Source organism: Pseudomonas flavocrustae, from assembly GCF_029872515.1.
Taxonomy (GTDB): Bacteria; Pseudomonadota; Gammaproteobacteria; order Pseudomonadales; family Pseudomonadaceae; genus Chryseomonas; species Chryseomonas aestiva.
Genome location: NZ_JAPDIQ010000005.1, coordinates 288163 through 390692, shown reverse-complemented (window position 1 = coordinate 390692; position 102530 = coordinate 288163). Strand labels below are relative to the sequence as shown.

The following is a 102530-nucleotide window of genomic DNA, read 5'->3' as shown; positions in this document are numbered from 1 at the left end:
GAGGCGCCAGGCTCGACGATCGTCAGACCAGGACCAGGTTGTCCCTGTGGATCAGTTCGGGCTCGTAGACGTAGCCCAGCTCGACGACGATGGCATCCGAGGGCCGCCCCAGGATGCGCCGCGCCTCGGTCGCACTGTAGTTGACCAGACCACGCGCCACCTCGCGCCCATCCGGGCCAACGCAGGCGACCATCTCGCCACGCCGGAAGCTGCCTTCCAGCTCCCGTACACCCACCGGCAACAGACTGCGATGACCGCCTACCAGGGCCTGCACCGCACCGGCATCCAGGCGCAGGGTGCCACGCACCTGCAGATGCCCGGCCAGCCACTGCTTGCGCGCCGCCACCAGGCCGCGCTCGGGTGACAGCAGGGTCCCCAGCTGCTCGCCCTGCTGCAGGCGACTGAGCACCTGCTGGATACGCCCACCGACGATGACGGTATAGGCACCGGAACGTGCCGCCAGACGAGCAGCACGCAGCTTGGTCTGCATGCCGCCACGCCCCAGGGCACCGCCGGTACCGCCAGCGACCAGATCCAGCGCCGGATCGTCGGCACGCGCCTCGCTGATAAGACTGGCGTCGGGGTTGTTGCGCGGATCGGCGTCGAACATGCCATCGCGATCGGTGAGGATGACCAGCAGATCGGCCTCGACCAGGTTGGCCACCAGAGCCGCCAAGGTGTCGTTGTCGCCAAAACGAATCTCGTCGGTCACGACGGTATCGTTTTCGTTGATCACCGGCACCACGCCCAGGCTCACCAGCGTCCGCAAGGTACTGCGGGCGTTGAGATAGCGCTTGCGATCGGACAGGTCGTCATGGGTCAGCAGGATCTGCGCGGTCTGCACCTGGTGCTCGGCAAAGCTGGATTCCCAGGCTTGCACCAACCCCATCTGCCCCACCGCCGCGGCCGCCTGCAACTCGTTGATGGCGGTCGGGCGCTGCGCCCAGCCGAGCCGGCTCATGCCAGCCGCCACCGCACCCGAGGACACCAGCACCAGCTCGATGCCCGCCTGGTGCAGGGCCACCATCTGCTCGACCCAACCAGCCATGGCCCCACCGTCCAGACAACGACCGTCGTCGGTCAGCAGGGCACTGCCGATCTTCACCACCCAGCGCTGGGCGCCAGACACCTGATCACGCATGGGCAAGCTCCTTTCTTACCGTACGTAGAAGATTTCCGGACCGTCGCCGTCGTCTTCGTCATCGAAGTCGTCATCGGCATCGTCCACCGCCTTGACCCCGGAACGACGCAGGGCACGCTGGTCATCCAGCGCCTGCAGCCGTGCCCGCGCCTCGTCCTCGATGCGCTGATCGAGTTCTTCCAGCGCTTCGGCATAGGCCGGATCCTCGGCGAGGCGCAGGGTGCGTTCGTCGAGATACTGCATGATCGCCTGACAGAGCTGCTCGGTCCCTTCGCGCTCCAGGGCGGAGATGACAAAGACCGGACCCTGCCAGTCCAGGTGCTCGACCACCGCCTTGAGGCGCTCTTCGCGCTCGTCGTCGAGCAATTGGTCGGCCTTGTTCAGCACCAGCCAGCGGTCACGTTCGCCGAGCGCCGGGCTGAACTTGGTGAGCTCGTTGATGATGGTCTCGGCAGCCTCGGCCGGATCGCTCTCATCCAGCGGTGCCATGTCGACAAGGTGCAGCAGCAGGCGGGTTCGCGCCAGGTGCTTGAGGAAACGGATCCCCAGACCGGCGCCTTCGGAGGCACCCTCGATCAGCCCCGGAATGTCGGCGACCACGAAGCTCTTGAAGCGCCCCACGCTGACCACACCCAGATTCGGCACCAGGGTGGTGAAGGGATAGTCCGCCACCTTGGGCTTGGCAGCCGACACCGCACGGATGAAGGTGCTCTTGCCGGCATTGGGCAGGCCGAGCAGGCCGATGTCCGCCAGCACCTTGAGCTCCAGCTTGAGATCACGCTCTTCGCCGGGCTTGCCGGGCGTGGTCTGCCGCGGCGCACGGTTGGTGCTGGACTTGAAACGGGTATTGCCGAGGCCGTGCCAGCCGCCCTGGACCACACGGATGCGCTGACCGGGCTGGGTCAGGTCGCCGATGATCTCCTGGGTCGCCGCATCGATCACCGTAGTGCCCACGGGTACCGGCAGCACCAGGTCTTCACCCTTGGCGCCGGTGCACTCGGTGCTCCCGCCCTTTTCACCGTTCTGCGCGGTGAAACGTCGGGTGTAACGGTAATCGACCAGGGTGTTCAGGTTGATGTCGGCTTCAAGCCAGATCGACCCGCCATCGCCGCCGTCACCGCCATTGGGGCCACCCTTCTCGATGAATTTCTCCCGGCGGAAACTCATCATGCCGTTGCCGCCGTCACCCGCTTTTACGTGTATGGATACTTCATCGACGAATTTCATCTGGACCTCCCGCGCTCGCGGGCCGCTGCAAACAAGGAAATAGCTTAACTACAAGGGAAATAGCTTAACTACAAACGAAAAAGCCCCGTCGGGTAGACAGGGCTTTTCTTTCGTCACGGGCCTTAGGCGGCGGCGACGATGCTCACGTAACGACGGCCAAAGGCGCCCTTCACGTCGAACTTGATCACGCCGTCCACTTTCGCGAACAGGGTGTGATCCTTACCGAGGCCCACGCCGTAACCGGCATGGTACTGGGTGCCGCGCTGACGCACGATGATGTTGCCGGCCTTGACGACCTGGCCGCCATACAGCTTCACGCCAAGGCGTTTGCTTTCGGAATCGCGACCGTTACGAGTAGAACCACCCGCTTTTTTGTGTGCCATGAGTCAATTCTCCGTTAGAGGCGAGATCAGGCCTGGATGCCAGTGATCTTGATTTCGGTGAACCACTGACGGTGGCCCTGACGCTTCATGTGATGCTTACGACGACGGAATTTGATGATGGTGACCTTGTCGTGACGGCCCTGGGCGGTCACTTCGGCGGTCACTTTGGCACCATCAACGACCGGCAGACCGATCTTGACGTCGTCACCGTTGCCAACCAGCAGAACCTGGTCGAAGGTGACGGTTTCACCGGTGGCGATGTCGAGCTTCTCGACCTTCAGGTATTCGCCTTCGGCGACCTTGTATTGCTTGCCACCGGTAACGATAACTGCGTAGGACATGGTAAATCTCCGTTAAACCTGCTCACCCGGTGCTTTATAGGAGGTATCGTCGACCGGCATGGCTGCACGGGACCGGAAGGACCGCCGCGCAATTGCGTAAGACAGGGGGTTAACCCTAGGAATGTTCAGGGCCCGCGATTCTACGCAAGCCCGGGCCAGGAGGCAAGAGCCGTCCGCCCGCGCCTTGACAGCCCCCCACCCCACCCCTAGCATGCCGCGCAACCTCGTTCAGCGGCCATGCCGGGCCGGTGCCCAGCCGAATCGGCAGGAGCGGCGAGCCGCGGGAGCGCGATGGCAATCCCTGGGCATGGCACTCGTGCCGGTCCCTAGGGCATAGTCTGGCGGTCATGCGCCATCCGGCCGCCTGAATATTGCCCGGACCTCCAGTGGACACCTCTCAATGACGCAGCAATCCCAGTCCTTCTATCGCGTGGTGACGGACGATTTCGCCGCCGTAGACGGCATCATCCGCCAGCAGCTGACCTCGCGCGTGCCGCTGGTCGAGAAGATTGGCGACTACATCGTCTCCGCGGGCGGCAAACGCCTGCGTCCGCTGCTGGTCCTGCTGGCCGGCAAGGCGCTCGGGCGCGCCGACCACGATCTGCAGCTGCTGGCGGCGACCATCGAATTCCTGCACACCTCCACCCTGCTGCACGACGATGTCGTCGATGCCTCGGGGATGCGCCGCGGCCGCTCCACCGCCAACGCCCTCTGGGGCAATGCCCCCAGCGTGCTGGTCGGCGACTTCCTCTATGCCCGCTCCTTCGAGATGATGGTGGCGCTGGGCTCCATGGAGGTGATGCGCATCATCTCCCAGGCCACTCGCGTCATCGCCGAGGGCGAGGTGCTGCAGCTGTCGAAGATCCGCGACGCCAGCACCACCGAAGAGATCTACATGGAGGTCATTCGCGGCAAGACCGCCATGCTCTTCGAGGCCTCCACCCACAGTGCGGCGATCCTGGCCGACGCCAGCGCCGAACAGGCGGACGCCCTGCGCCGCTATGGCGATCATCTGGGCGTGGCCTTCCAGCTGGTCGATGACCTGCTCGACTACCAGGGCGACGCCGTGGCCCTGGGCAAGAACGTCGGTGACGACCTGGCCGAAGGCAAACCGACCCTGCCGCTGATCGTGACCATGCGCGAAGGCACTGCCGAACAGGCCGCGCTGGTACGCCAGGCGATCCGCCAGGGCGGCAGCCAGGATCTGGAAGGCGTGCGCGCCGCCGTCGAAGCTGCCGGCGCCCTCGACTATACCGCGCGCAAGGCGCAGGAATTCGCCGAGCGGGCCATCGCCTGCCTGGATGCCCTGCCCGCCAGCGAATATCGCGACGCGCTCGCCGACCTGGGTCGCTTCTCGGTGGCCCGTACCCACTGAGGCCTGCCGTCGACTGACCAGGCCCGCCGTCGCCAGACTGCGGGCTTTTTCATGTCCTACTAAAAAAGTCAGGTAATCGGCTTGCTATTTAGCGAATAAGAATTATTCTCATAAATAGCACAGCAGGAGCTCTTGCCATGACTTATCTGATCGACGCCTGGCTGGACCGGCCGCACCCCTATCTGCGCATCCTCAACCGGGAAACCGGCAAGGTCTGCGCGGAACTGGACGAGACGGCCCTGGAAGAACTCAAGGACCTGGGCGAGCTGGACCTGCACAGCCTCACCTCCAGCGAACCGCGGGTGGTGAAGGAGCAGATCCGCCAGGTCTTCCTGTTCAGCTACGCCTTGGCGCTGCGCCCGGACAACGAGGCGCTGCGGCTGGACTGCTAGCGTTACAGGACGTCGAGCAGCTCGACGTCAAACACCAGCACGCTGTGCGGCGGGATGCCGCCGACGCCCTGGGCGCCATAGGCCAGTTCACTGGGCACATGCAGGCGCCACTTGCTGCCGGCAGGCATCAGTTGCAGGGCTTCGGTCCAGCCGGCGATCACGCCGCCCACCGGAAACTCGGCCGGCTGGCCACGCTGGTAGGAGCTGTCGAACACGCTGCCGTCGATGAGGGTGCCGTGGTAGTGGGTACGCACCTGGTCTTCGCGAGTCGGCGTAGCGCCTTCACCCTGGGTGAGCACCTCGTATTGCAGACCGGACGGCAGCACCACGACGCCAGGGCGCTCGGCATTGGCCTTCAGGTAGTCGACGCCTTCCTGGGCGGCCGCGGCGGCCTTGATCTGGGCTTCTGCCTGCATGCGCTCGCGGATGACCCGGAAGCTGGCGTTCAGCGACTCGACGTCCACCCGGGACTCCTGGCCGTCGAAGGCCTCGTTGAGACCGGCGAGCACGGCTGCCAGCTGCATGCCGGGGACCGGATTCTGGCGCAGCTGATCGCCCAATTGGCGGCCGATGCCATAGCTGACGCGGGCTTCGTCGGTGTCGAGCAGAATGTCGTTCATAGCAGCCTTTCCATCGTCAAAAAGGAGCCGAGCCTAGCACATCAGGGACTCGACTCGCCGCCGCCCAGGCTGCCACGCTGCCGGCGACAGCGCTCGGAGCAGTAGCGCACCTCGTCCCAGTCGCGCTCCCACTTCTTGCGCCAGGTGAAGGGCCGTTGGCAGACCGGACAGAGCTTGGTGGGCAGATCGGCCTTCTTCATAGGGATTCTCCTGCGTCGAGACGTGCCAGCAGTGCCTCGCCCCGCTGCCACAGCGCCTGTTGCCGTTCGGGCGTCTGACGATCGAGATTGCGATAGAGATTGAGCATGCGCGGATAGTCGGCGAAGCGCCCGCGATGGCGGATCAGGAAATGCCAGTAGAGGGCATTGAAGGGGCAGGCCCGCTCGCCCAGCGCCTCGCCGACCTGATAGTGGCAGCCCTTGCAATAGTCGGACTGGCGACGGATGTACTGGCCGCTGGCGCAATAGGGCTTGCTCGCCAGATAGCCACCGTCCGCGTGCATTACCATGGCCTGGGTGTTGGGCAGCTCGACCCACTCGAAGGCATCCAGATAGACCGCCAGGTACCACTCGCCGATGGCCTGGGGCGCGATGCCGGCCAGCAGGGCGAAGTTGCCGGTGACCATCAGCCGCTGGATATGGTGGGCGTAACCCAGCGTCAGGGTCTGGCCGATGGCTTCGCGCATGCAGGCCATGCGGGTCGTCCCGGTCCAGTAGAACTCCGGTAGCGCCCGGCTATTGCCCAGCACATTGAGCTCCCGGTAGTCGGGCATGCGCAGCCAGTAGACGCCATGGACGTACTCCCGCCAACCGATCAGTTGACGCAGAAAACCCTCGGCGCTGTTGAGCGGCACCCTGCCCTCGCGATAGGCGGCGTCCACGTCGGCGCAGAGCTGACGCAGGTCCAGCAGCCCGATATTGAGTGCCGCGCTGATCCGCGCGTGATGCAGATAGGGCTCGCCATGGGCCATGGCGTCCTGGTAGCGGCCGAAGTCGCGCAGACCCGACGCGAGGAAATGCTGCCAGAGGCGCTCGGCATCGGTACGGGTCACCGGATAGTCGAAGCCCTCCAGCCGGCCATAGTGATGGGCGAAGCGCTGCCCGACCAGGTCGAGCACTTCCCGGGTACAGGCATCGGGCGGACAGCTGAAGGGCTCGGGGACAGAATGGTGCCTGGGCAGGGCCTTGCGATTGTCCCTGTCCAGATTCCAGACCCCGCCACAGGGTTCATCCTCCCCTTCCATCAACCAGCCGTGTCGTCTGCGCATGCCGCGGTAGAAGGCCTCCATGCGCAACTCGGTGCGGGCCCCGGCCCAGCGGGCGAAGGCGCCGCGGCTGCAGAGGAATCGGTCGTCGCCGTGCCACTGCACAGGCACCGCCAGAGCGAGACCCCGCAAGGCCTGTTCCAGACGCCATTCGCCGGTTTCGGTCAGATGAACCTCGCGCGCGCCCGTCCTCTTCGCCCAGAAAGCGATCTCGGCCGGCAGCGAGCCCTGGTTGTCCGGGTCATTCAGGGTGCGGTAATGGACCTGGAAGCCACGCGTGCGCATCTCGCTGGCGAAGTGGCGCATGGCGCTGAAGATCAGGGCGATCTTGCGCGGATGGTGCGGGACGTAGCTGGTTTCTTCCGGGACCTCGGCGAGCAGCAGCACGTCCTGGGCGGGATCGGCATCGCGCAGGGAGGCCAGCCGGGGCGACAACTGATCGCCAAGGATCGGCAGCAGGCGCCGGACGGCGCCGTCGCTCAAGAGGCGTTCCGGTAGTTTAGCGGGATCTTCAGGGGTTCCGAGGAGCGTGGCGCCATGCCGACCATCTCGTCATAGGCGCTGTGCTGGATGAGAAAGCACGGCAGCGGCGGCAGGTCGGCCAGCAGACGGCGGGCCTGGGCAGCGGAGCCCAGGCGGTAGAAGTGGCCATCCCGGCCGGTCAGCCGCGTGCGACCGTCCTGGGTGAGCACCTCGAGCACATAGAAGCCGCCCTCGATGGACAGCAGATTGAGTTCACGGACCTCGCCGGCCTGGGCGCGCTGGGTCAATTCCGGCAATTGCATGGAAACCTCCGGGTCGAGATCGACGCCAGGGTTGGTATCGATCGGCAGCTGTGAGCATTCGACAACCTAGGACAAGCAAGCGCAGCGGCGCAATCCACAAAGCGTAAACGAAAGCTGCCGGCGGCGGACAAGTGGCCGCCCGGCCCGTCAGTGCTTGGTCAGCCGATCCAGATAGCCCATGGCGAAGGCCGAAACCACGAACACCAAATGGATGATCACGTACCACTTGAGGTATTCGGGATTGGTGTTCTGGGCATCCATGAAGATGCGCAGCAGGTGGATCGAGGAGATGGCGACGATAGAGGCAGCCACCTTGTTCTTCAGCGAGCCCGAATCCATCTTGCCCAGCCAGCTGAGCTTTTCCGAGCCTTCGTCGATGTCCAGCTGGGAGACGAAGTTCTCGTAGCCGGAGATCATCACCATGACCAGCAGGCCACCCACCAGCGCCATGTCGATGAGCGACAGGACGAGCAGGATGAGTTCGGCTTCGGTGGACTGGAAGATGTGCGGCAGGACGTGGAAGACTTCCTGAAAGAACTTGAGCGCCAGCAGAACCAGCGCCAGGGACAACCCCAGATAGATGGGGGCCAGCAGCCAGCGGGAGGCGTAAAGAGCTTTTTCGATCAGACGTTCCATGCAGACTCGCTCGGATTACCAGGGCCGGGCGAGTATACCGGGGCGATGCGGGCGGACCAATGCGGCAGGTTGTACCTGACTCAGGCGTCGGGGCCGACCTGGAAACGCACCTGCTGGTGGGCGCGCTCGCCGTTCATCTTGCGCAACTCGCTCTGCATGTGCAGGCGCCAGATCTGGGTCTCTTCGACCTGGATATAGCCCTGTTCAACCAGGTTTTCGGCGATGGCAGTCATGACGCCTTCGGCCGCCTTGGGGCCGTGGAAAGGCCCCTGGGCCTTTATTGCGGTGGGCTGCTGGCCATTCAGGCCGGCGGCGCACAACAGGGTCCAGAGGCCCTGCTCCTGACCGAGCGGCTTGATTTCGCATTCGATACGGGTGACGAGGCCCAGGCAGGGACGGATCAGGGTAATGGTGCGGGACATGGCGTCATCCTCTCGAAGCGCTCAATGCTCGCCGGTCCTAGGCCAGAGGTATCCACAAAGGCTGTGGACAACCCTGTTGGTCAACAGGGGGCAAGCGGGTCTGGGCGCCGTGCTACTTGGGCTGCGGCGCCTTGTACAAAATCCGACCTGCCCCCTGGAGCTCAGTTCTCCTGCGCTTCGTTGTTTTTCCCTTTTGCCTTGGAGTTATCACTGAGTTTGTCGGCCAGTTCATCTTCCAGCTCGAGCTCGGCGATTTCCTTGAGACGCTGTACCACGCGCGCATTGACGCTGCCATCCGGGAAGCGACCCTTGGCATCCGGTGCCCCGGCGGGCTCGCCCACCAGCAGCGACAGAGCCTCGTCCGCCTGGCGCACGGCATAGACATGGAACAGCCCCTCGCGCACCGCTGCCAGCACGGTCTCGTCGAGCATCAGGTTGGTGACGTTGGCGCGCGGGATGATCACGCCCTGCTCGCCGGTCAGACCGCGGGCCTGACAGAGGCGGAAGAAGCCCTCGATCTTCTCGTTCACCCCGCCGACCGGTTGCACCTCGCCGAACTGGTTGATGGAGCCGGTAATGGCGAAGCACTGCTTGAGCGGCGTGCGGGACAGCGCGGAGATCAGGGTGCAGGCCTCGCCGAGGGAGGCGCTGTCACCATCGACATAGCCATAGGACTGCTCCAGGGCGATGCTGGCCGAGATCGACAGCGGGAATTCCTGGGCATAGCGACTGCCCAGGTAGCCGGTCAGGATCATCACGCCCTTGGAGTGGATGGGTTGCCCGAGGCTGACCTCGCGCTCGATGTCGAGGATGCCACTGGCGCCCGGGTAGACCGTGGCGGAGATGCGCGCCGGCATGCCGAAGGCCGAATCGGCCACCTCCAGCACGGTGAGGCCGTTGCACTTGCCCACCGCGGCGCCCTGGGTGTCGATGAGGATGAGTCCGGTGAGCATGTCGTCCAGCACCCGGGCGCAGACGCGACCGGTGCGGGTTTCCTTGGCCTTGAGCGCACGCTCGACATGACCCTTGTCGGTACGCTCGTCGCCGGCCAGGTGGCGGATGAAGTCGGCTTCGCTGACCAGCTGGAACAGATCGCCGATACGCGCCGACAACCGGCCCTGGTGCTCGGCCAGCCGCGCGCTGTAGGTGGCCAGCCGCGCCACGGCCGCCGAGGTCAGGGGCGCCATGCCCTCTTCCGAGGTGCGCGTCTTGAGCAACTGGGCGAACTGCTCGAGGCTCTCATCGCGCAGCGGCAGCTCTTCGTCGAAGTCCACCAGCACCCGGAACATCTCCTGGAAGTCCGAATCGAGCTCCTGCAGGGTGTAGTAGATGTTGCGCGAGCCGATGATGATGACCTTGAGCTGCAACGGGATCTGCTGCGGCGCCAGGCTCATGGCGGTGAGCCGACCCAGCTCGGCCAGCGGCGATTCCATCTTCAGCTGACGCGAATGCAGGGCGCGCTTGAGGGCATCCCAGACGAAGGGCTCGGTCAGCAGCTTGTCCGCCTCGACGATGAGGAAGCCGCCATTGGCGCGGTGCAGCGCGCCGGGGCGCAGCTGGCGGTAGTTGGTGTAGAGCGCGCCCTGATCGGACTGGTACTCGATGCGACCGAAGAGGTTGTCGTAGGTCGGGTGGGACTCGAACACTACCGGGGCACCGCCGGTGACGTGGTGGCCGATGATCAGATTGGGCTCGTACTGCTCGCGCAGCTCCTTGCGCCGCTGCATGTCGGGCTTGGCGTCGTCGGCCAGTTGCTCGACCACCGTCTTGAGCAGGTCCACCTGCATCGCCTGCAGGTAGGCGCAGACCCCGGGGTTGTCGTTGTACTTTTCCGACAGCGGCGCCAGCAGCGGCTGCAGGGCCTGGATGATGGTGTCTTCGTTCAGGGCACGCAGCTGGTTGCTCGATTCCCGGCGCCACTGCGGCAGGCTGGCCAGCTCTTCGTTGAGACGCTCTTCCAGGCTGGAGATGTCGGCGTGGAACCGCTCCCGCTCGGCCTCGGGCAACTGGGCGAAGTCGGCTTCATCCAGCGCCTTGCCTTCCTTCATCGGGGTGAAGGCGACATTGTTGGCGTCGCGGTAGAGGGCGATTTCCTTTTCCAGGGCGAGCTTTTCCACCACGTCCAGCGCCTGGTCATAGCGCTGGTTGAAGGCGCGCTCGATGGCGCTCTTCTTCTGCTGGAAGGCCGGATGCTCGAATACCGCCGGGAAGGTGGCCAGCAGGTTGTCGATGAAATGGGCCATGTCGGCCACGAAGGCCTCGCCCTCGCCGGGGGGCAGCTCCAGCACGCTTGGCGCCCGGGGCTCTTCGAAGTGATTCAGGTACACCCAGTCGTTGGGCGTCGGCTGGCGCTTGGCTTCGGCCTTGAGATAGCGCTGGACGAAGGAGAAACGACCGGTGCCCGGCTCGCCCATGACGAAGACGTTGTAGCCGGGCCGCGGCATGGCCACGCCGAACTGCAGGGCTTCCACCGCGCGCTCCTGACCCAGGATGCCGCGAAAGGGCTCGAGCTGATCGGTATCGGCGAAGGAAAACTGTTCGGGGGCGAAGGGGCGGGTCAGCTCATCAGGGGCGAGCCGGAGACCGGCTGCGACGGGATCGTGCATCGTAAGTCCTTGTCAGGCATGCAAGCAGTGCCTGCATTCTGCGACCGGGATGACAGCCGAAGCAAGGCAAGCGGCGCTCCGCCGCGTATTTAAGCGCAGCGGTTCGAGGGGCTTGCCATGACGTCCGTCGGTATTTTTCAACCCAGGCGTTTTTTGACGAAATTCTCACCAGGCGCCAACTAAGCTTTCTCCATAGGGATCAGACGTAGTATCCCGTGAGGAGGCTCCCATGGCTGTCTCTCGTCGTCTCGCCTCGCTGTTCATCCTGCTGGCCAGTCTCGCGGCCTGCACCAGTTACCACGACCAGTTGATCGCCAAGGGCTATCCCCCGGCCTATGCCGATGGCTTCAGCGACGGTTGCCAGACCGGCAAACAGGCGGTCAATGGCATCGGTTACGAGCACAAGGACGCCCGTCGCTTCGCCGCGGAAAAGCCCTACCAGCAGGGGTGGGACGCGGGCTACGCGCAATGCGTGCAGGTGGCCCAGCGCGAAGAGCAGCAGCGCTTCATCGAGCAGGTCCGGGAAAATCGCGAAAGCGCCGAATCGCTGCTGCAGCGCTCGAGAACACGTTGAGGTCGCAGCCAACCTTGCGACCCTGACCGGATGACCTATGCTGGCGGGCCCGCTAGTCGAGCCCTGCCGATGTCTGCCCGCTCTCCGCTGTTTGCCGTCGCCCTGCTGCTGGTCGCCATGACCTCGATCCAGACCAGCGCCAGCCTGGCCAAGACCCTGTTCCTGCGTCTCGATCCGGTGGGCGTCACCACCCTGCGGCTGATCTTCGCGGCTCTCGTCCTGCTGATCGTGCTGCGCCCCTGGCGCAACTTCCGCCGCGCGGCGCTGGGCAGCCTGCTGGGCTATGGCGTCGCCATGGGCGTGATGAACCTGACCATCTACCTGGCCATGCAGCGGCTGCCGATCGGCATCGCCGTCGGCCTGGAATTCGTCGGTCCGCTGGTGGTGGCGCTGTGCGCCCTGCGCCGCTGGCTGGACCTGCTGTGGATCGTGCTGGTGGTGGCCGGCCTGGCCGTGCTCCTGCCCTTCGGCCACAACGCCTCCGCACTGGATCCGCTGGGCACCACCCTGGCCCTGGGGGCTGGCGCCTGCTGGGCGATCTACATCGTCCTGGGCAAGCGCGCCGGCGCGGTTCACGGTACCGGCACGGTGGCTTTCGGCGCGACCATCGCCGCCCTGGTCGTGCTGCCCATCGGCATCGTCCACAGCGGCAGCAATCTCTTGCAACCGGAAATCTGGCCGCTGGCGCTGGCCCTGGCGCTGATGTCCACGGCCATTCCCTATGCCCTGGAAATGGTCGTCCTGACCCGCCTGCCGGCCGCCACCTTCGGCACCCTGATGAGTCTGGAACCGGCGCTGGGCGCCCTTTCCGGCTGGGTATTCCTCGGCGAGATCCTGGGCGTCGCCCAGTGGTTCGCCCTCGCCTGCATCATCGCCGCGTCCATCGGCGCCACCTGGAGCAGCCGCCTGACCCCGGAGCAAACGCCACTCTAGACACTCTATAGCGAGGCGAATCCTCACGCGGAGCGACGACGATGATCTATCTGATAATGGGCGTCTCGGGCAGTGGCAAGACCACCCTGGGCGAACTCCTGGCCAGCCGGCTGGACTGCCGTTTCGACGATGCCGACACCTTTCACAGCCAGGCCAACAAGGACAAGATGGCCAAGGGCATCGCCCTCACCGACGAGGATCGCTGGCCCTGGCTGGATGCCATCCACGACGCCATGCAGCAAGCGCAGGCCGAAGGCACCACCCGGGTGTTCGCCTGCTCGGCGCTGAAGAAGGTCTATCGCGATCGCCTGCTGAACGGCCTGGAAGGCGTCCGGCTGCTGTTCCTCAAGGGCTCACCCGAGCTGCTGGCCGAGCGCATTGGCAGTCGCCGCGGGCATTTCTTCGATCCCAAGCTCTTGCAGAGCCAGCTCGACACCCTGGAGGCGCCGGATCACCTGGAAGCCCAGGTGCTGGACGTACGCAAGGCGCCCGAGCAGTTGGTGGACGAGGTGCTTGAGCACGGCCACGGCACCTGAGCGCGGCGGCCGCCGGCTCAGACCGCGACCGGCGCCTTGATGTGCGAATGGGCCTGGTAGCCTGCCAGTTCGAAATCCTCGAAGCGGAAGGCGAACAGGTCCGTGACCGCCGGATTGAGCTTCATGGTCGGCAGCGGCAGCGGTTCGCGGGTCAGCTGCAGATCGGTCTGCTCCAGGTGATTGGCATAGAGATGGCAATCACCGCCGGTCCAGATGAATTCGCCCGGTTGCAGTCCGGTGACCTGGGCCACCATCAGGGTAAGCAGCGCGTAGCTGGCGATGTTGAAGGGCACGCCGAGGAAGATGTCCGCGGAACGCTGATACAGCTGGCAGCTCAGCCGGCCATCCGCGACATAGAACTGGAACAGCGCATGGCAGGGTGGCAGCGCCATCTCGTCCACCAGCGCCGGATTCCAGGCCGAGACGATCAGCCGCCGCGAGTCGGGCTTGGCGCGGATCATGTCCACCACCCCGGCGATCTGGTCGATATGGCGACCGTCCGGTGCCGGCCAGCTGCGCCACTGGTAGCCATAGACCGGGCCCAGTTCGCCGTTCTCGTCGGCCCACTCGTCCCAGATGGACACGCCGTTGTCCTTGAGGTAACGGATGTTGGTCTCGCCCTGCAGGAACCACAGCAGCTCGTGGATGATGGATCGCAGATGGCACTTCTTGGTGGTGACCAGGGGAAAGCCCTCGGCCAGATCGAATCTCATCTGGTAGCCGAAGACGCTGTAGGTCCCGGTGCCGGTGCGGTCGCTCTTGAAGGTGCCGTGTTCGCGCACGTGGCGCATCAGGTCGAGGTACTGTTTCATGGCGGGAGCGCTACCTGGCAAAAGGCAAATGGTATCAAATCGCGCCTCGCGAGAGCGGTCGCGCTTGTCGCAGCCCTGACCATCGGACACAAAAAAAGCGGCCCTGAGGCCGCCTTTTCCATCAATCCTCAGCTGTTGGCCGGCGGCGCCATGAGGGTCGCCGTTTCGCGTTCGCGCCGGGTGATCTCCGAGGCCGTGGCGTCCATGGCTTCCTGCAGGCCCTGCAGGCGCTTCTTCTCGGCGCGGCGGGTAAAGTACCAGGCGAAGAAGGTGAACAGCGAGACTGCCAGGAGGATCAGACTGGCGATGGCATTGATCTCCGGCTTCACGCCCAGGCGCACTGCGGAGAATACCTCCATGGGCAGGGTGGTCGAGCCGGGGCCCGAGACGAAGCTCGCCAGCACCAGGTCGTCCAGCGACAGGGCGAAGGACATCATGCCGCCCGCCGCCAGCGAGGGCGCGATCATGGGAATGGTGATCAGCAGGAACACCTTCCACGGCCGGGCGCCCAGGTCCATGGCCGCCTCCTCGATGGACAGGTCCAGTTCGCGCAGGCGCGAGGAGACCACCACCGCCACATAGGAGGAGCAGAAGCTGGTGTGGGCGATCCAGATGGTGGTCACGCCGCGGTCCTGCGGCCAGCCGATCAGTTGCGCCATGGAGACGAACAGCAGCAGCAGCGACAGACCGGTGATCACCTCGGGCATCACCAGCGGCGCCGTGACCATGCCGCCGAAGACGGTGCGGCCGCGGAAGCGCGGGATGCGGGTCAGCACGAAGGCCGCCAGGGTGCCGAGGATCACCGAAGAGATGGCCGTGTAGAAGGCGATCTCCAGCGAGCGGAACACCGCGCTCATCAGCTGGGTATTGTCCAGCAGGCCGACGTACCACTTCACCGACCAGCCGCCCCAGACGGTCACCAGCCGCGACTCGTTGAAGGAGTAGATGACCAGGATGACCATCGGCAGGTAGATGAACAGCAGCCCGAGCACCAGCATCAGGTTGGTGAACTTGAGGCCTTTCATAGCTTGCCCTCCAGTTCCTTGGCTTGGTTTCTGTTGAACAGCACGATGGGCACGATGAGGATCACCAGCATCACCACCGCCAGGGCCGAGGCCACCGGCCAGTCACGGTTGTTGAAGAATTCCTGCCAGAGCACGCGGCCGATCATCAGGGTCTCCGGGCCACCCAGCAGCTCGGGAATGACGAACTCGCCCACCGCCGGAATGAACACCAGCATGCAGCCGGCGATGATGCCGTTCTTGGACAGCGGCACGGTGATCCTCCAGAAGCTGGTGAAGCGACTGGCACCCAGGTCGCCAGCGGCTTCCAGCAGGGTCAGGTCATGCTTCACCAGATTGGCGAACAGCGGCAGGATCATGAACGGCAGATAGGAATAGACGATCCCCAGGTACACCGCGAAGTTGGTGTTGAGCATCTGCAGCGGACTGCTGATGATCCCCAGACTCATCAGGAAGCTGTTGATCAGGCCGTTGGTGGACAGCAGCCCCATCCAGGCATAGACGCGGATGAGGATGGCGGTCCAGGTCGGCATCATGATCAGCAGCAGCAGCACCGTCTGTTTCTCACGACTGGCCCGGGCGATGGCGTAGGCCATGGGATAGCCGATCAGCAGACAGATCAGGGTGCTGATGCCGGCCATCTTCAGCGAGCCGAGGTAGGCGTCCAGATAGAGCGGATCGTCGGCGAACATCAGGTAGTTGCCGAAGTTGAGCGCGATATCCAGTTGCTGATCGGCGTAGGTGAACAGCTCGGTATAGGGCGGAATGGCCACGTCCGCGACCGAGAAGCTGATCTTGAGCACGATCAGGAACGGCAGCAGGAAGAACAGGAACAGCCACACGAAGGGCACGCCGATGGTCAGGCGGCGGCCATCGAGCAGGCGCTTGAGCAAGGGAGGTCTGGTCATGCTTGCAGTACCACGCCGCTGTCGTCTTCCCAGTACACCACCACGGCGTCATCCCAGGTGGGTCGCTTGCCGAGGCGCTCGGCGTTGGCGATGAAGCACTGGACGATGGGGCCGGTGCCCAGCTTGACGTGATAGACCGAGTGCCCGCCCAGGTAGGCGATGTCGTGCACGGTGCCGCTGCACCAGTTGTAGTCGGGATGCTCGTGATCCGCCGGCAGGCTGGTGCCCATCAGCAGTTTCTCGGGGCGAAGGGCGAAGGTGACCTGCTTTTCCTGGGCGCGGGTGCTGATGCCGTGACCGATGTAGATCGGTCGCTCCAGTTGCGGACTGTGAATGATGGCGTGGTCGGCACCGTCGTCGGTCAGCTCGCCGTCGAAGACGTTGACGCTGCCGATGAACTCGCAGACCAGCCGGCTCGCCGGGGTCTCGTAGATGTCCATGGGGCTGCCCACCTGGGCAATCCAGCCCAGGTGCATGATAGCGATGCGCTCGGCCATGGTCATGGCCTCTTCCTGGTCGTGGGTCACCATCACGCAGGTCACGCCCACGCGCTCGATGATCTCCACCAGTTCCAGCTGCATCTGCGAACGCAGTTTCTTGTCCAGGGCGCCCATGGGTTCGTCGAGCAGCAGCAGCTTGGGCCGCTTGGCCAGGGAGCGTGCCAGGGCCACCCGCTGGCGCTGGCCACCGGAGAGCTGGTGCGGCTTGCGCTTGGCGTACTGGGTCATGTGCACCAGCTTGAGCATCTCGGCCACGCGGGCGTCGATCTCGGCCTTGGGCAGCTTGTCCTGCTTGAGACCGAAGGCGATGTTCTGCTCCACGCTCATGTGCGGGAACAGCGCATAGGACTGGAACATCATGTTGATCGGCCGCTCGTAGGGCGGCATGTCGGTGATGTCCACGCCATCGAGGAAGATGCGCCCCTCGCTGGGTCGCTCGAAACCGGCCAGCATGCGCAGCAGGGTCGACTTGCCCGAACCCGAGCCGCCGAGCAGGGCGAAGATCTCGCCCTTGTTGATGGTCAGGGAGACGTCGTCGACAGCGACGGTTTCGTCGAACTTCTTGGTGACCCGGTCGATCTTGACCAGGACTTCCTTGGCTTTCTTGTCGCCGGTGGCGGCTTTCTTGAAGGCACTGGTGGCAGTCGCCATGTACATCTCCCCAGGAAAATCGGGGACCGGTCGGACCGGTCCGCTTTAGCGTTGGTTATTTGCCGGACTTGACCCGCGTCCAGCTGCGGGTTTCCAGGCGCAGGAGTTGCGGGGGCAGCTCCTTCATGACGTACAGCTTGTCCATCACCGCCTGTGGCGGATAGACCGTCTCGTCCTGCCGCAGCTCGGCATTCATCAGCTCGCCCGCCTTCGGATTGGGGTTGGCGTAGCCGACATAGTCACTGACCTTGGCGATGACCTCGGGCTGCAGCAGATAGTTGATGAAGGCATGGGCCTCCTTCACGTTCTTGGCATCCTTGGGGATGGCCAGGAGGTCGAACCAGAGGTTCGCGCCCTCCTTGGGAATCGCGTAGCCGATGTTGACGCCCTTCTTCGCTTCCTCGGCACGCGAACGCGCCTGAAAGACATCGCCGGAATAGCCGAAGGCCACGCAAATGTTGCCGTTGGCCAGATCCGAGATGTACTTGGAGGAATGGAAATAGGTGATGTATGGCCGCACCTTGAGCAGCTGGGCCTCGGCCTTCTTGTAGTCGTCGGGATTGGTACTGTTGGGATCGAGTCCCAGGTATTGCAGGACTGCCGGATAGACCTCATCGGGCGAATCCATGAAGGAGACGCCGCACTTGCTCAGTTTCTTGAGGTTCTCGGGTTCGAACAGGATGGCCCAGGAATCGAGCTTGTCGGTGCCCAGCGCGGCCTTGACCTTGTCGACATTGTACCCGATGCCGTTGGTGCCCCACAGGTAGGGAACGCCGTATTGGTTACCCGGATCGCTCTTTTCCAGCTGCTTGAGCAGCGCCGGATCGAGATTCTGCCAGTTCGGCAGCTGGCTCTTGTCCAGTTTCTGGAAGGCGCCCGCCTTGATCTGCTTGGCCAGGAAGTTGCTCGAGGGCACCACCACGTCATAGCCGGTGTGGCCGGCCAGGAGCTTGCCTTCGAGGGTTTCGTTGGAATCGAAGACGTCATAGACCGGCGTGATGCCGGTGGCCTTCTGGAAATCCTCGAGCGTGGTCTCGCCGACGTAATCGCTCCAGTTGTAGACGCGTACCGTCGGCTCGGCGACGGCAGTTCCCATGACGGTCAGGGTAGTCATGGCCAGCAGGGTTTTACGCAACGAAAGCACGGGCGGCTCCTTTCATGGTGGGCATCGGCGGCGACACCCTTTCAGCGGTCCATACAGACGTACGGCACGCCGGAGTGACTCCGGCGTGCCGTCCTTTCAGTCGCACGCGGCGACCGAACTCACTTGCCGGACTTGATGGTGGTCCAGGTACGGGTCATCAGACGCTGGGTCTTGGCCGGAAGATCCGGGAAGGCGTACAGCTTGGTCATGGTTTCCTGGGTCGGATAGATCCCCGGGTTGGTGCGGATCGCTTCAGCTACGAGCGGCGTCGCCTCCTTGTTGCCGTTGGGATACTGCACGTAGTCGCTGACCGACGCGATCACCTTGGGCTCCATGATGTAGTTGATGAACTTCAGCGCGCCCTCGGGATTCTCGGCATCCTTGGGAATGGCCATGGTGTCGAAGAAGGTGCCGGCGCCTTCCTTGGGAATGTTGTAGGCCACGGTCACGCCGTTCTTGGCGTCGGCCGCGCGGGCTTTGGCCTGGGCGATGTCGCCGGAATAGCCGACCGCCACACAGACGTTGCCGTTGGCCAGGTCCGAGATGTACTTGGAGCTGTGGAAGTAGGTGATGTACGGACGCACCTTGAGGAACAGCTCCTCGGCCGCCTTGATCTCCTTGGGATCCTGGCTATCCGGCTTGTAGCCGAGGTAGTGCAGACCGGCGGGAATGATCTCGGTGGGCGAATCCAGCACGGCCACGCCGCAGCCCTTGAGCTTGGAAAGGTTCTCGGGCTTGAAGATCAGGTCCCAGGAATCCACCGGGGCGTTGTCGCCCAGGGCGGCCTTGACCTTGGCCGGGTTGTAGCCGATGCCGATGGTGCCCCAGAGGTAGGGGATGGCGTACTGGTTGCCCGGATCGCTGACTTCCAGGGTCTTCATCAGCTGCGGATCCAGGTTGCTGTAATTGGGCAACTTGGACTTGTCCAGCGGCTGGTAGACGCCGGCCTTGATCTGCTTGGCCAGGAAGGAGTTGGACGGCACCACCACGTCGTAGCCGGAACGGCCGGCGAGCAGCTTGGCTTCGAGGGTCTCGTTGCTGTCGTAGACGTCATAGACCACCTTGATCCCCGACTCCTTCTCGAAGTTGGCGATGGTGTCTTCGGCAATGTAGTCGTTCCAGTTGTAGACGTGCAGGACCTTGGGGTCCGCCGAGGTGTTACCGGCAAAGAGGCCGGCCAGGCTCAGCGCTAGAAGAGTCTTGCCAAAAACATTCATGCGGTGGTGCTCCTCAAGTCATCGTTGGTCTTTTGATTCGGCGCGCGGCCAGCGCCCGCGCGCAGTCTGGCAAGGTCCGCCGCCAGGCTCAAGCCTTGGCGGCCATTAGCCACGCTGGCGCAGCAGCTCATGGGTCTGATCGAGGCTCAGCCGCGCCAGGGTGACCAGTTCGTCGATGGACTCCGGCGTGATCACCAGCGGCGGCGCGATGATCATGGTATCGCCCACCGCGCGCATCACCAGGCCATTGCGGAAGCAGTGCTCGCGACAGAGCATGCCCGCCCCACCCTCGTACCGCGCCCGCGTCTTCTTGTCGCGCACCAGCTCCAGCGCCGCCACCATGCCGACACCCCGGGTCTCGCCCACCAGCGGATGGTCGGCCAGCTCCGCCCAGCGTTTCTGCAAATAGGGTGCCGTGGTGCTGCGAACCCGGTCGACGATGCCTTCGTCGCGCAGGATGCGGATGTTTTCCAGGGCCACGGCCGCGGCCACCGGATGCCCGGAATAGGTGAAGCCGTGATAGAACTCGCCGCCCTCGTCGAGCACCCTGACCACTTCGTCACGCACCACCACGCCGCCCATGGGCACATAGCCGGAGGTGAGACCCTTGGCGATGGGCATGAGGTCCGGAGCATTGCCGTAGTACTGGCTGCCGAACCATTCGCCGGTGCGGCCGAAGCCGCAGATGACCTCGTCGGCGATGAAGAGGATGTCGTACTTGTCGAGGATCTGGCGGACCCGAGGCCAGTAGCTTTCCGGTGGAATGATCACCCCGCCGGCGCCCTGGATGGGCTCGGCGATAAAGGCGGCGACGCGCTCCTCGCCGACCTCCAGGATTTTCCGCTCCAGCTGATCGGCCGCCCAGACGCCGAATTCCTCCGGACTCATCTCGCCGCCCTCGCCGAACCAGTAGGGCTGCGGGATATGCACGATGTCGGGCAGCAGGCCGCCCTGCTCGTGCATCGCCGCCATGCCACCCAGGCTGGCACCGGCCAGGGTCGAGCCGTGGTAGCCATTCCAGCGGCCGATGACCACGCGCTTCTCCGGCTGGCCCTTGGTTGCCCAGTAATGGCGCACCAGGCGCAGCACGGTGTCGTTGGCCTCCGAGCCGGAGCCGGTGAAGAACACGTGGTTCATGCCCTCCGGTGCCAGCTCGGCGATGGCCTTGGCCAGCTCCAGTACGGGCGGATGGGCGGTCTGGAAGAACAGGTTGTAATAGGGCAGTTCGCGCATTTGGCGGCTGGCCGCCTCGACCAGTTCTTCACGACCGTAGCCGACGTTGACGCACCAGAGTCCGGCCATGCCGTCGAGGATGCGCTGGCCCTCGCTGTCCCAGAGGTGCACCCCCTCGGCGCGGGTGATGATGCGCGCGCCCTTCTCGTTGAGCTGGCGATAATCGGTGAAAGGCGCCAGCAGGTGCCGGCGACTCAGGTCTTGCCAATGGGCGGTGGTAAAGGTAGTCACGAAGCCTCTCCTTGAATCGCGGTCAGACGCTGAGCAGCAGGAATTCCCGCTCCCAGGAACTGATCACGCGCTTGTAATTCTCATGCTCGGCGCGCTTCACCGCGACGTAGCCACGGGTGAAGCGACTCCCCAGATAACGCTCCAGGGTGGCCGACTGCTCCATGCGCTCCAGGGCGGCTTCCAGGGTCAGCGGCAGGCGCAGGTTGCGACGCTCGTAGCCGCGGCCCTGCACCGGGGCACTGGGCGAGACATTCTCGATCATGCCCAGATAGCCACACAGCAGGCTGGCCGCCAGGGCCAGATAGGGATTGGCATCGGCGCCGGCCAGGCGGTTCTCCACCCGGCGATTCTGCGGATCGGAATCCGGCACGCGCAGACCCACGGTGCGGTTCTCCTCGCCCCACTCGACGTTGACCGGCGCCGAGGTGTCGGGCAGGAAGCGGCGGAAGGAATTCACGTTGGGCGCGAACAGCGGCAGCGCCTCGGGAATGTATTTCTGCAGGCCACCGATGTGGTGCAGGAAGAGTTCGCTCATGCTGCCATCGGGGTTGGAAAACACCGTCTTGCCGGTCTTCAGGTCCACCACGCTCTGGTGCAGGTGCATGGCGCTGCCGGGCTCACCGGTCATGGGCTTGGCCATGAAGGTGGCGGTGACGTTGTGCTTGAGCGCCGCCTCGCGCAGGGTGCGCTTGAAGACGAAGATCTGGTCGGCCAGGTGCAGCGGATCGCCGTGACGGAAGTTGATCTCCATCTGCGCGGTGCCTTCCTCGTGGATCAGGGTATCCAGATCCAGTGCCTGGGCCTCGCACCAGTCGTACATGTCTTCGAACAGCGGATCGAATTCGTTGGCCGCATCGATGGAAAAGGACTGGCGCCCGGTTTCCTGGCGCCCGGAGCGGCCTACCGGCGGCTGCAGCGGATAGTCGGGATCGTCGCTGCGCTTGGTCAGGTAGAACTCCATCTCCGGCGCGACGATGGGCTGCCAGCCGTGCTCGGCATAGAGCTTGAGCACCTTCTTGAGCAGGTTGCGCGGCGACAGCTCGATGGGGATGCCGCGCTTGTCGTAGGTGTCGTGGATCACCAGGGCAGTGGGTTCCAGTGCCCAGGGCACCAGGAACACCGCGCGATCGTCCGGGCGGCAGTGCATGTCGATGTCGGCCGGATCGAGCAACTCGTAGTAGATGTCGTCGTCGACATAGTCCCCCGTTACGCTCTGCAGCAGCACGCTCTCCGGCAGGCGCATGCCCTTTTCGTTGAGGAACTTGGCGGTGGGGGAAATCTTGCCGCGGGCGATACCGGTCAGATCGGCGACCAGGCATTCCACTTCAGTGATCTTGCGTTCTTTCAACCAGGCGGTGAGCCGGTCAAGCGGGGTGCTCATAAAGACCTCGAAGGTTCGAGCGGGGTGAACAGCATCAGCGCTCGGCAGCGCGCGCCTTGCAGGCCTTGCCGAACGCCTTGAACAAGGCGAGATAGACCGGGTGACTGCGCACCTTCCATTCCGGGTGCCACTGCACGCCACAGGCAAAGGTGCGGGCTTCGCGGACCGAGACGGCCTCGATCAGGCCGTCGGGCGCCAGGGCCTCGGCGCGCAATCCCGGTGCCAGGCGATCGATACCCTGGCCATGGATGGAATTCACGTCGAAGCGTGCCGGCAGCTCCAGGGACTCGAACAGGCCACCGGCCTGGACCTCGACCGGATGGTGCAGGCCATAGTGCTCTTCCAGGGTCTCGCCGCGTTCGCGGTGGTCCATGAGCGAGCCGACCTCGTGCACCTTCTGATGCAGGCTGCCGCCAAAGGCCACGTTCATTTCCTGGAAGCCGCGGCAGATGCCCAGCACCGGCACCCCGGCCGCCACGGCGGCGCGCAGCAGCGGCAGGGTCACGGCATCGCGGGCCGCGTCGTGCAGGGTGCCGGGCTCGCTGGGCGTGCCCTGGTAATGATGGGGCTCGACGTTGGATGGCGAACCGGTGAACAGCAGACCGTCCAGGCGCTCAAGCAGGGCCTCGGTGGCGATGAGATCGGCCAGCGCCGGAATCACCAGTGGCATGCCCTCGGCGCCCTCCACCACCGCGCGCAGATACTTGTCACCGGCGATGTGAAAGGGATGCAGGCCAAGTTGCCTGGTACAGGCTGTGACACCTATGAGGGGCAGCGCGGACATGGGACACCGGGTTGAACAGGAATCATCCGAGCCTAGTCTTGTTCGTTATTTTTCACAACCACCGGCAAAAAGTTTCGAGATTCTGCACAGAAGCGGCGAAACAGAGGCGTTCCAGCCCCGCCGAATGCGCCAAAAACAGGCACCTGCGCACCACCCCTGAGCAGGGTTGCCTCCAGTTGACTTTGGTCCGCCTTTCGGATTGACTCCAGGGTGGTAACTCCGCTGATTGATATTTTTAACAGGGGCGCTGACAAAGCGTCGGAGCGCAGGCGAGACCGTACTCTCAGGTCGCTGTCGGATCGACAGCGGGCACTCGTGCCCTCACTGCGGTTGGCCCACTGGGCAAACAGGCGCATCAGGCGCTAACCGTTTTGTCGAGCGCAGCCAAAAGCAAAGGTGTTTCATCATGTCGGTACCCCCGCGTGCCGTTCGTTTGGATGAAGCGACCGACTTCCTCAGGGAACATCCTGAGGTCCAGTTCGTCGATCTTCTGATTGCGGATATGAATGGCGTGGTGCGTGGCAAACGCATCGAGCGCACCAATCTGCCCAAAGTCTTCGAGAAAGGAATCAACCTCCCCGCTTCGCTGTTCGCCCTCGACATCACCGGCTCCACCGTCGAAAGCACCGGTCTCGGGCTCGACATTGGCGACGCCGACCGCGTCTGCTTCCCCATCACCGACACCCTCTCCATGGAACCCTGGCAGAAGCGCCCCACCGCGCAGCTGCTGATGACCATGCACGAGATGGAAGGCGAGCCCTTCTTCGCCGATCCCCGCGAGGTCCTGCGCCAGGTCGTCCAGCGTTTCGACGAGCTCGGACTCACCGTCTGCGCCGCCTTCGAGCTGGAGTTCTATCTGATCGATCAGGAGAACATCAACGGCCGCCCGCAACCGCCGCGTTCGCCCATTTCCGGCAAGCGTCCCCAGTCGGTCCAGGTCTATTCCATGGACGATCTGGACGAGTATGCGGACTGCCTGCAGGACATCATCGACGGCGCTCGCGCCCAGGGCATTCCGGCCGATGCCATCGTCGCCGAATCGGCTCCGGCGCAATTCGAGGTCAATCTCAATCACGTTGCCGACCCGATCAAGGCCTGCGACTACGCCGTGCTGCTCAAGCGCCTGATCAAGAACGTCGCCTATGACCATGAGATGGACACCACCTTCATGGCCAAGCCCTACCCGGGCCAGGCAGGCAACGGCCTGCACGTCCATATTTCCCTGCTGGACAAGGACGGCCGCAACATCTTCGCTGGCGAGGATCCCGAGCAGAACGCCGCATTGCGTCATGCCATCGGCGGTGTGCTCGAGACCCTACCCGCCTGCATGGCCTTCCTCTGCCCCAACGTGAACAGCTATCGCCGCTTCGGCTCGCAGTTCTTCGTGCCCAATGCGCCGAGCTGGGGCCTGGACAACCGCACCACCGCCCTGCGCGTTCCCACCGGCACACCGGAGGCGCACCGCATCGAGCATCGGGTAGCCGGCGCCGACGCCAACCCCTACCTGCTGCTGGCCGGCGTCCTGGCCGGCGTGCACCATGGCCTGACCCGGCAGATCGAACCCGGCCCGGTCACCGAGGGCAACTCCTACGAACAGCACGAGCAGAGCCTGCCGAACAACCTGCGCGATGCCTTGCGCTACCTGGACGACAGCTCGGTGATGGCGGAGTACATCGACCCGAAGTACATCGACATCTTCGTCGCCTGCAAGGAGCACGAGCTGGAGGAGTTCGAGCACTCCATCTCCGACCTCGAGTACAACTGGTACCTGCACACCGTGTAGGGACCTGCCTGCCGACCGGTCCCGCACCGGTCGGCAGCTGTTCTGCGGTACCGCCGGAGTCCTGCGCGTGTTCACGCCCGCGGCGCCCTGCCGGCCTTTCCCCCTTCTCAGCCAACGACGACTCTGGACGGAGAGCTTCGCCATGACCACCCTCACCACGCCGCGTGCCGACGGCTTCCACATGCCGGCCGAATGGGCCGACCAGCGCCAGATCTGGATGGTCTGGCCCGAGCGCCCGGACAATTGGCGCCTGGGCGGCAAGCCCGCCCAGGCCGCCTTCACCGCAGTCGCCCAGGCCATTGCCCGTTTCGAGCCGGTGACCATCGGCGCCTCGGCGAATCAGTACGAGAATGCCCGTGCCCGCCTGCAGCACCCGAACATCCGGGTGGTGGAAATCAGCAATGACGACGCCTGGTGCCGCGATACCGGCCCGACCTTCGTCAGCGACGGCCAGGGTGGCGTGCGCGGCGTGGACTGGAGCTTCAATGCCTGGGGCGGCTTGGATGGCGGCCTTTACTTCCCCTGGCAGCGGGATGACCAGGTCGCCGGCAAGATCCTCGCGATCGAGAATCTGCCGGGCTATCGCACCCCGGACTTCGTCCTTGAAGGCGGCTCCATCCACGTCGATGGCGAAGGCACCCTGATCACCACCGAGGAATGCCTGCTCAACGCCAATCGCAATCCGCACCTGGATCGCGAAGCGATCGAGCGCTACCTGAGCGACTACCTGGCGGTGGACAAGGTCATCTGGCTGCCCCACGGCCTGTACAACGATGAAACCAACGGCCACGTGGACAATTTCTGCTGCTACGTGCGTCCGGGCGAGGTGCTGCTGAGCTGGTGCGACGATCAGGCCGACCCCAACTACGGCCGCTGCCGCGAGGCCCTGGCCGTGCTGGAGCGCGAAACCGATGCCCGTGGTCGCACCTTCAAGGTGCATCGCATCGTCACCCCGGGTCCGCTGTTCGCCAGCGAAGACGAATGCCGCGACGTGGATGCCTGCCTCGGCACCCAGCCACGCCGGGCCGGTGAGCGGCTGGCCGCCTCCTACGTCAACTTCCTCATCGTCAACGGCGGCATCATCGCCCCGACCTTTGGCGTTCCCGAGGACGCCGAGGCCCTGCGTACGCTGCAGGCCTGCTTCCCGGAGCACGAGGTGGTACAGGTTCCCGGCCGCGAGATCCTGCTCGGCGGTGGCAACATCCACTGCATCACCCAGCAGCAGCCGACTGGTCGCTGATTTCCGGCGGAAACGAAAAAGCCCGTCTTGCGACGGGCTTTTTTTTGACCTGAGCGCGGCTTAGAGCAGCGGCAGGGTGTAGCTGACGATCAGACGGTTTTCGTCGACGTCACGCTGGCCCGGCACACCGGCTTGGGAAACGGCCGGCAGGTCGGAACGCAGCATGGCGTTACGCCAGGTGAAGCCCAGACCTTTCAGCTGGCCTTCCGGGATCACGTAGCTGACGGTCAGGTCGCGTTCCCATTCCATGGCGTCGCCAGTACGGGTACGGATGTTGTCACCGCGCTGATAGATGACGCCAGCGGTCAGACCCTTGACGCCCAGCTGAGCGAAGTCATAGGAGTAGCGAGCCTGCCAGGTGTCTTCGCCGGAACGGGTGAAGTTGTTGATCTGAATATCGGTGATGGCATAGGTCGAAGCGCCACCGTTCTCGTTCAGGTAGGGGAAGGCGCTGTTGCCGTTGCTGCCCTGATAGCCCAGACCAAAGGTGTGGCCGTAGATCGAGTAGGTGAACAGGCCGCTGTAGAGGCGGTTGTCGATCTCGCCAGTGGTACGGGTACCACCGTAGTAGCCGCTGGACACGTAGAGACCGGTACTGTCGGCCTTGCGGTTCTCGCCCTGGCTGTTGCTATCGAAATAGCGCAGGTCGGTCTTGAAGGTACCGTCGCCCAGCTTGACGCTGTGCACCAGACCCAGGAAGTGCTGGTTGTAGAAGTCTTCCAGCTGACCGAAGTAGTACTGCAGGGTCAGGTCTTTGGTGACCTTGTAATCGGCACCGACGAAGCGGAAATGGTCGCTGTTGCGACGCAGGGCGGCATTCGCAGCACCGTTGGAACCGGCGATGGACAGATCGTCTTCGTCGGTGGAGTTACGGTTCTTGGCACGCTCGAGCTGGCCGGCGGTCAGGGTCACATCCTTGATGTCCTTGGACGTGATCTGAGCACCCTGGTAGGTCTGCGGCAGCAGACGACCGTCGTTCGAGACCACAACCGGCAGCTTCGGCATCAGGGTGCCGTAGCGGAATTCGGTTTCAGAGATCTTCATCTTGGCAGTAGCGCCCAGGCTGCTGAACTCGTCTACAGCGCTGTTATCGGTATCGCGCGGGAACATGGTGCCGTTCTGCACGCTGCCACCGGTGCCGCCGTTGGCCTTGCCACCGCTGTCCAGACGCAGGCCCAGCATGCCGACCGCATCGACGCCGAAGCCAACGGTGCCCTGGGTGAAGCCCGACTGGTAGTTCAGCATGAAGCCCTGACCCCAATCCATCACGCGGGAAGGATTGGCCGTACCGTTGCGGTTGTCTGTGTTGATGTAGAAGTTACGCAGACTGAGGGTAGCTTTGCTGTCTTCGACGAAGCCGGCAGCGTGGGCGGCGGCAATGAGGGACAGGTTCAGACAGGCCGCGGAGACCGCGACCACCAGTGGCTTCTTGACCATGAGTGCTCCAGGGGTGAATCGTTGTTATGCGGCCACCAGAGGTGTCAGCGCCTGCTGGTGGTATGCCCGACGGGCCGTGCGGAAGGGAAAGCTAGAGGGCTTTTATTTCAATTTGGAGAATTATCCCGGGCCTGGTCGACTTTTAATTTGCGACTTCAAGCACAGGTCCCCTGCCACCGTCTTCCACGTTGCGAAAGCTAATTGCAAAAAAGCATTTCGTCTAGCGATACCTGGTTGAAAACCCGCCCTGTGGTCTTCCGCTCTGACTGTTCGGTCATGGCCCAAGGGAACCTGCGCCGCCTACGCCTATGGCAAGGCTCGCCTTTCCCCTAGAAGACGCCATCCAAAGCGATACGCCCTGAGGCTCTGGAACGGGCTTCCCAGGGCTCTGGTTAAGTATTTGAAAACGGCCAATTTCAGCATCACAAAGGCCGGACCTGAAGGAATCCCCTATCTGCCTCAAGGACTTGTAATTTTTTGCGACTGCTCCGTCAGTCGATTTGCCCTGAAGACGACGCCTATCGCCTGGTATGACGCAGCGCCGGCCCTGCTGCAAGAGCGACCTTGCCCAGCCGAGCGCGCGGGAACATTCCTTCTCATCAAGGGGAGCCGCCGCGTCAGCAAGGACGGCCGACAGGACGAGGAGCAGAGATCAGTTGCAGGCCAGATGGACAGGGAAGCAAGGGGGGACAGAGGACCAAGTGAGAGGGCGTGACAGCGGTGGGCAGAACCGCGAATCAGGCCGCCCGAGCTGCACTCGGAGCGGTCTGGCAAGGGATATTCATCCCTGGACGACTTGATCCTTGCCCTGGCGCTTCGCGCGGTACATGGCCTCGTCCGCTCGCACATAAAGGGTGTCGAGAGACTCGTCGCCCTCTCGCAACACGGTGACGCCCTGACTGATGGTGACTTTCAGCGGGCCCTCGGCGCTGGGTACCGCCAACTGCCGCACGGCACGCTGCAGGCGCCCACCGATCTGCAATGCCAGGTCACTGTCACAACCCGGCAGCAGCAGGGCGAATTCTTCGCCACCGATACGGCCGAACAGATCCCCGCGGCGAGTGGTCTGGGCGCCGCATTCGGCAACACGCTGCAACACTTGATCACCCATCTGGTGACCGAAGCGGTCGTTGATTTTCTTGAAGTCGTCGATGTCGAGCAGCAGGAAAGCCAGGGGCTCGCCTTCGCTTTGGGCGAATTCGAAGGCGCGCTGGGCACTCTCGAAGAAGTGTCGACGGTTGCTGCTGCGGGTCAGGACGTCGGTGGTGGCGAGCCGTTGCAGCTCCTCCTCCATGCGCTTCTTGTCGGTGATGTCTTCGGCGATGCCCACCACCAGCAGCGGCATGCCGGCCTCGCTGCGCTGACTGACAAAGCACTTGTCGCTGAGCCAGCGGATCTCGCCGTCGGCGCGGATGATGCGGTACTCGCGAGACTCCACGGCGCCCTGCTCGATCACCTGCTCCAGGGTGCGCTGGGCGTACTCCAGGTCGTCGGGATAGATGTTGTTGAGCCAGGTGCTGTAGTCGCTCAATACCAGGGACTGGGAGCGACCGAAGATCTGTTCGTAGGCGGGACTGACATAGATGATCTGGCGAGTGCGCCAGTCCAGAGCCCAGAGCACCGCGTTGACGCTTTCCAGCAGCGCGCTGAACAGCTGCTCCCGGTCACGCAGACGATCTGTCTCGGCCCGCGAATGCAGGAGAGCCAGCAGATTCTCTTCCGGTGTGGGAAGAGCAGACAGAGAGGGTTGTTCATCCATATACACATGCGCCTACGCGGGGTCCTGAGGGAGTTAGAGACAGCTGAAACCAGCCTGGTTCAATCCCCGCATAGAGCAGCCCACCGCTTCGGTGGGCTTTTGTGAAGCCTTTCTCAAGCAGTTCCGGCCGGCCGCAGGGAATAGGTTTTCAGCTGTTCGGCGAATTCGCGCAGGGACTGAATGCCGCTCGCTTCGGCTTCGCCGATCCACTGCCGGGTCGCGGCCAGCATGTCGTGGCCGTTGGCACTGGTCCGCGCCCAGATCTGCTGCAGCGCCAGGCGCTTTTCGTAGATCAGCTTCAGCGCCTGACTGTGCTCGAGCAGTTCATCGATGCGCACCTGATGGCGAGCCTTGAGCAGACTGGTCTCGCGGGCCAGCAGCCCCCGGGCGCGACGGAACAGCGGACGCTGGGAGGGCGCCGCACTTCCCCGCTCCTGCCGCAACAGCGGGCCGATCACCTGCTGGCGGTACTGGGCCATGATCTGGAAGCGGTTGTTGAGGATGGCCATGGCGGTGTCCATGTCCAGCTGCCCCTTGCCTTCGATGCGATGGGCGATGGGGGCGACACGGTTGACCTTGGCCAGACGCAGCCAGGTGAACAGCTTGATCCAGGCCCAGCCCATGTCGAATTCCCAGCGCTTGACCGACAGCTTGGCCGAGTTGGGATAGGTGTGGTGGTTGTTGTGCAGCTCTTCGCCACCGATGACGATGCCCCAGGGGATGAGGTTGGTGGCGGCATCGCGGCATTCGAAGTTGCGATAGCCCACGGCATGGCCCAGGCCATTGACCACACCCGCGGCCCAGAAGGGAATCCAGACCATCTGCACGGCCCAGACGGTGAGACCCAGGGCACCGAACAGGGCGATGTCGATCAGCAGCAACAGCACCACCCCCATATTGCGGGTGCGCGGATTGGAGTAGAGCTTGCGCTCGATCCAGTCGTCCGGGCAGTTCTTGCCATAGATGCGCAGGGTATCGGCGTTGTTCGCCTCGGCCTTGTACAGCTCGGCGCCGCGCCGCACCACGGTGGCAAGGCCCTTGTGCACCGGGCTGTGCGGGTCCTCTTCGGTTTCGCACTTGGCGTGGTGCTTGCGGTGAATGGCGGTCCACTCACGGGTGTTCATCGCCGTGGTCAGCCACAACCAGAAGCGGAAGGCGTGCCTGAGCGCAGGATGCAGCTCCAGCGAACGGTGGGCGGAGTAGCGATGCAGGTAGACGGTGACACTGACAATGGTCAGGTGGGTCAGCAGCAGGGTGACCACCACCAGTTGCCAGACCGACAGGTCAAGCAGGCCGTTATAGCTCATGGACGCAAAGGACCTCGCGCGGGTTGTGTGGTGCAACTGTCACTGAAAGTTCAGTGAACAGGCGTTCGCGCATTATTGCCGGGGTGGGCGATAAATCCAGCCCTCCCTTTTGCTACACAACGTGTCCTTCACAGACTGCTAATTCTAAAAGTGAATAAACAAAGCATTATTAGCAATTTTAAGAAATAAAGATCAGCCCCCTAAGATGGCGCCACCTCCCCGCCCACCGCTGTACACGAGGACGCCACCCATGAGCTCCGTTCCGTTCCGCAGCCTGGAAAACCAGGACGAAACCGCACTGCTCCGCGATATCCAGCAGGCTTTGCGCGGACTGAGATTCGGCGCCATCGAGATCACCGTGCACAACGGACAGGTGGTGCAGATCGAGCGCAAGGAAAAATTCCGGCCTCAGACCGGCCAAGCCAACAAGCCCTGAGTTCTCGCGGTCAGCGGACGAGCGGGCAAGGTGCCCGCCAGACGGTGTCCGGCTTTCTCACGTCAAGGAGCCTTTTCATGTCGATTCGCCGTTTCGCCCTGGCCGCGCTGGCCGGAGCCCTGTTCGCCACCCAGGTCCACGCCGTCGAATTGCTCAACGTGTCCTACGATCCGACCCGCGAGCTCTACCAGCAGTACAACGCCGCCTTCGCCAAGCACTGGAAGACCGAGACCGGCGAAGACGTGACCATCAAGAATTCCCATGGCGGCTCCGGCAAGCAGGCGCGCTCGGTGATCGATGGCCTGCAGGCCGACGTGGTGACCCTGGCGCTGTCCGGCGACATCGATGCCCTCAATCTGCACCAGCAGCTGGTCGACCCGAACTGGCAGAAGCGTCTGGCGGACAACAGCACCCCCTACACCTCGACCATCGTCTTCCTGGTCCGCAAGGGCAATCCCAAGGGCATCAAGGACTGGGACGACCTGGTGAAGAAGGATGTCCAGGTCATCACCCCCAATCCCAAGACCTCCGGCGGTGCCCGCTGGAACTTCCTTGCCGCCTGGGCCTATGCCAAGGCCAAGTACGGCAGCGATGCCGAGGCGCTCAAGTTCGTTACCGAACTCTATCGCCACGCTCCGGTGCTGGACACCGGCGCACGCGGCGCCACCATCAGCTTCGTGCAGCGCCAGCTGGGTGACGTGCTGATCGCCTGGGAAAACGAAGCCTATCTGTCGCTGAAGGAAGAAGGCGGCGACCAGCTGGAGATCGTCACCCCGTCGCTGTCGATCCTGGCAGAGCCGCCGGTGGCCGTGGTGGACAAGGTGGTCGACAGGAAGGGCACGCGCAAGCAGGCCGAGGCCTACCTGCAGTATCTGTACAGCCCCGAGGGCCAGCGCATCGCCGCGCAGAATTTCTATCGCCCCCGCGATGCCAAGGTGGCCGCGGAATTCAAGGATCAGTTCAAGCCGGTCAAGCTGGTGACCATCGACCGGGAATTCGGCGGCTGGAAAGAAGCGCAGCCGAAGTACTTCGCCGACGGCGGCGTGTTCGACAAGATCTTCGCCGACATCAACAAATAGCACCCCAGCCGGGACGGCTCACGCTGACCGGCCCGGAACAGGTATCGTTCCACCCCTCTGCGCCCTGGCGAATGCATCGCCGGGGCGCCTTGCAGAAGGACGTCTCATGTCTCGCCGTCTCTCCCCGGTCATACCCGGCTTCGGGTTGACCCTGGGATTCTCCCTGACCTACCTCGCGCTGATCGTGCTGATCCCGCTGGGCGCCATGTTCCTGCATGCCAGCCAGCTAACCCTCGGCCAATTCTGGTCGCTGATCACCGGGCGCCAGGTGCTGGCCGCACTGCAGCTGTCCTTTGGCACGGCCCTGCTCGCCGCCCTGGTCAACGGCATCCTCGGCACCCTGCTGGCCTGGGTGCTGGTGCGCTACGAGTTTCCCGGGCGCAAGCTGATCGATGCCATGGTCGACCTGCCCTTCGCCCTGCCCACCGCGGTGGCCGGCATCGCCCTGACCGCGCTCTATGCGCCCAACGGCATGATAGGTTCGCTGTTTCCCTTCAAGATCGCCTATACCCCGATCGGCATCACCCTGGCGCTGATCTTCGTCACCCTGCCCTTCGTGGTGCGCACCCTGCAGCCGGTGCTGGCGGACATCCCCAAGGAAATCGAGGAAGCCGCCACCTGCCTGGGCGCACGCCCCTGGCAGGTGTTCCGCTACGTGCTGGTGCCGACCCTGCTGCCGGCCTGGCTGACCGGTTTCGCCCTGGCCTTCGCGCGCGGCGTGGGCGAGTACGGCTCGGTGGTGTTCATCGCCGGCAACATCCCGTTCAAGACCGAGATCCTGCCGCTGCTCATCGTCTCCAAGCTGGACCAGTACGACTACACCGGTGCCACCGGCATCGGCGTGTTCATGCTGCTGGTGTCCTTTGTCATGCTGCTGCTGATCAACATCCTGCAGCGCCGCATCCAGCCCAACATCTAAGGACGACCGCATGAGCCTCATGACTTCGACCAAGGCCGATGCGCGCGCCAGCAAGCAGCGCACCCCGGTGGCCATCACGCTGATCGCCAGCGCCTGGCTGATCTTCCTGCTGGTTCTGGTGCTGCCGCTGTACATGGTGCTGAGCCAGGGCCTGGCCAACGGCATCGGCGCCTTCTGGGACGCCATCAGCGAACCGGATGCGATCTCGGCGCTCAAGCTGACGCTGTTCGCCACCGCCATCTCGGTGCCCCTGAATCTGGCCTTCGGCCTGGCCGCGGCCTGGTGCGTGACCAAGTTCGAGTTCACCGGCAAGAGTCTGCTGATCACCCTGATCGACCTGCCCTTCTCGGTCTCGCCGGTGATCGCCGGCCTCATCTATGTGCTGCTGTTCGGCGCCCAGGGGCTGATGGGCCCCTATCTGCAGAGCGTCGATGTGCAGATCGTCTTCGCCGTGCCCGGCATCGTGCTGGCGACGATCTTCGTCACCTTTCCCTATGTGGCCCGCGAACTGATCCCGCTGATGCAGGAACAGGGTACCCAGGAAGAAGAAGCGGCGCGCCTGCTGGGCGCCAGTGGCTGGCAACTGTTCTGGCACGTGACCCTGCCCAACGTGAAGTGGGCACTGATCTATGGCGTGGTGCTCTGCACCGCGCGGGCCATGGGCGAGTTCGGTGCGGTGTCGGTGGTCTCCGGCCATATCCGCGGCCTGACCAACACCCTGCCGCTGCACATCGAGATTCTCTACAACGAGTACAACATCGTCGCCGCCTTCAGCGTGGCGATCCTGCTGCTGATGATGGCCCTGGTGATCCTGCTGCTGCGGCAGTGGAGCGAGAGTCGCCTGAGCCACCAACTGCAGCACCGTGACGAGGAATAAGGCGCCATGAGTATCGAGATCCAGGGTATCAACAAGAGGTTTGGCGCCTTCCAGGCGCTCAAGGACATCAACCTGCACATCGAGAGTGGCGAGCTGGTCGCCCTGCTCGGCCCGTCGGGCTGCGGCAAGACCACCCTGCTGCGCATCATCGCCGGCCTGGAAGCGCCGGATACCGGCAACATCGGCTTCCACGGCGAGGACGTCTCCGGGCGTGACGTGCGCGACCGCAACGTCGGCTTCGTCTTCCAGCATTACGCACTGTTCCGCCACATGACGGTGTTCGACAACGTGGCCTTCGGCCTGCGCATGAAGCCGCGCCGCGAGCGGCCGAGCGAGGCGCAGATTGCCAGCAAGGTGCACGAGCTGCTGAACATGGTGCAGCTCGACTGGCTGGCCGATCGCTATCCCGAGCAACTCTCCGGTGGTCAGCGCCAGCGCATCGCCCTGGCCCGCGCCCTGGCGGTGGAGCCCAAGATCCTGCTGCTCGACGAACCCTTCGGCGCCCTGGATGCCAAGGTGCGCAAGGAGCTGCGCCGCTGGCTGGCACGGCTGCACGAGGAGATCCACCTGACCTCGGTGTTCGTCACCCACGACCAGGAAGAAGCCATGGAGGTGGCCGACCGCATCGTGGTGATGAACAAGGGCCAGATCGAGCAGGTCGGCTCGCCCGCCGAAGTCTACGAACAGCCGGCGAGCGACTTCGTCTATCACTTCCTCGGTGACTCCAACCGCCTGGCCCTGGGCGAGCAGGAGGTGCTGTTCCGTCCGCACGAGGTGGAGCTGGAGCGTGAGCCGCGAGCGGGTTATCACGCCGCCGAAGTACGCGACATCCGGCCGCTGGGCGCCACCACCCGGGTCACGCTGAAGGTGCCGGAGCAGAGCGAGGTGATCGAGGTGGAGCTGGTCAGGGACCACCCGGTGCTGGCCGGGCTGCAACGGGGTGCGCCGCTGCATTTCCTGCCGCGTACGCCCTGAGTCCGCCGCCGGCGGCTAAGACCAAAGTCGTAGCCGCCGGGACCAGACAGCGGTTGCAACCTCCGGAAAGCGGGCTCCATGATCGACGAAGCTGACACCCGTCACACTTCGTCCTCGATCGAGCAGAATAACAAGGAGGTCGCATGCCCAGGCGCTGGCCCGTCGTGTTGTCGCTTCACCTGGCCCTCCTCGTGGCCGCGCTGCTGCTCTGGCAGTGGCTTGCGCTACCCACGGCCGCCGGCGTGGGACTGGTGCTCGCCGCTGCCCTCTGGCCCTGGTTGCTGCTGCGCAAGGCCGCAGCGCCGCCCGCGCCCGCCTCGTCCTGCGACGAGCTGACCAGCGATCTCTCGCGCAGCACGGCGCGCAACGCCGTGGCCATCGCCGGTGTGGCCTTTGCCGCCCAGCAACTGGCGGCCCGGGTGCAATCCCAGGCCAGCACGGCCGCGCAGATTTCCAGCAGCGCCGCTGCCCTCACCCAGACCGAGCACGACAGCGCCGGCAGCGCCCGCCAGGCCCTGGCGGTGGCGCAGCAGGTGCACCAGCGCAGCGAGGCCGGCCAGGACGCCCTGAATACGGCGATCGCCGCTATCCGCGCCCTCAGCGAGCACGCCCGCCAAAGCCGCGAACTGATCGCCGGCCTGAGTGCCCGCACCGACAAGATCCAGCAGGTCACTGAGGTCATCCAGGGTATCGCCAGCCAGACCAACCTGCTGGCGCTCAATGCCGCCATCGAGGCCGCGCGCGCCGGGGAACACGGGCGCGGCTTCGCGGTGGTCGCCGACGAGGTGCGGGGCCTGGCGGCGCGGACTTCCAGCGCAACCGGCGAGGTGGGGCTGATCGTTGCCGACATCAGCCAGCAGACCGACGCCGTGGTGGCGCAGATCCAGCAGTTGGCCCAGGCGCTGGACGACGGCGTGCGCCAGGTCGAACGCACCGGCGAAGGCCTGCAGGAGATCGCCCAGCTGGCGCAGACCGCCGAGCGCCAGGCCGCGGATATCGCCCAGGGCACCTCGGCTAATCTGGCCCAGCTGGAAAGCCTGGCCCAGGCGGTGGAGCAGGTGCACCGCGATCTGGCCGACAGCGAGCGCCAGACCAGCCGACTCAGCAGCGCTGCCGACGAACTGGTGGACATGGCCGAAGCCAGTAGCGAACGCCTGGCCGAGGTCGGCCTGGACAGCTATCACCAGCGCATCTTCGAACTGGCGCGCCAGGGCGCGGATGCCATCGGCCGGCGCTTCGAGGAAGACCTGGCCGCCGGGCGCATCACCCAGGACGCCCTCTTCGACCGCCAGTACCAGCCGGTGCCCGGCAGTCAGCCGGCCAAGTACCGCACCCGTTTCGACAGCTATACCGATGGCGTGCTACCGGCGATCCAGGAGCCGCTGCTGGATCAGCATCCCGGTCTGGTCTTCGCCATCGCCTGTACCCCGGAAGGCTATGTGCCCACCCACAACCGCGCCTTCGCCCAGGCACCTACCGGCGACGTGGCGGTGGATACGGCGCGCAGTCGTAGCAAGCGCCTCTGCAGCGATCGCACCGGCAAGCGCTGCGGCAGCCATCAGCGCCGCCTGCTGTTGCAGACCTACATGAGAGACACCGGCGAGGTGATGCACGACCTCTCGGTACCGATCCTGGTGAACGGCCGGCACTGGGGCGGACTGCGCCTGGGCTATCGCCCCGACAGCGCGCGCTAGCCCAGCTTGAGCTGGGTGACCGCCAGTTGCCAGACCGCGGCCTCCAGACCGAGCATGCGTCCGGCCTTGTGCTCGAGCAGGGTGTCGAGAGACTCGCCCGGTGCGGGATTCGCCGCCTGCGCCGCCAGGTGCAGGATCAGCGACGGCTTGGGCAGCACGCCGTGCAGGCTGTGCACCGCGGCCACTAGCTCGCGCAACTCCAGTGGTAGCCGCCAGTGCCGCTGCAATTCCGCGGAAAACTCCAGGCTGTAGCTCAGCAGCGCGCGCTCCAGCGCGGCCTCATCGATAACGCCACCCCCGTCGCACCAGCGCTGCACGCCTTGCAGCACCGCCAGTTCACCCAGGCGATGCAGCAGGCCGGCGGTGTAGCAACGCTCGGCGTCTTCGCGCACATAGCGCAGCGCCAGCAGCCGGGCGCAGTCGGCAGCGCGCTGGGCAAGGCGCAGGTAGCCCTCGGCGCGTCCGGCCAGCAACGGCTCGGCCAGACGGGTCGCCCGCCGCAGGCTCAGGCCCAGGACCAGATTGAGGGTGAAGCCGACGCCCAGCCGCGGCAGGGCCTGGCTGAGGGTCTGGCAGGATTGGCCGACGCGCTGGGAAGCGCTGTTGGCCGCCGCGATCAGGGTCGCCGTGACCAGGGGATCCTGGCCGAATTCGGTTTCCAGCTCGCCCAGGCTGCAGCTCTCGCTCTCGCGACAGCGCTCGATGATGGCCGGCAGATCGGCGAACAGCGGCACGGCGTCGATTTCGGCGGCCATGCGCTGCAGATGATCGTCCAGGGAGCCCAGGACGGCAGCACTGGCCGCCTGAGACGCGTCTCCCGCGGGTGGCAACAGACTGCGCAGACGACGCAACACCTCTTCCGCCGCATAGGGTTTGACCAGATAGGCGGTAGGCGCCAGGCGCAGGGCCGCGCGTACATAGGCGGCGTCAGCCTGTTCGGACAGCAGGATCACCGGCTGCAGCGGCTGGGCGCCGCGCTGGCGGATGCGGCGCAGCAGGTCGAGTCCATCGCAATCGGCCGGTCGCTCGACGATGATCAGCGCACATCTCTTGCGTTGATCCAGTTCGGCAAGGGCCTGATAGCCATGGCCGTATTCATGCACCAGGGCATCGGCACGCACGGCCAGCACCAGTGACTTGAGCAGGTCACAGGTCCAGGGATTGGCGTCGACGATAAGTATCAGGGGCGGCATCCCAACCCACTCCTGCTTGAGGAAAGCGAAGCGGCGGATGATGCGTCAAAGCGGACTTTATGCCAAGCGTGTCACAGAAAAACCGCCCTCCAGGAGGGCGGTTCGGGTAGGACTCAGGCCAATTCGGCGAAGCACTCGCCGATAATGGCCAAGCCGCGATCCAGCTCTTCGTCGCTGGCGGTCAGGGGCACGAGGATGCGCAGCACGTTGCCGTAGCTGCCGCAGCTGAGCAGGATCAGCCCCTTCTGGCGCGCGCGAACCACGATCTGGCTGGTCAGCTCGGCATCGGGTTGCTCGATGTCTCCCCCCTTGCCCAGCTCCATGGCGATCATGGCGCCCAGGCCACGGACGTCGCAGATCTGCGCGTGCTTGGCGGCCAGTTCGCGCAGACCCGCGGTGAGGCGTTCACCCACGGCCTTGGAGCGGTCCAGCAGCTTTTCTTCCTCGAAGGTCTCGATCACCGCCAGGGCCGCGGCGCAGGCGATGGGGCTGCCGGCATAGGTGCCACCCAGGCCACCGGGGGTGACGGCATCAATCACCGTGGCGCGACCGGTCACGCCCGACAGCGGGAAACCGCCGGCGATGGATTTGGCGAAGGTCACCAGGTCGGCGTCGACGCCCATCTGCTCCATGGCGAAGAAGGTCCCGGTACGACCGGCGCCGGACTGGACTTCATCGGCGATCAGCAGGATGCCGTGGGTATCGCACAGCTTGCGCAGGCGCTGCATGAATGCCTTGGGCGCGGCATAGAAACCGCCCTCGCCCTGCACAGGCTCGAGGATGATGGCCGCGATGTCGCCAGGGGCCGCATCGTTCTTGAAGATGCGCTCGACGCTGGCGATGGCGTCATCGACGCTGATGCCATGCAGTTCGCAGGGATAGAGCGCGCGATAGACGCCGCCGGGCATGAGGCCCATGCCGGCCGAATAAGGCGCGACCTTGCCGGTCAGCGACAGGGTCATCATGGTGCGGCCGTGATAGGCGCTGGAGAAGGCGATGACGCCGGCGCGCTGGGTGGCGGCGCGGGCGATCTTGACGGCATTCTCCACGGCTTCGGAGCCGGAGTTGAACAGTGCGGTCTTTTTCGGGAAGTTGCCCGGCACCAGTTCGTTGAGCTTTTCGCAGACCTCGACATAGGGCTCGTAGGCCAGCACCTGGAAGCAGGTGTGGGAGACCTTGGTCAGCTGCTCCTGCACGGCCGCCACCACGCGCGGATGCAGGTGGCCGGTGTTGAGCACGGCGATGCCGCCGGCGAAGTCCAGGAATTCATTGCCCTCTACGTCCCAGACCTTGGCGTTCTCCGCACGGTCGACGAAGATCGGGTGGGTCTGGCCGACGCCACGGGCGACGGCTGCGCTGCGACGGTGCATCAGGGAATCATTGGTGTGGCTCATTGCAGTCCTCGATGGCCGCTCATCGTGGCGGCCGGCTACGGGAAAGGCGCGGACCGGATTCCGGGCAGCATACGATGATCGACTGCCAACGGCCCGGCGTCCGCGCCGGGAGAAATCTTTGGATCGGCGGGCCCCGTTGGGCTTCGACGATGGAGCCGTCTCAGCCCAACCTACGATATAGGTAGGTTGGGCTAAGCGTAGCGAAGCCCACCGAACGGGATCAGACGCCCAGACAGAGGTACTTGATCTCGAGGTAGTCCTCGATGCCGTACTTGGAGCCCTCGCGGCCCAGGCCCGAAGCCTTGACGCCACCAAAGGGTGCGACTTCGTTGGAGATCAGGCCGGTGTTGATGCCGACCATGCCGTACTCCAGCGCCTCGGCCACGCGGAACACGCGGGACAGGTCGCGGGCATAGAAGTAGGAGGCCAGGCCGAATTCGGTGTCGTTGGCCAGCTCGATGACCTCGGCCTCGTCCTTGAAGCGGAACAGCGGCGCCAGCGGGCCGAAGGTCTCTTCCTTGGACACCTTGGCGCTCCTGGGCACGTCGGCGAGGATGGTCGGCTCGAAGTAGCTGCCGCCGTTGGCGTGGGCCTTGCCCCCGGCGATGACCCTGGCGCCCTGGCTCACGGCGTCGTCGATGTGTTCCTTGACCTTGGCCGCCGCCTTGGCGTCGATCAGCGGGCCAATGGTCACGCCCTCTTCCAGGCCGTTGCCGACCTTGAGCTTGGCCACCGCGGCCTTGAATTTCTCGGCGAAGGCGTCGTAGACACCGTCCTGGATATAGAGGCGGTTGACGCAGACGCAGGTCTGGCCAGCGTTGCGGTACTTGGAGGCGATGGCGCCTTCCACGGCCTTGTCCAGATCGGCGTCGTCGAAGACGATGAAGGGCGCGTTGCCGCCCAGTTCCAGCGACAGCTTCTTGATGGTGGGCGCGCTCTGCTCCATCAGCTTGGCACCGATCTCGGTGGAGCCGGTAAAGGAGATCTTGCGCACGATGGGGCTTTCGGTCAGCTCGGCGCCGATTTCGGCGGCGGAGCCGGTGACCACGCTCAGCACGCCCTTGGGAATGCCGGCGCGCTCGGCCAGCTCGACCAGGGCCAGTGCCGAGTACGGGGTCTGGCTGGCGGGCTTGATGACCATGGTGCAGCCGGCGGCCAGGGCCGGACCGGCCTTGCGGGTGATCATCGCGGTGGGGAAATTCCACGGCGTGATGGCGGCGGTGACGCCGATGGGCTGCTTGATCACCAGGATGCGCTTGTCGGCCTGGTGGCCGGGGATGGTATCGCCATAGATGCGCTTGGCTTCTTCGGCGAACCACTCGATGAAGGAGGCGGCATAGGCGATCTCGCCCTTGGCCTCGGCCAGCGGCTTGCCCTGCTCCAGGGTCATCAGCCGGCCCAGGTCGTCCTGGTTCTCGATCATCAGCTCGTACCAGCGCCGCAGCTTGGCCGAACGCTCCTTGGCGGTCAGCGCGCGCCAGCCCGGCAGGGCGCGGTTGGCGGCGTCGATGGCACGTTTGGTCTCGGCGCGACCGAGCTTGGGAATGGTGCCCAGGGTCTCGCCGGTGGCCGGGTTGTCCACCTTGACGGTGGCACCGCTGTCGGCGTCGATCCAGGCGCCGTCGACATAGGCTTGCTGGCGAAACAGGGAAGCGTCTTTGAGCTGCATTACGGTCTCCTTGGCTGAAAGGGCCGGAAGCAAGGGCATGACACCCCTGCGCCTGCGATAGGGTCAGGCCTGGAAACGCTGGCATCGCCACCGTTCAGCGCCCGCTCGAGCAACGTCCGAACCGCCCTAGGCGTTCGAAATATTGAACGCATCCTAGGAGAATCCTGAACCCCTGCGCAAGAGCGCTAGCCAGGTTTTCGCGTCGCCCTCCTCCTTGTTTATGCAGCCCTTGCTACGCCCCGCGAAACAGTCGTTCAAAATCAACAACATCGTGCATCCGGGCATGGACGGTCGGGGGCAAGGTGAGTATGATGGCGACCGATTCAGCGTCACCGAATCGCTGCACTCGTAGCTCAGCTGGATAGAGTACTGCCCTCCGAAGGCAATACTCATCGAGTTGAGAAGGGTGTCAGCTAATGGTCAAATAGACCGCCGCAACATATACGCACCAGTAGCTCAGCTGGATAGAGTACCGCCCTCCGAAGGCGGGGGTCGTGGGTTCGAATCCCGCCTGGTGCGCCATATCTGTATGATTTAAAAGCCTTTTCCTAAGGCTCTGCCGATCCAGATCCCGAATTGGCTAATCTCTCAAAATTGATCTCCATGCGGATACTCAGATTGTGGTGAGTACTGCCCGCAGCGCTCCTTTTCGACTCATTTTCGGGCTGTGCCAATTCTGTGCCTAAACCGTGCCTCAAAGTCTGGCGCCCTATTTTGCGAGCGGGGATTTTGAGTACTAGCCATAAATCGAGCTGCAGCTACTAGTCGATGGTAGTGAAGAAATCTTGCGTCGCTGCCTGCCCAGGCGGGTGGCCGGAGGGCCGTGGAATCCAACATCCATGTCATCGGCGGAAAAAGCGTCCCGCAGGATAGGGGCTCCGACAGAACACTGGTCATTGACGACCCTGCGGTGCTCCAGGCTGTGGCGGGCGCAGCGAAATGTATGCGTATCTGCCAACGTACCAATACAGCTATTCGGGATCGTCTACGCAAAGAGTGCAGAGCGCTGTGGCCAAGGCGCAAGCAGCACCCAACCCTGAAAAGCTTCCGCCACCAATTGGGCTCAAACCTAAAAGCCTCCAGCGAGAGCGATAAGGCCATCGCCTACATGACGGGGCACCAATCCATCGAATCAATCAGCGTCTACGGGAACCGTCGATCTGGGCTGGTCACAAATTGCATATCAGACCTGCACAGGACGCTGACTTGTCAAAAGTTCGTCAACCCAAGCAGCCTGCTGTTTTTGGTCGAGAACGCGTGGTGGGCCGTATCGAGGTGCCACAGCGCCTGGCAAACCGACGAACAACTGCACAACCTGTCGCAAATGAACGTTAGCGGCCGGGCATCATCTCAGGCGCCAGCCATCTGCCTAATCGTAAATGCCCTTCGTCCAACCACCGTAAACCCAGTGGACTCCGATATTGACTGCTCAAAAACACGCCCGGCCTGCTCCAAGCGCAGATAGCGCGTTGCGCATTTTTTATCCAAACAGTTGGCTTTGAACCCTACAGGGCTCTGGAAAACCAGCGGAGCCCTGCCAGTGCAAACCGGGCACTTTTCCAAAGCAAGAATCGCCTGGTTGTGACGTTCCAGGGCTGACGCTTGCGCAGTGGAGTTAGAGGAAACCAAAGCCTCCTTGAGCGCCGTCACTGCCTCCTCGGCCAAGGCCTCAGTAACAATCAGTTCATTTTGCTCTGAATTAACCTGAACCCCCGCAACCTGCTTTGCCTGTTCCAGCACCTTTTGCGGGATTTTTTGCAACGGCTGCGCATACGTAATCATAGCCATTCGGCAAAGCACCTGATCAACCAGCAAGCCAAAGCGCTCCGTGCAATACATGTCTGTGGGAGACAGCGGTATCCACTGCTCTGGACAATAGGCTGCATCAATCTCCTGCCCCATTGCCGGCCAGGCGATAAACCGCTCCTTGCTCTGTGGAGTCACCTCAGGAGCAGGCGCATCACTCAGCCAGGGCACAATGGTAAGCAATACGTCCTCTGGCGTTGAAAGGGCAGGAGAACTGCTAAGCAATTGCCACTCCAGCCCACGTTGCCGAAGAAGTATGTGCCTTCCGGCCCAGACACCTTCGTCCTGGCCATTCAGATAAGGCAGCAGCGCCCTCCTCATGACCAGACCGGCGTAGCGAGAATAGACAGAAGCTAGAGATTGGTTCTGCCTGAAGCGCTCTGCCGGCGTGGCACGTTTGGCCTGTGTCACCTTGGCCAACTGATCCCACAAGATAGCCAGATGCCGGTAATGCTGATCGTGACCAAGGATGTTGGTCATATGCAGCACACCTGTCACTTGTGCCTGCCGGCTGACCAACAAATACAGACCACTTTGCTGCAGGCCCGCAATCGTCTGGTACAAGCGTTCAAGCTTTTCAAGCGTTTCACCAAGCAACTTTGATGCGTTACTGGTTTCCTCTGCGCTGAATGTCATCCCCCACAAGCGGCAAATTTCTTCACGCAGACGGTAATCGACATTCTCCGCCTCATAGAAGCGCAGCGCCTGATTCAGCGTCGCCTGCAAGCCACGCAACTCCGCCAAGCGCGCGTGCAAATAGCGTTCAATCTTATCCAGCAAGCGCGCATAGACACGATTCTCATAGATGCCATAGTCATCTTCGCTGAAGCGGGCCAGTACCTTCTTGGGGATCACGCCACTCAACGTCTGCCGCTGCCAGCACTCCGAGTGCGAGGCCAGATGCACCAGCGCCCCTTTGGCCAAACGACGTGCACGCCCGATATCAGCAACCTCATCCTCATAGTGAAGATCGAGGCGCGGACGCTGCGAGATGTGATGCAGATGCCCTTGCTTCACCACATCCAGAAGCCGCTCCTCAAAGGGCTGCAGATGGCTCTTGGCATCGATGATGGAAGCTGGCATCAAAGGAGACATCAAAGGCGCCTGCAGTGCCTCGGCATCAATCGTCGCAATGACCTTGCTCAGCAATTCCGTTGCCGCCGCCAGACTTTTTTGCGGCGGCGTAAAAGTGCAAGCCTCATCACCCAACTGGCAGCGCTGATCACCATCACTCACCAGCACACCCGTAAATACCGGTGCATGGCCATTAAATGCAGGCCCGTCATTCACAGACTGATAGCGACCGGGCTGAATGAGTGCCGGCAACTGCCGGCACTGCTCACCCGTAAAACGATCAAACCACATCAGCTACGGCCATCCAGGCGACGAATATCAGCCTCCAACAGCTCCATAGACTTGCGCGGATCACCCGCCAGATCAGCGCTGATCCAGAAGTCCTCCAGAGCGCCTTTCAGATTGCGCAGCGTCTCGGCAGAAACGTTGTAGCGGCCGGTCACTTTGCCAGGGCGCATGATTCTCGTGGCCAACAAGTGGTCCAGCGCCTCCCCCGAAGAAGCCCCGCAAGCCAGCATGACAGGGATGAAATCCAGCGCCTGCTTTTCAAAGCGGTTCCCCCAGCCCAGCTCAAACTGACTGCCCAACTGTTCGGTGAAGGCATCGCCGGTCAGGTCCTTCAGTAGCTTGACGACCTCCTCCTTGCGCTCAGCACTTGCCTTGCCAAATGCCTTGCGCAAGGAGCGACAAGAGTAGTTGGCCGGCTCAAACGACTTGATCGTGAAGCGCTTATCCTGCTTGGGCAGAGTCATTACATGAGCACGATCATAGGTCTTGTCCGCCAGCTCATTGGTGGTTTCATCATGGTTCGCGGTACCAATAAACCAGACATTGGCTGGCACCCTGATCTTGCGGCCCTCGGCCAGCATCGCAGGTGCATTGGGCAACGACGTTTCCGAGAGGCTGATCAAGCGCTCATCGGGGTTGTTCTTCTCCAGGGCAGAGAGGAACTCGGCAAAGTATTGCTCAGGGCGCGACAGGTTCATCTCATCCAGCAGGATGATGTTGCAGGTGTCTTCCCAACGCGGGGTCTGCGCTTTGTATAGCGCCTGCAAGCAGTCCTTCTCGTAGAACCGTCGCTCAAAGGCGTTGTAATGACCAAGAAGATCATCCCGATCACGCCAACCGGCCTGCACTGAGATATCTGTGCAGAAGCCCCCCATAGCCTTGGCAAATGCCTTGGCCAAACTGGTCTTACCGGTACCACTGATACCCTGGAAGACATGCAGCTGGCTCATGGCCAAGCCCCCCAGCAACACGCGGATATCCTCGATCGGATAGAACAGCTCTACAGGCTTTTCAGCCAGGGCAATCCGGTGTTGCAACTGCTCTGCAAACGTTTTGAGATCAGGCACCGCATCCAGATCCATGCGCGCCCTGAAATCACGACCTGTATCCATCAGCGTCATTGCCGGGAATGGCGTCTGGGTCTTCTGGGCACTGGTCAGTTGCTCGATGCGGCTTTCCAGATCATTGATGTGCACCGCGAGCGTATTTTTGTGTTGCTCCAGAACGCGCTTCTCACGCGCGACAGCCTCAAGCTCTGTAGCCGCGACACGCTTGCCGCTCAACTCACGACGCAGCTCATCCCGCTCAGGGCGTAGCTCAGCTACTTCTCTTTCAAGATCAGCCTTGCTGTCACGCAGGTAGTCATTATCGCGCTGCAATTGCGCCGTATCCGATTGCTCCAGGCTGCGCTTGAGTTCACGGTTTTCCTGACGCAGCGCTTCCAGTTGCTGCAGGATCTCAGCTCCGGATACTTCGCCCAGGGATTGCTTGAGCTCCTGAATATCGAGCAGCTGCTCCTTGAGTTCATTCGCCTTGCTCCAGGCCCGCTCACGCTGCTCTTCCAGCTTGGCAACAACCTGGTGATGATTCGCCCGCTCGGATGCCATTTCCTCATCCAGACGCTGCTGCAAGGCCTTTTCCTCTGCCTGGATATCCGCCCACTCACGATCCAGGCGGCTACGCGCACGATCTAACTCGACCACTTTCTGCTTGATGTCGTGCTCACGCTGATCAAGCAACCTGACACGTTCAGCCTCTGCCTCCGTGCAACTGAACTTGACCTCCGCCAGCCGCCTTGCTGCCTGGGAAGTTTCACCGTCGAGCTGGTGCTTGTCTTCGCGCAACGACTGAAGATCCGCTTCATGCTGACGCACCTGCTGACGCTGTTGCGCCTCCAGCTTACGTAAAGCCGCTTCGTTTTCCGCAACAAAGCCGGCTTGCGCATTGGCCTCTCGCATATTCAGGGAACGCTCGGCCTCCAAATTTTCGGCCATCTTCAGCGCCAATTCCTGCTGAGCCTCAAGCAGCTTGTCCCACTCAGCCTTGAGCTCAGCTTTCTCTGCATCCAGTCCGGAGCGGACGGCCACAAGCGCTTCCTGTTCGGCTACCTGCGCCAGTGCCGCCACCTCGGCAGTTTCAGCTAATTTGCTGGCAGCAGCCCACCGCTCGGCATATTCGTCATGCAAACGCTCCTTGAAGCGCACCAACTCCTTGCAGAGCGTGGCGAATTGCTCAATCCAGCGAACCAGATCACTGTCGCCCTCAAAACGCTCGCAGACGCCGCGCAACCACTCACGCTCGACAGAAATATCCAGTGTCATGTCAAAGGACTGATAGGCCTTGGAAGCGTTCTCGAAAGAAGCGCTCAATACATTCACTTGTTGCTCCACTGAAGCACGGGCCATACCGGCCGCAGACGGTGCCGCTGCTGGGATTTGCTGTGGACCAAACTTGTTCGAGCTTTTCTTGCCCATTACATCCATTCCTTAAAAAATTCGGTGAAGCCCAGCGCGTACTGGATGTTATCCAGCGTTTCCTCATAGGTGAGGGGGGCGACTTCTCGTCCGGTAAAGCGGCTCTGCGCATGGCTGCTGCGGTTACGCAAATCCGCAAGCAGCAACAGCCTGTCAAGTTGCAGCTCGCGAGCTAACAGCGTCTTGAACGGGTGCCCAGAGTGGTTAAGCGTTCCCATTGCTGCAGCAAACAGCAAAGCTTTGAGAGAATCGCTTGGCCGGGAACAAGCCCGAATAACCTGGCCAATCTTTTGCCCAGCCAGCGTACTGATAACCCCCGAGGTAAAGGCCGGTAACTGCAAGGCTGATAGCAAGCGCTCATTAAGCTCTCGATTAACGATTTTCTGTTTGGGCAGATGCCCTGCTTCAACTGGATATTGGTGAATCAACCACTGCATGAGGACCTCAAGCAGTTTCTGGCACTCCATCACTGCAGCATCCAGTTCCTGCTCACTCTGGTCGCCTTGTTCCAGCTTGTTCATACGCAGTAGCAGGGCTGCCAAATGCCGCTTGATATCCGGTTGCCGCGCCGCCCAGGGGTATTCCGTGAGCACCTGCATATCCGCCTGCTGGCGCATGGCCTGCAGCCACTGCTCAACCGTCTGATCATCCGCACGCGGAACAGAAACCAAAGGCTGTAAATGGTTGAGCAGGTACTTGTTACCCCCCTCAGTCTGCTCCCGCAAAGCATCCTGTAACCACCAGGCGTTGGCTCGCAGCGCAAACGGATCGTCGACTGCCCACAGCTCCAGCCCCTCGTCATCAGGCTTGGCCCAGAGCAGTACCCTTGCAGGCTTGGCGGTATCATCCAGCCGCTGCACACCAGACAACTTAAGGAATTGCGGGAACTGGCCGCTATCGAGCTGCCGAGCTGCCCGGCAATCATCCCGATAGTCGCGATAAGCTATCGCCAGCGCCTCATGATCCAACGTCGGCAGTGATGACTTGCCCGCCGCCATCACAAACGGCCGGATTGACTTGCCGCTTTTCCGCTCCCCTTTGAATACGGGATAGCGTTGCAGCGGATCTTCGGGCTCGATCGAATCAAGCTGCTCAGCGAAGCGTGGCCAGAACTGACCACTGATAGCATCCTGGAACAGATAACCAGCCTTCAGGTTGTCATCCTCAACAGACTCACCATCCAGCAGTTGCTCGCCTTTTTCAGTCAGCCCACGGGCACTATCAGTCAGCCAGCCGTTACTCACCCCTTGAGCCAGTATCAGCTTGATCAGATTGACATGCAGCCCGGTCAACTCAGCGATTGCCTCCGCTTGCGTCAACTGTGCCCGGATCAACCCCAGCACAGCGCGCTGGAACAGATTCAACTGAGCCTCTTTTGCCTCGGGATAAAGCACGCGATGAACCAGCACCGGCCACAACAAGGGCCTGGCCTCGCCGCGAGGCTTTTCAGCAAACTGCAGATAAATACCGGTTTCAGCGAATGCAGCCATGCTCACCCCCACACAGCTGATAAAAAGCAGCCAGAGCTGGTACAGCCTCTTGTGCATCCGGGTTACTGGCCAAAGCAGCATCCCCGACACAAATCAGCATCTGCCTTTGCCGGCTCATGGCCACGTTCATGCGGTTTGGCAAACGCAGGAAACCAAACTGACGGTTCAGTTGCAGCTCACGCTCATCCCCCTCGCTGGCAGCAGCTCGCACCGAGCGATTGGGCTGGAAACTGCGCACGCAAGACAGCAGCACCACATCGAACTCCTTGCCCTGGAAGGCGTCCACCGAGCCAACCCGCAAGCGTTCCTCTGCAACCACGCTTCCATCTGCCTGCACCTTGCGGGTCAACTTGAACTGCTCATGCGGCTCGTAGCCCCCCTCGCGCTTTACCATCAAGGGAGTACCGTCGATTTTCTGCTGAGCGAGCTTCTCCATGATCAGATCGCGCTGTGCCGCGTAGAAAGTAATGATGCCAACAGACAACGCCTCACCGCCGGCCTGCATCAGCTTTACCACTTCGTCAGCAATGCGCTGCGCCTCAATCTCTCGAACCCGGCTAGTTCCCCGGCGCTGATCACGCCCCTGTACCGCCGGCACATCAATCCACTGACAAACATGGCCACGGTAGGACTCCGCCAGCGGCCCCAGCCTGGAAAGCAGCTCCTGGCTGAATACAAACGCCTCTGCCGGCCTGCCGGAATGCAGAACCCCCAGGTTTTCACATTCGTAGAAGTGCTTACTGACAAAGTTGCCCAAGACCGGATGCATGCGGAACTGGGTATCAAGCATCACCACACGGCGAATCGAATCCTGCTTTTCCAAATCCTGTAGCTTGACCCGCATACGCTCGAAAAGACTGGATCGGAAAGCCGCCAGTTGCAGTTCGGTCAGTTCATGCTCCTCCTGTAACTGCCCCTCGATATCCGGCTCAAGCATGTGCGGGAGCTGGCGGTCATCGCCCACCAGAACAATCCGCCGCTTGGCCATGGACATCGGAATAAACAGATCCAATGGATTGGCCCGTGCTGCCTCGTCGATGACAACCGTATCGAACTCGATATCCGAGTTGGAGCTAGTGGATACCTCTTTCAACATTTCCATCTGCTTGCCCGCAGCCTGCTGGCAGGTTGCACCGACCACCATCGAATACTCATTGACCACAGCCCGCGCAGCGGAACGATCGGACTCCAGACCATCGACCAGTTGCTCCAAGACCCATGCAACCCCCTGCTTGCGCTTGGCCATGCGGTCTTCCAGATAGCGATCCACCTCATCAAGCAGCGCTAGGCCATCAGGGTCTACCTGGCGTTTCAGCGCAGCCGGCCGGTAATCCGGCAAGTGCTGATCAAGCAACAGATCCTTCCAGATCTTCAGAGCCTGAAGGGTCGCCGGCTCAACGTGCGAGCTGTCGGCAAGTTCTTCCAGCAGGCGCAGCAGCTCCGGGGCCACACCTTTTTCATGGCGCTTGAGCCAGCTCAGCAGATCCCAGGCACGCTCGCCGCCATCATCGGTAAAGGCAGCAACCTCGACACGCAGAGCACGGATACGCCTGAGCAGCTGAGAGGGAGGCAGACCTCCCGCAGCTGTAGCCGGCGCTTGACCGGCAAGCGTATCGATATACTCCTCGAACTGACTTTCAAGCCGGGGCGGCAATGCCAGGCCGCTTTGCTCCAGTTCACGCAAGTCATGCAAAAGGCGCTGGAACTCATCCGCCTGCTGTGCAGGGCCGGTACTCGCTACCCGGGCAAGGGCCAACCTCGCGGAAATGGCCCGCAACTGCTCAAGCTCAGGGAAGCGGCTGTATTCCTGCGCAATCTTGCGGTGCAAATGAGCCGCCTGGCGTTCCAGCCAAGGCTCAATCAAAGCCGCCTGATCACTCTCGCCGTGCTTGCCGCCCACCCGCGCGCCAGGTAAGCCGAATACATCGCTACGCTCCAGTGCATTGTCGACGGCATCATGCTGAAAACTGCTGACCAGTACCTGCGCCGCAATATTCTGCTTCTCCGCTCGCTCACCCAGACAACGCTGCAATGCTGCAATAACCTGGGTTTTACCGGTACCAGGAGGGCCGATGATGATTGCCAGATCAGGGGTATTGAGCGCGCAATCCAGCGCCAGCGCCTGCTTCTCGGTCGGCTTGCCACCCTTGAAAGACTCCAGCACGTATGGGGTCAGCCCGCTGATCGGGCGTCGTCGCGCAGCAGGAACCGCAACCCCTTCCAGCAGCCATTTCAATTGCGGCAGCCGCTTGCCCGAGTCAATCGACTGCTTGGCTGCCAAGCGACGCTTACCCATCGAACGTTGGCCGGCAAGAGACAGATACAACCAGCCCTTCCCCGCTTTCGGTCGGATGTTGGTCTTACCCGCCGCCTGTTTGAAAATCACGCAATCTGGCTCGAAGCGAATAGTCCCCCGCGGAGCATTGGCAGTCCTTTGAGCCTTCTCGGATGAAAGCTCTTCCAGCCAGTCCGGGCGCTGATCGCCCAGATCAAACTGATCATTGCTGCTCAGCTCCAGATCGCGCCAGCGCTCGCGGAACGCCTGATACTGCTCCTGCGACTTGGGAATAAGACGCCAGGCATTGCCACGCCCCTCCTGAAAGCCGTGGCACTCGGCGTAAGCCAGAGAACCCAAACTTTCTGCCTGCTCTAAAGCTCTTTGCCACTCTTTATCGTTGTAAAGATTCCAGAGTTCGAGATAGCTGGCGTTGTCACGCAGCGCCGCACTCAGCAGAGCCTGCTGACTGGCACTGCCGAGTGCAGCCGCAACAGACGCATCCTTGAATTCAAATTGGCCAAGAAGGATGGAGAATGCACCATCACGATGGGTATGACGGTTAACACGCTTGAGCAGAAAACTGCCATCCTGGCGCTGCTCGACATCGGCACGCCAGCCATTACCCAGCAACTGAAAACCGCCCTTGCTAGCGGTATTGCTGAAGCGAGCAACCGTCAGCCAGTCACCCTCGGCCAGGCCCTGCACCACAAAGTGCTCGACAAACCAGCGACAGGCCAGTTCAACAGTGCTGTCGGCAATTTCGTGCTTGGCGTGTAGATCCTCAGCAAGCAGCTCATCAACGCCAAGTTCAAGCTGCATTGCCGTTACTTCAACCGGTGCGCAGTATTGCACCAGCAGCTTGTTCTTCTTCGTACCGGTCAACAACCAGCGGGTCTGATCACGCAGGGCCAGACGGCCAAACATTTCGGCATCGGCCTGGGTGCAACTGACGCGGATGCGCACATCCCCCTGAACCGCCAACCAGTCATCCTGGTAGCGCTGAAGGAAAATCGCCTGTCCGTCCTGCAAGGCATCCACGGACTCATCTGTAGAAAGCGCCAGCACATCGACTGACAGCATGGGGAAATCTTTAAATTCCATTTGCTATCACCACCGGAACTTCCAAACGACTTTACTGGAGGGCAACCTGGAGTCCTTATGACCTGACTTCGCCGGCTCACCCACATGGATCAGAAAGGGCTCCTCATCCTTACCACGCAAGCTCTCCTTGATCCCCTGATAACGCTGCAACGTTTTAACGGTTTCCCCGCGCTGCAACTGCAACTGGCTATCCGGCAGCGGGTAAATCCCCAGGCCTTTGTCGCTGTACTCGATGCGGACATGGTCCGCCGGCCAGCGGTCATAGCTGAACGTCGGCAACAAGCGCTTGAGCTCAACTTCCCCTCCCGGCTGCAACCAGACCTTTCGCCCCGTCGCCACCAGCTCTTGAGGAATCTCCCCGTCCTCGTCCTGCTCGGCAGGCAAGGCAATGAATTCCTCAAACAGAACTAGACGGCTGTCAGCTGGCGCCTCACAGAAAAAACACTCCGCCTCGTCCGCTGCCCGCAAGTCCACTGGCAACAGGCTGGTACTGCCACAGTCCGGGCAGCAGTACATACGCTCATCCACTTCAACCAACGCCTCAAGCCACTCGGCCATAGTCGGGCGCTCATAGGGGCTGGTTCGCCCACCCTCAAAGCAACGGCTAAACAGTTGGGGCAGCTTGCTGTGCTCCAGCAACTGCAGCGGCAGATTAACGAAGCAAGCGTTACTGTCGTCCGCGCTATCGTTGATCCAGGGATGCTCACCGCGCAGCGCGGCGTCTTCGACTTCGGGCTCACCGTCACTGACCATCTCACCCTTGAACGGGTGGTTGTGTGTCAGCAACTGATAGGCAATAACGGCGAAGCTCCAGCAATCGGTGAGGCTGGACAACAACGCCTCACCACGCACCACTTCCGGTGCGCCATAGTCCACGGTGTGCAGGGTCAAGCCACTGTGGCTATCGAGGCTGATGTTGTCGCAGTCAATCAACCACGTCTCGGCAAACGCCGGATCGTCCGAGACAAAGATATTGTTCGGCGACAGATCACCGTAGAGCATGCCACGCCCGTGCAACTGATTCAGTGTTCTGGCCATCTGGCCCAGAATACGAATACGCCGACGCAGCCCGCCCTGGCGCAGATAATCTTCATGCGCCTCTTCTTCAGCATTAGCAAAACTGTCCAGCAGCCCCTGCAAAGGCACCAGCCCGTCCATCAGCTCCATCACATAACCGCAGCGTGGCTCAGCCAGCAGTTCAAGCGGTCTAGCCAGCTTCAAATCGGCCAGATCCTGCCGGGTCAGCCATTCGATGTGCTCACGCCAACGACGGCGCGCCTGCTCATCCTTATTGGTAAACCCCTTGATCAGAGCTTGTGGGTACTGGGTGCGGTAAACAACGCCCTGCCCACCACTGCTCAACTCACTCGTGAGCTCATAAACCGAACCTTTGCTGTCCTGCACCATGCGCTGCTTCTGCGGCGCGGCCTTGTTCGTGCTCATCTGTATCAATCCGTTAAGAAAATTCCAGCAATGCTCTTGTCGTCACCATGGCGTGGCGTCGACCAGTCCAGCAGCTCACCCGTCAACCAGCGGCGCATGCGGCGCTTGCTACTACAACGCAGTTGGCGCCGGTAAATGGCATCAAAAAACGACTCAAGCTGCGATGGAATCAGGTCATCCGAGATACCATCCGTCATCAGCAGTACGCCATCACCCGGCTGGCTCAACTCAAACTCGAAACTGCGAGTATTCCGGGCATCCGCCTGGGCCAAGGTCAGGGTCTGATTACCGAAGCCCTGGCGTTGATCGGTCAGCACCTTGAAAGCGCCAGCGCTTCTTGCCAGCAGCAATCCATCGCCAATCTGCCCGGCAACAGCCCGGCCACGGGCATCCACGCGCGCCCACAGGCAGGTCGTTTCATGCAGGCGATAACGCTCGCCAAAACAGGCCAGCCAGGCCTTGCGAACCTCGTCAGTAACCGCTGCATGAGTAATGTCCGCCTGACACCGAAGCACGTGCCGTGACAACTGCACCGCCTTGCGCGAACCGAAGTGGCTCAAGGGGCGACTGCCCAATCCATCGGCAACTGCAACGCACCAACCGCCGCGTATACCACTGACGGCCAGGGCATCCTGGTTAGGTGAGTCATCCTGCTGGTGGGCGGGGCCCCTCACCGAAGCCCCACTCGCCAACAAGCGCATCAGAAATCCCAGTCCTGATCATCCGTCGGGATTTGCAGCGGAGCAGACTGATTCGGCGTCGCCGAGCGGCTACGTGCACTGACGCTCATCGTCACAGCGCGGAAAAAACGGTGGATATCCGCAGCATTCTCGGCACGGAACAGCGGTGCCTCCGGGTCATTGGCAAAATCACCGAGCATGCTCTCATCGGCATCAGCACCGATGGCCATGGCAAAGCGAGTGGCCTTGGACGAGCGCTCGCCATTGGCCAGACGAGCAAAGGAACCCTGCCAGTCATCAGTAGGGTGGCCATCGGAAACCAGCACGATTACCGGTTTGTAGGCGCGGGAGGGGATGCTGTCCTTGTCTTCGATCATCTGGCTGGCCAGTGCCAGAGCACCACCCAGCGGAGTCGCCCCCGCAGCAGTAAGCGGGGTGAAGCCCTGCAACTGATGAGCCGGAGTCAAAGGCAAATTCACCTCTGCTTGACTGCCAAAGGTGATCAAACTGACCTGCAGTTCAGCCCGCAGGCGGCTCTCGCCGGCAAAGCTGCTGATCATGTCTTTCAGGCCCTTGTTCAGCGCCTCGATCTTGCCATCCACAGACATGCTGCCACTGGTGTCAGCCAGAACGATGATCGGCAGCGGACGGGCGGTTTGGACCTGGAATTTTTTGAGTTCTGACACTGTGTACTTCCTTGATAGTCAATTGGATATCTCCCTATAAGCGCATCCCGTGCCAACTCATGTTTTCTTTTAAAAACAGCATGTTATGCAATCTTGAAGGCCGAGAAAGATCGTTATATACGTAAAAACGGTTATCTATTGGTAATTTTGTTTACCGACACGAAGAGGGGCTCATTCACAACGCTGTGGGAAATACCCCTCACAATCCCCAGTAATACTGCTTAATCTTCTGCGCCATCAGCCGGCGGCGTTCGGTGAGGAAGGTTTCGAACTGCTCAGGCTGATAGGCAGCGAGGTCATCCGGGAGGCAGTTGGCCGCCAGGTTGGCCTTAAGGTCATCCAGGCTGATGATCGCACCATAGTGCGCTGCGCCTTGCTGACACTGGTCAAAGACCTTCGCCATATAAGCGGCCGGGGCGGTATCGCCGATCTTGATGTTCACTTCCTGCTGCACGTACACATAGTTGGCCACCTGGTTGTACTTGCTTCTGAGCAGCCCCCGCTGCTTGAGGAAGTTCTTCGGGAAGATGTGATGGATATCGCCGTGATGCGTAAGCATGTCACGCACGGTGATGTCCTTGGACAGGAAGCCCTTATCACCCCGATTGGCCTGTGCGGCCCAGAACACCTTGATAGCCGGGGCGTTGACGGACGAGGTGTTCAAGGCCTGCGGCAGACCGAAATCCCAGAAGGCATCAGACAGTTCAGCCGCTTCGATATCAGCCAGTACGTCAGCAAAGGGTCGCTCGTGTACGGCCTTGATGTCCTTGTCGAAGCGCGACTCCGGCGAGCCTGAGTAGCGTCCGGTGAGCAGCGACATGACGAACCAGCGGCGCACCCAGCTTTCGATCTTGGGGTTGTTGCCCAGGTCGCGTTTGAGCTTGAGGTACAGCACGTAGGCGAAGTTCAGCGCGTTGACTGAACCAATCATGGAGCTGTCCACGTAGCCGGCCGAACGGATGATCATCAGGAAGCGTTTGAAGTGCGTTTCATTGATGAACTCCCTGACCCCTTCGCTCAGGGTCTTGAAGGACGCTTCTTCGATTTCCTTCTCGTAGCTACGCGTCTCGAAGTTACGGCCAGAGAGCAGTCCTACCAGATCCGACAGCCGTCCACGATTGAACTTGGTGGTGAAGGCCACGCGCAGCATGTCCGAGTAGCTGGGGTCGTAGAGGTCGTCGTTTTCACTCTTCAGCCAGCGCATAGCTTTGAAGTATTCGGTCTGCACGAAGGTCTTATCGTTGTTCTCGATATGCGCGTAGAACTCCGGCGCAATGGACAGGTGGCAGAAGTAGTCGATGGTCTTGCGCAGGGTGTTGCCATCGAACTCCTCGTTAGCGGCGATCTTCGACATCACGAAGTCCGCCTGACTGAGCACCACACCCTTGGAGTTGATGCGGATAAAGATCTCGGTGACCGTCTCGATATCCAGATCCGCCGCCAGCTCGATCAGGCCGATCTGCTTCTTGGTGATATCGCACAACCTGTCCAAACGCTCGAAAACCAGATCTTCTTTCACATCTGGATTTAGCTCGAGATAGTCTCTAGCCACCTTGTAAGACCGCAGCTCGCCATTAACGATGGGGGCGATATCAGGCAGCCAGGTTTTGTCCTTCTCAATGGCGGGGTTGCTGACCTCGAAGCGTTCTTCGATGGGGTGGAAGGCAATGCGGATACGCACCTGCTGGTAATCCTGGTTGACCACCTGCTGCCCGGCGATGGCGGCGGTCAGCGCCGTGACACGCTGCTGACCATCAATAAGCACCTTCTTGCCCTCAGCCAGCGAGCCATCTTTCAGCTTCACCGTCGGGTTGCGCCAGGCAATGATGTAACCCACCGGAAAGCCCTGATACAGGCTGTCCATCAGGTCACGCACCTTGGTGGCATCCCACACAAAAGGCCGCTGGATTTCCGGGATTGCGATCTCCCCGGATTTAACCCAGCTCAGCAGGGTTTCGATCAGGTGTTGGTTAACCGAGTATTTCTGTGCCGACATAGCGTATATCCCTATATTCGCGCTTGATTCTAAAAACGACCTTCATGACTACCCGCAACCAGCAAACCCGTATCGAACACGATCCGGTTTTCTGTATGCCTGCAGCCATCACCATCAGACCGATAGTTGCGGCAACCCCAGAACTCGCCATTGCGCCCCTTTCGCTGGGTCATTTCCGCACCACACTTCGGGCACGTAGGCACCCAACGCTGACAGTCTGGGTTGATACAAACCTTGAAGCGCCCAGCGCGGCGCATTTGCGAGTCGCAATGCGCGCAGCCGCGCTCCTTGTGAGCGCAGAGCGGGAATTTATTGCAGCCAAAAAACCGGCCAAACTGGCTTTGCCGTGACACCATGGTGCCGGTTTTACACTTGATGCACTTGAGCATGTGCAGCAATTGCTGGCTGAGTGATGTTGAGAACTCGTCCAGATCGAGCTCGTATTCGTTCTTCAACAACTCGACAACAAAAGCCGACGCCACGGCCATATCGGCGATCAGATAAGCACGCTGTCTTGCCCGGGTAAGGGCCACATAAAACAGCCGACGCTCCTCAGCGTAAGGGAAATCCTCTTGTGCCGGCAGCAATGCCTCCAGCAACGGATGCGTGGTTTTCTGCGAGGGGAAACCATGCTTGCCAGTCTCCAGACCGAGCAGCACCACGTAATCCGCTTCCTTGCCTTTGGCAGCGTGAATGGTGTGGCACTCTAGCGCTAACGTAGGGAAACTCGATGCGAGTCGCCGCAGTTCGCCTCTGTCTGGCAAGTTAAAGCCGTAGCGCCCAAGCAGATAGACACTGCTCCCAGGCTCGGCAATTTCTGCGATGCGGGCAACGACCTTCTCCAGCCGGCTTGGCTCCTCGCTGCCGGGTTTAGGCCGGTTGTCTTCCCTGAGCAGGGATACCGCAGGGCGTTTAACCTTTTGCAGCGTATTAAGCTGCTTCCTGACCTGGATCGGGTTTGCCAGCACGAAGCGCGTCGCCACATCACTGATGCTGTTATTGAAGCGGAACGTCAGATCGAGGGCCGTTACTTTGGTCGTGCCAAACCGTTCACTAAATGCCGTTGTAAAGCTCAGATCACTGCCGGTGAAGCGGTAAATAGCCTGCCAATCGTCACCCACGCAGAATAACGAGCACTCCGGCACAGAGTCCCGCAGATACCTGATCAAGCGGGCACGCGCCTCAGAGATATCCTGGAACTCATCCACCAGAATATATCGCCACGGGCTACGGAAACGCCCTTCGCGGACGTACTCAATAGCCTTGCCAATCATGTCATCGAAATCGATATGCCCGGCGCTATCCAACAAGGTCTGATAGTCGTCCAGAATGGGCCGCAGCAGTGCCAGCGCAGCGTCCACCTGCTTCGGGTTCTTCGCGCGCTTGATCGCAGCCTCCACCTGCCCTTGCTCGTAACAATTAGCGCGGTAGCGCTTCAGCAGATCGGCCAGCAGTACCGCAAAGCTGTTGATTGCGCCAAATTCTCGTAGTGTTTCGAGCACCGCTTCCGGGGGCAATGCTTGGTACTGAACACCCAGTGCGGCCAGCTGCGCGTCGATGGCATCAAACAGCCCACCTTCCATTAACTGATAGTGGTACAGCTCCACCAGGCGCGTACCTTTATCGGCATGCAACTGGCGCTTCCACGCCATACCCTGGTGGTACTGCTCGCGGTCTACATAGGGGGCTGTACCGCCCTGCCGGTCGATACCGTAATACTCGATGTAGATACCCTGCTCGGGCAGATAGAAATCCGGCTGGTATTGGCGATAAAGGGGGCTGGCTGTCTTGTGCTCGTAAGCAGGCTCATACTGATAGGCGATGCCCTGCTTGAACAGGTAGTTCGCCACCAGGCACTCACCCAGGCTTTTAACGGCCTCGCCTTTAAGGGTGCGGATATCATTGGCAAGGATGTAGTCGTAGTACTCCCCCTCTGACGCGAACTCAAAGGGGTTCGCCTCCGGGTAAAGGTGGTGCTGGAAATAATCAATCGCCAGCCGCTGGTACTCGGGAGTCCTGAGATGCTGCTCGAACCACTGGCTCACCTGCCAGGCCAGCGCCTTGTCATCTTCCGCCAAGGGTGAAAGGGAGGGCTGTTCGCCCTCTACCTTGGCAATAATCGTCTTACCCAGTTTGTGAAACGTACTGGTGGTGATGCCGCACTTACCCAGCCGGTGATCGATACGCTCCTGCATCTCCTTTGCCGCTTTGTTGGCGAAAGCCAGCATCAGAATATCTTCGGCCCGGGCCTGCCCACTTGCGATCAGGAACCCTGCACGGCCTACCATGGTGCTGGTCTTGCCCGTACCGGCACCGGCCAACACCAGGTTGTTATCCTCATCCACGACACAGGCAACGCGCTGGCGCTCGGTCAGCGGCTGGCTCTCTACCTTGTCGAAGAAGGCGCTGTTGCGCGCCAGTTGCCCATCGACGTATTGCTTGCGCAGCTTTTCCCAGTCCGCTTCCTGCCACCGGGTAACCGCTGCCAGCCACTTGAATGGGGTGACATCTACATCGTTACACCACTGGGGCTCAGGCACACGCTGAAAACGCTGCAGGGCTTGCTCGGCCATAACCCTGGCCGCGTCCAGCCGGGATTGGTGGGGATAGCCTTTCTTCAGCAGGGCCCGGATTTTACGAACGACCTGCTCTATCTCGGGCGCCAGTTTGCGTAACCAGTGCGCTCGCAACCAGTGAAATAGCCGTTCACCGTCAGCCTTGCGCAGGCCAGGGAACACCTTTTCGCCGCAGTCCGTTTGCAGCACCAGCCGGGCGAAAACCAGCCCCTCGCGGAAGGTTGCCTCGTTAGCCAGCGATGTCGCCTCGATCAGGTAGTTCTCACCGCTCTTGGTCGTGACCTCTAACCCCTTTTCACCCAACGCGAAGGTGGCCGATTGCGCGCCAAACAGGCGCATCAACCAGTGCGGGGCGACATCTATCGATGAGGATTCAGCAGTCATAGTCACAGCCTGTGAGCATGTGTCAGCGAGAGACACACTGAGCGCCTTGTCTATTCAAGCGAGCCCGACCTCTCAAGGCTGGCCGATTGGCCATCGTCATTGCGACCGACGATGCCGGTCATGGCTTCGTCGATGGGAATAACCGTGGTGGCGCGATAACCGCTGAAATGGGTGAGCTTGACGGACTTGAGGCGCATGGGGATTTCCTTATCTACAGCTGGCCAGAGAAGGCTTTAAGGCTTAAAGACTCAAAAACCGGAAAGTCTTTGTATTCATCTTGCTTCTTCTTCATGCCAAAGACAGCGGAAACAAACCTCACAAACTCATCTTGCAAATCTCTCGGTGGCAGCGGCAGTAAAAAATCTCGAATCATGCCTAGATTTAGATTTTTCTGACGGACCCCACGCCTACGCGAAAGATAACTATCTTTCGCGTAGTCAATGTATGAGTACAGCCATTCAACACTTGCAAGCTCATTACACTCAACATTTGCACAAGCCTGATTGCAAGAAGAGTCTTCCTTCAGAATCGATATCTTCATTGCCGCCGTGTCATACATACCAACCAACAAAGAGCCTTTCTTGAAAATCTTTGCGGCACTATTCTTTATCGCCAACTCTGAAATTTTCTCCACCGAACCATCGAGATAGCGAGAGTTCAACTCTCCCGCAGAGTACCAATTAATCTCTCCCTCGAAAAAATCAGAAACAGTTCTTGATGGCGTTCCACCGCTAGACCATGTGCCGACTTCTCCAAATCGCTTTAACGGCCACCCCTTCGGATTGGTCACCGGGTCGCCGAATATGTCCAAAAACACGGCACGGAGGAAGTCGTCGGCGAGCTGGATGGCTTGCTGGCGTTTGCGGCGGATGGCGTCGGCCTTGTCGAGGATGGCGGCGATGCGCTTTTGTTCGGGTAGGGGTGGGAGGGGAATTTCCAAATCCTGAAACCTACCAACATCCAAGTTTGAAATATTTGTCGTTTGGCGGCCACAGTGCCTGATCTTATGCTGAGTGGCTGGACAGGCCACCCAGTGATACAAGTATCTAGAGTCAACGCGGGATTCTTTCGCTCTTACGATTGAAATGAAGCCACCAGCAGTCGCCTCATAGGTTAGCTTTGGCACATAGCTGGCTTTCCCGACAAGCTCCCAGCTATTTGCTGAAGAAACTAAGATATCCCCTTCCCGAAGCTCCTGCTCTTTCCTTCTTACAAATCCAGAAGGCACAGCAATTAGATTACTCTGATCCAGCCCCGCCACCTGAATATTTTTTGTACGCATAACAACTGTAGAGCCCTCCGAGAATGGCTCTACTTGATCCTCGGGCGTAAAGGTGACGCCTCGAATAAAGGAAATAACCTCGCTCAACCTAGATATAGGCCAACTCACAGCATCGCCTCCAGCTCGTCCAGATCTGCCAGAATTCCCTGCTCCAGTCCTTTGAGCCGTTGCAGAATCACCTTCGGGTCTTCGTACTGCTCCTGCTGGTACTCCACCTCCTTGTAGCGGTTAATGGAGAGGTCGTACTTGTTGGTGGCGATGTCTTCGGCGGGCACGACAAAGGCCTTTTTGCGCTTGTCGCCATACAGGGTGTTGATGGTGCTGGCGCTGATATTGCCCTCGACCATCTGCCGGTATTTGTGCCACTGGGCGATCGCGTCGGGCAGGTCGTTGCTGCCCTCGCCTTTCAGTTCGGTACGCTTGTCGTCCAGCGAGTAACCGTCTGCCTGCAGGTCATAAAACCACACGCGCTCGGTGGTGCCGCCCTTGGTGAAAATCAGGATGGCGGTGCTGACGCCGGCGTAGGGTTTGAACACGCCGCTGGGCAGGCTGACGATGCCTTCCAGTTGGTTGTTATCGAGCAGCTCCTGGCGCAGTTGCTGGTGGGCCTTGGAGGAGCCAAACAGCACGCCGTCCGGCACGATCACCGCCGCGCGACCACCGAGCTTGAGCGAGCGGAGGATATGGGCAACAAACAGCAGCTCGGTCTTCTTGGTTTTCACCAGGCCGAGCACGTCGGGGTTGGTGTTGGTTTCGTCCAGGCTGCCTTTGAACGGAGGGTTGGCCAGCACCACGTCGAAGAAGTCCTGCTCCTGGCGCGGGTAGTGCTCCTTGATGGATTTGCCCAGGGAGTCCTGATAACGAATGTTCGCGCCGTTCACGCCGTGGAGCATCATGTTCATGCTGGAGACGCGCAGCATGGTGGTGTCGAAGTCAAAGCCCCAGAACATGCGCTTGTTGATGTGATCGCGATAAGGCTCCAGCAGGTCACCGGTGTAATGCTGGTTACCGTCCTCATCGGTAATGATGCCCGCCTCGCTGGAATGCACTCGATTTAGGTATTCCATAGTGCGGGCGAGAAAGCCTGCCGTGCCGCACGAAGGGTCACAGATGACTTCGCTCGGCTGCGGAGCGATCAGCTCGATCATTGCGTCGATGATATGGCGCGGCGTGCGGAACTGGCCGTTGATGCCGGCGGTGGTGAGCTTGCTCAGCAGGTATTCGTAGATATCGCCCTTCACGTCGCTCTGGGTCAGGGGCAGGTCATTGACCATTTCCACGGCAGAGGTGAGCACGGACTCGTTCTTGATCTCCAGATCGGCGTCCTGCATGTATTCGCCGATGTGTCCCAGCCCCTCAAGAGCGCTGCCCTCCTCGCCCAGGCCATCTACCGCATCGGACTTTCTGCCTAGTTTGGCAAAGTACGGATAGACGCTCTGCTTGAGGTGCTTGTGCAACTCCGGCCCACTCTTGTGCCGGAAGTTCTTCCAGCGCAGGAGCTGGCCTTCCGGGGTATTGGGGAACAGGCGGTCGAAGGGCTTGCCGGTGCGGTTGGCTTTGCGTTCGGCCACGTCTTCCTGCATGTCGAGCATGCGGGCGAACATCAGGTAGCTGATCTGCTCGATCACGGTCAGCGGGTTGGTGATGCCGCCGGTCCAGAATTTTTCCCAGAGCTTGTCGATATCGTTGCGGATTTTGCCGGTGAGCATCAGGCGGTCTCGTAGTCGGTTTCAGTGTCGGTTTCGGCGAGCAGCTCTTCATCGTCGGCGCTGTCAGTCAGCACCTCGATATTCTGCTCGGTAGGGATGAAGTCGATTTCCAGCGCAGCCTTGTCGGCGAAATAGGCTGGTAGCTGCGCCTTGATGGCGGGTGCCAGGTTCTTGAATTCGCCCACCTGTTTGACCAAGTTGCCCTTGCCGCTGACCAGTTGGCCTTCGGCCTTGACGTAGGCTTCGGTGGCCGTTTCCAGGCCCTTCTTGATCTTCTCGAAGCTGGCGAGGAAGGTGTTGAGCTTTTTGAAGACCGCCTCTGCCCGGCTGGCCAGGGCGGCGGTGTGCTTGTTCTGATCCTCATAGCGCCAGAGCTGGCGGACAATGTTCAGGCTGGTCAGCAAGGTAGTGGGTGTGGCCACCAGCACATTGTTCTCGATGGCCCTCTGGAACAATGTTTCATCAGCCTTCAGGGCCTCAACAAACGCCGATTCGATGGGAATGAACATGAACACCATGTCCGGCGAATTCAGCCCTGGCAGCTTGTAGTAATCACGATCCGCCAGCTCCTTGATCCGATTACCGACAGCCTGCACATGCTCTTTGAGGGCAATAGCGCGCTCGCTCTCGTCCTCGGCATTCACAAAGCGGGTATAGGCATTGAGCGATACCTTGGCGTCGATGATCAGGTGCTTGCCCTGCGGCAGGTACACCACGGCATCAGGACGCTGGCGGCCCTCTTCAGTAGTAAAACTGACTTCGCGATCGTAATCCTTGCTCTTCTGCAGGCCGGAGCGATCCAGCACGTTCTCAAGCACCAGCTCACCCCAGTTACCCTGAAGCTTCTTCTGGCCGCGCAGTGCGGTAGAAAGCTCGTGAGCTTCAGTGGTGATCTGCTGGTTCAGCGCCTTGAGAGACTCCAGCTCCTTGCGCAGCTCCCCTTGCTGGGTGGTTTCGCGGTGGTGGATCTCCTGCACTTCACGCTTGAAGATGTCGATCGACTGCTGGAACGGCGTCATCACGGCACTCAGGCTGAGCTTGCTGCTTTCCTGCAGGGCCTGGGTTTTCGCTTCCAGAATCTCGTTGGAGAGCAGCTTGAACTGCTCGCTCAGGCTGGCTTTCTGTTGCTCGAAGTTGGCCAGCTCCCGGGCATGGCTGGCTTCGCGCTCATCCAGCTCGGTTCTGAGCTTGGTGTACTCGCTGCTCTGTGCGGTAAAGCGGGCATGGAGCGCTTCGTAGCGCTCAGTGGCAGCCACTTGCTGGGCTTTGATGTCTTGCAATTGCTCGCGTACTTCGCGCTCGGATGTCGCCAAGGATTGGCTGCGTTTGCCTTCGTTTGCTAGCGAATCCTTCAGCTGATCCCGATCAGTTTGCAGTTGTGCATTAACGGTCTCGGCAGCATTTAGTCGATCACGCAATTCGGCCACAAGCTCTTCACGTTTTTGCAGCGACGTATTGAGCTCCGCATGTTGATTGCTGAGTGGCTGATAACGCCCAAGCAGCTCATTGTATTGCTGGGTTCGGCTGGCCAATTGCTGACGAATCTCAGCGAGTTGTTCGCGTGCCTCGCGCTCGCCTGTTGCCGCCACCTTGGCGCTGGCATCCAGGCTTGCCAGCTCGTTTTTGAGGTTGTCGCGCTCGCCTTGCAGCGAGGTGATAGCGGCTTGCGCCATGCTCAGACGATCGCGCAGGTCGGTGACTTGCTCGTGCAGCGATCGGCTATCGGCTTGCGCGGTTTCGAGGCGCTTGGCGGTTTCGTGATGCTGCCGATTGGCGTCCTCAAGTTTTAGATTTTGGGCTGCCTTTGCGTCTTTGCTCTCCTGCAGCTCGTGATTCAGTCGCGTCACGTTATCGAAAGCCGCCTGCAGTTTGGCCTTCAGTGTGCTTTCTGCGACTTGAAGCTCCTGACTGCGTGCTTCTGCAGCCTTGAGTTGCTCACTCAGCGCCGTGCTAGCGGCCATTGCTGAGGCCTGCCCCTGTTGCGCCTGCTCAAGCTGTGCGGTCAGCGTGCCGATCTGTCGGCCCTGCCGAGGGGTGGCGATGAAGTAGCCGATCACAAGACTGGCTAAGGCGAGTACCGCGCTGATCACGATGATTTCAGTCGTCCATTGGCTGGCTTGCATGATCACTCCTAGTGACTGGCTGGCGGGTTATCCCCGCGCAAAAAGGGCTTGAGCACGGCGACCAGCTCGGTGACATCGTCAGGCGTGAATACACCGTCGATACCGTCGTGAGCGATGCTGGAAAAAGGCGCGTCGTAGAGCTTTTCGATGACGATGCTGCCGTGCTGGGCAATGTAGGTTTTAAGCAGGTTCATAAAGCGCACCTGCTGGGCTGTAAGAGTTGGATGGCTATGAAGGAAGCTTTTGAAATGCTGCTCGATTGCCTGCGCATCCAGGCCGACAATCTCGCGCACGGTGAGGTGGAGCTGATCTGCCGTGCGGCCGTAGAACTCGTTGAGCACTTCCAGGCTCACCCCCGGATGACTTGTGAGAATGGTTGAGGTGAGCGTTTTCAGCTCTGCCTCCGCGATGGGCTCGCCTTTATGGATCCTCTGCAGGGTCGGGTTGGCAGCCAGCATGCCGTCGAGAATGTCCTTCAGACGGCGGCGGTAGATCATCGCCTCGTTGGCCCCGGCAATTTTCACTTCGCGTACGCCGACCTGTACGCCACCGTCACCGGTCGTGGTGCTGGGCATTGCGTAACCGCCACCGCCTGTTGTCTGGCGGTACTTCATGATGCCGCGCAGCTCCTTACGGGCGTTCTCCAGCTTTTCTATTGTCGGCTTAAGCCAGAAATCTGCGCTGCGAACCTCGGCGATGATCAAATCCTTCTGGCGTACCGCCTGGATGTTGACCGCCAGCTTGTCCAGCTCAGCGAGCAAGGCGTTCTTGCCGTCCTCAAAGCAGCTAGCTTGGTCAACCATACAACGCTGGATACCCGCCATAAGCTTGTCAAAAGCGGTGGCATGCTTATCGCTCAGAACCCGGGCAGACATCAGTGGCGCGATGGTGCCAGTCAACAGGTGTTGGGTTTTCGCGTTGAAGCTCATCAGCATATCGGTCTGCTGCAGCTGGTGAACCAGGCGCAGCTCGCGCTTCACCGCGACGCTATCCTCAGGCAAATCGTTGATATCCGAACGCAGCAACGCGACAGCCGCATCGAAGGCAGCAGCATGATTCTTTTTCAGTGCGGCCTGGGCCAACTCCAAACGTGCCTCGAAGGTGGTTTGCAGTAGAGACTTGCCACCCGTGTCTTCTGGCTCCTGATATTCCTCCTCGAAAAAATCGAAGTTTCCGTAGTGGTCGAATATGAGGAACTCGGTCTTGTCCTTGCCCGGGCCGAACAGGTTCGGGCGCAGACGAGTGCCACGGCCGATCATCTGCCAGAACTTGACCCAGGATTTGACCGGCTTGGCGAAGACCAGATTGACCACTTCAGGCACGTCGATACCGGTGTCGAGCATGTCCACCGAGATGGCGATACGGAAGTCGTTATCAGGCTTCTTGAACTCCTTGATCAGCGTATCCACATGCGGAATTTCGTTGTGGATGACCTTGCAGACCTTGCTGCCGTACTGCGGGTAGAGCTTGCAGAACAGCTTTTCCAGATGCTCGGCATGGTCCTGCCGCTGGGCAAAGACGATTGTCTTGCCCACCAGAGAGCCAGTCTCATCCTTGATGCCGTTGTTGACCAGGTTTTCCAGAATGATGCGATCGGTGTCTTCGCTGAAAATCTTGCGGCCGATGTCCTTGCCAGCAATGGTGGTGCGCCTGGCCTCTTCCTCGCCCAGATCCTCTTCAAGCTGGCGCTTCTGCTCTTCGCTCAGGTCGTTGTAGTGGATGCCGTCGCGCAGGAAGTCCGTTGTCAGGTCTTTCACCTTGGGCGGTACCAAGTAAGGCGGATCGTTGTTGATCGCCTTATCTAGTCCGTACTCGAAGGTTGGGTCCGTGGTGTCACAGTCGAACAGGTCGAAAGTATTGCGGCTGACGAACTTGACCGGCGTGGCTGTCAGCCCCACCTGCAGCGCATCGAAGTAATCGAACAGGTCGCGGTACTTGTTATAGATACTGCGGTGGCTTTCGTCGGCGATAATCAAGTCGAAAAAGCCAACATCGAGCTGGGCGAAGCGGTTCATCATGCCCGGGTAGGTGGCAATGTAGATGCGCGCGGTCTGGTCCACCTTGCCGGTTTCGCCAATCACGCAGCGGGGCTCGCTCGGCAGATTCTGCTTGAACGCATCATCGGCTTGGACGCGCAGCTCTTTGCGGTCGCAAAGAAACAGCACACGCTTCGCCCAGCCGGTACGCAGCAGCAATTCGGCCAGACCGATTGCAACGCGAGTCTTACCGGTGCCGGTAGCCTGGATGATCAACGCCTTGCGACGTTGATCCTGGAAATGCCTGGCGACCGTCTTGATGGCCTCGATCTGGTAATCACGGTCCGCGATGTTCAGATCAGGGTTGAATCTCTCGGGCTCAGGGTCGCGGTACTGCCGCTGGTAGGTGAGATATTCCAGGCTGTCCTTGCTATAGAGGCCGTACACCGGACGATAGGCGTTGTACTGCTTGTCGTCCCAGATGAAGGTTTCATAGCCGTTGCTGTAAAAGATGACCGGGCGCTGCTTGCCCATCCGTTCGAAACCATCGGCGTACATACGGGCCTGCTCCCGGCCAGCCTGCAGACTCACATTCCCGGATTTCTTGGCTTCAATCACAGCCAGAGGCTGTCCGTTGTCGCCCCATAGCACATAGTCCGCACGGCCTTTGCCAGAGACGTTATCGGGGAAGTCCACATCCACTTCCAGGCCAACCTGCGCTGGATCGCTGACATCCCAGCCGGCCTGCAGCAGCATGGCGTCGATCAGCAGCGCGCGGGTCTTGGCCTCGTTCCATTGCAGGCTGTCGGCAACCTGTTGGCTCTGCTGTTGGCGCTTCTGCTGATCAGGCTTGGCAGGAGGTTCGAGCTTGTCGAGGTTGCGGGTGCGCTCCTGCTCCAGCTTATCCATGACGCGCTGAAGCTCTTCCTGCTGCTGGTTGAGTTCTTTTTCGTAGCTGGAAACGGTTTTCTGCAAGCTGACCAGCGCTGCAGTCGGATCCTGAACTTCGGAAAACTCGGGAATTGTCGCTTGCGCTGTGCCGTAGTACTTGATGGCCATGTACATGGCCAGCTGGTAGGCAGTCTTGAGCGCCGCCTGTGCGTCGCGCAGCTCGCCTTCGGCACCGTGGGCAGTATCGTTTCCCTGGATACGCAGAAAGTTGATCTGATGAACCAAGGGCTTACTGACGCAATCGACGAACACCGGATTTTTTACCAGCTCATAGAAGCTCGACTGCGGCAAACGCGGCAGCAGCTCTTCCTTGTAGATGGCTTTGGTCAGCTCTTCGGCAAAGCTGCGCAGGCGAGTAAGTGCACTGCCCGGATCGATGTGCAGTACCGCCTCGGCGAGGCCGGCCAAGTTCGCCAGCAGCTCGTTGCCCGGGCGAAGAAACTCGAAGTTAACTGATTTCATGTGGGCGATTCTGTTCATAACGGTCTTTTAGCGAGGACCGTGCCAGGTTTTATTCGATACCGTACTTTTCCATCCAATTGCTCAGCGTCTGCTGGCTTTTGAGGCCAAGTAGGCTAGCCGCACGGGTCTTGTTGTTGCCGGTAAGCGCCAAAGCCTTACGCAGATAATGCCCTGCTACCTCAGCAATTATCTTTTGTAAATCAACGCCTTGCGCAACATTCATTGCCAGTACATCGGCCTGCGCGTGCGGCAATTTGAACAGTGCCTGCTCGATATCATGAGCAGCAATTAGATTGCCCGAGCACCAGAGAGCCGCGCGCAACAGAGTAGACTGCAGTTCGCGAACGTTGCCACGCCAGGGATGCTGAAGGATAAGATTTTTTGCTTCGGCAGAAATTTTCTTATCGCCAAGGCTGGCATCCTGGCTAGCAATGCCGGCCAGCAGCTTTTCCGACAGTAACAGCAGATCACCTTCGCGCTCTCGAAGCGGCGGGAGGTGCAGTACACCTACAGCGATGCGATAAAACAGGTCTTCACGGAAGCGCCCACGAGCAACTTCCTGCATCAGATTGCGGTGAGTGGCGGCAATCAGCCGCACATCGACCTTGAGCTCCTGGCTAGAGCCTACCGGAGTAAAGGTACCTTCCTGCAGTACGCGCAGGAGGCGCACTTGGACATCCGGCGTTAGCTCGCCGAACTCATCCAGAAAAAGCGTGCCGCCATGAGCCTGTTGGAACACTCCGGGTCGATCTGTAATCGCGCCAGTGAACGCGCCCTTCTTGTGGCCAAACAAGGTGGAGTCAATCAGTTCCGGCACGATGGCACCGCAGTTCACCGCAACAAAGGGCGCTGCAGAACGTGGACCAGCGTTGTGAATGGCGCGGGCAAACAACTCTTTGCCAGTGCCGGTTTCGCCGTAAATCAACACTGGGATCTGCTTCGCCGCGAGTATCTGCGCCTGAGCCTTGAGCGCCAGCATACGCTCGCTCTGCGTCACAATGCTGTCGAAGGCTGCATCCACGGGGGCATCCAGCCCGGCAAGCTGAACCAGCTTGTCGGTGCTTATGGTATCGGCAGCCGGGACATACTCGGCGGCGATCTCAAACGGCACCTCGACCTGCTGCACGCCTTGCTCAAGTGACGACTGGTAGAAGGTTGCCGGATAGCGTGTTTTGCCCAGCAGAATCCACACTGCTTGCATGGCCGGTGTGCCGGGACTGAGCAGAATGGAAAGCTTATTGCTGGAGATGCTCAGGCGTTTTAACTGCTGGCTGGCGGCTTGGTAGATTTCCCCGAAATGAACGGGAGAAGACAGGGAAACGTAATGCGCTGCGATTGATACATCGACCTGCTGGCGCAGCCAGTCCAGGTAGGGTTCAACGATCTCGGCGGGATATGAACAGAGCAGCTCGACGCTATCAAAACCTACCCTGTTTAGGGTCGATAGAATCGGGCCTACCTCACCGCCCTCAACTGCCTTGAGATCATTCCCGCCCACCCAGCTTGCCAATACGCTTTGCTTCTTTACCACTGTCCCTGTACCCCCGGCTTCCCTCTTGCCTGCCTGCAGGCAGGAAAAAATGTGCTCTGGTTCGCGCCATGGATAGTAAACCAATCCGTCGATCCGGGTCTTCAAATGTCTGACTACATGTACAAGCTGAGGTGTAGCCGGCAGGGACTGGTGACTCCACCAAGCGAAGATTAGCGAGTGAATGGAGCAGTCTTGCCACTACCAAGGGGGAACAATGAAGGAGCCTTTCGGCCCCTTCCGAACTTAGTTAACCAACAGGTTCTCAAGCTTCTCGATCAGATGATGCAGGGGACTTCGACCCTGCAGGCGCGTCTCGAAAACTTCATTCCGGTGGTAGGCGACCCAGGTTTCGAGGGCGTGCCGATTATCCTTCTCGTAGCCGGAGCCGAGGATGCAGACAAGCTCGGTGCCATGGGGGTTCTCAAGGTAGAGACTCATGGCTGAAGCCAGATGCTTAAGGTACTTATACTCGCGAGCCTCCATCGGTGGATGCAGAGGGGTCACGTTGTCATGTTTGATCAGTTTCATAGTGGAACTCCTCAGCCCTTGAGATTGGCTTTGATCAGGTTGTCGAAGGCACTGCCATCACGCCGGGTCAGGTTGGGGACATAGCGCGAATAGACACGGAACAGCATCTCGGTGGTGGTGTGTCCCATTTGCCTGGCGATCCACTCCGGGTTTTCGCCTGCAGCTAGCCAGAGGGTCGCGGCCGTATGACGAGTTTGGTAGGGACGCCGCCTACGCAGACCCAGGTGACGCAGCAGCGGATACCAAACCCGGTCGTTGATGTTGCGGTATGCGTGCGGCGTACCTTCGCGGGTGCTAAAGACAAACTGTCCGCTGCCCGTCTTCTTCTGCTGATCAAGCAGGGCCTTGTACACCGGGCCAGACATGTCGATTTCGCGTTGCGAGCCGTCATTCTTCGTGTAGTCGAGCCGGCCACCGACCCAAGTTTCGCGGACAAGGATTTGCCGCCTCTGAAAGTCGACGAATTTCCACTGCAGGCCGTCGACTTCTCCCGTGCGCATCCCGGTGAAGAAACGCACCGTGTAATAACTACGGAAGTCTTCGCGCACAGCACTGAGAATTTGCAGTACTTCGTCCAGAGCGAATGGCTCCACATCGGTCTTGGGAACCTTCAGCGATTTGATGTTGAGATATGGCGAGGTAAACTCGAAGCGGTCAGCTGCCTCACTAAGGATCATGCGCAATGGCGTCATGATGTGGTTGATTCTCGTCGCTGTCAGACTCTGACCTTTCTGCCCGGGGACTTTGCCGAGTGCCGAGCGGAATGACAGAAGTTCTGCTTTGGTGATGGCGCTGACCTCTTTTTTGCCGAACTCAGGCAGCAAGTGCTTATCAAGGGTAAGGCGCACGGTTTTGGCGTGCGTATCACGCCATTCGACCCTCATCTCCTCAAACCACAATTCGGCAAAATCCTTGAAAAGTGGTGTTTTCAGTGATGCACAGCCAGCCTGCAGCCGACTGATCTCTTGCACCTTGCTGCTTTGAGGGAAGTAGGTGGCGTAGTCGAAGCAGCCGAGGGTGATTTCCGCCTCTATGCGCTCCAGGATCTTCTCCAGCTTTTTACGGTTGGCAGGCGTATCAGGCAACGTAGTCTGCTCGCGGCACCGCTGATCCAGGTAGGTGAAGTCAAAGAACAACTTCTCGTTGTCAGCGCGGGCGCGAACCTTACCCATGGCAGATACCTCCACCAGCCATCGGAACCAGCCCAGAAGCCCGCGAGAATTTCTGCATGTCTTCTTCGACGGCTTCCCATATGAAAAGGATCTTGCGGCCGCCAAAGGGATGGAAGTAGTGAATCCCTTCGAGCAGGACTGAGTCTTTCAAGCGATTACGGATGGTGCGCGCGTCGTACTTCATGCGCGTGGCCAGCTCTTCGGTAGTCAGGTATGTGTGAGACATGGATATGCCCTCTCTGCTAAATTGAACGACAGCGGATTCTTATGAGCTACTGACTACTCATAATGATCTCCTGAAGATCAATATAACGCTCATTTTGAGCTTTGCAAGGACAAAATGATCTTCTGCAGATCATTTTTGGAGATTAGGATGGTCAAGTGCCATTTGTCTCGCTTACTGGGCGAGCGGAAACTGAAGATCAGTGACGTAGTCAGGGACACCGGGATCAACCGCGGAACCCTCACGCGGCTGTATCACGAGACCGCGCAGAGGGTAGAGCTCAAGGACCTCGAAGCGATCTGCCAGTACCTGAACTGCCAAGTGGGAGACTTGCTAGAGTTGCAGGATGATCCGGAAGGCTGAATGTCCTCCGGACCTGGTCAGGCGCGAAAATGCCAGTCGATGGAAGCCATCAGCAGCAGGTAACGTAAGGCCGCGCCTGAATGCCTGTTCTGCTGCAATCCATCTTGGAGCTCCAGTGTGGCGCGAATGCCTAAATGCAGATTCTCCACCTCTGTATTCTCCGGCTGGAGCAGCGCGACTGGCTTCCGGGGGAGTCCAAGCACGCGGCGCCAATATGCTTTGCTCGCTCTCGGCTTTCGCCTGTCATAAACGATCAGCTCAATCGACCGCGCAGGAATGCCTAGCGCATTCAGCAGCCACAAGTAGTCCCGTGCCTGGTCCTCATCACGGTTACGGTAAAAGCGCAGAGTGCTTTCCGAGAACCAGCTTCGCTCTACAAAGTCATCTAGAACTCGATTGGCGCGATCGCCTTCGGCGCCTTCCAAGATCGTGTATAGACAGTGCGCGTAAACAGCTACTGAGTTGCGCCCCCCATGGCGCGGCGGCATCGGCACTAGCGATGGCGCATTGGTGTGTAACGAAAAACGCAGTCGGTGCTTGTTGCCATTACTAGACAAAGAGCTCTGTGCCAAACCTCGTATATAACGCGCCCGATCGAGCATCAAAGCCCGATCCTCTTGAGAAAACTCCAGCCAATCCAGATTAACCTGCTGATTGGCTTCCTCCGCATAGGAGGCATAGGCCAGCATGGACTCGATTTGGCAAACTCGCTCTATCGCCCAGTTTTGCTCAACGAACTGCGCGACTGGACGCATTACAGCTTTTCGAGTCCGCCTAAGCGCTCTGAGAGACCTGACCCGACCGATAACCTTCAGAAGGTGCTCAGCTTCCGAAGACGCCTCCATCGTAGGCAGACTCACCTGTGCAATCGACGCTACATTGTACGCGCTAAACAGCCAGGCTTTAGGGTTCCACTGCCAGGCTAGTGCCAACATCTGCGGGAGGCAGTGAACATAGTGCAGGAGCGACACCTTCGGGCTGCTATGGCCGAGCAAGGCGCTGACCACGTGGCCCACACGCCGTGTTGGCCCGCCACCGGGTGGTGCTAGCCCAGCACGCAATCTTTCTAGATCCTGCAGCCACCGGCTGGTCTGCGGTAGATCATCGAAAATAAGCTTCGGTGTGACGTTTGTAACTAAACCGCTCAGCTTGAGCATCAGCCAGGTTGCGCATGAGTGGCGCAGATGGTGGTAATGAATGACGTCCGAACCCGTCACAGCGCGCATGCAGGCATGTAATGCCGGCATTAAAGTGCTTTCGCTTATCCACTGTGATCTCAACTCTGGGATACAGAGCAGAAACTCCGAAAATGGCTTTTTACCTTCCTCTGCCTGACGTTGCTGGCACCAGCTCATCAACAAAGCAAGCTCATCAGGCTCTAGCAGCATCAAAAGGGGCAGTCTTCTGACCGAGTTTTGTGTTTTCAGGCCGCGCAGGGCGTGAGGTCGAATGAGCATGTCAATGGGCAAGTCAAGATGAACAAGCTCTGGTGGAGACAGTTTGCGCATATTTGGTTGACGCTGGTGAATGCGTTCGCTGCAATCCGCTGCTAGCAAGGGAAAATGTATATCGCATAGCCGTAGCTTCAGGGCTTCGTTACGCCGCAAGCCTAGCCGGAATCCTAAGATTAGGAATAACTTGGCCGCTGTCACCAAACGTGGTGTTCGAAGCTCCAGCCCGCAGGTATCAATAGCGCGTGAAACCGCCTGATACTGATCTTCGGAGAGGATACGTGCATCAACACTTGAGACGTCTTGGCCGATACCCAATACTGCAAAGGGGCTGATGGGAGGATAATGGTGATGGCGCTCCAGAAACGTATGAAACTCATAAATTGCTCTAGCCAGAGTCCGGCGCTTGCCATCGCTGGTCTGGGCCTCGAGCAAACCTTCATAAATGTTTTCCAGTGCATCTGGCTCCAGTCTGAATACCGTCAGACCATCTAGCTGTTCGAACGCCTGCCCTAGCAGTCGAACATAGCGGGCGACTGTCGATCGGCCGATACTGTTTCCATATACCGAGCCCCGAGAGAGCATGCAGCCTGCCCACTCCGTCACTAAGAGCTGAAGCTCACTGGCATCTTGGGGTGCCTCAATGCATTGTTCCGAGCGAATCTTTTGACATATCTCCAGTAACCAATCTGGCGCGTCCGCCCCCTCCTCTATTTCAGCCTCCCCACTAGCACTTCTTCCATAAGCATTAGCAGGGTCATCTAGTCCGGCGACCCCAAATATCTCTCCCCATGAGGAAGGGCGCAGTGAATGGGACACGAACATCTGTCGGCAGGCAAAATTGACTATCATCTGAGGCAGGTGCAACTGCACCTGCATACGTAGCAGCTCCAGTAGTTCTCTCGGACTGCCCGGGAGATCTTTAACGGGCATCCCAGATGACGTCAAAAATGCGTTAACGCATCGGAGCGTGCCCCCTCTACGCTGCAGCTGCTCTTTCAATAAGCGAAGATCGTCCGCGCACCGAAACATCAACATCAGCGTCGCCGGATCCGGGAACCACTGTCTGTGCTCGGCCTCTCGCTTGCCACGAAGCGATAAAGGAAGCCTTACCTCAGGCACACCCGCCAGCCATTCGATCCGCTCCAAGGGTACTGAAACGAGAGCATCCAGCTGAGCGATATCCAGCAACCCACCGCTATAGGCAGCGCTCATCAGCAGTAGTCCGACGCGCTGTGGAGGATGGAGCGACTCGAGATCGCGCCGGTAACCCATCTGTAAGGCCCTGAGCAACTGACGGCTGAGGCGTAATCGCTCAGCGGTGTACATATCTGGGTTGAACGGGTTTGCGGGACGTTCAACCGCGATGGCCAGGCGCGCCAGTGGGAATCTGGGGAGGTGGTTCCGCACCCGCTGGGTAATGCTTCGCAGCATGTTACGCAACGCCTGATCAGTTCCTAATTGAGCCTCCAACTCGCGTACATGCTCGACAGTGATGTCTCGAATGGCACATGCACCCAGTAACCACTGTCCCAGTGGCACTCCACATTCTTCAGCGATTCGCCTCAAACGCTCACGAACCATTCCTCTCCAGTCCGGCTCATAAGGTTCTGCAGACCATAAATACTCAACCTCCTGCTCGCTCAGACGTGTCATCTCATCGCCCCCACCGACTTCCCTGAACGTACCAGCCCAGTGTTTTCAGCAGTTGCGTTATCCAATCACCCACCACCCCGGCATAGGCTGCGGGACAAAACGATGAATACGGGTCTTGAGGCTCCTCTCCGCGCAGCCAGTGCCCCATAAATGCAGCAAGGACCTCTGCAGGACAGCCACGCTCGAACAGCTCTGTACGTACAAATTTTCGGTAAGCATTGACCCGATGTGGGATGTAATCAGCCACCTGCTCCATATACAGGTAAAGAGTGGCGGGCCTGATCTCTATGCGGCGGACTCCGCTATCACTGTGCGAGAGAAAGAACCCGCGAGACCATCGCTCTTGATCCTCCGAGGAGCCAGAGAGAAGCACTTTCGAGATAGCCGTGCAATGTGCGAGGTAGTGGGCCAATTGCCGTTGCAGCATTTCAGGCACCCAGACCAGCCGGCTCATGTGCCGATCGCCGTTGTCCTTGTCAGCTATAGCGCCAATCCTTAGTAGCGAATCAAATTCGTCGACTAACCGCAACGGGTTGCTGATCGCCCGGCAGCCCGTAGATAGCATGAACATTTGCACAACCCATAGGGTGTAGACGTTATGCCACGTAATCTGGTGAACAAGAGTCGATGACGGCTTCTTACGCAGGATGTTCGCCATGGCTCTTACATTGGATGCAATCGTCTCGGTCAATAGGCAGTGCGTGGCGCCCACACTTCCGTGCTGATCGACCTTATCCATTTCTGGCAATTGGTACGCTAAGCCAGCACAGGCATAGACACGTTGTAGGACGCGTCCCAGAGAAGAACTGTAGATGTGCTTTAAATGGCTGGCCCTAGGTTGCAGGTAATACTGTGGCGTTTGTGCGGAAGGCACGCGAACGCCAGACAGCATTCCAGCGATAGCTACGTCTTGAGTGTCCGCGGCGATCTGATAGAACAAGTAATTCCTGACCTTGCTCAGGGTGTATCTGGGATCGCTCTTGCCTAGAACCGAGAGAATCTTCCTGACTTCTGCGACCAGCTCTTCGGCCTGATGGGTAAAAACATAATCTGACGTGCGAGGAAAATGTCGCAATAGCACTGCTATCAAAGCAGAGCTTCCGGCCAGATCAGGCAGTAGCAGCCGGGCCTGTGAAGATCGAAATCCGTATTTAGCCTGCCAACGCTCATCTCCCGCCAATTCAGGATGACGAACAGGAACGCAGAACTGCGAGACCGCCCCTCTCAATAGGAACATACCGTCGATGCAATCTGTTTCTCGATCAACCACCGTTAGCTGAACGACCTGGTATGGAGCCTGTCCGAGCCAGAGGCTTATGTGCAGCATTAGGATGGCTTCCATCCGCAGCTGAAGTGGCACCTTATTCTGGCTATGAGTTAGCGCCTTCCGACATTCCTCAAACATATCACTGGCACCGAACAGCAGATCCCTCAGCTCTGTCAGCGTGAATTGTGTATATGTGAACGGCAACTGCTGGCGACTTCGTATTATGTGATTTTCGATGCTCTTCTGGCTGAGCAGATCAGCAACAAAAGGCCGCTCTGCACACATATCGTCCAGCACCCAGATTTCAGCAACAGGGCTCAACTCATCTGGAGCTAACTCAGCTATGTCGGTATCAGTAGTCGGGGGCTGGGTGAGGATTTGATAATGACCCGGCAACTGGTCAGGATCATCTGGATCGCCCAATGCAAAACCATCGCGATCCTCAGCAATGAAATGCGTCAATTCTAGAGCGACCGGTTTTCCGCGCCGGCCGCGGATACCGCCGCCGCCTGATCTCGTTGGCGGCTCCTCCCCCTGGCTGTAACGAACCAATCGAGTAATAGATGCGAACCGATCTGCATTCTCCGACCTAGAATCGGGTGCTGAGAAACCTCGACATGCCGCCACGAAGCTGGCTGTATCCCCCCAAACCCTCAGTTCAGGGGGAATGATCAGATGACGCGTTTCGCACAACCACCTCAAATCTAGAAACGCGGCATACCGCTGAGCAGACAGTGGCGACTGCCTAGGGGTCCGCGTTGCCGCGAGTAGCTGAGCGACCAGGCGGTCGTAGTCTGGTGCATTCTCCGTATCTCGTGGCGCATGCCACAGCGCTGCATAAGGGAACCCATACTTTTTCACCCCCTTGCTCAGTACTGGGTTTCGAATAGGTGGTGGTGTTCCCAACCAGAAGCGGTTCCCCAAACGCTCCGAGATTTGGGGCTGTCTGCTCAGCGAGACAATCCACAGGCATACCTCTCGCCACACGAGCGGGTCACAGCTCCCTATTCTGATAGGTGAACCAAGCTCGGATATACGCAATGCGCGCAGCAGCCCTGCCACCATACGTGGCAAGTCGATCAGATCTGGGTGTGCACAAAGGACATCAAGGATATCCCCCACTACTTGGCCGGATTGGCCTTGCTCTATGGCCAGAGAAATTAGCGTTTTTCGGTTCATGTGGTTACCGCTCTACAAAGGGTTCACCTCCATAGTGGGAGAGCCAAATCCCCTAATCGCGTACAGACGCGACCCGCGCATGCGCGGGTTTTCGATGCCTACCTAGTAGAACCTAGCTGCTGCCAGATGACTGGTTTTGGAATGAGACCCCGTGGCAGACCTTCAGTAAGCACTGCTATTCCAAGTTGCGAGACACCATGCTGCAGATGAAGCAGCGATAAAACCGAGTGGAGTCCAAAGGTGGTCTAACAGATTGAGCTCATCGACAGCGCTGCGGCGATTCATGTCTCAATTTAGCAAGGATGCGAAACTGGATCAGCTTTAACGGTATGACCTTTGAGCAACATCAACAAGATAGGCAGTGCTCGACTGAAGGGCCACACCTCGCTGAGTCAGGAGAGGGTAAGATCTGATTGATTAGTTGTAGTCGATCCGGGAAGCAAGCGGCACTACCATTGGCGCGTGACAAATCCAAACGGCCGGCACCGGATGATCACTCGCGCCGAAGTCAAAAATTGAGCCGGAACATTTGGCAGGCATTTTTTTGCAATTTCAGTGGTATACGCCGTGATCGATGCGCTGCAGGTAAGCCTCGACGACCTGCAATCCTACCGGATCAGCGATAATTGCCAATGGTGATTCACCATTAAAGTACCTGCAAGGTCGGCCAAGCCATTCCTCAGCCAGTTCTCGGTTACCAAAGACATCAATCGCCCGCTCAAGCACCCTTTTGTAATGTCCTGAGTTGGACTGGACCAAGTGCTTCTTTACTGAACGCTTTTTGCGCATCACGATAACTCCCTAAGCTATAAAAACTCCATTTCATCAAATCTTCCGAGTTGAAATCTGTAGAACTTTGCCGTTTGAAGATGTCATGCAATCCAATCATGATCAACGCAAGTCATCATGATTAAGTCCTTTTTTAGAATCCTTCCATTCCGTCCACCTAGCAAAACCCCACGCCGCGGTCCCTAGCGTCAGCAATGCCCAAAGTAGCCATTGCGGAAATTCGTACTGGCTGCTTAGGCAAAGCCCGGCGCCTCCGCTAAGCAACACCATAAACAAACATCTCATCAGCTTTTCTCCCGACTAGATACGACATACCAAGATAACCGGATGCTCGGCTGTGCTAACGCCTGTACTGCAAATTTGATCAACTCCCACATTGGGAATTGAGAATGGGATCCGCAGGTCAGCGCCAACCTTTCCAAGGTCCCGAAATCACGTCGTTCGGATCAGCTCGAGTGAGACTGAATCGGGGTTTTTTGATAGTGAAGACCTCGGCGCACCGTAAGCCGCGATCTCGGTCAGCAGACCTCAGCAGAGGACAGGCCTTATAACCCGCTTCCTGAATCCGAATCCGGAAATTTCGCATTCGCCGCTTGGAACGGCCGAACCGCAGCCTTTGCAGGAATTGGTATTAGCTGCTTAGTCAAATACCTGCACCTGCGCTAAGCATCATTGGATAAGCCTGGGTTTCTGAAAGGCCGGTGCGATTGCCCAGAAAAGTGACAGGAGCCATTCCTAAACGGTGATTGCAACATTCCTCGCTAGAGTTTTGCTATGCTTTCGATCTGCGCCGCGGGGCTTCGTTGGCAACAGCTCCGTCGCCTCCCCCTGCGGACATCCATTTAACCGTTCTAAGAGTCATGATGCAGCACCATGTGGTTCTCGAAGACTGGAACGGCGACGGTGCTGTTCGGCTTCCTGACCAGGTCTTGCAGGAAATGGGCGTCGACGTTGGGGACACGTTCTGTCTCCTTGAGGAGTATGTGGGTACGGCCCGCTGCCTAGTCCTCAGTAAGCCACCACGAATACTTGATCGTGTGGATGAGCTAATTGGCCATTCGGCACCATTTGGCAAACTTTCCGCCGAGATAAACGCCAAGGACGAGTGAGTTAACTGCAAAGCCACTTGCCCGCAAGTGTCCTTGATTACGACTCTGGCATTGCCTTTTGCCAAAGCAGGGTCCGCCATGCGCCGATAATTTGGCCAGCCCCATGCTTGGGTTGCGCCTATGTGACAGCCTAGAACCTGCGATAGGTTAGCGAGCTCAGAAGCGGCACGACTTAGCCTTGCATCACACGCACCGACGGGTCCAAAACGCACCTAAGCTCCGTTAACGCTCTAAGCCCACCGGTGAGAGCATTGCGCTACTTTGCTCGCCGCGGACCGCAAACAGAGCTCAAGCTCAATGGAAGACGGTAGGACGCATCAGGGCCTGGCCAATAGTCAAAAAAACGATACCCCAAATTTCGTTTATTGTGCCAAGGATAACCACGTTCAGATGCCGCTATCTGCCTTAAACTGCTAGGCGCAGCAAAAGGCGAAAACCTTGCCGTACGGCACCTAGAGACATTTTTGAACGCCTTCCGCCGCCCAATACTTCTGTACCGCATTAGCCTCCGACGGGCATTGCCGGCGCAGAACTCGGATGGACCGCAGATCAATGGCTACAGGTTATCCATCGCCTGCAGGACGAAGATCTTGTCAGGTATGACACCAACCGGCGTAAATCGCGTGGCGGCGATACGGCATTTTTTTCGGCCGCAGTGACCCCCACAGGTTATCCACCACATAGGGCACATTACTGGGTACACGAACGGTAGACTGCCGCCCAATACCAATGGCGGCATCTGCAAGCCGGCTGGCGGGAATCGCTCGAAAAGCTGCATGGCGATACTCACAGGCAGAAGAAGAGAGGCATCAAAAATCGGTGTAAATGCCGAGCGCATCGTTGAGTTTTCCGCTGCGGATCAACTCAAAAAAACCACGCTCGATATCAGCAACCCGATACTTGCCTGCATAGTAGGTGCCGCTGATACTCCGACACTCCTCACGCCAGAGGTCATACACCTTTTCGTTGTGCACGGTGATAGGGATGCTGGTTGGATAAACCTTTAACGTATCCAGCGCTCTGGGCACAGAGCGGCCGGGCACTGCCAATTTACTGATCTGCAAATCGAGCACACAAAAATTCAGTGGATCGAGAAACATCAGGACTTTGGAAACAAAGGAAATACCTGAGTAGGCGGGGTAGCCAAGCTTTTTGATGCTCCCCAGGGACAAGGTGCCCGAACTGTGGAGCGAGCAAAAGTCAGCGTATGGATGAAAGGGTTTGATCGTTTTGAGAAACCGGTTGAAGCGATCGTCGCGATATCCAGCGCTAGCGTTTCCCCAATAGATAACGTTAGCCAGCCCCTCCTCGACAGCGCCCGGAATACAGGAGCTCAACTGCGCAGCGATTACTGACTCAAGCTCCTGCACGTTCAAAGCCACTCGCGGATTGGCCGTCGGAGCGAGCTTGAAATCGTAATAATCAAGCGGAAATTGATAGTTCAAGACCGCCTGTTCTAACACGCCAACCTGGATACTGCTCAGAGCCATTGGGAGGGGTTTCCTTGATTTGAAACGCTACGAATACATCCATGAGCGTGCATCTTATTCTCGCATCATGGCTAATTGACATCCACCCTCACGGTGCAGCGGATTTCAGACCAGTCCCTCCCTGAGAAAGCGCCCTATCTCGCCAGAACCTATACATCACACCATCAGGATCCGGCGGCGCGTCGAAACTCCAGGCGTAGAAATCCGCTAACCGCTCGCTGGCAGAAACCTGCCCCTGCATTGCAGCGACTTGCAGCCAATGGAGACCGCTCGCCACGTCGTACTCAGCGGACTGTTCTTCCAACAGCAACTTACCGAGCAGGAAACAAGCCATGCCTGAGGTCACCATGCGGAATCATGTAGTGATTGAGGACTGGCACGGCGACGGTGCTATTCGCCCACCCGACGACGTTCTGCAGGAGATGGGCGTCGACGTTGGGGACACGCTCTATCTGCTTGAAGAGTACGTAGGCACTACCCGTTGCCTAGTGCTCAGTAAATCTCCGCGCATCCCTGATAGCGTAGATGAGCTGGTTGGCCACTGGGAGTCGTTTGGCAAAGTCTCTGCCGACGTAAACGCCAAGGACGAGTGAGCTAGCCGCAACGCCTCTCGCCCGCAAATCTTGTTGCTTGCGACTCTGTTGCCTCCTGCAAGAGCAAAGTCCTACACGCATAGATAGGTGCCGGTAACTTTTGACCAGCCCATGCTTGGGTTGCGCATATGTAAACGCCCAGGACAAGAAATAGGTTGGTACGAACTCAGGCTCAGGCGCAGCAAGGCTGAAGTCGTGCATACCACACGCCGCTGGAGCCAAAGCAGCGCCAAGTGCTAGCGATCCGTTAAGCTCCACGCCCACCGGTGAGCGTACTTGGCCCATCCCGCTGCGTGTCGCGAGCAAAGCTTTGGCTCAATGAGAAGACGGTAGGACGTATCAGGGTCTGGCTAGTGGTCAAAATCGATATCCCGGATTTCGTTTTTTGTGCCAAGGGTAACCGCCCCCAGATGTCACTATTAGCCCTAAACTGCAAGGCACGCTAAAAGACTAAACCCTTGCAGTACGGCACTTTGAGGCATTTTTGAACGCTTACCGCCAGTCAAGATTCCTGTACCGTATTGGCCTCCGAAGGAGGGGTCGTGGGTTCGAATCCCGCCGAGTGCGCCATCTCCCGTTCACCGTCGCGTGAACCTCAGCAAAGCCCGCCATCGCGCGGGCTTTGCTGTTTCTGGCTGTCGCTCAAGCCTTTCCAAGATGCACAGACCGTTCGTGAAAGGACCTTCGCCAGATTGCCGGCGTGATTTCTCTGACCATTATCACTACCCCACTCGCGATTCTGATCTAAGCTCTGCCCCTAGACCCGATCCAACCAGCCGGCCGGATGCCGATACCCTGGGATCACCTCGCAAGGACGCCTCATGAGATACCTCCTGACCAGCTCGGTCACCCTTTTTCTCGCCGCTCCGCTCCTGACCGAAGACACCGCCCTGGCCCAGGCCGGCCATGCCATCCGTCCAGGGATAGAGGCAGCTGCTCACGCCCTGAATCTGTCGCTGCTGCAGAGCAGTGCGGTCGGCAGGGGCCCGGTGGCCGAAGGGGCGCGGCTGCAGCTGGCGGCGCTGGAACGGCAGGCGCGGCGAGACGACTAGCCTCAGGACTTTGCCAAGGCCTGGCGCAGAGCCCGGCTTGAACGAAGCGCCCGAACCGGGCTCTCAAGGTCTCCACTACGGCCACCCCGAGGAGACCTGGATGAAATCCCTGATTCCCCTGTTGCTGCTGCCCCTCGCCCTGGGCGCCTGTACCCGGGAGCCGGTTCGGCAGGACGACCTCGGCCTGCCGAGCTGCAATCTGGCAGAACAGCGCGCCGTGCCGGGCGAACTTGGCGGATCGATCACGGATCCGCGGCAGGCGCATATCTCGCTGCGCGCCAATGTGCTGTTGGCGGATGTGAGCACGGCGCGCAAGGCGCGGCGGATCAGTCAGGAGCAGGCGACGGCCTTCAGCGAACGCATCGCCGCGGTGCGTAGCCAGACCGATGACCTGGTCAGGCAGCAGGGCTTTCTCAGCGCGGCCGAGCGGGCCAGTTTCGGTCGGGAATTCGACGGGATCGCCACGCAGATCTGCCAGCCGCGCTAGCGGACGGGTGCGCCTGACCAGGTTGGGTCGAAAGGCGCGGCCATGAACGGCTAGGATAACGGCATCGATCAGGTGGTAAGGCAACTTGCCGCCCTCTTCTCTTGGCCCCCGGGGACGACCCCGGCGATTGGTGGGCAGCGTTCCGGGACGGCCCGGTTTTACAGGAGGCCGTCGTTGGCTTGGTTCTATCTGGTGTGCGCGGGACTGCTCGAGGTGGTCTGGGCGTTCTACATGAAGCAATCCGCGGGCTTCACCCGCCTCACGCCGACGATCATCACCGGGGTCGCCATGGTGGCCAGCGTAGCGCTGCTGTCGATCTCCATGCGCAGCCTGCCGCTGGGCACCGCCTATACGATCTGGACCGGTATCGGCGCGATCGGCGCCTTCATGGTCGGCATCCTGGTGCTGGGCGAGGCGGCGAGTCCGCTGCGCATCCTGGCCGCCGCGCTGATCGTCAGCGGGCTGGTGCTGATGAAGCTGACCTCGTCCTGAGCGCCCTCCCCTAGCGCGGGAGCACCGAGCGCGCCAGCCAGATGAACAGCAGCCCGCCAAGCGACCCACCCACGGCCATCGCCAGCAGCCCTTCCAGGGTGCGCGTGGCGTAGATAAGCACCGGCATGGGCGCGAAGGCGTCGATCAGGCGGATGGCAGCGATCAGGCTGAGACTGCTGGCCAGCGGCAGCAGGCAGGCGCGATAGGAACCGCCGTGACGACCCAGCCAGAGGGCCGCGGCAAAGGCTGGTAACCAAGCGGCGAGCACGATGGCGGCATAGACGGGTCCGAAGCCCAGCAGATCATCCAGCGAGGTCCGCCCGCGCGTGGCCAGGTTGATCGGCTGGCCGAGTCCTTGGAGGGCCGCCAGGTTGTACTGGGTCTGCACCAGGCTGCCCCAGGCGGTGGTCAGCAGCAGGGCCGCGGCGAACGCCAGCAGGGTGCGCGGTTGCAACAGGGCGCGCCAGAGCGGTTGGGGCATGGTCGGAAGATCCCTTGGAGAGAGGCAGATGCTAGCGAAAGCGGGTACCCGGAACAGACCTCAAGCGTTACCTAAAGCTTCCGGCCGCTGGGCCTGGCTGGCGTGGCTGGCCCTGCTGGCGGTTCCGCTGGCGCTGGCGGCGCCGACCTACCGGATCGAGACGGTGGCGACCGGGCTGGATAGACCCTGGTCGCTGGCCTTCCTGCCCGATGGCCGGGCGCTCCTGACCGAGGGCACCGGGCGCTTGCGGCTGCTGGTACCGGACGGTGCCGGCCGCCTCAGGCTGCAGGCGGAAGCCGTGAGCGGACTGCCCGAGCTCTATACCGAAGGCCAGGCCGGTCTGTTCGAGGTGCTGCCAGACCCGGATTTCGCTGGCAACCAATTCATCTATCTCTCCCATGCGACCGGCACGCGCCAGGCCAATCATTTGAAGGTGGTGCGCGCCCGGCTGGACGGCGGACGCCTGCAGGACGTCCAACCGCTGTTCACCAGCCAGCCGGCCAAGGCCTTCGGGCAGCACTTCGGGGCGCGGATGGCCCTGCTCGGCGACGGCACCCTGGCCATCGCCCTGGGTGATGGCAACGTCGAGCGCACCGATGCCCAGCGCCTGAATACCCACCTGGGCAAGATCGTGCGCATCACCCGCGACGGCCAGGTGCCGGCGGACAATCCCTTCCTCAAGCGACCCGGCGCCCTGCCGGAGATCTACAGCCTCGGCCATCGCAATCCCCAGGGTCTGGTCTGGGTGGCCGAGCGCCAGGCGCTGTACGAGCACGAGCACGGCTCCAAGGGCGGTGACGAACTCAATCTGATCCGCGCGGGCGCCAACTACGGCTGGCCGCTGACCACCGGCGGCGTGGACTACACCGGCGCGCGCATCTCGCCCTTTCGCGAGTTGCCGGGCATCACCCCACCGCTGCTGGAATGGACGCCGTCGATCGCGCCCGCGGGCATGACCTGGTACGACGGCCAGGGCTTTCCCGCCTGGCGCGGCAGTCTGTTCGTGGCGGCGCTGCGAGAGAAGTCGGTGCGGCGGATACCGCTGGTGGAGGGTATGCCTGGTCAGCAGGAGCTTTTATTCCAGGAATTGGACCAGCGTCTGCGCGACGTGCACAGCGGCCCGGACGGCAATCTCTGGCTGCTTACCGATGGTGAGGACGGTCAGCTGTTGCGGGTGGTGCCGGGGTAGGTAGCGAAAGAGCCGTGATGCCGATCCGGTACAGCACCAGTTGCGGCCATGCCGGTGCGCGGTAGGTTGGGTTGAGCGCAGCGAAGCCCAACATCGCCTCGGGGCTCGCCATGTTGGGCTTCGACGATAGAGCCGTCTCAACCCAACCTACGGAGACATCGATAGCCTGTTGGGGCGGCAACTCGGGTAAGCCGCGAGCCGTCTCGTCGAAACGACGAATACTCCGCCGTTTCGTCAAATAAAGCACAACGATTCGACGCTCTGACGCTCACATCTGACAGCGCCGCTTTCTAAGCTGGAGCCTCAACCACGGAGGATCCCGCCATGAAAGTCACCCTGCTCGGCGCCGGCCATATCGGCTACACCATTTCGCAATTGCTGCACGCCAGTGGCGACTACCAGGTGACGGTGGCGGATCGCGACGAGCGCGCCCTGGCAGCCATCGCCGCCCTGGGCGTGCAGACCCGGACCCTGGATACCGCCGACGCCAGCGCTCTGGCGGCGGCCCTGGACGATCAGGACGTAGTGCTCAATGCCCTGCCCTATCATCTGGCGATTCCGGTGGCCCAGGCGGCCAAGGCCACCAACACCCACTATTTCGACCTGACCGAAGACGTGAAGGCGACCAAGACCATCCGCCAACTGGCCGAAGGCGCGAGCAATGCCTTCATGCCCCAGTGCGGTCTGGCACCCGGCTTCATCGGTATCGCCGCGCACTCCCTGGCCAAGCGCTTCGATAGCGTGCGCGAGGTGAAGATGCGTGTCGGCGCCCTGCCGGAATTCCCCACCAATGCCCTGAAGTACAACCTGACCTGGAGCGTCGACGGCCTGGTCAACGAGTACTGCCACCCCTGCGAAGCCGTGCGCAACGGCGAGCTGCAACTGGTGCAGCCGCTGGAAGGCCTGGAGCACTTCTCCCTGGACGGCGTGGAATACGAGGCCTTCAACACCTCGGGCGGCCTGGGCACCCTCTGCGAGACGCTGCAGGGCCAGGTGGAAACCCTGGACTACAAGACCGTGCGCTATCCCGGTCACCGCGACCTGATGAAGTTCCTGCTGGAAGACCTGCGCCTGGCCGGTGACCAGGAGCAACTCAAGAACATCCTGCGCGGCGCCGTGCCCACCACCATGCAGGACGTGGTGCTGGTGTTCGTCACCGTCAGCGGGATGCGCGGTGGCAAGCTGGTGCAGGAGGTGTTCAGCCGCAAGATCTTCGCCGCCGAGCGCGACGGTCGCCTGACCAGTGCCATCCAGATCACCACCGCGGCCGGCATCTGCACCGCCCTGGATCTGTTCCGCGAAGGCAAGCTGCCGCAGCGCGGCTTCATCGCCCAGGAGCAGGTGGACATGGAGGCCTTCCTGGCCAACCGTTTCGGCAAGGCCTACCAGCCGGTCTGATCGGGGAAGCTTAGCGGGCGATAAGGGGTCCATAACGGAACAGTTACCGTTAGAGGACCCCTCGTCATGCTCAGCGTCGCCATCGTCGGTTGCGAACAGATCCACGCCCAGGACTATCTGGACACCAGCCTGGTCGATCCGCGCGTGCGGGTAGTGGCGGTGGCCAGCGAACGCGATCCCGCCCGCGCCCGGCGCCTCGCTGCCACTCAGGGTCTGCCGGTAGTAGATGACTTCGCCCGGTTGCCCGAGGTGGACCTGGCCTTCGTCACCACCGCCATCGAGGATCACGAGGCGGCGGTGACCGCCCTGCTCCCGCGCGCCCGGCACCTGTTCGTGGAAAAGCCGCTGGCCGTCTCGGCAGCCCGCGCCACCGCCCTGGCCGATCAGCTCGCCGGGCGCTCCTGCTTCAGCGGCTTCTATCTGCGCACCGACCCGGCCCTGCAGCTGTTGCGCCAGCGGGCACGGGACGGTGCCATCGGTAGCCTCAGCCACCTGTCACTGACCGCCGGCCACCCAGGGCTGCTGGAGGGCTGGCTCAGCGATTGGCCGGCGCATCTGGACGAGCACCGCATGGGCTATGGCGCCTTTGGCGACCTGGCCGTGCACCTGCTGGATTTCAGTGCCTGGCTATGCGATGAGGCCCTGACGGTCGTCCATAGCCGACTGGACCGCGATCCGCGCTGGCCGCTGGATCATGGCGGCGAGGCCTTGCTCCAGGCCGGTGATCTGCCGATTCATCTGCGCGCCAGCGCCACCCTGCGCGGTCCGCGGCTGGCCATTCGTCTGGACGGTAGCGAGGGAACCCTGGAGCTTTCCGCGGGGCGCCTGGTGCTGCACGACGCCAAGGGCAATCGCCAGGTGCTGGCCGAGGGCGTGGACCCCGGCGTGCCCCAGGGCGCCCAGGCGGTGTTCGACCAGCTGCTCGGCCAACCGCGACCGGAACTGGCCGGTCTGGCGGATGCCCTGAGGGCCAATCGGCTGCTTGATAGCCTCTATGGACGCGGTTGAAGGCGGAATCGAACGCTCCGGGCCCACCTAAAGGTCGGACTGTTGGTGCCGATAGCGAGGGTATCCAGCGCAACTTGGCTGATACCCCCCTCGCAGAAAGGAAGGCTCCATGGTCTGGTTCAACAATCTGGCACTGGCGAAGAAACTCGCCATGGCCTTTGGCCTGTGCACGGCCATCACCCTGGGCATCGGCGCCGTCGGCTTCAGCGGTATCCGCAGCGTCAACGCCCAGCTGGATAACGTGCTGGGCGACACGCTGCTCTCCATCAGCCTGCTCAACGATGCCAAGAGCAATGTCATCGGCCACAACCGCGATCTGTTCCGCGTGCTGTCCATGGCCTACGGCGAGGCACCCCAGAGCGAACTCCAGACCGTCATCACCTCCCTGCGCGACAACCAGGCCGATGCCGAAAAACCCTTCGCCGCCTATCGCACCACGCCGCTGCAGGCCGATGAAAAGCAGGCCGGTGATGCCTTCGAGCAGGACTGGAAGAGCTATATCGCCGGTACCGACGCCATCCTGGCGCGGCTGGCCGCCAAGGACGTAGCCGGTGCCGCCAAGCTGTTGAACGAGCAGGTGCAACCCACCTACCGCAAGACCATGGCCTCGTTCAAGATCATGATTCAGTCCAACAAGCGCCAGAGCGCCGAAGCCGGCGACGCCGCGCATGCTGCCTACCAGAAAGCGGTCTGGGCACTCGGCCTGGGGCTGCTGCTGGCCACGCTCTGTGCCCTGGCGCTGAGCATCGTCATCACGCGCCTGATCGTTTCGCCCATCCGCCAGGCGGTGGGCAGCGCCGAGCGCGTCGCCCAGGGCGATCTGACCCAGCCGATCCAGAGCAGTCGCCGCGACGAAGTCGGCCAGCTGCTGCAGGCCCTCGGCGGCATGCAGCGGAGCCTGAAAGACACCGTGCAGCAGATGGCCGGTGCCTCCAGCCAGCTCGCCGCGGCTGCCGAGGAATTGCACGCGGTGACCGAGGAGAGTTCGCGTGGCCAGGTCCGCCAGCACGACGAGGTGCAGCAGGCTGCCACTGCAGTCAACCAGATGACCGCCGCTGTGGAAGAGGTGGCGCGTAATGCCGCCTCCACCTCCACCGCCTCCCAGGACACCAGCCGCGAAGCCCAGCAGGGTCGCGAGCAGGTGCAGCAGGCCGCCCAGGCCATGGCGGTGATGACCGGCGAGATCACCGACTCGACCCAGAAGGTGCAGACCCTGGAAGGCCAGGTGCGCGAGATCGGCAAATTGCTGGAGGTGATCCGCGGGATCGCCGAGCAGACCAACCTGCTGGCGCTCAATGCCGCCATCGAAGCCGCCCGGGCAGGCGAACAGGGCCGCGGCTTCGCCGTGGTGGCGGACGAGGTCCGTGCCCTGGCCCATCGCACTCAGGGGTCCACCGGCGAGATCGAACGCATGATGAGCGCCGTGCGCAGCAGCGCCGAGGAAGCGGTGGGCGCCATGCACAAGAGCCAGTCCCTGGCCGACAGCACCCAGGCGCGCGCCAATCGGGCCGGTGAAGCCCTGGACCGCATCGCCGCCGGGGTCGCCCAGATCGAGGAGCGCAACCTGGTGATCGCCAGTGCCGCCGAAGAGCAGGCCCAGGTCGCCCGCGAAGTGGATCGCAATCTGGTCAACATCCAGGACCTGTCCACCCAGACTGCTACCGGGGCCCAGCAGACGGCCGCCTCCAGCCAGGAGCTGTCGCGACTGGCCACCTCCTTCCAGAGCCTGGTGGCGCAATTCCGTTACTGATCGGCCACCCAGGGGACCTTCCGACCGGCGGTCAGCCTGCCCTCGCCGCAGCGAGTGGCAGGCTTCCCGCGCGGCCATGGGTCTGCCGACGTGACGCGCCGATGTTCGGAATTGAACATTGTGTGCCAGCGCGGTTCTGAACAGAAAGACCTGAATGGATGCTCCCATGCGCTTTACCTACGATGCCCGCCGCAGCTACCGCCTGATCGGCCTGGACGATGGTCGTCTGGCTGGGCAATTGCTGTGTGGGCAGCTTTACATCATGGTCGCGGGCGATGGAAAGCAACCGCAGTCCTATGCGCAGCTGGAAGATGACCAGTTGCGCACCGCCGAGGGCCAGCTGATCGGCTGTCGCGACGCGGATATCCTTACCCTGCAGCGAACTGGCGTAGCCCTGCGGCTGGAGCCACTCGACGCCTGAGGCAGAACGGCTAGCGCGATTCTCTCTATCTCGGGCCACCAGCATGGCCTCCACCACCGGGCGGCGGTATGAACAGCCAGTACCCGGGCAAGCACAACAGGGCCGCCAGCGCGGCCACTTTCGCGCTCTTCGCCATCACGACGATCGCTCCTGCCGAAGAGCCCTTCCCTTCTCCCCGTCATTGGACGCCAGGCCAAGCCGGAAAAGGCATAGACATGGGTTGAAGTCAGGCAAGAACGCCGTCCGGCCCGCTACATCCGTCGCCGATCGGTGGGAACCTCTTACGTAACTTGTCGCTCCATTTCCTTGAACGTCATCGAAAAGATGCCAAACGGGCGCCTTTTGGTCCCCTTCAGGAGATGTCATGTCCAGCGACAACCAGTACAGCATGCAGAACCCCCTTACCCAGTATCCCCAGCCGGAATTTGCCAAGCAGCCCCAGCAGGCCCCGGGTCTGGCCCAGGCCATGGAACCGCGCCCCGATCATGGCGAGGCCAGCTACAAGGGCTTCGGTCGCCTGGCCGGGCGCAAGGCGCTGATCACCGGCGCGGATTCGGGAATCGGTCGGGCCACGGCCATCGCCTACGCTCGGGAGGGTGCCGATCTGGTGCTCAACTACCTGCCCGAGGAAGAGGCCGACGCCCAGGAAGTGGTCAAGCTGGTGGAAGCCGAGGGTCGCAAGGCCGTCTGCGTTCCCGGTGACCTGAAGGACGAAGCCTTCTGCACCCAACTGGTGAGCAAGGCCAAGGAGGCCCTGGGTGGCCTCGACATCCTGGTCAATGTGGCTGGCAAGCAGACCGCCGTGCAGGACATCGCCGAGCTGACCACCGAGCAGTTCGACGCTACCTACAAGACCAACGTCTACGCCCTGTTCTGGCTGTGCAAGGCCGCGCTGCCGCACCTGCCGGCTGGCGCCGCCATCATCAACACCACCTCGATCCAGGCCACCCAGCCCTCGGAATTCCTGCTGGACTACGCCTCGACCAAGGCGGCCATCACCAACTTCACCAAGGCGCTGGCCAAGCAGGTCGCCAGCAAGGGCATCCGCGTCAATGCCGTAGCCCCCGGTCCCTTCTGGACGCCGCTGCAGCCCAGCGGTGGTCAGCCCCAGGAGAAGATCCCCACCTTCGGCGGCGAGACGGTGTTCAAGCGTCCCGGGCAGCCGGCGGAACTGGCGCCCATCTATGTACTGCTGGCCTCCCAGGAGTCGAGCTATGTGACCGGTGAGGTCTATGGCGCCACCGGAGGCATGGGCTGACGGCCATGGCGGCCTTCGATCCCGCCCGCCAGGATGGCTACGCGCCCCTGGCGGGCTATGCCGCCCTCTCCGATGGGCGTTCGGTCGCCCTGGTGGCGCCGGACGGCTCGCTGGACTGGTGGTGCGTGCCCAACATGGATTCCGCACCGCTGTTCGACCGCCTGCTGGATGCCCCGGCAGGCGGTTTCTTTTCGATCGCGCCGGTGGCCGACTATCGCGTAGAGCGCGCCTACCGCGAAGACAGCAACGTCCTGGAAACCTGCTTTCACACCGCTGACGGCAGCGTGCGCCTCACCGAATCGCTCAACAGCGGTTCGGCCGGACGCCTGCCCTGGTGCGAACTGGGTCGCCGCGTCGAAGGCCTTTCCGGACGGGTCGAATTGCGTATCGAGCTGGTACCCGGGACCCAGGGCCAGACCGTGTCGCCCTGGATGCGCAGCACCCCCAATGGCGAGGTCATGCACGTCGATGGCGTGATGGCCACCCTGCGCTATTGCGAGCGGCTGGAGATCCTCCAATGCGATGATCGCCGATTGGTGGGGCGACTGGTACTGGAAGCCGGGCAACGCAGCGTCCTGGCCTTGACCGCGACCGAGAACGAACCCCTGGTGGTGCCCTCCCTGGACGAGGTGGACCAGCGTATCGATCGCAGTGACCAGGCCTGGCGCGAATGGGCCCAGGGCTTCGCCTACCGGGGCGAATTCCTCAGCGAGGTGAAGCGCTCGGCGCTGGCTCTCAAGCTGCTGCTCTACTCCCCCACCGGTGCCATCGTCGCCGCCGCCACCACCTCGCTGCCGGAACGCATCGGCGGCGACAAGAATTATGAATACCGCTATGCCTGGGTGCGCGATGCGGTCTTTACCATCAAGGCCTTCCTGCGCCTGGGTGCCCTCGGCGAGGCCCAGGCGGCCCTGGCCTGGATCCAGAACGTCATCCGCCGCCACGGCAATCGCCTGCATACCTGCTTTACCCTGGAAGGCGAACTGGCCCCCGAGGAACGCATCATTCCGGTTCCTGGCTATCGCGACTCCCAGCCGGTACGCGTCGGCAATCGCGCCAGCGCCCAGTGTCAGCTGAGTCTCTATGGCGATCTACTGGAGACCTTCCGCCTCTATGCCAGCAAGGGCCATGTGCTGGATTTCGCCACCGCCAGCCTGCTCACCGACCTGGCCAATCTCTGTGCCGATGGTTGGCGCCAGCCGGATGCCGGCATGTGGGAATTGCCTGAAGAGCGCCACTACACCCTGTCCAAGCTGGGCTGCTGGTTCGCCCTGGACCGCGCCGTGACCCTGGCCCGCGATGGCCATATCCCCGACGCCATGTGCGGTCGCTGGGCGCGCGAGCGCGACCGCATCCGCGATTGGGTCAACCAGCACTGCTGGAGCGAACGCAAGCAGGCCTACACCTTCTATGCCGGTACCGAGCGCCTGGACGCCGGGCTGCTGCTCGGCATCCGCTTCGGCTTCGACGGTGGTGAGCGTTCGGTCAGCACCCTGGCGGCCATTCGCCGTGAGTTGGCCCATGGCCCTCTGGTCTATCGCTACAGCGGTGCCGAGCAGGAAGAAGGTGCGTTCCTGGCCTGTTCCTACTGGATGGTCGAGGCCCATGCCGTGCTGGGCGAGGTGGACCAGGCGCGGGAACTGATGCGCGAGGTCCTGGCCGCCAGTCTCAATGGCGTCGGTCTGATGACCGAGATGCGCGATCCCCGGGATGGCGCGGCCCTGGGCAACTTCCCCCAAGGCCTGAGTCACCTGGCCATGGTGCATGCGGCGCTGATCCTGGAAGAGCCGGAGCCCGAGGCGTGAGCGATCTGGATTTCACCCGCCCGGTGGACGAGGTCGCCCGGCAACTGATCGGGGCGACGCTCAGGGTCGAGGGTGTGGGCGGCCTGATCGTCGAGACCGAGGCCTACGACGGCGAAGACCCGGCCTCCCACAGCTTTTCCGGCCCCACTCCGCGCAACCGCGCCATGTTCGGTCCGCCCGGGCATGCCTATGTCTATCGCTCCTATGGCATCCACTGGTGCTTCAATCTGGTCTGCCGCGAGGCCGGGCATGGCGCGGGTGTGCTGATCCGCGCGCTGGAGCCACTGTGGGGTCTGGAGGTGATGCGGGAACGTCGGGGCGGCCTGGCCGATCGCCTGCTGTGCGCCGGTCCCGGCCGGCTATGCCAGGCCCTCGCCATCGACGGCAGTCACGATGGCTTGCCGCTGATCGAGCCACCCTTCCTGCTGGAGCCCGCGGCTGCCGAGGTAGCGGTGATCGCGGGCCCGCGCATCGGCATCAGCCGCGCGCGCGAGGTGCCCTGGCGCTTCGGCCTGGCCGGTTCGCACTATCTGAGTCGTGGCTTTGCCAAAGCGCCCCAGCCCGGCGATAACAGCTAGGCTGAAGGCAACGACCGTTGCCGCAACCTCTCGGAGGCCCCATGCGCGCCAGTCAGCTGCTGCCTATCGCCCTGCTCTTTCCCCTCCTCGCCCAGGCGAGCCTGCGCTGTGGTCAGAGTCTCGTCGAGGAAGGCGACAGCGTCGAACAGGTGCTGGCCGCCTGCGGCGCCCCGGCCGAGCGCAAGATCAATCCACCGGCGCTGCGTAACAACAACGTGCCCAAATTCAATGCCGCCGAGACCCAGTTCTGGACCTATGGCCCGGAGAACGGCGCCTCGCGGCACCTCAAGTTCATCGACGGCAAGCTGGTGGAGATCAGAGTCGAGCGTTAGCGGGAAGCCTCCCTCACCCCAACCCTCTCCCTGAGGGAGAGGGGGAAAAGCAGCAGCTCCGACGCAGGGGCGAGGCGGCTCAGGTGTAGGTTGGGTTGAGCGCAGCAAAGCCCAACGGCCAGACACCCTCACCCCAACCCTCTCCCGGAGGGAGAGGGGGAAAAGCAGCAGCTCCTACGTAGGGGCGAGGCGGCTCAGGCGTAGGTTGGGTTGAGTGCAGCGAAGCCCAACATTTGCCAGGCGAGTTTCTCCATCGAGCAGGCAAAAAAGAACCACCCGAGGGCGGTTCAAGAGGAGCACGACCTCAGGGTCGTGGTTAGAACTTGGCTTCCAGGTCCAGCTGCAGGGTCTTGACGTCGGCGTCGCGGCGGAAGCGGCTGGCGGTATCGGACTCGGCGAGGAAGTAGGTCAGGCCCACGCCGAAGTTCTTGTCGATGTCGTAGCCGAGCTTGAGCTTGTGGCCGCGGGCCCCGGTCGAGCCGTTGCCGAAGTCCGAGTCGGTAAAGGCACCGACCACGGCGTTGCGCTGGACATCGCGGTAGTTGTATTCCAGCCCGACCCGCTGCATCAGCTTGGTCTTGGCGCCCACCAGCCAGGCGGTGTCCTCGCCGTCGTCGGCCTTGTCGTTGACCACGTACTGGCCATAGAAGGACAGCGGCACCCACAGCTTGGTCAGGTCCAGCTGGGCGAAGCCCTCGTAGAGCTGGAAGCGGTCGGTGGTGTTGCCATTGACCGCCAGGGCGCAGGGCGAGGTGACCGAGCCGGTGGTCGGGCAGGTGCTGTCCTGGTCCTTGTCGTAGGCGTAGACGCTGCCACCGACCATCAGCTTGGCGGCATCGCCCAGGTTGAAGCGGCTGCCGAGCTGACCGGCGTAGAGGCGCAGGTCGTGCTTGAATTCATAGCCTTCGCCGTCGACGTTGTCCTTGAGCACGTAGTAGCCGGTGCTGCCGAACAGCTCGGCGCCGCCGCCCAGATCGTACTTGTAGGTGCCGGCCAGGCCTTCGGGGTTGATGTCGGCGTCCCAGATGACATCGCCGGTGCTCACCCACTGCTGGCCCATCTTGCCACCCACCAGATGCAGATTCGGCAGCGCCGTGGGGTGGTAGTCGATGTAGGCCTGATCCAGCCAGAGCTGCTTCTTGTTGAAGTAGCCGTTGAGGTCCTGGTTGGTGGAGCGGGCATCGTCGCCGCCGCCGGTGGCGATGCGGATGCCGGTGTCCACCTGCGGATTGATTTCGCTGTAGGCGCCCAGTCGCGCGCGGATGCGCTGGCGGTCCCGGTCGCGGCCGTTGTTCGGCTCGCCGCTGATGTCGATGCTCTCGTGGCGCACCCGCACGTCGCCCTTGATCTGGGTCTTGGCGGCCCAGGCCAGTTTCTTCTCGAAATCGGAGGTCTTCTGCTGCTGGGCGACCTGGGCGGCACGTGCCTGCTGCTCCTGCTGCAGATCGCCGCGCAATTCGCTGTACTGGGCCGGGGTGATGGAGCCGTTGGCCTTGAGCATGTCGAGCAGCTTCTCATCGACCGCGGCACTCGCGGCGGCCGAGCAGGTGGCCAGGAGCACGCCCGAGAACAGCGCCGTGAATCGATAAGGGTTAACAGACATCGGCAGATCTCCTTTCAAGACTATCCAGGGAGTGATGGCTGGCAGTGCAGCCCGTCACGAAGCTGGGTCAGTCTCGGCAGAAGAGATGTCATTTTGCTTGCAGGAAGATAAAGCTTTTAATTCAAGCCATTGAATATAAAGAAAAATTTAATCAAACCTTCATTCATCCCGGACGGCTCGCCAGTGGCTCGGAATGGAACACGCTGAGCGGACGCCCTGGCCCGGCGCTTTCCGACCGCCCGAGAAAAAGGCCACTCCGGGGAGTGGCCTTGCCGAGTGCCGGCGAAATCCTCAGCCGAAGCGACCGGTGATGTAGTCCTCGGTCTGCTTCCTGTCCGGCTTGGTGAAGATCTTGTCGGTCTTGTCCACTTCGATCAGCTCGCCCAGGTACATGAAGGCGGTGACGTCGGAGCAGCGCGCCGCCTGCTGCATGTTGTGGGTGACGATGACCACGGTGAACTCCTGCTTGAGTTCGGCCAGCAACTGCTCGATGCGCGCGGTGGAGATGGGGTCCAGGGCCGAGGTCGGCTCGTCCAGCAGCAGCACCCGCGGACGCAGGGCGATGGTGCGGGCGATGCACAGCCGCTGCTGCTGACCGCCGGAGAGACCCAGGGCACTCTGGTTGAGCTTGTCCTTGACCTCGTCCCACAGCGCCGCGCCGCGCAGCGCCTGCTCGACGCGATCCTGCAGCTCCACGCGGGACAGCCGCTCGTGATGGCGGATGCCGTAGGCGACGTTGTCGGCGATCGACATCGGGAAGGGCACCGGCTTCTGGAACACCATGCCGATGGTGCTGCGCAGGCGGCTCAGCGAGTACTTGGGATCGAGGATGTTCTCCCCGTCCATGAGGATCTCGCCGCTCGCTTCCAGCCCCGGGTATTCCGAGTAGATGCGGTTGAAGATGCGCAGCAGCGTGGACTTGCCGCATCCGGACGGGCCGATGATGGCGGTGATCTGCTTGGCCGCAATGTCCAGGTTGATCGACTTGAGCGCCTGGTGGCCCTTGTAACGGAAGCCGACGTCGCGCGCCTGCAGTTCCGGTATCTGCGTCTGCATGGTAGTCACTTGGAATCCCGGTTACGAAAGAAGAAGCGAGAGGAGAGGTTCAGGAGCAGCACGAACAGTGTCAGCAGCAGGGCGCCGGCCCAGGCCAGGTGCTGCCAGTTCTCGAACGGACTCATGGCGAACTGGAAGATGGTCACCGGCACGGTGGCCATGGGCTTGAGCACGTCGGCGTTCCAGTACTGGTTGCCGAAGGCGGTGAACAGCAGCGGTGCGGTCTCGCCGGTGATGCGGGCGATGGACAGCAGCACCCCGGTCACCACGCCGGCGCGGGAGGCGCGCAGCAGGATCTGCAGGGTCACCTTCCACTGGGGAATGCCCAGGGCCAGCGCCGCTTCGCGCATGGCCGGCGGCTGCAGCTGCATCATCTCGTCGGTGGTACGGGTCACCACCGGCACCACCAGCATGGCCAGTGCCAGGGAGCCGGCGAAACCGGAGAAGCCCAGGCTGCCACCGGAGTACTGGTTCAGCGTCACCACCACGGCGGTGTAGATGAACAGGCCGATGACGATCGACGGCGCCGACAGCAGGATGTCGTTGACGAAACGCACCACCAGCCCGAGCTTGGAGTGGCGGGCGTATTCGGCCAGCCAGAGGCCGGCGAGGATGCCGATGGGCGCGCCGATGGCGGTGGCCAGCAGGGTGATCAGCACGCTGCCGAACAGGGCGTTGGCCAGACCGCCGTCGGCGGCGCCGGGCGGCGGCGTCATCTCGACGAAGAGGGCCGGGCTCAGGGCGCTGACGCCCTTGATCAGGGTGGTGCCGAGGATCCAGGCCAGGAAACCCAGGCCGAGCACGGCGGCGGCGCTGCCAAAGATCAGCGCGAGGCCGTTCTTGATCCGCCGCTTGCGATAGAGATAGGCGTCGATGTGCATCAGTTACCTGCCTTGCGCGACAGTTGCGACAGCATCAGCCGTGCCGCCAGCAGCACGAAGAAGGTCACCACGAACAGCAGGAAGCCCAGGGCGATCAGCGAAGAGCGGTGCAGATCGGTGTAGGCCTCGTTGAATTCGTTGGCGATCACCGAGGCGATGGAGCTGCTCGGCATCATCAGCGAGAGCGAGAACTGGTGGGCGTTGCCCAGCACGAAGGTCACCGCCATGGTCTCGCCCAGGGCGCGGCCCAGGCCGAGGAAGGCGCCGCCGACCACCGCCGAGCGGGTGTAGGGCAGCACGATGTCCCAGCAGACTTCCCAGGTGGTGGAACCCAGGGCGTAGGCCGATTCCTTGAGCTGGGCCGGGACGCTGCGGAACACCTCGTACATCACCGAGGTGATGAAGGGCAGGATCATGATCGCCAGGATGATGCCGGCGGTCAGCATGCCGATGCCCAGCGGCGGGCCCTGGAACAGCACCCCGATCACCGGGATGGCGCCAAGGTAGTCGTTGATGAAGGGCGAGATGTAGGCGGCCATGAAGGGGCCGAAGACGAACAGGCCCCACATGCCGTAGATGATCGAGGGAATGCCCGCCAGCAGCTCGACCGCGGTGGCCACCGGGCCGCGCAGCCAGGGCGGCGCGATCTCCGAGAGGAACAGGGCGATGCCGAAGGCGGTGGGCACGGCCAGCAGCAGGGCGATGAAGGAGGTCATCAGGGTGCCGTAGATGGGCACCAGGGCGCCGAATTTCTCGGCGCCGACATCCCATTCGGCCGAGGTGATGAAGTCCAGGCCGAAGGTCATGAAGGCATGGCGACCGCCCCAGAGGGTGGACGCGGCGGCGCCGACCAGTACCAGCAGTACCAGCAGCGCGGCGGAAAACAGCAGCCGGCGGAACCAGACATCGGCGCGGGTATCCCGGCGGATGCGCTGTTCCTGAACGGCGGAGAGGGGCAGGGTCTGGTCGGTCATGGAGCTTTCCGTCTACCTGGAAGGACGCGCGAAACCGCCTGGACCCCAGGGGATCCAGGCGGCGGAACAGTCGTGCTTACTTCTTGAAGTCGGACGCCCAGTAGCCTTCGATCTGCTTGACCAGGGTGTCCGGGACCGGGACGTAATCCAGGGCCGCGGCATCCTTCTGGCCATGCTCAAGGGACCACTTGAAGAAGTCGAAGGCGACCTTGCTGCGCTCTTCGTTCTTGGGTTCCTTGTACATCACGATCCAGGTGGTGGCGGTGATTGGCCAGGCGTCGGCGCCCGGGGCGTTGGTCATCAGCAGGTTGAAGTCCTTGGCGCTCTTCCAGTCGGCGGTGGCGGCGGCGGCCTGGAAGCTCTTGGCTTCGGGCTGCACGAAGTTGCCGGCGGCGTTCTTCAGCTGCACGTGGGTCATCTTGTTGGTCAGCGCATAGGCGTACTCGACGTAGCCGATGGAGCCCTTGATCTGCTTCACGTAGGCGGCGATACCCTCGTTACCCTTGCCACCCACACCGACCGGCCAGTTGACGGTGGTGCCGAAGTTGAACTTCTCCTTCCACTCCGGGCTGACCTTGGCCAGGTAGTTGGTGAAGTTGTAGGAGGTGCCGGAGCCGTCGGAACGACGCACCACGGTGATGGCGCCCTCAGGCAGCTTCATGCCGGGGTTCAGCGCGGCGATGGCCGGGTCGTTCCAGGTCTTGATCTCGCCCATGAAGATCTTGGCCATGGTCGGACCGTCGAGCTTCAGCTTGCCGGGCTCGATGCCTTCCACGTTGATCACCGGCACGATGCCGCCAATGATGGTCGGGAACTGGCCCAGACCGCCCTTCTGCAGGTCGTCGGTGCTCATGGGGGCGTCGGTGGCACCGAAGTCCACGGTGCCGGCCTTGATCTGGGCAATGCCGCCGCCGGAGCCGATGGACTGATAGTTGATACGGTTGCCAGTCTTCTCGCTGAAGCCTTGCGACCACTTCGACAGAACGGGGAAGACGAAGCTCGAGCCGGCGCCCGTGACATCCACGGCGTGAGCGGCGGTGCTCAGGCAAAAGGCCGACAACAACAGAGAGAGGCTGAACGTGCGTTTCATGGTGGCTCCATTACCTAGTGAGGGCTGGCGCTAGGCTATTGCCGAAATGTGACAATTAAGTGTCAGCGGCATGACGAAACAGGGACGGCAGAGCGCCATCATTGCGGGCGGCGGCTACCGTTCCTGCGCTGGCAAGCCAAGGTATCCGCGCCTGGGCCTCGCAGCAGGCCGCTTCGACAATCCACCCCGCACTGCGGACGGCAGAGGGGTCGCCTTCGTCCTGGCCAACCTCTACAGGCGACCTCCGGTGGTCACCAGACGACACGCCTGTCTGCCGCCCGCGGTCGTCTCAGCAGCCTGTGCCGTGGCCACGATCCAGCCATGGCGGGCCTTGCAGGCCTTTCGGCGCATCCGTGAGGGCGGCTTGGCAGCAGAAATTTAGCCAAGGCTATATATATTAGAACTATCTACAAGATAGACTTTCTCTATCCGGATGGGTAAGGTGGCGGCCTCTTTGGGGAGTAGCCTGCTTCCACCGCGGTGGAAAGCGTCCTGATCAACATACTCGGCAACCGCCGTGGTCAGGACAGCCAGTCAGGGTTGGCGAGACCAGAGGCATCACCGCGCCATGCCGGGCGTGCGGGGGTGCCTTGTGGATCGAGCCCGGCCGGCGCTGTCACGATGAATCCCGCTTCCCTGATGTTCCTGGCCTTCGCCATGTCCACCGATGCCTTTGCCGCCGCCGTCGGCAAGGGTGCCAGCCTGCACAAGCCCTGCCTGCGCGAAGCCCTGCGTACCGGCGCCATCTTCGGCGTCATCGAAGCCATCACCCCGGTGATCGGCTGGGCCGTCGGCCTCACCGCCGCCCAGTACGTCCAGCCCTGGGATCACTGGATCGCCTTCACCCTGCTCTCCGTGCTCGGCCTGCGCATGATCTGGGCCGGCTTCGGCGCGCCCGAGGCCGAAGAGGAAAAGCCCCGCCAGCATTCCTTCATGCTGCTCGCCCTGACCGCCGTGGCCACCAGTATCGATGCCCTCGCCGTGGGCGTGGGCCTGGCCTTCATCGACGTCAACATCATCACCGCCGCCCTGGCCATTGGCCTCGCCACCATGATCATGGTCACCACCGGCGTGATGCTGGGCCGGGTGATGGGCAATCTGGTCGGCAAGCGCGCGGAGATGCTCGGTGGCGTGGTGCTGATCGTGATCGGCGCGGCCATCCTCCACGAGCACCTGGCCACCGTGGCCAGCTGATGGCCCGGCCCTGGCGTAGCGCCCTCCTCGTCCTGGCCGCCCTGCTGCTGGCAGCCTTGGGCTTTCTCGCCTGGCAGCGCTTCTGGCCGGCCCAGGCCGCTCCGGGCTGGCGCTACGAAGTGGCCCATGGCGACATCGCCAAGGCCAGTGCCCTGGCCTGGCAGGGCGATGCCCTGCTCACCGCGGAAGAACTCAAGGACGGCAAGGGCCGGCTGCTGCGCATCGATGCCCAGGGCCGGCGCAGCGTGCTCAGCGAGGGGCTGTACAAGCCCGATGGCCTGGTGCCCTACCGCAACGGTTTCGCCTACAGCCAGGAAGGTGGCACCCACCCCATCCGCTGGTTCGACGCCGCCGGCAGTCGCGATCTCTTCACCGGGATCAACGCCCAGGGCCTCTGGGCCGAAGGCGAGCGGCTCTATGCCGTGGAAGACCGCAAGGGCGAAGGGCGCCTGCTGCGTTACGACGCCGCCGATGGCAGCCTGACCGTGCTGCGCGACCACCTGAACGAGGCGGAGTCCTTTACCCGTTGCCCGGATGGCACGGCCTTCTATACCGAGAAAGCCCGCGGCCTGGTGCGTCAGTTGAGCGACGACGGCCGTGATCCGCCGGCGCTGAGCGAACTGCGCGAGCCGAGTTTTCTGCTCTGCGACCGGCGCGGCCTGTGGATCAGCGAAGACTCCACCCACCGCGCCCGCCTGCTGCTCTGGGATCGCCAGTCAGCCCCGCGCGCCATCCTGACCTTCCTACGCGCGCCCCAGGCCTTGCTGCCACGGGGCGACGGCTACCTGCTGGCCGAAGGCGGACGCAACCGCATCATCGCCCTCGAGCCGCGTTAGCGCATGCGCTTCAGGGTATCGTCCTTGCGCACCAGGTGATGCCAGAGCGCGGCCAGCACGTGCAGGCCGATCACCCAGTAGAAGGCCTTGCCCAGCCATAGGTGCACGCCCTTGAGCGTCTTTGCCAGTTCCGGGTCCACCGGGAAGGGCGAAGGCAGCGCCCAGGTGCTGGAAGGGATCTTGACCGCGCCGATGGTCAGCCAGACGGTGAACAGTCCGAGCAGCGGCTGGGCCAGCAGAAAGGCATAGAGCCCGTAGTGGGTCAGCCGGCCGACGGTCTCCAGGCTCTTCGCCAGCGGCGGCGTGATCGGCGGTACCGGATGGCGGTGGCGCACCAGCAGCCGCGGCAGGACCAGCGCCAGGACCAGCAGGCCGACCCAGAAATGACTGAGCACCACCCACTGGCGCTCCAGCGAGCCTCGCTCGAACTGCCCGCGATTGAGGATCAGTCCATAGGCCAGCAGTACCAGCAGGGCCATGAGCCAGTGCAGCAGCCGGGCGCTGCGCGCATAGCGGGAAACAGGAGAGGCGGAAGGCATGACGGGATCCTGCTACTGAGGTGAAGAGGCGCCGGCAGTGTAGCGGCGCCCGGGGGTTGAAGGTATGGGTGCAAGGCCCTAGCCACAGGGGTTTTCCGCGGTATCCAGCAGCAGCTTGCTCAATTGCTGCGGCGGCTGGTGCACCAGGCCGGTGGGCGATTCGCAGACGCGCTGTACGAAGTTGTCGCTGAACAGGAGCTTGCCATGGACGAAGTGTTCGTCGGGGCGGCGATTGGGATTGTCGAGGCGGGTCCCCAGGCGCTCCGCCAGCCAGCTGCCGGCCTCGTAGTGGCTGATCCAGCGCTCGCCCTGCAGCTCGGCCAGGGGTTGGGGTGGAGCGTCCCGCGCCACCACGATCACCGGTACGTCGCTGACCTCGGGCACCAGGTCGTTATGGCCCCAGTGACCGCCCTCCCCCAGCCGCTGGCCGTGATCGCCGGTGATGATCAGATAGCGCTCACCCTCCAGGCGATCGAAATCGGCAAGGATCTCGGCGAGCAGGCCGTCGAGATAGTGCAGGGAATTGTCATAGGCATTGGCCTGGCCCTCGGCCCCGCTATCCGGCCAGGGCGCCGGGGTGCTCTCGTGCCGGTAGTTCTGCGCATAGGGCAGGTGCGCGGTGCGCAGATTCAGCACCACGAAGTTGCGCGGCGCCCACTGCTGCTCGTCGAGGATCTCCAGCAGGGCGCGATCCTGGCGCTGCAGGAAGCGCAGCGGATGGTCCTCGCGGGTGATGGAGACGTCCAGGTAGCGACTGCCCAGGTGCGCCAGCAGCTTGGACTCCTGGGACGACAGCCAATGGGTGCGAAAGCCGGCGGCCTGGGCGAAGCGGAACAGATTGATCTCGCCGCTGCGCAGGCGCTGGTCCTGGCCCGGTTCGCGGATCGGATTGAGCAGATAGGGCAGGCTCACGTCGGTGGCCACCCCCGCCGCGATACCGGGTCGGATCAGCGCCTGGGGATTGGCCGCCAGGTAGGCCGACAGCCTGGGGCTGGTATCGCGCGGGTAGCCAAAGGCGCCCAGGCGATCGCTGCGCAGGGAATCGGCCACCACCAGCCAGACATGCCGCGCAGTGCTGGGTATGGGGGCCAGGCCA

General features: G+C 61.5%; 87 protein-coding genes, 1 tRNA gene and 1 riboswitch (1 of these 89 running past the window's edge). Of the genes, 31 read left to right on the top strand and 57 right to left on the bottom strand.

Annotated features, from left to right (window positions below; genetic code table 11):
- Positions 1 to 22 precede the first annotated feature (22 nt).
- The 4 genes from proB to rplU all read right to left on the bottom strand — a co-directional run bounded on the left by proB (position 23) and on the right by rplU (position 3092).
- Positions 23 to 1141, bottom strand: coding sequence for a glutamate 5-kinase (proB, locus tag OMP44_RS14100; RefSeq protein WP_017640856.1), 1119 nt, complete (start codon positions 1139 to 1141; stop codon positions 23 to 25).
- A gap of 15 nt (positions 1142 to 1156) precedes the next feature.
- The gene (cgtA, locus tag OMP44_RS14095; RefSeq protein ID WP_133861314.1) at positions 1157 to 2368 is read right to left on the bottom strand and encodes an Obg family GTPase CgtA; all 1212 of its coding nucleotides are present in this window, start codon (positions 2366 to 2368) and stop codon (positions 1157 to 1159) included.
- Positions 2369 to 2490: 122 nt separating this feature from the next.
- On the bottom strand, positions 2491 to 2751 hold the full coding sequence (gene rpmA / locus OMP44_RS14090) for a 50S ribosomal protein L27 (RefSeq protein ID WP_007160792.1): 261 nt from the start codon (positions 2749 to 2751) through the stop codon (positions 2491 to 2493).
- Between the two features lie 26 nt (positions 2752 to 2777).
- Positions 2778 to 3092 carry a 50S ribosomal protein L21 gene (rplU, locus tag OMP44_RS14085; protein WP_007160791.1) on the bottom strand — a complete coding sequence of 105 codons (315 nt, stop codon included), beginning with the start codon at positions 3090 to 3092 and terminating at the stop codon, positions 2778 to 2780.
- A 400-nt stretch (positions 3093 to 3492) separates the two neighbouring features.
- Between rplU and OMP44_RS14080 the strand changes: the two genes are divergently transcribed.
- A complete protein-coding gene (locus OMP44_RS14080) occupies positions 3493 to 4467 on the top strand; it encodes a polyprenyl synthetase family protein (RefSeq protein WP_133861316.1) in 975 nt (324 codons plus the stop codon).
- Positions 4468 to 4604: 137 nt separating this feature from the next.
- Positions 4605 to 4859, top strand: coding sequence for a PA4570 family protein (locus OMP44_RS14075; protein WP_007160789.1), 255 nt, complete (start codon positions 4605 to 4607; stop codon positions 4857 to 4859).
- Positions 4860 to 4861: 2 nt separating this feature from the next.
- Here the strand turns inward: OMP44_RS14075 and bamJ are convergent, their stop codons facing one another.
- The 7 genes from bamJ to OMP44_RS14040 form a co-directional block, all read right to left on the bottom strand.
- Positions 4862 to 5479, bottom strand: coding sequence for a BamJ family beta-barrel-assembly machinery protein (bamJ, locus tag OMP44_RS14070; RefSeq protein ID WP_187980262.1), 618 nt, complete (start codon positions 5477 to 5479; stop codon positions 4862 to 4864).
- 41 nt (positions 5480 to 5520) lie between these two features.
- Positions 5521 to 5679, bottom strand: a complete 159-nt coding sequence (locus tag OMP44_RS14065) for a DUF2256 domain-containing protein (RefSeq protein ID WP_280308995.1) — start codon at positions 5677 to 5679, stop codon at positions 5521 to 5523.
- Positions 5676 to 7226: a cryptochrome/photolyase family protein gene (locus OMP44_RS14060; protein ID WP_280308993.1), complete on the bottom strand. Its 1551-nt coding sequence runs from the start codon at positions 7224 to 7226 to the stop codon at positions 5676 to 5678. The genes OMP44_RS14065 and OMP44_RS14060 overlap by 4 nt, the downstream gene beginning before the upstream one ends.
- Positions 7223 to 7528: a DUF6482 family protein gene (locus tag OMP44_RS14055; protein ID WP_133861320.1), complete on the bottom strand. Its 306-nt coding sequence runs from the start codon at positions 7526 to 7528 to the stop codon at positions 7223 to 7225. Before OMP44_RS14055 ends, OMP44_RS14060 begins: the two co-directional genes overlap by 4 nt.
- A 147-nt stretch (positions 7529 to 7675) precedes the next feature.
- The gene (locus OMP44_RS14050) at positions 7676 to 8164 is read right to left on the bottom strand and encodes a TIGR00645 family protein (RefSeq protein WP_133861321.1); all 489 of its coding nucleotides are present in this window, start codon (positions 8162 to 8164) and stop codon (positions 7676 to 7678) included.
- A gap of 80 nt (positions 8165 to 8244) precedes the next feature.
- Complete coding sequence (locus OMP44_RS14045; RefSeq protein ID WP_007160783.1) at positions 8245 to 8586, bottom strand: PA4575 family protein; 342 nt, start codon at positions 8584 to 8586, stop codon at positions 8245 to 8247.
- Positions 8587 to 8747: 161 nt separating this feature from the next.
- On the bottom strand, positions 8748 to 11192 hold the full coding sequence (locus OMP44_RS14040) for a Lon protease family protein (protein ID WP_187980264.1): 2445 nt from the start codon (positions 11190 to 11192) through the stop codon (positions 8748 to 8750).
- Positions 11193 to 11421: 229 nt separating this feature from the next.
- On the opposite strand from OMP44_RS14040, the gene OMP44_RS14035 reads away from it, so the two are divergent.
- The 3 genes from OMP44_RS14035 to OMP44_RS14025 all read left to right on the top strand — a co-directional run bounded on the left by OMP44_RS14035 (position 11422) and on the right by OMP44_RS14025 (position 13235).
- Positions 11422 to 11766, top strand: a complete 345-nt coding sequence (locus tag OMP44_RS14035; RefSeq protein ID WP_133861323.1) for a hypothetical protein — start codon at positions 11422 to 11424, stop codon at positions 11764 to 11766.
- 69 nt (positions 11767 to 11835) lie between these two features.
- Complete coding sequence (locus tag OMP44_RS14030) at positions 11836 to 12699, top strand: EamA family transporter (protein ID WP_187980265.1); 864 nt, start codon at positions 11836 to 11838, stop codon at positions 12697 to 12699.
- A 41-nt stretch (positions 12700 to 12740) separates the two neighbouring features.
- Entirely contained in the window at positions 12741 to 13235 is a 495-nt protein-coding gene (locus tag OMP44_RS14025) for a gluconokinase (RefSeq protein ID WP_280308984.1), read from the top strand.
- A 17-nt stretch (positions 13236 to 13252) separates the two neighbouring features.
- On the opposite strand, the gene OMP44_RS14020 is transcribed toward OMP44_RS14025, so the two are convergent.
- The 9 genes from OMP44_RS14020 to OMP44_RS13980 all read right to left on the bottom strand — a co-directional run bounded on the left by OMP44_RS14020 (position 13253) and on the right by OMP44_RS13980 (position 23118).
- Positions 13253 to 14047 carry a thymidylate synthase gene (locus OMP44_RS14020; protein WP_280308982.1) on the bottom strand — a complete coding sequence of 265 codons (795 nt, stop codon included), beginning with the start codon at positions 14045 to 14047 and terminating at the stop codon, positions 13253 to 13255.
- Positions 14048 to 14175: 128 nt separating this feature from the next.
- A complete protein-coding gene (locus tag OMP44_RS14015; RefSeq protein ID WP_133861327.1) occupies positions 14176 to 15072 on the bottom strand; it encodes an ABC transporter permease subunit in 897 nt (298 codons plus the stop codon).
- Positions 15069 to 15977 (bottom strand): ABC transporter permease subunit, encoded by a 909-nt coding sequence (locus OMP44_RS14010; RefSeq protein ID WP_158891788.1) that lies wholly within the window; start codon positions 15975 to 15977, stop codon positions 15069 to 15071. The genes OMP44_RS14015 and OMP44_RS14010 overlap by 4 nt, the downstream gene beginning before the upstream one ends.
- Positions 15974 to 17128 (bottom strand): polyamine ABC transporter ATP-binding protein, encoded by a 1155-nt coding sequence (gene potA, locus OMP44_RS14005; RefSeq protein WP_133861329.1) that lies wholly within the window; start codon positions 17126 to 17128, stop codon positions 15974 to 15976. Before potA ends, OMP44_RS14010 begins: the two co-directional genes overlap by 4 nt.
- A 55-nt stretch (positions 17129 to 17183) precedes the next feature.
- Positions 17184 to 18242: a polyamine ABC transporter substrate-binding protein gene (locus OMP44_RS14000; protein WP_169853377.1), complete on the bottom strand. Its 1059-nt coding sequence runs from the start codon at positions 18240 to 18242 to the stop codon at positions 17184 to 17186.
- Between the two features lie 149 nt (positions 18243 to 18391).
- Positions 18392 to 19489: a polyamine ABC transporter substrate-binding protein gene (locus OMP44_RS13995; RefSeq protein ID WP_280308977.1), complete on the bottom strand. Its 1098-nt coding sequence runs from the start codon at positions 19487 to 19489 to the stop codon at positions 18392 to 18394.
- Between the two features lie 105 nt (positions 19490 to 19594).
- The gene (locus OMP44_RS13990; protein WP_187980267.1) at positions 19595 to 20953 is read right to left on the bottom strand and encodes an aspartate aminotransferase family protein; all 1359 of its coding nucleotides are present in this window, start codon (positions 20951 to 20953) and stop codon (positions 19595 to 19597) included.
- A 22-nt stretch (positions 20954 to 20975) separates the two neighbouring features.
- Positions 20976 to 22334, bottom strand: a complete 1359-nt coding sequence (locus OMP44_RS13985; RefSeq protein ID WP_133861332.1) for a glutamine synthetase family protein — start codon at positions 22332 to 22334, stop codon at positions 20976 to 20978.
- Between the two features lie 34 nt (positions 22335 to 22368).
- Positions 22369 to 23118: a gamma-glutamyl-gamma-aminobutyrate hydrolase family protein gene (locus OMP44_RS13980; RefSeq protein ID WP_133861333.1), complete on the bottom strand. Its 750-nt coding sequence runs from the start codon at positions 23116 to 23118 to the stop codon at positions 22369 to 22371.
- A 406-nt stretch (positions 23119 to 23524) separates the two neighbouring features.
- Here OMP44_RS13980 and OMP44_RS13975 point away from each other — a divergent pair, with 406 nt between their 5' ends.
- Both OMP44_RS13975 and aguA read left to right on the top strand, forming a co-directional pair.
- Complete coding sequence (locus tag OMP44_RS13975; RefSeq protein WP_133861334.1) at positions 23525 to 24901, top strand: glutamine synthetase family protein; 1377 nt, start codon at positions 23525 to 23527, stop codon at positions 24899 to 24901.
- 142 nt (positions 24902 to 25043) lie between these two features.
- On the top strand, positions 25044 to 26141 hold the full coding sequence (gene aguA / locus OMP44_RS13970; protein ID WP_280308973.1) for an agmatine deiminase: 1098 nt from the start codon (positions 25044 to 25046) through the stop codon (positions 26139 to 26141).
- Between the two features lie 60 nt (positions 26142 to 26201).
- Here aguA and OMP44_RS13965 read toward each other — a convergent pair whose 3' ends face one another.
- The 3 genes from OMP44_RS13965 to desA form a co-directional block, all read right to left on the bottom strand.
- On the bottom strand, positions 26202 to 27578 hold the full coding sequence (locus tag OMP44_RS13965) for an OprD family porin (protein WP_133861336.1): 1377 nt from the start codon (positions 27576 to 27578) through the stop codon (positions 26202 to 26204).
- 781 nt (positions 27579 to 28359) lie between these two features.
- Complete coding sequence (locus OMP44_RS13960) at positions 28360 to 29337, bottom strand: sensor domain-containing diguanylate cyclase (protein ID WP_273806578.1); 978 nt, start codon at positions 29335 to 29337, stop codon at positions 28360 to 28362.
- A gap of 113 nt (positions 29338 to 29450) precedes the next feature.
- Positions 29451 to 30644 carry a delta-9 fatty acid desaturase DesA gene (gene desA, locus OMP44_RS13955; protein WP_133861338.1) on the bottom strand — a complete coding sequence of 398 codons (1194 nt, stop codon included), beginning with the start codon at positions 30642 to 30644 and terminating at the stop codon, positions 29451 to 29453.
- Positions 30645 to 30894: 250 nt separating this feature from the next.
- Here desA and oscA point away from each other — a divergent pair, with 250 nt between their 5' ends.
- The 6 genes from oscA (at position 30895) to OMP44_RS13925 (ending at position 36624) form a co-directional block, all read left to right on the top strand.
- Positions 30895 to 31080 carry a sulfur starvation response protein OscA gene (gene oscA / locus OMP44_RS13950; RefSeq protein WP_133861339.1) on the top strand — a complete coding sequence of 62 codons (186 nt, stop codon included), beginning with the start codon at positions 30895 to 30897 and terminating at the stop codon, positions 31078 to 31080.
- Between the two features lie 77 nt (positions 31081 to 31157).
- Positions 31158 to 32159, top strand: a complete 1002-nt coding sequence (locus tag OMP44_RS13945; RefSeq protein WP_280308963.1) for a sulfate ABC transporter substrate-binding protein — start codon at positions 31158 to 31160, stop codon at positions 32157 to 32159.
- Between the two features lie 106 nt (positions 32160 to 32265).
- Positions 32266 to 33078, top strand: coding sequence for a sulfate ABC transporter permease subunit CysT (cysT, locus tag OMP44_RS13940; RefSeq protein WP_133861341.1), 813 nt, complete (start codon positions 32266 to 32268; stop codon positions 33076 to 33078).
- A 10-nt stretch (positions 33079 to 33088) separates the two neighbouring features.
- Positions 33089 to 33955 carry a sulfate ABC transporter permease subunit CysW gene (gene cysW / locus OMP44_RS13935; protein WP_280308960.1) on the top strand — a complete coding sequence of 289 codons (867 nt, stop codon included), beginning with the start codon at positions 33089 to 33091 and terminating at the stop codon, positions 33953 to 33955.
- A 6-nt stretch (positions 33956 to 33961) separates the two neighbouring features.
- Positions 33962 to 34930, top strand: coding sequence for a sulfate/molybdate ABC transporter ATP-binding protein (locus tag OMP44_RS13930; RefSeq protein ID WP_273861766.1), 969 nt, complete (start codon positions 33962 to 33964; stop codon positions 34928 to 34930).
- 143 nt (positions 34931 to 35073) lie between these two features.
- Positions 35074 to 36624, top strand: coding sequence for a methyl-accepting chemotaxis protein (locus OMP44_RS13925; RefSeq protein WP_280308958.1), 1551 nt, complete (start codon positions 35074 to 35076; stop codon positions 36622 to 36624).
- On the opposite strand, the gene OMP44_RS13920 is transcribed toward OMP44_RS13925, so the two are convergent.
- The 3 genes from OMP44_RS13920 to gabD form a co-directional block, all read right to left on the bottom strand.
- Positions 36621 to 37817, bottom strand: a complete 1197-nt coding sequence (locus OMP44_RS13920) for an HDOD domain-containing protein (RefSeq protein ID WP_280308955.1) — start codon at positions 37815 to 37817, stop codon at positions 36621 to 36623. The two genes, OMP44_RS13925 and OMP44_RS13920, sit on opposite strands and share 4 nt — an antisense overlap.
- A 113-nt stretch (positions 37818 to 37930) precedes the next feature.
- Positions 37931 to 39211 carry a 4-aminobutyrate--2-oxoglutarate transaminase gene (gene gabT / locus OMP44_RS13915; protein WP_280308953.1) on the bottom strand — a complete coding sequence of 427 codons (1281 nt, stop codon included), beginning with the start codon at positions 39209 to 39211 and terminating at the stop codon, positions 37931 to 37933.
- 220 nt (positions 39212 to 39431) lie between these two features.
- Positions 39432 to 40880 (bottom strand): NADP-dependent succinate-semialdehyde dehydrogenase, encoded by a 1449-nt coding sequence (gene gabD / locus OMP44_RS13910; protein ID WP_273861762.1) that lies wholly within the window; start codon positions 40878 to 40880, stop codon positions 39432 to 39434.
- Between the two features lie 445 nt (positions 40881 to 41325).
- Between gabD and OMP44_RS13905 the strand changes: the two genes are divergently transcribed.
- Positions 41326 to 41402 (top strand) — tRNA-Arg (locus OMP44_RS13905).
- An 828-nt stretch (positions 41403 to 42230) separates the two neighbouring features.
- Here the strand turns inward: OMP44_RS13905 and OMP44_RS13900 are convergent.
- From OMP44_RS13900 to OMP44_RS13815, 18 genes are all read right to left on the bottom strand, one after another.
- Positions 42231 to 44051 carry a hypothetical protein gene (locus OMP44_RS13900; RefSeq protein ID WP_280308950.1) on the bottom strand — a complete coding sequence of 607 codons (1821 nt, stop codon included), beginning with the start codon at positions 44049 to 44051 and terminating at the stop codon, positions 42231 to 42233.
- On the bottom strand, positions 44051 to 46522 hold the full coding sequence (locus OMP44_RS13895; protein ID WP_280308948.1) for an AAA family ATPase: 2472 nt from the start codon (positions 46520 to 46522) through the stop codon (positions 44051 to 44053). The genes OMP44_RS13900 and OMP44_RS13895 overlap by 1 nt, the downstream gene beginning before the upstream one ends.
- Positions 46522 to 48012, bottom strand: coding sequence for a hypothetical protein (locus OMP44_RS13890; RefSeq protein WP_041110560.1), 1491 nt, complete (start codon positions 48010 to 48012; stop codon positions 46522 to 46524). Before OMP44_RS13890 ends, OMP44_RS13895 begins: the two co-directional genes overlap by 1 nt.
- Positions 47996 to 51391: a DEAD/DEAH box helicase gene (locus OMP44_RS13885; protein ID WP_280308946.1), complete on the bottom strand. Its 3396-nt coding sequence runs from the start codon at positions 51389 to 51391 to the stop codon at positions 47996 to 47998. Before OMP44_RS13885 ends, OMP44_RS13890 begins: the two co-directional genes overlap by 17 nt.
- A gap of 6 nt (positions 51392 to 51397) precedes the next feature.
- The gene (locus OMP44_RS13880; RefSeq protein ID WP_041110531.1) at positions 51398 to 52834 is read right to left on the bottom strand and encodes a protein kinase domain-containing protein; all 1437 of its coding nucleotides are present in this window, start codon (positions 52832 to 52834) and stop codon (positions 51398 to 51400) included.
- 5 nt (positions 52835 to 52839) lie between these two features.
- Entirely contained in the window at positions 52840 to 53535 is a 696-nt protein-coding gene (locus OMP44_RS13875) for a PP2C family serine/threonine-protein phosphatase (RefSeq protein ID WP_065278677.1), read from the bottom strand.
- Complete coding sequence (locus tag OMP44_RS13870; RefSeq protein WP_038664489.1) at positions 53535 to 54200, bottom strand: vWA domain-containing protein; 666 nt, start codon at positions 54198 to 54200, stop codon at positions 53535 to 53537. The genes OMP44_RS13875 and OMP44_RS13870 overlap by 1 nt, the downstream gene beginning before the upstream one ends.
- Before the next feature lie 199 nt (positions 54201 to 54399).
- Positions 54400 to 56196 (bottom strand): GmrSD restriction endonuclease domain-containing protein, encoded by a 1797-nt coding sequence (locus tag OMP44_RS13865; RefSeq protein ID WP_128688719.1) that lies wholly within the window; start codon positions 56194 to 56196, stop codon positions 54400 to 54402.
- Positions 56197 to 56225: 29 nt separating this feature from the next.
- Positions 56226 to 59156, bottom strand: coding sequence for a UvrD-helicase domain-containing protein (locus OMP44_RS13860; protein WP_280308943.1), 2931 nt, complete (start codon positions 59154 to 59156; stop codon positions 56226 to 56228).
- A 50-nt stretch (positions 59157 to 59206) separates the two neighbouring features.
- The gene (locus tag OMP44_RS13855) at positions 59207 to 59353 is read right to left on the bottom strand and encodes a hypothetical protein (RefSeq protein ID WP_186381155.1); all 147 of its coding nucleotides are present in this window, start codon (positions 59351 to 59353) and stop codon (positions 59207 to 59209) included.
- A gap of 14 nt (positions 59354 to 59367) precedes the next feature.
- Entirely contained in the window at positions 59368 to 60546 is a 1179-nt protein-coding gene (locus OMP44_RS13850) for a restriction endonuclease subunit S (RefSeq protein ID WP_280308939.1), read from the bottom strand.
- Positions 60543 to 62147, bottom strand: a complete 1605-nt coding sequence (locus tag OMP44_RS13845) for a type I restriction-modification system subunit M (protein WP_280308937.1) — start codon at positions 62145 to 62147, stop codon at positions 60543 to 60545. The genes OMP44_RS13850 and OMP44_RS13845 overlap by 4 nt, the downstream gene beginning before the upstream one ends.
- Positions 62147 to 64270 carry a DNA recombination protein RmuC gene (locus OMP44_RS13840; RefSeq protein ID WP_280308935.1) on the bottom strand — a complete coding sequence of 708 codons (2124 nt, stop codon included), beginning with the start codon at positions 64268 to 64270 and terminating at the stop codon, positions 62147 to 62149. Before OMP44_RS13840 ends, OMP44_RS13845 begins: the two co-directional genes overlap by 1 nt.
- Before the next feature lie 8 nt (positions 64271 to 64278).
- Positions 64279 to 67659, bottom strand: coding sequence for a DEAD/DEAH box helicase family protein (locus tag OMP44_RS13835; RefSeq protein ID WP_348529680.1), 3381 nt, complete (start codon positions 67657 to 67659; stop codon positions 64279 to 64281).
- A 49-nt stretch (positions 67660 to 67708) separates the two neighbouring features.
- The gene (locus OMP44_RS13830) at positions 67709 to 69295 is read right to left on the bottom strand and encodes a sigma-54 interaction domain-containing protein (protein WP_280308931.1); all 1587 of its coding nucleotides are present in this window, start codon (positions 69293 to 69295) and stop codon (positions 67709 to 67711) included.
- Positions 69296 to 69433: 138 nt separating this feature from the next.
- Complete coding sequence (locus OMP44_RS13825) at positions 69434 to 69718, bottom strand: hypothetical protein (RefSeq protein WP_280308930.1); 285 nt, start codon at positions 69716 to 69718, stop codon at positions 69434 to 69436.
- 11 nt (positions 69719 to 69729) lie between these two features.
- Positions 69730 to 70890 carry an Arm DNA-binding domain-containing protein gene (locus OMP44_RS13820; protein WP_280308929.1) on the bottom strand — a complete coding sequence of 387 codons (1161 nt, stop codon included), beginning with the start codon at positions 70888 to 70890 and terminating at the stop codon, positions 69730 to 69732.
- A complete protein-coding gene (locus OMP44_RS13815) occupies positions 70883 to 71116 on the bottom strand; it encodes a hypothetical protein (RefSeq protein WP_348529678.1) in 234 nt (77 codons plus the stop codon). The genes OMP44_RS13820 and OMP44_RS13815 overlap by 8 nt, the downstream gene beginning before the upstream one ends.
- Before the next feature lie 114 nt (positions 71117 to 71230).
- Here OMP44_RS13815 and OMP44_RS13810 point away from each other — a divergent pair, with 114 nt between their 5' ends.
- Positions 71231 to 71476 (top strand): helix-turn-helix domain-containing protein, encoded by a 246-nt coding sequence (locus OMP44_RS13810; RefSeq protein ID WP_431312641.1) that lies wholly within the window; start codon positions 71231 to 71233, stop codon positions 71474 to 71476.
- A 17-nt stretch (positions 71477 to 71493) separates the two neighbouring features.
- Here OMP44_RS13810 and OMP44_RS13805 read toward each other — a convergent pair whose 3' ends face one another.
- The 3 genes from OMP44_RS13805 to OMP44_RS13795 all read right to left on the bottom strand — a co-directional run bounded on the left by OMP44_RS13805 (position 71494) and on the right by OMP44_RS13795 (position 77818).
- Entirely contained in the window at positions 71494 to 74583 is a 3090-nt protein-coding gene (locus tag OMP44_RS13805) for a hypothetical protein (RefSeq protein WP_280308924.1), read from the bottom strand.
- A gap of 1 nt (position 74584) precedes the next feature.
- The gene (locus OMP44_RS13800) at positions 74585 to 76312 is read right to left on the bottom strand and encodes a hypothetical protein (protein WP_280308922.1); all 1728 of its coding nucleotides are present in this window, start codon (positions 76310 to 76312) and stop codon (positions 74585 to 74587) included.
- 1269 nt (positions 76313 to 77581) lie between these two features.
- Entirely contained in the window at positions 77582 to 77818 is a 237-nt protein-coding gene (locus OMP44_RS13795) for an antitoxin Xre/MbcA/ParS toxin-binding domain-containing protein (protein WP_280309025.1), read from the bottom strand.
- Positions 77819 to 78681: 863 nt separating this feature from the next.
- Between OMP44_RS13795 and OMP44_RS13790 the strand changes: the two genes are divergently transcribed.
- Positions 78682 to 78927: an AbrB/MazE/SpoVT family DNA-binding domain-containing protein gene (locus OMP44_RS13790; protein ID WP_280308921.1), complete on the top strand. Its 246-nt coding sequence runs from the start codon at positions 78682 to 78684 to the stop codon at positions 78925 to 78927.
- 809 nt (positions 78928 to 79736) lie between these two features.
- On the opposite strand, the gene OMP44_RS13785 is transcribed toward OMP44_RS13790, so the two are convergent.
- Positions 79737 to 80417 (bottom strand): hypothetical protein, encoded by a 681-nt coding sequence (locus tag OMP44_RS13785; protein ID WP_280308919.1) that lies wholly within the window; start codon positions 80415 to 80417, stop codon positions 79737 to 79739.
- An 88-nt stretch (positions 80418 to 80505) separates the two neighbouring features.
- On the bottom strand, positions 80506 to 80751 hold the full coding sequence (locus OMP44_RS13780) for an SEL1-like repeat protein (protein WP_280308917.1): 246 nt from the start codon (positions 80749 to 80751) through the stop codon (positions 80506 to 80508).
- 13 nt (positions 80752 to 80764) lie between these two features.
- Between OMP44_RS13780 and OMP44_RS13775 the strand changes: the two genes are divergently transcribed.
- From OMP44_RS13775 to sugE, 4 genes are all read left to right on the top strand, one after another.
- Positions 80765 to 81010 (top strand): AbrB/MazE/SpoVT family DNA-binding domain-containing protein, encoded by a 246-nt coding sequence (locus OMP44_RS13775; protein WP_280309023.1) that lies wholly within the window; start codon positions 80765 to 80767, stop codon positions 81008 to 81010.
- Between the two features lie 821 nt (positions 81011 to 81831).
- Complete coding sequence (locus tag OMP44_RS13770) at positions 81832 to 82062, top strand: hypothetical protein (protein ID WP_273861761.1); 231 nt, start codon at positions 81832 to 81834, stop codon at positions 82060 to 82062.
- A gap of 100 nt (positions 82063 to 82162) precedes the next feature.
- Complete coding sequence (locus OMP44_RS13765; protein WP_280308915.1) at positions 82163 to 82549, top strand: hypothetical protein; 387 nt, start codon at positions 82163 to 82165, stop codon at positions 82547 to 82549.
- Positions 82550 to 82723: 174 nt separating this feature from the next.
- The gene (sugE, locus tag OMP44_RS13760) at positions 82724 to 83041 is read left to right on the top strand and encodes a quaternary ammonium compound efflux SMR transporter SugE (RefSeq protein ID WP_158896176.1); all 318 of its coding nucleotides are present in this window, start codon (positions 82724 to 82726) and stop codon (positions 83039 to 83041) included.
- A gap of 10 nt (positions 83042 to 83051) precedes the next feature.
- Here sugE and OMP44_RS13755 read toward each other — a convergent pair whose 3' ends face one another.
- On the bottom strand, positions 83052 to 83522 hold the full coding sequence (locus OMP44_RS13755) for a hypothetical protein (RefSeq protein WP_280308911.1): 471 nt from the start codon (positions 83520 to 83522) through the stop codon (positions 83052 to 83054).
- 28 nt (positions 83523 to 83550) lie between these two features.
- Here OMP44_RS13755 and OMP44_RS13750 point away from each other — a divergent pair, with 28 nt between their 5' ends.
- From OMP44_RS13750 to OMP44_RS13710, 9 genes are all read left to right on the top strand, one after another.
- Complete coding sequence (locus OMP44_RS13750; protein WP_280308909.1) at positions 83551 to 84711, top strand: PQQ-dependent sugar dehydrogenase; 1161 nt, start codon at positions 83551 to 83553, stop codon at positions 84709 to 84711.
- Between the two features lie 324 nt (positions 84712 to 85035).
- Entirely contained in the window at positions 85036 to 86109 is a 1074-nt protein-coding gene (locus tag OMP44_RS13745) for a saccharopine dehydrogenase family protein (protein ID WP_133861351.1), read from the top strand.
- Between the two features lie 66 nt (positions 86110 to 86175).
- A complete protein-coding gene (locus OMP44_RS13740) occupies positions 86176 to 87117 on the top strand; it encodes a Gfo/Idh/MocA family protein (protein ID WP_280308905.1) in 942 nt (313 codons plus the stop codon).
- 109 nt (positions 87118 to 87226) lie between these two features.
- Positions 87227 to 88867, top strand: a complete 1641-nt coding sequence (locus OMP44_RS13735) for a methyl-accepting chemotaxis protein (RefSeq protein ID WP_273861756.1) — start codon at positions 87227 to 87229, stop codon at positions 88865 to 88867.
- 166 nt (positions 88868 to 89033) lie between these two features.
- Complete coding sequence (locus tag OMP44_RS13730) at positions 89034 to 89288, top strand: hypothetical protein (RefSeq protein WP_133861354.1); 255 nt, start codon at positions 89034 to 89036, stop codon at positions 89286 to 89288.
- A gap of 364 nt (positions 89289 to 89652) precedes the next feature.
- Positions 89653 to 90546: an SDR family oxidoreductase gene (locus OMP44_RS13725; protein ID WP_187980282.1), complete on the top strand. Its 894-nt coding sequence runs from the start codon at positions 89653 to 89655 to the stop codon at positions 90544 to 90546.
- Between the two features lie 5 nt (positions 90547 to 90551).
- Complete coding sequence (locus OMP44_RS13720) at positions 90552 to 92351, top strand: glycoside hydrolase family 15 protein (RefSeq protein WP_280308899.1); 1800 nt, start codon at positions 90552 to 90554, stop codon at positions 92349 to 92351.
- A complete protein-coding gene (locus OMP44_RS13715; protein WP_187980284.1) occupies positions 92348 to 92929 on the top strand; it encodes a DNA-3-methyladenine glycosylase in 582 nt (193 codons plus the stop codon). Before OMP44_RS13720 ends, OMP44_RS13715 begins: the two co-directional genes overlap by 4 nt.
- 41 nt (positions 92930 to 92970) lie before the next feature.
- A complete protein-coding gene (locus tag OMP44_RS13710) occupies positions 92971 to 93261 on the top strand; it encodes a DUF2845 domain-containing protein (protein ID WP_187980285.1) in 291 nt (96 codons plus the stop codon).
- A gap of 316 nt (positions 93262 to 93577) precedes the next feature.
- On the opposite strand, the gene OMP44_RS13705 is transcribed toward OMP44_RS13710, so the two are convergent.
- The 5 genes from OMP44_RS13705 to pstS form a co-directional block, all read right to left on the bottom strand.
- Complete coding sequence (locus OMP44_RS13705; protein ID WP_187980286.1) at positions 93578 to 94864, bottom strand: putative porin; 1287 nt, start codon at positions 94862 to 94864, stop codon at positions 93578 to 93580.
- Positions 94865 to 95155: 291 nt separating this feature from the next.
- Positions 95156 to 95920, bottom strand: a complete 765-nt coding sequence (gene pstB, locus OMP44_RS13700) for a phosphate ABC transporter ATP-binding protein PstB (protein ID WP_133861360.1) — start codon at positions 95918 to 95920, stop codon at positions 95156 to 95158.
- 5 nt (positions 95921 to 95925) lie between these two features.
- Positions 95926 to 96801, bottom strand: a complete 876-nt coding sequence (gene pstA / locus OMP44_RS13695) for a phosphate ABC transporter permease PstA (RefSeq protein WP_044341612.1) — start codon at positions 96799 to 96801, stop codon at positions 95926 to 95928.
- On the bottom strand, positions 96801 to 97775 hold the full coding sequence (gene pstC, locus OMP44_RS13690) for a phosphate ABC transporter permease subunit PstC (protein WP_187980287.1): 975 nt from the start codon (positions 97773 to 97775) through the stop codon (positions 96801 to 96803). The genes pstA and pstC overlap by 1 nt, the downstream gene beginning before the upstream one ends.
- 76 nt (positions 97776 to 97851) lie before the next feature.
- Entirely contained in the window at positions 97852 to 98865 is a 1014-nt protein-coding gene (gene pstS / locus OMP44_RS13685) for a phosphate ABC transporter substrate-binding protein PstS (protein WP_007160735.1), read from the bottom strand.
- Between the two features lie 449 nt (positions 98866 to 99314).
- Positions 99315 to 99482, top strand: a riboswitch (yybP-ykoY riboswitch).
- Between the two features lie 4 nt (positions 99483 to 99486).
- Between pstS and mntP the strand changes: the two genes are divergently transcribed.
- Entirely contained in the window at positions 99487 to 100059 is a 573-nt protein-coding gene (gene mntP / locus OMP44_RS13680; RefSeq protein WP_187980288.1) for a manganese efflux pump MntP, read from the top strand.
- Entirely contained in the window at positions 100059 to 100895 is an 837-nt protein-coding gene (locus OMP44_RS13675) for an SMP-30/gluconolactonase/LRE family protein (protein ID WP_187980289.1), read from the top strand. The genes mntP and OMP44_RS13675 overlap by 1 nt, the downstream gene beginning before the upstream one ends.
- Here OMP44_RS13675 and OMP44_RS13670 read toward each other — a convergent pair.
- Both OMP44_RS13670 and OMP44_RS13665 read right to left on the bottom strand, forming a co-directional pair.
- Positions 100892 to 101434 (bottom strand): cytochrome b, encoded by a 543-nt coding sequence (locus OMP44_RS13670; RefSeq protein ID WP_133861363.1) that lies wholly within the window; start codon positions 101432 to 101434, stop codon positions 100892 to 100894. The two genes, OMP44_RS13675 and OMP44_RS13670, sit on opposite strands and share 4 nt — an antisense overlap.
- Before the next feature lie 78 nt (positions 101435 to 101512).
- Positions 101513 to 102530: the 3' portion of a phosphoethanolamine transferase gene (locus tag OMP44_RS13665; protein ID WP_280308890.1), read on the bottom strand. It continues 656 nt past the right edge of the window; the window shows 1018 of its 1674 coding nt (coding positions 657-1674); its start codon lies beyond the right edge, outside the window; it ends in the stop codon at positions 101513 to 101515.

Bases quoted from the DNA above. Each gene is read 5' to 3' on its own strand.
- proB (WP_017640856.1), bottom strand. From the start codon at position 1,141: ATGCGTGATCAGGTGTCTGGCGCCCAGCGCTGGGTGGTGAAGATCGGC.
- cgtA (WP_133861314.1), bottom strand. From the start codon at position 2,368: ATGAAATTCGTCGATGAAGTATCCATACACGTAAAAGCGGGTGACGGC.
- rpmA (WP_007160792.1), bottom strand. From the start codon at position 2,751: ATGGCACACAAAAAAGCGGGTGGTTCTACTCGTAACGGTCGCGATTCC.
- rplU (WP_007160791.1), bottom strand. From the start codon at position 3,092: ATGTCCTACGCAGTTATCGTTACCGGTGGCAAGCAATACAAGGTCGCC.
- OMP44_RS14080 (WP_133861316.1), top strand. From the start codon at position 3,493: ATGACGCAGCAATCCCAGTCCTTCTATCGCGTGGTGACGGACGATTTC.
- OMP44_RS14075 (WP_007160789.1), top strand. From the start codon at position 4,605: ATGACTTATCTGATCGACGCCTGGCTGGACCGGCCGCACCCCTATCTG.
- bamJ (WP_187980262.1), bottom strand. From the start codon at position 5,479: ATGAACGACATTCTGCTCGACACCGACGAAGCCCGCGTCAGCTATGGC.
- OMP44_RS14065 (WP_280308995.1), bottom strand. From the start codon at position 5,679: ATGAAGAAGGCCGATCTGCCCACCAAGCTCTGTCCGGTCTGCCAACGG.
- OMP44_RS14055 (WP_133861320.1), bottom strand. From the start codon at position 7,528: ATGCAATTGCCGGAATTGACCCAGCGCGCCCAGGCCGGCGAGGTCCGT.
- OMP44_RS14050 (WP_133861321.1), bottom strand. From the start codon at position 8,164: ATGGAACGTCTGATCGAAAAAGCTCTTTACGCCTCCCGCTGGCTGCTG.
- OMP44_RS14045 (WP_007160783.1), bottom strand. From the start codon at position 8,586: ATGTCCCGCACCATTACCCTGATCCGTCCCTGCCTGGGCCTCGTCACC.
- OMP44_RS14040 (WP_187980264.1), bottom strand. From the start codon at position 11,192: ATGCACGATCCCGTCGCAGCCGGTCTCCGGCTCGCCCCTGATGAGCTG.
- OMP44_RS14035 (WP_133861323.1), top strand. From the start codon at position 11,422: ATGGCTGTCTCTCGTCGTCTCGCCTCGCTGTTCATCCTGCTGGCCAGT.
- OMP44_RS14030 (WP_187980265.1), top strand. From the start codon at position 11,836: ATGTCTGCCCGCTCTCCGCTGTTTGCCGTCGCCCTGCTGCTGGTCGCC.
- OMP44_RS14025 (WP_280308984.1), top strand. From the start codon at position 12,741: ATGATCTATCTGATAATGGGCGTCTCGGGCAGTGGCAAGACCACCCTG.
- OMP44_RS14020 (WP_280308982.1), bottom strand. From the start codon at position 14,047: ATGAAACAGTACCTCGACCTGATGCGCCACGTGCGCGAACACGGCACC.
- OMP44_RS14015 (WP_133861327.1), bottom strand. From the start codon at position 15,072: ATGAAAGGCCTCAAGTTCACCAACCTGATGCTGGTGCTCGGGCTGCTG.
- OMP44_RS14010 (WP_158891788.1), bottom strand. From the start codon at position 15,977: ATGACCAGACCTCCCTTGCTCAAGCGCCTGCTCGATGGCCGCCGCCTG.
- potA (WP_133861329.1), bottom strand. From the start codon at position 17,128: ATGGCGACTGCCACCAGTGCCTTCAAGAAAGCCGCCACCGGCGACAAG.
- OMP44_RS14000 (WP_169853377.1), bottom strand. From the start codon at position 18,242: ATGACTACCCTGACCGTCATGGGAACTGCCGTCGCCGAGCCGACGGTA.
- OMP44_RS13995 (WP_280308977.1), bottom strand. From the start codon at position 19,489: ATGAATGTTTTTGGCAAGACTCTTCTAGCGCTGAGCCTGGCCGGCCTC.
- OMP44_RS13985 (WP_133861332.1), bottom strand. From the start codon at position 22,334: ATGAGCACCCCGCTTGACCGGCTCACCGCCTGGTTGAAAGAACGCAAG.
- OMP44_RS13980 (WP_133861333.1), bottom strand. From the start codon at position 23,118: ATGTCCGCGCTGCCCCTCATAGGTGTCACAGCCTGTACCAGGCAACTT.
- OMP44_RS13975 (WP_133861334.1), top strand. From the start codon at position 23,525: ATGTCGGTACCCCCGCGTGCCGTTCGTTTGGATGAAGCGACCGACTTC.
- aguA (WP_280308973.1), top strand. From the start codon at position 25,044: ATGACCACCCTCACCACGCCGCGTGCCGACGGCTTCCACATGCCGGCC.
- OMP44_RS13965 (WP_133861336.1), bottom strand. From the start codon at position 27,578: ATGGTCAAGAAGCCACTGGTGGTCGCGGTCTCCGCGGCCTGTCTGAAC.
- OMP44_RS13960 (WP_273806578.1), bottom strand. From the start codon at position 29,337: ATGGATGAACAACCCTCTCTGTCTGCTCTTCCCACACCGGAAGAGAAT.
- desA (WP_133861338.1), bottom strand. From the start codon at position 30,644: ATGAGCTATAACGGCCTGCTTGACCTGTCGGTCTGGCAACTGGTGGTG.
- oscA (WP_133861339.1), top strand. From the start codon at position 30,895: ATGAGCTCCGTTCCGTTCCGCAGCCTGGAAAACCAGGACGAAACCGCA.
- OMP44_RS13945 (WP_280308963.1), top strand. From the start codon at position 31,158: ATGTCGATTCGCCGTTTCGCCCTGGCCGCGCTGGCCGGAGCCCTGTTC.
- cysT (WP_133861341.1), top strand. From the start codon at position 32,266: ATGTCTCGCCGTCTCTCCCCGGTCATACCCGGCTTCGGGTTGACCCTG.
- cysW (WP_280308960.1), top strand. From the start codon at position 33,089: ATGAGCCTCATGACTTCGACCAAGGCCGATGCGCGCGCCAGCAAGCAG.
- OMP44_RS13930 (WP_273861766.1), top strand. From the start codon at position 33,962: ATGAGTATCGAGATCCAGGGTATCAACAAGAGGTTTGGCGCCTTCCAG.
- OMP44_RS13925 (WP_280308958.1), top strand. From the start codon at position 35,074: ATGCCCAGGCGCTGGCCCGTCGTGTTGTCGCTTCACCTGGCCCTCCTC.
- OMP44_RS13920 (WP_280308955.1), bottom strand. From the start codon at position 37,817: ATGCCGCCCCTGATACTTATCGTCGACGCCAATCCCTGGACCTGTGAC.
- gabT (WP_280308953.1), bottom strand. From the start codon at position 39,211: ATGAGCCACACCAATGATTCCCTGATGCACCGTCGCAGCGCAGCCGTC.
- gabD (WP_273861762.1), bottom strand. From the start codon at position 40,880: ATGCAGCTCAAAGACGCTTCCCTGTTTCGCCAGCAAGCCTATGTCGAC.
- OMP44_RS13900 (WP_280308950.1), bottom strand. From the start codon at position 44,051: ATGTGGTTTGATCGTTTTACGGGTGAGCAGTGCCGGCAGTTGCCGGCA.
- OMP44_RS13895 (WP_280308948.1), bottom strand. From the start codon at position 46,522: ATGGGCAAGAAAAGCTCGAACAAGTTTGGTCCACAGCAAATCCCAGCA.
- OMP44_RS13890 (WP_041110560.1), bottom strand. From the start codon at position 48,012: ATGGCTGCATTCGCTGAAACCGGTATTTATCTGCAGTTTGCTGAAAAG.
- OMP44_RS13885 (WP_280308946.1), bottom strand. From the start codon at position 51,391: ATGGAATTTAAAGATTTCCCCATGCTGTCAGTCGATGTGCTGGCGCTT.
- OMP44_RS13880 (WP_041110531.1), bottom strand. From the start codon at position 52,834: ATGAGCACGAACAAGGCCGCGCCGCAGAAGCAGCGCATGGTGCAGGAC.
- OMP44_RS13875 (WP_065278677.1), bottom strand. From the start codon at position 53,535: ATGCGCTTGTTGGCGAGTGGGGCTTCGGTGAGGGGCCCCGCCCACCAG.
- OMP44_RS13865 (WP_128688719.1), bottom strand. From the start codon at position 56,196: ATGTCGGCACAGAAATACTCGGTTAACCAACACCTGATCGAAACCCTG.
- OMP44_RS13860 (WP_280308943.1), bottom strand. From the start codon at position 59,156: ATGACTGCTGAATCCTCATCGATAGATGTCGCCCCGCACTGGTTGATG.
- OMP44_RS13855 (WP_186381155.1), bottom strand. From the start codon at position 59,353: ATGCGCCTCAAGTCCGTCAAGCTCACCCATTTCAGCGGTTATCGCGCC.
- OMP44_RS13845 (WP_280308937.1), bottom strand. From the start codon at position 62,147: ATGCTCACCGGCAAAATCCGCAACGATATCGACAAGCTCTGGGAAAAA.
- OMP44_RS13840 (WP_280308935.1), bottom strand. From the start codon at position 64,270: ATGCAAGCCAGCCAATGGACGACTGAAATCATCGTGATCAGCGCGGTA.
- OMP44_RS13835 (WP_348529680.1), bottom strand. From the start codon at position 67,659: ATGAAATCAGTTAACTTCGAGTTTCTTCGCCCGGGCAACGAGCTGCTG.
- OMP44_RS13825 (WP_280308930.1), bottom strand. From the start codon at position 69,718: ATGAAACTGATCAAACATGACAACGTGACCCCTCTGCATCCACCGATG.
- OMP44_RS13820 (WP_280308929.1), bottom strand. From the start codon at position 70,890: ATGGGTAAGGTTCGCGCCCGCGCTGACAACGAGAAGTTGTTCTTTGAC.
- OMP44_RS13815 (WP_348529678.1), bottom strand. From the start codon at position 71,116: ATGTCTCACACATACCTGACTACCGAAGAGCTGGCCACGCGCATGAAG.
- OMP44_RS13810 (WP_431312641.1), top strand. From the start codon at position 71,231: ATGATCTTCTGCAGATCATTTTTGGAGATTAGGATGGTCAAGTGCCAT.
- OMP44_RS13805 (WP_280308924.1), bottom strand. From the start codon at position 74,583: ATGACACGTCTGAGCGAGCAGGAGGTTGAGTATTTATGGTCTGCAGAA.
- OMP44_RS13795 (WP_280309025.1), bottom strand. From the start codon at position 77,818: ATGCGCAAAAAGCGTTCAGTAAAGAAGCACTTGGTCCAGTCCAACTCA.
- OMP44_RS13790 (WP_280308921.1), top strand. From the start codon at position 78,682: ATGCAGCACCATGTGGTTCTCGAAGACTGGAACGGCGACGGTGCTGTT.
- OMP44_RS13785 (WP_280308919.1), bottom strand. From the start codon at position 80,417: ATGGCTCTGAGCAGTATCCAGGTTGGCGTGTTAGAACAGGCGGTCTTG.
- OMP44_RS13780 (WP_280308917.1), bottom strand. From the start codon at position 80,751: ATGGCTTGTTTCCTGCTCGGTAAGTTGCTGTTGGAAGAACAGTCCGCT.
- OMP44_RS13775 (WP_280309023.1), top strand. From the start codon at position 80,765: ATGCGGAATCATGTAGTGATTGAGGACTGGCACGGCGACGGTGCTATT.
- OMP44_RS13770 (WP_273861761.1), top strand. From the start codon at position 81,832: ATGAGATACCTCCTGACCAGCTCGGTCACCCTTTTTCTCGCCGCTCCG.
- OMP44_RS13765 (WP_280308915.1), top strand. From the start codon at position 82,163: ATGAAATCCCTGATTCCCCTGTTGCTGCTGCCCCTCGCCCTGGGCGCC.
- OMP44_RS13755 (WP_280308911.1), bottom strand. From the start codon at position 83,522: ATGCCCCAACCGCTCTGGCGCGCCCTGTTGCAACCGCGCACCCTGCTG.
- OMP44_RS13750 (WP_280308909.1), top strand. From the start codon at position 83,551: ATGCTAGCGAAAGCGGGTACCCGGAACAGACCTCAAGCGTTACCTAAA.
- OMP44_RS13745 (WP_133861351.1), top strand. From the start codon at position 85,036: ATGAAAGTCACCCTGCTCGGCGCCGGCCATATCGGCTACACCATTTCG.
- OMP44_RS13740 (WP_280308905.1), top strand. From the start codon at position 86,176: ATGCTCAGCGTCGCCATCGTCGGTTGCGAACAGATCCACGCCCAGGAC.
- OMP44_RS13735 (WP_273861756.1), top strand. From the start codon at position 87,227: ATGGTCTGGTTCAACAATCTGGCACTGGCGAAGAAACTCGCCATGGCC.
- OMP44_RS13730 (WP_133861354.1), top strand. From the start codon at position 89,034: ATGCGCTTTACCTACGATGCCCGCCGCAGCTACCGCCTGATCGGCCTG.
- OMP44_RS13725 (WP_187980282.1), top strand. From the start codon at position 89,653: ATGTCCAGCGACAACCAGTACAGCATGCAGAACCCCCTTACCCAGTAT.
- OMP44_RS13720 (WP_280308899.1), top strand. From the start codon at position 90,552: ATGGCGGCCTTCGATCCCGCCCGCCAGGATGGCTACGCGCCCCTGGCG.
- OMP44_RS13710 (WP_187980285.1), top strand. From the start codon at position 92,971: ATGCGCGCCAGTCAGCTGCTGCCTATCGCCCTGCTCTTTCCCCTCCTC.
- OMP44_RS13705 (WP_187980286.1), bottom strand. From the start codon at position 94,864: ATGTCTGTTAACCCTTATCGATTCACGGCGCTGTTCTCGGGCGTGCTC.
- pstB (WP_133861360.1), bottom strand. From the start codon at position 95,920: ATGCAGACGCAGATACCGGAACTGCAGGCGCGCGACGTCGGCTTCCGT.
- pstA (WP_044341612.1), bottom strand. From the start codon at position 96,801: ATGCACATCGACGCCTATCTCTATCGCAAGCGGCGGATCAAGAACGGC.
- pstC (WP_187980287.1), bottom strand. From the start codon at position 97,775: ATGACCGACCAGACCCTGCCCCTCTCCGCCGTTCAGGAACAGCGCATC.
- pstS (WP_007160735.1), bottom strand. From the start codon at position 98,865: ATGAAACGCACGTTCAGCCTCTCTCTGTTGTTGTCGGCCTTTTGCCTG.
- mntP (WP_187980288.1), top strand. From the start codon at position 99,487: ATGAATCCCGCTTCCCTGATGTTCCTGGCCTTCGCCATGTCCACCGAT.
- OMP44_RS13675 (WP_187980289.1), top strand. From the start codon at position 100,059: ATGGCCCGGCCCTGGCGTAGCGCCCTCCTCGTCCTGGCCGCCCTGCTG.
- OMP44_RS13670 (WP_133861363.1), bottom strand. From the start codon at position 101,434: ATGCCTTCCGCCTCTCCTGTTTCCCGCTATGCGCGCAGCGCCCGGCTG.